The following is a 100,530-nucleotide window of genomic DNA, read 5'->3' as shown; positions in this document are numbered from 1 at the left end:
TTGGGGCACGGATGGAATTTGGTCGGAAGGTTATTTTGTTTCTACTGTTGGGATAAATGAAGAGATCATTCGCCGATACATCAAGCTACAGGGCAATCAAGACGGCGGACAAGCTATGCTTGAACTAGGCTAATACCCAGAACGTAAGCTCGCGGGAAGTTTATTATGGCGTCATTCATTATTATCAGTTTGTAAAGTAGACTTTAGATACAATAACATGGGAACTAGAATTAGAGCAAACTCTAAAGGCCTTAACCATATGGGGTGCTGAAATGGATCGAGGTTTGAGTTTGGTAGAAAAAGTCCATGCATGTAAGATAAAGGTAAGAATGTGAACAGGAACCATTGCCAAATTTTTGGATCAAGAGTAGCTAAAGGTAGCAGCCAAATGGCATACCATGGGTTAATCACAGGGCTAAACAACAAGGTGAGAGCAGCAACCCAAGTGGTGGCTCCTGGAGAAGGAAAAAGTTTCTGTTGATATGATTTTACGAGTAAGAAGAGTGCTCCAGATCCAAATAAAAGAAGACCCACGACTTTTGCTGAAGTTTGCCCGATAAGGTTTTTCAGTATGGCATAGAAAGCTGAGTTAAATTCCCAGGATCGAGCAAAAGTAGTAAATGACTGTAGCTTTCCCATGGTATATGAAATGTTTTCATAGCTTAATTCGTGAGGGAGTTGCAATTGATGTATAGTAGGTATGATGAAAGGTAGTCCTGTTAAGATGGCAAGTGCGGGCATGAGAAAAAAATATTTGAAAGGAAGCCTTTTGAAAAAAAATGGCAGCACGAGAATGGCGGAAATTTTGATCGATAAAGCCAAAGCCAGTGCAGTAGCGGCTAGTAGATTTCGTTTGTGTGGAGGGGTTTTTTCTTGCTTGAGTATCCAGATGGCAAGCACAAACCAAAAAGCTCCAATACTTTCAAAGTGAGCATGCCATGCTGCCTCAATAATGAGAAGAGGGCAGCTCGCATAGAGTAACGCTGTTTTATTGCATGAGAGACGTGCTAGAAGCACAATGGTGGCGATATCATGAGCTAGAATGATCAATTTCCATGTGATCAGAGAGCTGGGTAATAAGGCTGAGACCATAAAATAAAGTTGAATCCCAGGGGCGTAAATGGTGGGGAGTTCAGGGTAGTTGATCTGGTCGAGCCAGTTTTCGACTTCAGCTGGCATACCTGTTCCACCAAAATAATTGAAAGGGACATGAACATAAGGTGTGCCTGTCTGTAGTGTCATCCATCCATCCCAGAGGAACCGGAAAACATCGTCATCCCATATAGGCTCTACTGGGAGAAAGCATAAACGTAATAAACATGAGATGAGTATGATTTGCTTAAGAGAAGGTCGAGTGCTAATTAGCCATAATAGACCCCATATAATTGAGCTTGCGGTAAATAAGAATATAAAGATGAGGCATGACCGGTTTGGATGGGAACTGTTAAAAATAATTGATAAAAAAATAAAGAACATGGCTACCACAAGAGATCTCCAATTCAATCGACTGATTATTTCTTTGAAGGCGTGGACCATATAAAGACTTAAGCCTCTTCGTAATTATGACTGATTTGAGTCTTGTCTACTGAAAAATTGTTTGATCAATTTTAGCCGTATTATGTAATAAAAGGATATTATCTAATTTTGCCAAGTTTTAGCGAGTTAATTTGAAAAGATAATTTTTTAAGACGCCATGAGCTGTTTAATTAAAATGAATAGAAAAATTATTTTTTGCTAAAGTTGTTTTTTTTCAGGCCGAAGTGCCTCTTCCATGGAGAAAAAAGCACTGTACCTTGTCATTGTAGTAGGTTTCCTATTATTACCATCGATCGGTATAGGCTCAGGTGGTGCTCCTCCAAGTGGTCCTCCAGGAAAAGGAGAGGATGCCAAGCTTTACCATTTAGGTAAGCAAGTAGTAACGGGCAAAGCGACTTTAGGAGATATTGCAGCAGATAAGTTAGAAAATCAGAGATCCGTGTTAGAGTCTCTTCAAGAAAAACTCCCCAACAAAGCCAAAAATAAAGTCAAGTTGGCTCCATTAGCAGGTAAATTAACTGAAAAGCAACTCGACGGAGTTAAGAAATATTTAATCATTAGATATCGAATTAAATAAAGAAAGGAATTGAATATGTTATTACGACCTATTTTAATTGGACTTGTCATAGCTTTAGGGACGCCACTAAAAGCAGCAAGACCATGGTTGCCTTTTGAAGAGCAGTGGATTGCTAATGTTTCATTTTCCTATACAACATTTGACGAATTCTACCAAGGCACAACAAAAGTTAAATTGGCAGATGAGCAAGAAGAGTTCAGAACTCTTGTGGGAGTAGAGTATGGGTTGAACGATTCAATCGCTTTTGATGTCACACTAGGTTACTCAGTAGCTACTTTTGATCCGAATCCCAATGGAGATCAACATGGTTTAGATGACACGAGGTTAGGTGTCCGGTGGCGTTTTCTTAATGAGGATTATTTTGAGGAAGAGTGGATTCCGACTTTAACAATGCGAGTGGGTGCTATTATTGAGGGAACCTATGAGGTCCAGACTAATGGGGCAACAAATTCGGTGGGAGATGGAGCTTCTGGTGCTGAGGTGGAGTTGGCTTGGGGTAAACGCTTCGACTCCATAGGCTTTGGTTTCTACGGAGCAGCTGGCTTCCGTGCACGTAATGAAAATGTACCTGAGGATTTCCTCTTAAATTTAGGAATTTATAAGAATATCATCGATGAAGTGACTCTAACCTTCTCTTACAGAAGACAGCAATCACTTTCGGGGTTGGATATTGGTGGCCCAGGGTTTACTCCAGATCGTTTCCCAGAGTTGAAGGAAATAAGTGATACTATAAATGGAGGTATCTATTATAATTCACCTCATGGTCATTCTTATGGTTTTACGCTAGGTCATGTGCTTGATGGACGAAATGTGGGAGATAAGTTCATTTTCCAAGTTTCTACTACGTTTAGATTTTGAAATTGAGAAAGTTTAGTCTTTCCCATCAAGGAGTCTTAAGATTCATAATTTGGCCTGATCATCCTACGAATCATGATGAGTGAACTTACCTTCCAATCTGGAGTATAATCGACTTTCAAATATTCAAGATGTTGATTGAGTTTTTAATCTAATTTTTCATACCTATTGCGAGCTTGGCTTTTTGATGGCCATCTCCTGTTTGTATGACTCTAGTTGGCTAGACAAACATCTGTGCCAGAGAAGTTCTTTTCTGGAGGGTCTGGGATAGGATTCAAAATAAACTCTCAAATAGACGCTAGATTGTTATCTCGCTCATAAATTTAAGCTATTATCAGTTACGTTAAAGAATTGCCGCACTTGAGTTACGAAGACTCAGGACATGCTTACAAGCATAGAGGTTAATGCTATGATACATACAAAAGCTTCGCATTGAGTTTTAGTAATCTATTGAACTATGGACGTCGACAGACAAGGAAAGAAATCATGATAAAATCTTTCAGTGAATAAAGAAATTTGCCTTAGGCGATTAGGATTAAGGTCGAATAGATCATGATAAGGATGATTTGGCATGATATTTAGGTTTGTTGCAGATAGCTTTGAAGTTAAAAATCTCCTTAAGAGCTACATAAAGCTTTTAAATTTCTTGGCTATGCCGCTTTCTTTGATGCTTTTGGCCTCTAACGCATTCGCAAATACGGACATAACAGATGTTTACAACTTAGCAAAGAGTATAGAAAACTCTTTGAAATCTGCCAACAATATGGAAGCGAAGTTCTCCAAGCAACCAATCACTCAAATGGCTAAACCGAGAAACGTCTACGAGAAGGCGCTTTCAGTAGTAGAGGAGTTTGGGGCATTATATCCGGGTTCTATAGATATTGTTACGCATAAAAAAATGCAAGGTTTGGAAGTTAGTGATGTTAAAGCCTTGGATATCTACAATGTCCTAAGCCTCATTAAGAACTATTTTGTTTATAAAAAGTTATTTCGAGAGTACAGCGGTAGTGGTGAAGAGAAGACTGCTAGTGACGTCTTTCAAATGTTGAGATCAATTACCCATCATCACGTGGTGATTGCAAAACAAAAAAACATAGAAGTAGATTGGGCGACTCCAAGTAGAGTTTATATTGCAAACGTAACGGAATTAGTTCCTATCTTGTATGCATTAGCTCAAAATGATGGTATTACTTATGAGCGTTATGGTTTTCCGATGAATCCACAACAGGATATAAAACCACGTCATGTTTATGTCCTTTTACAAATGACGTATAATAGAATGTCTGACTACTATCAAGAAACTACAGATTACTTTCCCATTCTCCTAGATGATATTGAGAATCTAGATAGTATTACGCCAGGAGACGTTTTCGATCTAACGAAAATTCTAACTGGAGAATTAAAAGCCCTAAGTGGTTCTATCAATAGTTTTGATATGGAGCTTTCTCTAAGGCATGCAAACTGGAGAAAGGAAAAAAATAGTATAGGACCTGGAGATGTTTACCCTTTGATACAACATGCCTTCAATTTAGTGAAATCTTTGGCTGATGCGGTTGAGAATGTCGATGTCACTTTATCTAAATCAATGACAGATGAAATAACCAAAGTCAGTCAACTATGAAAATAATTCGCTCACTTAATTTAGTTAGTAAGATCGCAGGTCTTGTTGTAGCGGCTTCTATCATTCCTGTAGTGATAGGTCTTTTTGTGACTTTCAATGATCAGATAAGTAAACAGTTAAATAGCTTTTATGAACACTCTAGCCGTAATGGAGTCTTAATAGAAAGTGCACTAAAAAGTAATAAAGAGGGCCTTAAGGCATTCTCAGGAACTCCCCCTGTAGCTGGAATTATGAGGGCTTATGACTATCGAGAAGTAGATCCCTTTGATGGTTCGACTCTTATGCAATGGCAGAGAAGATATGGCAAAGTTGGTTCGGTCTTCTTGGAAAACTATCAAGGCCTAGATAAATTAGATTTTGTTTATCAAGGAAAAGTTTTGGCACAAGTATCGAGAAAGAATGGAGTGGTTACTAATGCCCTTCCGAATGAAATCAAGGCTGGCTTGGCTAATGAAAATGATCCGAACTTATTGAAGAAAGCCTTCGGAGAACTTGCAAAAGATGAGATTCTGTTTGAACCTTATTATGTATGGAACGACGAGCCTAGCTTGCAAATGGCAATCCCAGTTACTGATTATACGAAAATATTGACAGAGCGTGTAGGGGTTATGGTTGTCACTTGTAGCCTACAGCAATTACTTCGATATGCTGAAAATAAAGCGAATGCTATGTGGGAGCGTTTAGGTAATTCCAATAGAAGTTTTCTAAATGCATGGGATGGAGAAAATGGTGAATGGACGGCATTTCTAGATAATGAGTTTCCTGATCAAGTCTGGCAGCTATTGGATTCTGGTAAAGGTGGGCAAATAAAGGTTGGAAATAACTACTATTTTGTTTCTAGTCCTATCTATCCTAACAATGCCAACAAGAGCCAATATTTATTTTATGTTTCCAAAGTTTCTGGTGCTGGAGTTTTTTTGTCAGCTTTTCAGGAGTCTATGGCTCTCACGATTTTGCTTACAGTGATTGTTCTAGTCACAGCTGGTTTGGGTATTCATTTGACAAAACATGCAGTCAAACCAGTAGCACTAGCAGTGCCGGTGCTGAATGAAAATGATAAGAAACTCAGTCTCGTCGTTGAACAAATACAAAAATCTAGTGTGAGGCTTGCAGATGATGCAAGTTCTCAGGCCGCAGCTTTGGAACAGACTAGTGCTTCTTTGACTCAGATGACTAGCCAGACCAATGAAAATGCTCAAGGAGCTGAATTAACTAAAACTCTAGCAAAGCAAGCCAATGATTATGCTAAAAGGGGGTTAGAGGCTATTACCACTTTAAATGCTAGTGTGGATGAGGTTCGAGCTTCTAATGACGCCATGAATATAGCTATGGATGAAATCAAAAGCTCCAGTGATTCGATTTCCAAGGTGATGCAGGCCATTAATGAAATTGCTTTTCAGACAAATATTTTAGCTCTTAATGCAGCGGTAGAAGCCGCTAGAGCGGGAGATGCAGGACTGGGTTTTGCGGTTGTTGCCGACGAAGTTAGAGGCTTGGCTTTGCGAAGTGCAGATGCCGCTAGAGAAACAAGTCAACTAATTGAAGACTCGATTTTAAAGAGCTCAGAAGGCGTTGAAGCTTGTCGGAAGGTTAATGATAATCTGGAAGGTATAAGTAGTCGAGCCAGTGAAGTTAATAAAAATCTTGATGATATTAGCCATAAAGTCCAAGAAGTAGACGAAGCGGTGGAACAGATAGCGGCTGCCTCTGTTGAGCAAAAGGCCGGAATTGAACAGATTACTAAAGCAGTTGGTGAAATTGATATGCTTACTCAAAATAGTGCTGAAGCAGCTGAGCGAGGAGCGGCGCAAAGCAATGAGCTTATCGAACAGGCAGCTGTTTTGAAAGAAACGGTTAATGATCTTAAAATTATTGTTGGGACAAACGAAGCTGCACATAAAGCAAAAGAGACTATTGAAAAATCAAAAAAAGTGGAGTTTCAATCAGAACCTAGATTATTGGAGGAAAGTAGAGATCCAATCACTACTTCTAACAGAGGCTTAGCCTCTTCTAGCTTTGCTTTAGATGATAGTTTTAACTAAAAAGTATTGAATAGAATCTTATGAAGATGATGCGAATAGTATTAGCCTTACTGGTAATTTGTATTTCAATGCCCCTGCTACAAGCAGATACATGGCGAGACACGTATTCTGAGTTGTTACAGAAATATGTTAGCATCAAGGGTGTTGATTATGCAGCTTGGAAGAATAATGAATCTGATCTTAAATCGTTGGACTACGTGATTGATTTTATTTCCAAAAATAATCCAATCCCTAGCACTAAAGAAGCAAAGCTTTCCTATTATATGAACGCCTATAACGCCTGGGTAATAAAACACGTTCTTGATAGTTATCCCATTAGGAGTGTTACTGATTTAGGTTTAGGCTTTGAACTATTTTCCGAAGAGCGTATTCAAGTAGGGGGTAAAAAAATGTCGCTTAATCACTTGGAAAAGGAATTACTCATAAATCAACTTGGAGAAGCAAGGGTGCACTTCGGAGTAAATTGCGCTGCCAAGAGTTGTCCGCCCTTAGCTCCTTATGCTTTCACTCAGGAAGAAGTCGAGTCTCAGCTTGAAAAATTATCTTCTGAATTTATTAGTAATAGTGATGTGGGAGTTAAGCTGTCAGGTGATAGTCTAACACTTTCTATGATTTTTAATTGGTATGCTGAGGACTTTAACCCGGAAGGTGTTGTGGCGTTTGTTAATAAATATAGAAATAACAAAATACCCAAAGACGTAAAGCTGTCATATTTTGAGTACGATTGGGCCCTTAATAAATCAAATCAGTAATAGCTTTTTTTAGTCTTAGAGGAGTTGGTTCATGTATGTCATAGTTTTTTCTCATACCAAATTTAACACGGATAGTATTAAATTAGATCTCTTTGGAGGTTTATTTTGTATTTTTCTGAAGGTACGATTTGAGTGTTGAAGCATCACTAGTAGGTAGATTACAGGTGAAGTTTCTGCATACATAGGCTTTGGGTTCTTCGGTTGAGCAAGAGGTCATCAATGCTTGATAAGATTTAGCAATAGTGTGTTTGTCTGTAGTTGAATGGAGTAGCGTTAAGTTGGGGCTATAGCTATTGAAAATGGTTTGCTGTAATTGAGTGGCGTGCCCTTGGTCAGCACCTCTAGAGAGAAAGACTTGAGTCGTTGGCTCAAGAAGACGATAGATGGAGGCAAGCATTTGCGGTGCTCCAGTCGGCGCTTGTTGAATGGCGGGTATGAAAGTCTGAGCTGTCTGTTCTGCTTTAGTTTGAAAGTTAAGATCTCCAGTGATTTCATATAGTCTCATAAGGTTTGAAACGGATACGGAAGAGGGGCTTGGCTCGGCTCCATCATAGTCATCTTTCATGCGAATCAGAATAGAGTTATCACGATCTGAGCAGCTAAAATATCCTAGGTCTTTAGAATCCCAAAAAAGAGTGTCCTGTGTTTCTTGTAAAGTAATGGCCCATTTTAGGTAAGACTCATCCGTGCTGGCCGAATAGAGATCTAATAATCCTTGTATGAGGAATGCATAGTCAGCAGTAAAGCCCATAGCTTTACTAGGTCCTTGACGATAGCTTCTAAATAGGTTGTGTGACTCATTGTCATAGAGGTTTGATTTTATAAATTGAGCAGCGTTTTTAGCTACTTCTAGGTAGTTGATATTTTTTAAGATCTGAGATGCTTGGGCATATGCTGAAATCATGAGACCATTCCATGCCGTGATGATTTTGTCATCTAGGTGAGGATGTGGACGACTCTCCCTATGATTAAAGAGTATCTCTATTGCTTTGTTGATCTGCCTTATTTCCTTTGAGTCTTTGAGTTTAGTTTTGCGTATGAGGGTATTTTTGCCGACAAGCTCACCATGAGGATCACTGCCCGAAGGAGAATTCCCATTTCTTGCGATTCCAAAATGCTCAAAAAATAGCTTAGTAGCTTGTGGGTGTAGTAACTGCTCTAATTCACTTTGCTCCCATACGTAAAAAGCTCCCTCAGTTTTGTAATCAGCGTCATGATTAGGGAGGCTGTCGGCGTCTTCAGCAGAATAAAAGCCTCCGCTCTCATGAGTCATGTCCCTTGTGACATACTTTAAAATATTCTGGACAACCTCAACATACTTTCGTTCTTGAGTTATTTGATAAGCCTCAAGATAAGCAAGGACTAGTTGTGCCTGATCATAAAGCATCTTTTCATAATGAGGCACATGCCAGAACTGGTCTACTGAGTAGCGATGAAATCCTCCACCTATGTGATCATACATGCCTCCATCAGCCATTTTATCTAATGTCTTAAGTGAGATTTGCAAAGCTTCCTTTCCCTGTTTGTCTTCAAAGCCTTTAAAATAGGCAAACCTCATTAGAAAAGAGAGAGAGGATGGTCTAGGAAATTTGGGGGCATGTCCAAAACCTCCTTCCTCAGCATCAAAGCTTGATGCATAAGTCTTGAATGCTTGATTAAATATCTCGGAGTTTAATTTTCCTTGCTCTAGTAGGTCGGCGGATTCGGTGAGTCTCTGGATGATTTGCTCAGACTGGGCTAGTATCTTGTTTTGATCTTGTTGCCAGAGATCATGAATTTTTAAAAGGAGAGATTTGAAGCCTGGCCTACCATAGCGGTCATCTGGTGGGAAATAAGTGCCACCAAAGAATGGCTTTAAATCTGGGGTCAGCCAAACACTCATGGGCCATCCACCAGAGCCGGTCGTTGCCTGAACAAATGTCATGTAGACTTGATCTACATCTGGGCGCACTTCACGGTCTACTTTGATTGAGATAAAGTGCTCATTGAGAACCTTAGCAACCTCTGGACTCTCAAAGGACTCATGCTCCATGACGTGACACCAATGACAAGTAGAGTAGCCAATAGATAGAAAGATTGGCTTGTTCAGCTCTTTGGCTTTTGCAAAAGCTTGATTTCCCCATGGATGCCAATCCACAGGATTATAGGCATGCTGCAATAAATAAGGGGACTTTTCATCGATAAGTCGATTAGGGTTTGGACCAATGTCCTTGGAATGCATTTTATTTGATGGGGGTTTAGAGGAATTCATGCAGCCTACGAGTACTAAGGCAAGTGCGGCACAAAAGCAAATGGGAGAATTTAGGATGCACGTGCTTTCTGGATCTGTAAACTGACTGCAGCATTATAGAGAGTCTAAGGACATCTTTATCTTTAGATAGCTTAACATATATTCATCTGTTTTTAAAAGTGGCGCTTGATACCCAAAGTGAGGTAATGATTCATAAAGGAATCAATGAGCATGTCTGCCTCAAAACCAAAACTAGTTAATTCGCTTTCAAAGATGTTTAAGTCAAACATTGTTAATAATTTATACTCGCTGAATACCGACCAATCATTGCTAACAAAATATTCTAGACCTGCTATTGCTTGCCCACTAATTGTTACTATTGAATCGTTAGGTGCTGTCTCGGCCCCAAATCCGGATACGTATTGATAATCAGTTCCATTTACATAGACAGCCCCGACTCCAACTCCGACGTAAGGACGCCAAGAATTATTTTGTAATAAGAAAAGGGCGTTAGTCATGAAGTGAAAATTCTCTAGTACAATAGTGGTGTCTTCATTAGTGTTAGCAATGTTTCTACCATCTAGGGTTTGATCTGAGTATAAAAACTCGAATTCTAATGCCATACCTGCTCGCCAATTGTTTCTATCTAAGATTTCAATTCCAGTAGACGTGAATCTCCATGAGTAGCCAATTTTTAGGCCAGCTAATGCATCTCCTATTTCTTGATTTTCAAGCTCCGCCTCAATAAATGTGCCTGCGGGAAGTCCGGTATTCTGATCAGCTGCTTCGCCTGAATTGTAAGGCTCAGAAACATCCTGGTAAAAATTAAAGCCGCCTAGAACGCCCACATAGAATCCCTGATTTTGATCAGATCGCAGTTTTGGTGATAACAAGTAGTAAGGATCGCGTTGTTTTTCTATGAGAGATTGGGATGGTTGGACACGTCCTGTATCCTGAACGGGTTCTACAAGTTTATTGTTTTCAATTGCTGGGACCTTCAATGGTCTGGGTTCTGGAGGTAAAGGAGCTAACTCAGACTCTGCTAAGGATAGCGCAGGTAGCAGTGCAATGGGTATGTAAATTGTCAGAAGCTTAGCCATGAGGCGCATATTTTCACGTATTATGATGTAAAAAGACTTGCGTACAAGTTTATTAGTTAATTAGGAATCAACTTTTTGATGACAGGTCTGAGGAATTCATGCAAGCCGTCATTGAATGAAGGCAATAGATCCAAGTGCTAGTTTTCAAGAAGTTGTGTCTATTCATACCAAATAGAAGCTATGGTAAATGTTTTAAGACATCGTTCATTTCTTAGTAGAAGTCACTTATCATCCTTTTAGAGCATCATAGCCGCCTTTAGCTTGACTATTACATAGTAGGGTATACTGCATATTTTCTTGATATCGATAAGCCAAAGCAGCAGAGCTATGTCTCTTTGTTTGAACTCTGTAAGAATACTATCGACTATCCTTGGTTTTCTTTTGGATCTCTCCACTTCCCCAATAGGACTCTGGCACTTTGCAAGTTGCTTTACTAGTGGAGCTTAGCCCTAAATCTTGGTCTACCAGAGCAAATGAATACTGTCTGATTAAAATATTCTTAAGTTCAAAGGTATTTGTTACATGAGGAGCAATACGTGGGAAGTTCTTGGGATAGTGATAGCCTTTGCCTAACGGAAAAACTACCTTGCTCATTACTTTGGGAACGCTGTATGTTTTCTCGCCAATTTTGAAAACAAGCATATCACCACTTATGGAAAGAACTCATAACTGGAGCCCCTTTTTTAAAGCTAGATTTTGGTTTTCGGATAGTGAAATGCTAAAGTCTCTTACAAGTGTTACAGAAATAGGCGGGGCCCTCTTACAGATGCATGAACTTCTAGTGGGTGACCTTTTGATAGAGCTAGTAGAATAACTACCAGAAAATAACACATCGATGTATTTACGTAATTGCCTGCAGAGAATTAGTCAATATTTGAACGACACTTTAATTCTATGCTTATAAAAATTAGAACCTTGCTTTGCTTCATTTTGGGAAATTAATAGCGTAATTAGTCTAGAAAGGGATGATTGAAATATTTGTAAGTCATTGGATATAAAAGAATTGACTAAAGTGGGGTATTTTGGGTAAAAATGTTTAAAAGTGGGTCGATATACCATTTCATGGAAGGCAAAGTACTATCTTCGATGTCCTCTAGAGTTAGGGAGGCATATACGGATACCTTTGAGCACTCAATTGATGCCAAAGGGCGAGTGACTGTGCCCGCAGAGTGGCGAGGTGAAAAGTTTGCCCTACGGTTATGTATTGTGCCTTCTGAGGAGAAGTGTCTAAAAGTCTATTCCGCGGAAGTTATGGCTGAAAAAATGTTGTTGTTACAACAAGCTCCAGTAAACGATCCGCGTCGTAAGATGTTGGAGCGACTGGCTTCGATTACGCAGTCTGTGTCCATTGATGCTCAGGGGCGGGTCATGGTAAAAGACAAACTGCGGGAAATGGCTAGCTTAACAAAAATTGCTCTGTTCAAGGGAGCTTTTGATCATTTTCAGATCTGGGATCCGGGTCGGGCGAAGGAAATCGAAAATCAACAGCTCACTTGGGAACAAGTAGCTCGGGAGGTTGGATTATGACGCTTATCAAAGTAGATAAAATCTCTGAGTTGCGGTTGCGCTGTGGATCAGTGCGAGTGAGTAGTCGAGAAAAGATTCATCAGCGACGCTTGCGTGGAAGAGTGAATATGTTTTGGGATTTATTACAGGAGGACGAGTTTCACAAAAAGGTAAGCGAGAATAAGCAGTGTGGTTGTAAGTAGGGTTTGGAGCTAATGCATATTCCTGTCTTACTCAAAGAGGTAATTGAGGTCCTTCAACCCAGCGCGGGAAAAGTATTTTTAGATGGAACATTTGGTTGCGGAGGTCATACGGAAGCTTTCTTAAAGGCAGGGGCTAAAGTACTGGGGTGCGACCAAGATGCTATAGCGATTGGGTTAGCGGAAGAAAAACAAAAGGCTTGGGGAGAAGACAAACTGAAGGTGCGAAAAATGAATTTTAGAGAGTTGGAAAAGATCAGTAAAAGTGATGGACCTTTTGATGCGGTCTTTGCCGACTTGGGAGTCTCATCGCCTCAATTAGATCACGCCGATAGGGGTTTTAGTTTTATGAATGAGGGGCCTCTAGATATGAGGATGGATAGGTCATTACCGCTAACTGCCAAAGATCTCGTGCTACGAGCGGATGAATCTGATCTCAGTGAGATTATTTTAAAATATGGAGAGGAGCGCAGAGCAAAGCAGGTAGCAAAAGCAATTGTTTCAGCAAGAGAGAAGAACCAATTAGAGACAACAAAAGATTTGGCTCGTTGTGTTGAATCAGTGATTAAGCGAAGAAAGGGACAGAAGATTCATCCTGCTACCAAGGTGTTTCAAGGTCTACGGATTGCAGTAAATGAAGAGTTAGATGCGCTAGGAGAATTTTTAGATTCCGTGCCGAATGCTCTAAAAACGGGTGGGCGACTAGGCGTTATCAGTTTTCATGCTTTAGAAGATAGAATGGTAAAGAGGAAAATGGCGCTTTGGTCAGAGGAGGAAATTAGAGGTGAGAGGGTAGCATTTGGTAAGCCAAATCCTGAATTTTGCATGAAAAAAGTTGGCCGTTGGTTGCCAAATCAAAAAGAGATAGAGAGTAATCCACGTGCTCGAAGTGCACGTTTGAGAGTAGTTGAAAAAATTATATGAGGTCTAAAAATAAGTTAAGAAAGACGAATCAGATTCATACGAAAAAATTAGGACGCTATTTTGCAGTTTGTCTGATTTTGACGTTGTTCGGTTTTGTTTTGGTCTTGTCACAAAACAGAATTGTGAAGCTAGCCAATGATGTAAAAGAACTAGAAGCTGAGCTCGCTACTATTGAAAAAAGAAATGATTCATTGGCTGTGCAAATCCAAAATTGTAAAAGCCCTCAAGCACTTGAAGACAAGGTAGAGTACTTTGGTCTCAAAATGGTCAGTACAGATAGGTTAGAGGTTTACAAAGTCAATCTACTAGGCTCACAAAAACTGCGTCGCAGAAACTACTTTCGTGGCAGAGATATTTACGCAAGAGGTGATGCGAGATGATGAATCAGCTCAAAGGTCGGACATTACTGGTAGCCATGGCCTTTTCTCTTGGCTTCACAGTTATTTCGTGCCGTTTGATCTATCTACAACTGGTTCAGCATCATAAATACAAGGATCTAGCCATTAAAATGCATTATGGTGTGGAGACTATTCCGGCTAAACGTGGTAACATTTTAGATCGAAATGGTCAGGCTTTAGCGCAAACCATAGAGGTTTATGATTTACGGATTGATGGGAAGCTTGTCTTAGAAGATCCAGAGCCTCTAACAAAAGTGGCTAAGATACTTCGGCAAACTTCTGTAGATTTATCTGCGCGTATTAACCCCAATAATCGTTACATTCTCTTGAAGCGTGAGCTGAGTGAACAACAATATGAAGAACTTCTTAGCCTATCATATAAGCCTCTTATTTTTAAAGAGCGTAAAAAACGTATCTATTCTAATGGGTCGCATGGTAGCCATGTGCTTGGTTTTACAAATGTAAAAAGTAGGAGGACAGAACTTACTCAACAAGATATGAATGTTGAGGTAGGTATGTCTGGCGTTGAGTGGGCCATGGAGCGGTACTTAGCAGGCGAGCCAGGAGAAAGACGGATCGTAAAAGATAGAAAGAAGCGAGAAATAGCCGCCTACAGAAAAATCGATAGAGCCCCTAGGAATGGTCAGCATGTCGTTCTAACAATTGATCAGGTAGTTCAACATATAGTTGAAACAGAGGCTGATAAACTCATAGAGAAGCATGCACCAGAAAATCTGCATATCATTGTTGCTGATCCCCAAACAGGTGAGATTCTCGCACTAACTAATCGTCCTACCTTCGATCCCAATAATCGCTCTACCATGTTGCCAGCTAGTTTGCGTAATCCATCGATTATGAATGTTTATGAGCCTGGGTCTACTTTTAAAGTGGTCGCTTTAGCGGCAGCACTTAGTGAGCACATAGTAGGTCTGGATTCCAAAATTTTCTGTGAGAATGGTTTATTTAATTATGAGGGGGTACGGGTTGCAGATTCTCGCGATTACGGAACCATTACCGTGCGCAAAGGTTTAATGAAGTCTAGTAATATAGTCTTTGCTAAATTGGGGCTCGCTTTGGGGCAAGATCGTTTTTATCGGTATATCAGAAATTTGGGGTTCGGAGAGAAAACGCAAACGAAAGGACTAGCTCTGAATGGTGAGGAAAAAGGTATCCTACGTCCTCCCAATTATTGGAGTAAACCTTCTTTGACGAGAATACCTATGGGATATGAAGTTGCGGTCACTAATCTCCAGATGACTATGGCATTTTGTGCATTTGCTAACGGGGGGAGGTTGATGGAACCGCGATTAGTTAAAGCAGTTGTGGACGAGAAAGGTGATATTTCCAAAGAATATCCTTCAAGGCTAGTGAGACAAGTTTTTGCCAGTAGCGTTGCGGAGGAGGTTTTAAAAGGGCTCAGAGATGTCGTAAGCGAAGAGGGAACTGGAAGGGGTGCCGGTCTGGATGATTTGGTAGTTGGGGGTAAGACCGGAACAGCTCAAAAAGTAGTGAATCATACGTATTCAGATTTGCATCATGTTGCTTCATTTATTGGGTATGTGGGAGCAGAAGATAGTAGAGGTAGGGTGACACCTTCTTTTGTTGTTTCAGTAGTTGTGGATGATCCGAAAGGTTCTATGTACTACGGAGGTCAAGTAGCAGTGCCTGCTTTTAAGAGTATTGCTAATCAGATTGCATCTTACATGAATTTACGCCGTGGGGGGATTCAGACAATTGCTAAAGCTGAGGATAGATAGTAATGAGGTTGGATCAGCTACTTGAGAGTGTCCCTGTAATTCAGAGCCGTGGTTCCTTGAATATGGAGGTTAAGGGTTTGGTTTATCGTTCTCAATCTGTCAAGCCTGGAGATGTTTTTTGCACATGGAAAGGTGAGGTTTCTGATGGACACAATTACATTAATGATGCTTATCAGCGCGGCGCGGTAGCGTTTGTAGTGGAAAAGGATGACCCACTTTTTCCAAAGGTTAACATTCAGGTTCATTCAGGGAGAGAGGCTTTAGGTGTCATGGCGAGCAATTTGTATGGAAAGCCTTCTGAATTGCTAAGCGCAATTGGCATCACTGGAACCAATGGGAAAACCTCTACTGCCTATCTTCTGTATCACCTGTTGACCTATATAAATAAGAAATGTGGTTTGCTTGGGACTGTTGAATATCGATTAGGCAATAGAGTTGAAAAAGCGACACGCACAACGCCAGAGGGTTTAGATTTACAAGGCTTTCTAGCAGATATGGTAGTCTCTGGATGTGAGTTCGTCATTATGGAAGTTGCCTCACATGCTTTAGATCAAGGTAGAGTAGCGGGAATCTCTTTTGATTTAGGTGTATTTACTAATCTGACTCGAGACCATTTGGATTATCACAAGACTATGGAACGGTATTTTTCTGCCAAAAGGAAGTTGTTTGAAAATTTGGCGCCTGGTGGAGTTGCTGTGATCAATGGCAATGATTCGTATGGTAAAAAAATTTTAGAATCGCTTCCCGATCATACGAACGTATTTGCTTATGGTCATGGCGTGAGTTGTGACTATCGTGCAAAAAATGTGACCTATACTATTGATGGAACTTCATTTGATCTACTGACAAATAATGGGTTGTATTCTCTGCGAACACCATGGATTGGAGATTACAATTTGTCCAACGCCTTAGCAGCAATAGCCTCGGCTAATATATTAGGTATTGATGAAGAAGTTATAGCGGAGGCTTTACTTGAAGCACCCCAGGTTCCTGGGAGAATGGAGCGTATCAGCCATGCAGGAGCTTTTGAAGTAATCGTTGATTATGCGCATACTGAAGATGCGCTAAGGAAGGCACTACAAGCTTTGAAATCGTTAACAGAAGAGAAGCTGATTGTTGTCGTAGGTTGTGGAGGTGATAGAGACACCACTAAGCGGCCATTGATGGCTTTAGCCGCCTGTGAAGAGGCCGATGAAGTGATTTTTACTTCGGATAACCCTAGAAACGAGAATCCTGCTGATATTCTTAATGATATGGTTATTTCAGTGAGTGGGGATGAGAATTATAATGTGATAGAGGATCGTGAGGAAGCTATTGCCACCTCCATACAAAGGGCTAGAGGAGGAGATGTTATATTAATTGCCGGTAAGGGACATGAAGCAGCTCAGGAGGTACATGGAGAGACTATTGATTTTGATGACCGTGTTGTAGCATTAAAGTATTTAAGAGGTTTCAAGAAATGAAGCCGATGCCCCTAGACCAGATTGCAAAATGGGCGGAAGGCACGCTTGATGGAGGCAGAGGTGATCGTTGCGTGATGCGTGTTTGTTCCGATTCCAGAAAGGTGCAGCCAGGTGATTTATTTGTAGCACTAGAAGGAGATCGGTTTGATGGGCATAAGTTTCTTGATGATATTCTTGAGAAGGGTGCGGTGGCTGCATTGGTGCGTCGACAAGAAAAAAGTAAAGGCGGCAAGCTTTCACTCATCAAAGTAGAAGATACTTTGAAAGGCTTACAAGTCCTAGCGAGTAATTACCGGAAATCTCTGGAAGTCAAAGTGGTGGGTATAACTGGAAGCAATGGTAAAACTAGTGCGAAAGAGTTTATTGCTCAAGTGCTTGGGAAAAAATTTAAAGCAACCAAAACTCAAGGCAATTTGAATAACCATATTGGCCTTCCCTTAACTCTGTTGAGTATGAAGGAATCCGACAAGATGGCAGTGATAGAGATAGGGATGAATCATCGTGGAGAAATAGCGCATCTGGCTAAGTTGGCAAAACCGGACTATGCCGTGGTAACAAGTGTGGGTTGGGCTCATATCGAATTTTTTAAAGACAGGGACGAAATAGCTCAAGAAAAGGGGGACTTAGTTAGAGAAGTCTCTAGGGAGGGGGTATGTATTTTAAATGGTGACGATGAGAGGGTTCGAAAAATGTCTGACTGGACGGCATCTCATTGTGTTTCTGTTGGTAGCACTTTTGGATTGGATTACTACTACGACTCAGTGAATTGGGATGGTGCTTATACAAACTTTACGCTACACACCTCTGACCAGGATTTAGCTCTAAAGATTGGCTATCCTGGTTGGCATATGGTGCAGAATGCCTCTCTAGCTGGAGCTCTGGGCATAGAACTTGGAGTTAGACCAATTGATTTGAAAGCTGGCTTAATGGAAACCGCTATTCCAGGTGGAAGGCTGTTGGTGGAACGCCTGAATGATGGATGGCTTTTAGATGATTCTTATAATGCTAATCCTGACTCAATGATAGCTGCGTTTAGAACACTAAATATGATGAGTGGGGGCGGGCGTCGTGTTGCAATTCTTGGTAGTATGGGAGAGTTGGGGGAGAGAAGTCGAGAATTGCATCAGGCTGTAGGTAAGGTAGCAGAACAAGAGGGTGTAGGTCTTCTGTTGGCTGTAGGGGAGTATGCTTGTGATTTTATGAAAGGAGCAACGGAGGAAGGGTTAAATCTTTCCAGAGCAATAGTCTGTACAAATCATCATGATTTGGTACAAGCATATATGCAGGAGCAACGATCTGATGATGTGGTTCTAGTGAAAGGATCACGTTTATCAAGTATGGAGAAGGTGAGCGAACTTCTTAGAGAGGAAGTTGTCTAGTGCTCTATTACCTAAAAGAGTTCAGTGATCTATTTGGACCTTTCAGGGTCTTTGAGTCAGTAACCTTTCGTGCTATGGGTGCAGCAATCAGTATACTATTAATCAGTTTTTTGCTCGGGCCCTTCTTGATTCGTTTTTTAACTCGCTTGAAATTAGGGCAGCCATTGAGAGGTAAGGAAGAGGTGCATAAATTGGCTGACTTGCATGAGAGCAAGAAAGGAACACCGACCATGGGTGGTGTCATGATCCTCGTTAATTTATTTCTAGCTTGCCTAATGTGGGGGGATATTGGCAATCAATACTTATGGGTGGCATTAGTCCCAACTTTGTTGCTGGGCGGACTAGGCTTTATTGATGATTATGCAAAAATTCGCCAGAAAAAATCTGATGGCTTGAATAGTAGACAAAAGCTTATTGGGCAAATGGTTATTGGTTTAGGTGTGGCTATCTATTTATTGCAACATCCGGAAACGCAAGCTTCTGCAACAAAGCTTCAGATACCCTTTCTAAAGGAAGATATGTTTGTGGTTGAGACGGGTTGGTACTTTGTCGTGCCCTTTTTTGTTCTTATTATTGTTGGGTCCTCTAATGCAGTAAACCTAACAGATGGACTAGATGGATTAGCCGCTGGGTGCGTGATTCCCGTGGTGGGAGTTCTTGCTGTTTTCGCCTACACTTCTAGTAGAACAGATGCATCGGAATATTTATTGCTCACTTATTTACCTGGGGCAGAGGAATTAGTGATTTTTTGCGCCGCATTGGGAGCTTCAGCCTTGGGCTTCCTATGGTACAATTGTCATCCTGCACGCATGTTTATGGGTGATACGGGATCGTTGGCACTTGGTGGAGCTATCGCGGTAGTTTCGATTTGTGTAAATCAAGAGCTTTTACTTGTCATCATAGGGGGAGTTTTTGTTATGGAGGCTGTGTCTGTCATTATGCAGGTGGGGTGCTATAAAATAACAGGTAAGAGAATTTTTGCCATGTCTCCAATCCATCATCACTTTGAGTTAAAAGGGTGGAGAGAAACGACTGTTGTCACACGCTTTTGGATTCTAGGAATTATTTTTGCATTGATGGGATTAGCTTCATTAAAGCTGAGATAGTATGAACTTAAAAAATAAGAATACATTAGTTTTAGGTTTGGGTAAAAGTGGCTTGGCAGCAGTTATGTTGCTCTTGGCTCAAGGGGCTCGTGTGTCTGTATATGATGTTTCAGAGGACTCAAAGCTTCAAAGAACTGCTGAGGAGTTGAGGCAGAAGGGTGTTAATGTGCACCTTGGGGACTTTGCATTGAGACCAGAAAGCTATGAGCTGTGCGTTTTGAGTCCTGGTTTAGACCCCCGAAAACCTATTGTTCAGAATTTCTACTCTGCAAATGTAAAAATAATTTCTGAGATAGAATTAGCCTCATGGTTTGCAAGTACTCAAATTATAGCTGTTACTGGCACTAATGGTAAAAGCACGACTACGGAATTAATTGCCTCCGCTTTAAGTGCCGCTGGTAAGAAAGTTATAGCATGTGGGAATTTAGGTCTTCCATTCTCAGAGGTAGTTTTAAAGAAATCTGAATTGGATGCGGTAGTGCTTGAAGTGAGTTCGTTCCAGTTAGAGGCTATAGATAGCTTTAGGCCCAATGTGGCAGTTCACTTGAACCTATCGCCTGATCATCTAGATAGGTATGACTCATTTGAGCATTATCGGCGCACTAAGTTAAGAATTTTCGAGAATCAAGAAGCCAACGATCTCGCTATAGTAAATGCAAATTTAGAATTAACTCAAATAAAGGCATCTCAAGTTACTTTTTCATCTGATTCATTGAAAAGTCATTTTAGTTATAAAAATCAGGCTTTATTTATCGGTGAGAAATTGTTTTTAAGGCAGAATGAAACAAAATTACTAGGGCCTCACAATGCAGAAAATCAATTGGCAGCTATAGCTGTGACACAAAATTATGAAATCGATGAATCTATAATCAAAAATGCGCTTATCGAATATAGTCCTCTTGCTCACAGATGCCAGATAGTAGAAGTAATAGAAGGTGTACGCTATATTGATGACTCAAAAGCAACTAATGTTGATGCTATGAAAAAAGCAATTTTAGCACAGCAGGGCGAGGTAATTCTCATCGCTGGAGGGAAGGATAAAGGCGTTGGTTTTAAATCATTGATTCATGTTGTGGAACAGCGCGTAAAAAAGGCTGTGTTAATAGGCCAGACTAAACACAAAATTAGAACAGACTGGGGAGACAAAGTCACATGTGTGTTAGTAGATACTTTAGAAAAAGCTGTTGAAGAGGCAAGCATGACAGCGGTAAGAGGCGATGTAGTGTTACTGTCCCCAGGTTGCTCTAGCTTTGACATGTTTGAGGGATTTGAAGATAGAGGTAAACAATTTGCGAATTTAGTTAGAAAAATGACATAATAACCAGGAGTAAATAATGAGTGAAAATACAAGCCCAACTAAGGGTAGCAATAAATTAACCACGATGTTTCTCATCGTGCTCGGAGTGCATGTAGTAATAATTATAGGTCTATGTGCATATTCCCTATTGAAAGGAGATTCAGCACCAAATAAAGAGCAGGAAATTGCTGAGAAAAGCGGACAAGAAGAGCTTCAAGGGGCGTCTTTGACTGAAACTCTTCCAACTGATCAAGACACGGTATTTAGTTATGAGGTTGAAGAAGTTGCTGAGGTAACCCCTAGTCAATCTACTCAGCCGCGCCCGGTTCTAGATGACGAGCATTTTACTTCACCTTATGCATCAAGCATGCCGGCTACAAGTGATTCTGCGTGGTCAGGCATCAAGGAGTTGCCAAAAGGAGCTACTAAGGTATCGAAACAAGAAACTGTGCTGCTGGAGGCAAGACCTGCCCCTGCAACTAATCCAATGGTTAAGGAAGCAGCTCCAACAATTACGAAGCAGATAGATCAACCAGTAGTGGATTATCAGAAGTATATTGTGAGGAAAGGCGATACTTTAAGCAGAATCTCCAAGCAGTTCGGGGTGTCTGTTAATAAAATTAAGCAAATTAATGGGCTATCTAATGATCTCATTAAAATAGGTCAGAGTTTAGAAGTCCCTGTGAGCCGCCTAGTTTCTCAAACTGGTCTGAGCAAAGTCCCTGTAAAGGTTACACTAAGCGCGGGTTCTACACATGAAAATGACACAAGCTATATCACTTACACGGTGAAGAAGGGTGATACGTTGTGGAGAATTTCCCATAACCATGGAACCAAGACTTCAATTATCGCACAGTTAAATGGGTTATCGGATCCGGCTAAAATTAAAGTTGGCATGAAGCTTAAGATTCCAGTGCGCAGCGGTTCTACGTTAAGTAAAAACGAGAAATCTGATGACCCAGAAGTTGTCCCATTCAGAACAGCTTCTATGAATTCCGAAATGGCGATGCTGAGAGAAGCCCAGGAGTAGAGGAGTTCCTATGGCTAGAAATTGTGCTTATGTGCTAATTCTGTCTGTTCTAGTATTATTGTCGATAGGCTTTGTAATACTTACCAGCGTGAGTGCATTTGTGCCTAATAACCATGGGGATCAATATTACTTTATTACTAGACAACTCGTTTGGTTGATCATTGCAACAGGCGCTGCAATATTTGCTTCACAATGGGACTATCAAAAATGGGTTAAGTATAGCTATTTTCTTATAGCCGGCTGGGCCTTTTTGATGGTTCTTTGCCTTGCTCCTGGTATTGGTGTGACAGTTAATAATGCAGCACGTTGGCTTGATCTTGGTGTCATGAGATTTCAGCCCTCTGAATTTGCCAAACTTAGTTATGCTGCATTTTTAGCTTATTGGCTTGGTAAAAATTATCGACAGACTCATGATATCAAAATTGGATTTGTTATGCCAATACTCGTATTTCTTGGCTACGCAATCCTTTGCCGCTTGCAGAATGACTTGGGAACATTAGCAGTTTTTCTGTTTATTACATTTCTGATGATGTTTGTAGCAGGAACACGTTGGCGATATCTTATCCCTCTGCCTATTATAGGAATAGCTGGAATTATAGGTATGGCTTTATTTATGCCTGAGCGAGTTGGGAGATTACTGGCATTCATGAATCCTGAGCAATATCTATTGGATGAAGGCTACCAAGTGCAGCAGGCTCTCATTGCCTTTGGTTCGGGAGGAGTTAATGGCCTAGGGTTAGGTAATGGAGTGCAAAAGATGTTTTACCTCCCAGAATCTCATACGGACTTTATTTTTCCTATAATTGGAGAAGAAATGGGAATGGTGTTTACCTTATTAGTTGTTTTTTGCTTTTTACTAATTGGTTTAAGCGGTGGGTTTATTGCCTGGCATGCTAAAGATGCTACAGGAGTGCTTCTAGGTGTTGGTGCTACTAGCCTAATATGCATTCAGGCAGGCTTTAATATTGCAGTTGTCACTTCTCTAGTGCCAACTAAGGGTATAAGCCTTCCATTTATTAGTTATGGAGGTTCTAATCTTTTAATGTGTTTAACATGTGTTGGAATATTGATCAATATACATAGACAGGCCGAATATGAACCAATGAGAGGGCCCAGGCGTGTCTTACCTCAAGTTGTAACCGTGAGAATGTGATTATGGCTACTATGGGTATTGCTTGCGGTGGCACGGGAGGTCATTTATTTCCGGGGCTAGCTGTGGCACAGGAGTTAATGAATTCTGGGCATGAGGTACGTCTTTATGTGTCGATGAAAAAGATCGATCAGCTAGCCTTAGAAAATTATCCTGAATTGCAGACAGTGCCTTTGTCTACAATTGGATTTCCCGGTTTGAGTATAAAGCTATTTGATTTCATTTGGAAATTTTATCGGTCATATAAAAAGTGCTGTAATGAAATTAAGAATCAACGCATTGAGGTAGTTCTTGGGATGGGCGGTTTTTCTTGTGCACCTCTTCTTCTTGCTGCTAGCTCTTGTAAAGTCCCAGCATATTTACACGAGTCGAATGCGTACCCTGGCAAGGTAACCCGTTTACTGGCAAAGTTAGTTCGCAAAGTGTTTATTGGGATGGAGACGTGTGCCAAACACTTGCCGCACGGTACTACCTTATTTGTGGGAACTCCAATACGAAAACAGTTGAAGCGTATACAGGCAACTGAAGCAAGGAAGATTTTGGGGCTTAGCGAGAATAAATTAACGGTTGGTATAGTTGGAGGTAGCCAAGGAGCACAAGGTTTAAACCACATGGTGGTGAAAGCACTTTCACATCTTCAAAGCCATAAAGATAATTGGCAATTTCTACATATTAGCGGGCCTGGGAATGATGCTTTAGTTTCAATGAATTACAGGAAAAGTGCTTTTGATGCAGTAGTGAATGATTTTTGCCAGAATATGGGTACATTTTATAGTGCGTGTGATGTTGTAGTATCTCGCAGCGGTGCGGCTTCTATGGCCGAGTTATCGTATTATGCTAAGCCTTCTATTCTTATTCCCTACCCATACGCTTCAGAGAATCACCAGATGTGGAATGCTAAAGTTTTTAGAGAGAAAAATGCCGCAGAGATCATTGAAGAAAGCGAGAGTGCTTACTTGAAACTGGTCACAGTTTTAGAAAAAATTTTATCTGATCGGATATTGCATAAAAAAATGTGTCGAAATGTGCAAGAATTTACTTTCCACAAGAGTCCTGAAAAACAAATGGCTAAAGAATTAATAGCGAATTGCTCTGAGGTAGAAATAAAGGAGGTAGCATCGCCTTGATGAAAACACTTCCTACAAACGACCCATGCACCAAGAGTCTTGATAAAGGAGAGCGAGTTCACCTTATAGGTGTCGCTGGAAGTGGTATGCTTGGCCTTGCTTCATTGTTTTTGGAAAAAGGCTATATGGTAACGGGATCGGATTTACGGGAGAATGCGAACGCAAAAAAATTGATAGAGAAGGGTCTCAAATTCTATTTAGGTCATCATCCAGATTTTGTGTTAGGTGCTCAGAAAGTAGTTTACAGCGCAGCAATTCCAGAGAGTAATTTGGAGAGGTTATATGCACTTGACTGTGGGGCTAAAACTATAGGCAGAGCACAAGCATTAAGTGAATTAACTGCGGATCGTGAAAATATAGTAGTCGGTGGAATGCATGGAAAAACAACGGTCACATCAATGGTTGCTCATATGTTGAAAAATGCTGCAATAGATCCTGGGTTCTATGTAGGTGCTGAAGTTCCTCAATTAGGCCAATTTGCTCAGTGGGGTTCCTCTCCTTTGATGGTAATTGAGGGAGATGAAAGTGATGGCTCATTACTAAACTACAAGACGGGAATTGCGGTTTTATTAAACGTAGAATTAGAACATATGGATTATTTTACGGGAATAGAGGATATTCGTCAGTTCTTTGGAAAATTCTTATCTGAAGCTAATCATTGTATTGGATGTGTTGATTGTCCAGAGGCTAGTATGCTTTTATCTGGTTTCAGCAACGCGACCACATTCGGCTTCTCTGATTCGGCAATGTTTAGAGGAGTGAACTATCATCTAAAGAATGGAATGCCTTGTTTTAAAGTATGGCATGGTGGTGAGGTACTTAGTGAAATTGAACTGCAGGTGATGGGAAAGCATAATGCTCTAAATGCGCTGTGCACTCTAGCAATAGGAATACATCTAGGTGTCAAATTGGATAGTATTGTTGCTAGCCTTAAATCATTTAGAGGGGCTAAACGGCGTTTTGAGGTAATAGAAGCGCTGGATGAATTGATGGTGATTGATGATTATGCCCATCACCCTACCGAGATACAGACGACTCTTGAGGTTGCAAGATCGAGCTTAGGCGGTCGCAGAATTCTGGTTGCTTTTGAGCCCCATCGTTATTCAAGAGTTAAGAACCTGTGGAGTGAATTTGTAAAGTGCTTTGATTGTGCTGATTATCTTATTTTATCGGAAATTTTTCCAGCCAACGAGAAGAGTATTCAAGGAGTAACTGGTCAGATGCTAGCTGAAGATATAGCTAAGAGAAGAAACGGCGGCGTAGCTTTCGCTTCAGATGTTGCGGAGTTAGAGCATCACATTAAGAGAGAGGTAAAGTCAGGTGATGCTCTATTAGTATTAGGGGCTGGGGATGTATCTCGTGTAGCAAAGAGTATTGGAGCTGCCTTGAAGGTATTTAAGGATTTGAAAGAATTACTAGACCAAAAGGTGAAAATAAAATTATTTGAACCTCTATCAAAGCATACAACGCTAAGAGTGGGCGGACCCTCAGACATTTGGTGTGAGCCTTCAAATGAAGAATCCCTCAAAAAGATTCTTCATTATTGTAGAGAAAATGAGATTGACTATTTTTTTGTAGGTCGAGGCAGTAACTTGCTGGTTAGAGATCATGGAATCAGAGGTATTTGTATTCACCTTAATTCTGAACAATTTAGGCAGATAAAAATCGAAGGAGAACGCGTTAGTGTGGGTGCAGGGGCAAGGATGAAAGACATTGTATTTAAAGCCAAAAAGCATGGGCTGGGTGGGCTGGAATTTATGGAAGGTATTCCGGGGCATCTAGGAGGAGGTTTACGCATGAATGCAGGTGCGATGAAATTTAGTTTGTTTGACGTTGTTCAATCTATCAGAGTGATGGATAGGGAGGGAGCTATCAAGGAGCTTGATGTTAGTGATATAGAAGTTTCCTATAGAAATGTTCCATTACTAAAAACGCATGCTGTGTTAAGTGCAGTTTTACTTTGTAAGCCCTGCAGCGAAACAAAGATTAATGAAATACTAAAGTCCAACAGTAAAAAGCGGTGGAGTTCTCAACCGGCTGCTGCTAGCGCGGGGTGTAGTTTTAAAAACTCCTGTGAAATTCCTACAGGTAAATTAGTTGAAGAGTTAGGGTTAAAGAATAAGAAGCGCGGCGGTGCTAGAATATCGGATGTGCATGGGAATTTTATTGTGAATGACGGAAGTGCAAGCGCTTCAGATGTTATCTGGTTAATGGACCTTATAAAAAAAGAAGCTTTCCATAAAAAGAGTATTCATCTGGAGCCGGAGGTAATCACTGTTGGTGACTAAAATTAAGAAATTTAGAACCTTTGTCTGTACATGTAATTATTGCATGGGTACAATTTTAACAGAGGGGTAAGTCTCAAGGATGAATAATGAGGAAGAAAAGAAAAAATAGTACTACTAAGACAAAGAGTAATGTTTTGAATGTGCAAGTTGTGTCAAAAACGGATGCGAGAAAATTGTACATGCAAGCTGGTCTTATTGTTCTAGCTGTCAGTACCATTGTACTTGTATGTTTTGCCGTGCATTTGGCCACCAAGACCTTATTTAGCGCTATGTTGTATGAAAACGAGCGCTTCACGATAGATGAAATAGAAGTTTTAAATGAGGGTGAGCTAGCACGTGATGAAATTCTTAGACAGGCAGATGTTTATGTCGGCGATAATTTGATGAACCTTAATCTAGATAGGATAGTAGATGAAATAGAGGCTATGCCCAGTGTTGCTAAGGCAAGAGTTGAAAGAATTTTGCCTTCAAAGCTTCGTATAGATGTAGATGAACGTCAGCCAGTGGCAAAGATCACGCCTTATTCTAAAACAGGATCTCGATTAGCACAGGAAGTATACTATATAGATTCAGAAGGCTATGTAATGAAGCCTCGTCCTGGCGAAAAAATAAAGAGTTTACCAAATATAATTGGAGTAGAATCTAGTTATGTCATAGAGGGATTTCGCATTAAAAGAACAGAAGTGCTTAGCGTCCTTAATTTGCTTCATCTAGCCGATATGTCAGCTGTTAAGGGGGAACTAGATCTGACACGGATAGAAATAGAGGATAGTGGCCATATTAAGCTTTTCACGTTTGATCAGGGGACCATTACGTTTAAGACCCAGGATCTGGCCCAACAAATAGGTAGATTAAAGTATTTGTTGAATTGGGCTAGAAGTCATGGCCAAAAGATCCGTAATGTTGATTTAACTCCAAGAGAAAATGTTCCCGTAACTTTTAAGAGAATATGATGTTTTTAAAAAAGAAAGAATCGAATGTAGTAGTTGCGGTCGAAGCTGGCACTCATAAAGTGGTAGCTGCCGTTGCTGAGTTGACTCCAGATGGAACAGTTGTTCTTTTAGGCGTTGGTGAAGCCAAGTCTAATGGTATTCGTAAAGGTGAGGTTATTGATTTTCAACTAGCTAATCGCTCAATTTGTGATGCGTTGTTGGATGCAGAGGAGAAGACCAGCGCGGAGATACATGAAGTCTATCTATCACTCACCGGGACACATATTGCTGCAAGAAAAGTCCTTATTCGCACTATCATTGACGATGAAGATAATTTGATAGCCGAGGATCATCTCAGTGAATTAGAGACTCTTGCTCAGAATCAAGCTATCCCTAGGGATCATGCTATTTTGTTAGAATTGCTTCAGCATTACTATCTAGATGATGGCACAGTAAGTGATGAGCCGGTAGGGCTTAATTCCAAGACACTAGAGGCAAGCTATCTTTTAGTTCACGGGCTACATACTAGATTGGAAACATCTGTTCGTTGTGTGGTGGAACAGGATATACATGTGAAGGGCTACGCATTAGCCTCCTATGCCACAGCGCAAGCTATTTTAAATAAGGAGCAAAAGAAACAGGGTGCCGTCATACTCGATATAGGTGCCGGGACTAGTGATTATCTAGTGTATGTGGATGGCGCCGTTGTCCATACAGGGGTTGTAGGCGTAGGTGGGGATCATTTAACGCAAGATCTTTCTATTGGTCTGAAGCTTCCGTATCAGCGAGCTGAAGAATTAAAGTTATCCCATGGGGATCTTTATTTGGAGGGTTATCCAGTCAATGATCAAATTATTTTAGAAAGGGATTTTAATCTAGATGAGCGAACCATTTACAGGGAATCGATGACAAAAATCATGTATGTCAGAATGAGGGAGCTTTTTGAAATTATAAATACGGAATTTGAAGAGAAAGAGCTCTGGCCTCAAATTACAGATAATGTTTATCTTACGGGTGGCTGCTCTAATTTAAAAGGAGTTCAACGACTTGCTAACGAAGTTTTCTGTGTGAGAACAAAGACAGCGCAATGTATGACATTTGAAGGAGACCAAACTTATAATCAACGCCCCGAACTATCTACTGTTTTAGGGTTATTGATGTATGCTCAGCATTTAGAGTTAAATAAACATCAAATGAGTAACTGGGAAACGTTGCGCAAATCACTTGGAGATGCATTAGCTGCAATCAAAATGTTTTAAACTTATTTAGGCTATATGATTGAGTTGAGAGAAGACGAACCATTTGGGAAAATCCAGAGACGGAATAATCGCGCACTATGTTTGGTGGCTGTTGGTTCTGCTGGGGTAAATATTGTAGATCAGTTAATCCTAGAAAGAAACGCACCAGAAAATCTCATATGTGTCGACTCTGATCAACAAGTGATCATGGGCAGTGTTGCAAAGAATACTTACCTGGTAGGGAATACCGAAATTTATGGTATGGGAACTGGAGGTGATCCTGAATTAGGCGCTATCTTAATGGAAAGAGAATGCTTTAGTCTTATTGAGCACTTAAGAGGCTACGAGACAATTATTCTTCTAACTGGCTTAGGAGGTGGCACTGGCTCTGGAATGTCTCCAGTTCTTTGCAGGGCACTTAAGCGGATTGGGGTGTCTGTAGTTGTTTTTGCAGCATCTCCTTATACTTTTGAGGGCAATAGAAGAAGGAATCAGGCATGGTTGGCAAGTCGAGCTCTTTATGAATCTGCCGATGCTCTTTTCTTATTTTCCAATAATCGTGTTATTAGTGAGAGGAAACAGGGTATTGATGTAAGAGAGCAGAATCAACTAATCAATAGCATGATAGGAATTTCTGTTAAATCACTTATGGATGTCTCGACTGCAAAAGGGCTTATGGAGGTTAAGCTCTCCGATCTGAGAAATGCTACTAGAAAACCTGCTGAGGATATAGCCAGTCTGGAGAACTGTTGGTTGGCTCATGGGTTTGGTAAAGGAGAAGATCGCATGCACACCGTCGTTGAGGATTTAATGACAAGCCCCTATTTTGAAGATGGCGTCGCATGGGAGGAGGGTGAATATATTCTCATTAATTTGGTTGGTGGTAAAAATATGTCGATGGCAGAGTTTCAAGGAGTTATGGAAGTGCTGCGCGGTGAGATGCCAGCCGATCTTCCTATTATGTCAAATGCTGCCGTTGCCGATGGAGTTGAGGATTATTTACAAGTTACGATGATGGTAATCGGCTATGCTGAGGAAACTAAGCGTGAGCTCTATGTGGAAGCAGATTCCCAAGAAGATCTAGTTTTCAAAGTCCATGATCAGTTATTAGCTAGTAAAACTGCGACAGACCATGGCATGGATCTTTCGCAAAATGAAGTAAATGCCAAGGATGATGGAGGAGAAATTTCTAATCACAGTTTACCTTATCAACATCAGAGTAATGCTTCTGAGGATGAGCTTTTGTTAGATATTAAAAATGTTTTCTCGGATGGTGGATCTCAAGAAGAGTTGCCATTAGACAGCAAAATAGCTTTGGGTCGTTTCGCCAAATCAGCTCCAACTATCTTCAAAGGGCAAAATTTAGATCAACCTACATTCATGAGGCTTAATATGCAGGTCAAGCTGTAGCATGCTTTAAAGGATAAGAGTTCATGGGTCGCATTTACCAATTAGTGTGTATGCTTCAGTGCTTGGGAGCTTTTTATGCCCCCGTGCATGGGCATGTGCTGCTAGGTGTAGATAACTTAGCACAAAGAGATTTCCAATCGCTAAGAGGTAAGAGAGTTGGCCTTATAACAAATCAATCTGGTGTAAATGCTAAAGGAGAATCGACAATTTCTGTACTTCATAAAGCACTGGAAGTTGAATTGGTAAGCTTGTTTGCCCCTGAGCATGGTATCGATGGGAAGGTCAAAGCCGGTAAGCATGTTCGAAGCTTTAGGGACAATGAGTCTGGCCTATGGGTGCATTCACTCTACGGTAGTACGCGTAAACCCACAAATGAGATGTTAAGCGGGTTGGATGTTTTAGTTTATGATTTACAAGATATAGGCTGTAGGTCTTACACCTACATAAGCACGCTTGGCTTGGTTATGGAGGCTGCTGCAGACAATAATGTTGCAGTCTATGTCCTCGATAGACCGAATCCACTAGGAGGGCAAAGGGTAGAGGGAGCCAAGATTGATCCTCGATTTCGTTCATTTGTTGGTCAATATGAACTGCCCTATGTCTACGGCTTAACTATTGGCGAACTAGCAAAATGGATTAATGCAGAGCATTTGAGGAAAAAGTGCCAATTAAGGGTTTATAAGATGGCCGGATGGAGTAGAGAAATGATTTGGCGTGACACAGGACTAGATTGGGTTGCAACCTCTCCGAATATTCCTACCTTTGAGTCTGCAGTGGGCTATGTGGCAACTGGACTTTTGGGCGATCTTGGTATTTCGAATGGTGCGAACCAACAACGTCCTTTTGAATCGATAACAGACGCACGCTGGAAATCTGGTGATTTTGCTAGAGCATTAAGGTCAAAGAATTTGCAGGGTGTTATTACAGAACCTTATAGCTTCTACCCGATTAGTGGCAAGTGGAAGCATGTCGAGTATTCTGGTGCTTTGCTTTATTTTGATCTGAGCAGTGTCAATCGTCTCATGTCAGTTAATTATCATGCTTTAGATATTGTGAGGGAGATTTACGAAGAAAAATGGTATTTTAATAAAACGGAGGATTCTTTTGAGCTCTATGATAAAATTAACGGATCTGACTTTTGGAGAAAGACTTGGAAAAATGGCGCCAGGACAGAGGATTTAGAGCAAATGTGGTCTAAAGATGAACAAGCATGGCTTGAGGAAAGAAAACCGTTCCTACTCTACTAGCCTTTATTCTAATATGTTAGTTGCTGTAGTTTTCAGTCCTATTCGTTAGAACAGTAGCGAGTTTATCGATCAAGTCAGAACTAGGGTATTTCCCGGTGCGAACCTGTTCTCTTAGCTCTTCAATACGGTTTGCTCTGATTTCTTCCATATTTCGTAGTCTAGAGATATTGTCCAGCGTTTTAATAGAATCAGATGAGATAGATACATTATCTAAGGGTGCATCTTGCTTATTGCTTGCACCTGCTTTTGATGCGCTATTTTGTGACTGGAGTGCTTGCTGTAAACCTTGACGCTCAATTCTAAATTGAATCGAATCCATAATTATAATATCGACCAAATAGCGTTAAATTTTAGAAGTTGCAGTAAGATTTTAACATTCTATTTAGCTAAGGTAAAATGAGTTCATCTATCTGTGCTCAATCTTATCACACAATTCGATGGGAAGGATGCTTAGGCCAGGAGCGAAAATATTCAATCAATGCAATACTGTATGGTAGTCATTATCCAATATTCAATTTAGGGAAAATTAGAAAATAGTCTGAGCACAGGATGCTCTTGTTCCTGGCCGTAGAGTTTATTTGCGCATGTTGTGGCCAGTGAATAACCAGCATATTGAGCATATTGGTTGATGCTACTTAATATTTGCTCACTTCCGAATTCGGGTGTGCTATTCAGTTGCGTTTTCTTGAAGAATTTTCGAGCGCCGAGGGAAACTTCCTTGTTCGTAGCATCGTAATAGGCTTCTGTAGAGGCAATAATTTTTCCGCTTTCAAGATTCTCAAGTCTGAGCTTACTAGTAATTCTAAGCGGTGGTGTAAGGCTAGAATAGTCAGCCTCTAAATAGAGTATTGCGTTTGCTCCGAGTAATTCTGCATAATAAATAACATCCTCCTGCGAGACGTTAAGGTTGGTTGATCCAACGCTTCCTTTGGGCCAGACGACAAGGTTGGATCATTTATTAAATGTCTGAATAAATGTAGCAGTGAAGGCTTCCTTAGAGTTATTGGGCATTTTTCCAGTTACTGGTAAGAGTAATATTTTATTAAATCCATCATTTTGGTAAAGCTGCACTGTTGGATGGTATTCCTTGCCCAATGTTGAATCTATTCGGAAATCGTGCACCACTTCCTCAGTCGTAGAACAATTGATAAAAAAAGTTAGAGTAGTTATTATACAGATTAGAAATGTATATTTATTTCTCATGGTGGGTGTGAACAGTCAGTTCATGGTTAAATGTTGAGACAGCTGCCGTAATTAAATTTCTGTGTTTTAAGGGGGTGTCTTCCGGCAAATAAATATAATTAACAAACGCTAGGGTAGGATAAACCATTTGCAAAAACTTTGATGCAGCTAATTCCTTAGAAACTAAAATAATAGATTCTTGTCCGGAGTAAGATTGCTCTGAATAGAACAAGATGGCTTTAGTTTTTGGGCGTGAAGTGCTTATTAAAGGGATATGAATCAAAACGGATTCACCATTCTCAAAAAGGACCTCAGATTTTTGCGTAGCTAAAAAGCATAGCCAGTAAAAGAAAGGTTTAGGTATATGGGCTGGTTCACGTGATGAGATATCAGAAAGCCAAGAATTTAGAGAGATCGAGTTAATCTTGATCGTTAGATTCTGCTGATCATTTCTATCAGTACAATCTAACATTATTTCAAAATGCTCTCTAGGTTGAATAACTGATGAGAGAACACTACAGGTAGTGGCGATTGAAAACGCTATGAAATAGGGAGTTGAGCAGAAAGAAGGGTTACTGTCGTTGAGTGAAAAAACAAATGAGTTTGGAGGATGGAATAAACGACGAAGGCTACTTTCTAAACATTGTTTTATTTCCTTTTGCGTTAAAACCCGTTCTGAGGATGCTCCTTGCTTGGAAAGCCAACTAAGGAAGGTTGTTTCGTTAGCGAGACCTTCAAAAGACTCTTTAATAATGGCTAAGTCCTCTATAGCTGCTTTTTCATTGGGGAACTCTTGTTTCCAACTGGTATAAATACCATTGACTCCCATCAATTTTCCATTCAGGTCGTGAGGAATTAAGCGGGAAAGAAACTGGTAAATGTCTATGAGTAAAGTCTGGTAAGCATATTTAGTAGGTAATATTCGTAAGTTAGAGACTAAGTATTGATTAGTAATAGAATTTAATTTGATAGCTGGCAGGAAAATGGAGAGATCCTTGTTGAAAAAAATGCCTATAGTAAGAGGACTATTAGAGAATGATGATTCTATTTCAATATATTGTTTTTTGCTAGAGTGTAGAATTAGTTGACCTGGCGAGTCTTTGCAATAAGTTGCCCATTCCCACCCATCAATACAAAGAGGTGTAAGTGTCATGAAGCCAAATTCTGAATCAAAGAAGGCAATCGGTCGATTTCGTTTTGTACCTGGCACTTGAAATTTTCTAGACTTTTTTCATGAATTCCACACTCTTCGAGAATGTGTTGCCAGGCATCCGTTTGTTCGTAATTAAAATCCTCAGGCATATAAGTTCCTGAAAGGCCGTATTTATACTGATGAGCGATAGCGTCAGCTAAACAAACGAGTGCCGCATTTTTGGAATTAGAGGCAGAGACTTGCCATGCGTGGTGAAGTCTGATGGGCTCTACTAGGCTGGGAGGCATTCCTTGTTGTTGAAGGTACCATGCCCCTAAACTCGAATGATCGATTCCTAACAATTCAGTCTCAACTTCTGATGTGGGGATTTCTTTCTCCTTGGCGATCTCAATGACCTCTGTGAAGTCTTCAGTAGAGACCTGAGCCAAAACAAGTTTGCCTATATCGTGTAGGAGTCCCATAACATAATACGATTGTTCTGCTAGTTTAGGTTCAGGTAGTTGCCTGGATAAGCACTGTGTTAAGCATCCGACAGCCACAGCATGAGTCCAAAAATCCTTCCATGAGAATATGTTTTCATTCAAATGACATGTTTTTTCAATACAACGTGCTGTCAATATGGAGCTGCGAACTTGGTTAAGTCCTAAATAAATAAGAGCATCCTCTACATTTATAACGGGTTCAGTTGGTGCATAATAAGCTGAGTTGGCTAATCTTAGTATTCTAAGGGCCATGCTTTGATCGCTACGAATGAGTCGTGAAATTTCTTGGAGTGGGGCATTCTTCTTAACGGAGAGAAGGTTTTCTAAATCGCGCAAAACAGAGCCAAGGGATGGTAAGACTTGAGCTGCTCGTGGTGTTTCGATTAGCTCGTAAATAGATTGTCCTCTGTTAGTTCGATTTCTTGAGCTGAAATGAGCAGATTCGTTCGAAGCTGTTGGTTCCTTAGTTGGCATAATCCTCCTTACGCGAGTTTATTCTTCGCACTCCTTGTTTAAATATCGGCTCATAATGACCAATTCTTTAATTAATAAAATTGTGTGAATTCTGTTACGCTGGAGAATTTATGCCAAAATCGGAACCTTTTGTGCCATTAGGGGAAAAGAAATCCTATTATCATGCTTCTAATGCCTAAACTTTGCTAAAATTCATCCGAATTTCATCATTAATGCAACATGTAATATCAAACTTTGTACTGGCTGCTGCCAAGGAAGTGTTCTCTACGATGGCTAGCCTTGAGATTGATGACGGTAGTAAGATAATAGACTCAGAGGCCCCAACAAATTTTTCAGGTGTGACGGGTAATGTGAGTGTCACCGGTAAGACAATTGGTATTTTATATTTAAATATGCCGGAGCGATTAGCTGCAGAAATTGCCAGTGGTTTGATGGGTAGTAGTCCAGATAGTATTAGCGTAGATGATGTTAACGATGTGGTTGGCGAGCTAACCAATATGGTCACGGGTAATTTAAAGTCAAAGATGTGCGATCAAGGTTATCCCTGCACACTAAGTATTCCCACTGTGCTAAGAGGGTCTGATATTAATATCGACAGTGTAGAAAAAGAAATAGTTTTAAGCGGAGAACTTTCAATCAACTCAACAGAACACAAAGTAAACATTTGCCTCTTTGCAAAATTGGAGAAATAACAAAAAATATGAATACTAGAACGCCCAAATTACTCAGTGTCGATGATAGTAAGATGATACACATGGTCATTGGCAAGGCATTTAAGAATTACAACCTGGAACTTTTTTATGCCTCAAATGGTGTAGAGGGGCTTGCTGTTGCTACTAGGGAGAATCCGGATCTCATTTTATTAGATGTGACTATGCCAGTAATGGATGGTGTAGAGACTTTAACAAAGCTGAAATCTGACCCGACTCTAAAGGATATTCCAGTCATCATGCTTACTGCTGAAGCAGGTAAAGAGAATGTTGTTCGAATAGCTAAGATTGGTATTCGCGATTACATCATCAAACCCTTTACCGAAGGGCTTATTGCCGAGCGTGTAGGACGCATATTAGATCTTCAAATAAAGGGTCAAGAGGAAGGCAAAGCTAAGGATCTTGAGGACGCTGCAAATATTCTAGTAGTCGATGATAAACCTGCAATAATTGAGCAAATTAAAGAGGCAGCAAGCAGCACCCCATGGAAAATTATTGGTGTGGGTCAATGTGCTGAGGGTGTGGACTACACCTCAAAAGAGGTGCCAGATCTTATCTTAATTAGCCTATCTATGCCAGAGCGCGGGGCATTTAACTTTTATCAAATGACCCGTGCGAATGCTCGCACTAAATCAGTTCCTATATTTGGAATGAGTGTAAAAACGGCTATCGAAGAGCAGAGTACCGCTCAGTCTATGGGTTTTAATGCGATTATTACCAAGCCTCTCGATTTAGGAGAGTTGATGAATCGCATGACACGGGCGATGAATATTGATACCTCAAAGCGATATTTTGCAGAAGACAAGGGAGTTGTTTATCTGACTATCCCTGCCCAGATCGATAAGTTTGTCCAAACGGATATAGGAAATCATATAGTCTCTAAATCGAAAGAAATGGTCGAGAGTGGGCAGGAAAAATTAGTTATAGATGCGAGTAAAGTAAGTAAGATCGACATGGTGATCATAAAATTATTCTTACAGATCATCAAGAGTTGTAGAGATTTAGGGGTGAATTACAAGGTGGTAGGATCTTCAGACTTCGCGGAACAAGCGAAAGCGTTTGAAGAGACCAAAGACCTGGAGTTATTTGAAGATCGTGCAAAAGCATTGGAAAGTTTCTAAGAATTGGCTGAAGGGGTATGTGTTATTCTCTATCCTAGCGGGGGCTACATGTGTTGCTGAAGAAGTAGTTGAGAGACAATTGCATCCTAAATTGAAGCCGAAAGTAGTCTTTCCCGTGGATGGCATTCCTTATGCTAAAGGAGATGACTTCAGGGCGGGTATAGGAGTGGACGGGAGTTATTACATCCCGGAGCACGTCCCAGATATTTTACAGCCTATGGGCGTAAGACCCAGAGGTCTTTTAATGAGGCAGATTAAAACCATTCCTCGTGACCCAGTCAAAGACCGCTCCGTTGAGCAAAGCAAGGATTTACAAGGCGCAGTTTCAGCTGAAACAAGTGCCTCCACAGTTCAAAATGAAAAGGCAGTAATCGCTCCAAAGAAAGAGGAGGAAGCGAAAGCTCTCGAGGAGATAACAGTAGCTCCATTTGTAGATTGGCTAAAAAACGATGCTTCAGCCGTGGAAAAGGCTGTCAAAGCTAATAAGAATTATGAGAAGACTCCAGATATAAAGCCCACTTATGATAAGGCTAATCGAGTTTTTTTTGAAATGAGGTTTCCCTACTCAGGAGTAACTTCCTCCGGTCAAAAAAGTGACAGTAGTGCTGTGATTTACACCACTCCAAGAAAAAATGAAAAATAGATTGAGAAGTAAGAGCACAGTATGTCTACTTGCATCTTTTTGTATGTATGCAGGGCAGCTGTATGCAGATTCCCATAAAGAATCGGAGGCAGGCAATCAAGAATCTGTCGAGCTGCAATCTCAAGAATTTATGCCTGAAGAATTGGACGAATTTACATTTTTTGGCGGTGAAGTTCCAGTCTCGGAGCTGGATGCGGTAGAGCTAGATGGTGATGAAGTAGTAACACCCTTGACTATCATCGGGCGTATCTTAGAGCAAGGTGATGGGATTATGGCGAAATCCTTACTAGACACTTTATTGCTGAGATCCGATTTGACGGTTGATGAACGTGCCTTGGCGACGATGTTGCAAGCAAGTTTAGCGCTGGATAATGGAGATGTAGCAGAGGGAATAGTTTGGCTTCATTCTTGGCTTGATCAATTCCCTCATCACATTGAAGTCCCCTATGTTCACTTCTTATTAGGTCAATGTTATATGGAAGTTGCGGCTTACGATAGAGCTCGAGAGAATTTTTATCTTACGATGTCAACAAGCGTCCTGAAGGTGTCTAATAGCAAAGGTGAAGCAACTACTTATCCGATGATGCTAAGTAAAGTTGCTAAATGGGCTCTTGCAGAAACTGAGTATCAAAGGGGAAATTGGCCAAGAGCGCGTGAACTATTTGCTCGTTTTAAGAAACAAGAACCGGGCGCTGGAGTGCTCGTGGAGAGCAGTATTTATCGAGAAGCGGATTGCGCTTATCAGATGCATCAAGTTGACGAAGCGATAGAATTGTATAACAATGCTCTTGCGGTAGGGCCTTTTCACCCTTTTTCACCCGAAGCTTGGTTAAGGTTGGTCCAATTGTATGGACTGAAGAATGAGCATGAAATGCAGGTGAAGTCGCTGAACAGTTTTATATGGGTAGTAAAGAGTTTAGATCAGGAGAATGCTGCGTATTGGCGAGAGCGATGTGCAAAATTTTTATTAGCGAATTGGCGCACCAATCTAGAGGGCCAGGTCGAGGTGCTAGATACTCTTTCAAAGATGGAGCAGACAGCTGAGTTAGAGGCCATACGTAGATATTATCTTATGTTATTGAACCGAGATAAAGATGCACTCTTAGCAATGGAGTTGCCTGAAGAAGACCAGGTTTGGCAAAATTGGAAACAGAGGCTTAATGAAACGGAAACTTTAGTTCAAGAAAAAATAGAGGTGCTTCGAGCAAGAAAAGTCCGTGAGGACTAGTGAGGCCTATTGGAGGGTAATATATGTCATTTGAGCGAATTATGATAGTGGATGATGATCCTTTGATTAGAAGGATGCTAGTAAGTCATCTGCAAAAACAACATTTGACGACGGTGGCCGTCGTCAATTGCCAACAAGCGCTCGAAGAGCAGAAAAGGGAGCCAGCAGATTTAGTGGTGATAGATCTTATGTTACCAGACGGGAATGGCCTTGAGCTGCTTCAGTCAATCAAGAAAATTACCAACGATGTTGAGATTGTTCTTATGACAGGTTTTGGCACAATTGAGACAGCTGTTGAAGCAATGCAGTTAGGTGCCGCCAACTATCTTCTAAAGCCTTTTACAATCCCTCAATTTAGCGTTGCCATAGATCAGCTTGAGGAGAAAAGAAAGTTAGAGACTGAAAACACCTACTTACGTGAAAGACTTGCCACGGAGGACGGCTCTACAGGACATCTACTTTTTCGTAGTGAAGAAATGGAACGGATCTATCGCTTGATCAAGCGAGTAGGTCCTACAAATGCAACAGTCCTAATCGAAGGGGAAAGTGGCACGGGTAAAGAGTTAATTGCTCATGCGATTCATATGGAAAGTGCTCGTAAATCTAAACCTTATATCAAAGTGAATTGTGCTGCGGTTCCTGAAAACCTACTTGAAAGCGAATTTTTTGGGCACGAGAAGGGTGCTTTCACAGGAGCAACAGCGAGGAGAGAAGGAAGATTTGAGCTAGCAAATACGGGAACCTTATTGCTAGATGAGGTAACGGAGATAGACCCAAGCTTACAAGCCAAGCTCCTCAGGGTCTTGCAGGAGCAAGAATTTGAAAGAGTAGGCGGAACACGAACACTAAAATCGGATGTAAGGATAATTGCTACCACTAATAGAGATTTATCAAAGGCTGTAGACAGGGGTGAGTTTCGACAAGATTTATATTTTAGATTAAACGTAGTTCCAATCAAAGTGCCTCCTTTGAGATCCCGCAAGGGGGAAGTGGACTTTTTGCTAGAATGCTTTCTTGAACGTTTTGCTAAGAAGCACAACAAGGAAATGCCTAATGTCAGCCTACTAGCTATGCAGCAGCTTGGTGGATATCATTGGCCAGGTAATGTGCGTGAATTGCAGAATTACGCAGAGCGTGCTGTAATCTTGTCTGAACAAGGACGTGAACTTGAGTTCAGTGATTTTGTCATGACTCCTTCATCACCGGTAGATTCTGTCTTAGACACTCGTGACACCTTCCCGTCGGTTTCACAAATGGAAGAAAGGTTGATAGGGCTTGCGCTCAAGCGAACGAAGGGAAATCGTAACGAAGCTGCTAAACTGCTCGATATTAATGTTCGTACATTACGCAACAAGCTTCATGAGTATGCTGACCGTGAGGAGAAAGCCAAAGCGCAAAGAAATGCGAGTGCAAGTGGTAATGAGTCTGAAACTACTCTAGATATTGGCTAGAGGTTATATTTTGGAACTCTTGGAAATATCCTGAGTCTAACATTTAGCTATCTGGTAGGCATTTAACGCAGATCCCGTATAGTGTGATTTCATGCGAGTCGACCTTGAAATTCTTAGGAGCAATGTTATCAACTCCATCAATACAGCCATCAATGTCAAAAATTTTCTCACAGGAACGGCATACAAAGTGGTGGTGGTGTCTTTTCTCCGTAGATTCGTAATGAGGGGGAGTGCCAGGTATTTCGACCAATGCGACTAAATTGAGCTCTAATAGACGCTTAAGGCCCCGATAAACGGTTGCTATCCCAATGTTTGATACATGCTTTTTCGCCCTGAGAAGCACTTCCTGTGGGGTTAAAGGCATATCTGACTCTTTGAGCACGAGTGATATAGCTTCTTGTTGGCGAGTTTTGCGTTCCACGAGATAAACTTACTGGATATCTAGTAATGGGTTCAACTACTCTTTTGCCAAGTTGTGAAGGTGAGGGTTGATCTGGATTACGTCATACTAGCTGAACGAGATGGGTAAAAGCTTGAGACAGGAGTAAGAGAGAGTCGACTAAGATATATCCAATCATATTGTCTGGTCGTAGTTCTCATAGCTAGTTAACAGTGAAACTATCACGCGCGGTCTACCAATCCGGGTAGAGTTAGGGACTTGGGTCATAATAGGTGACCCCCCTGGGAGACTTTACGCTTCTTGCGGCCAAGATCTTGTGTAGATCTTTTAAATCTCTATGGTGTCATTTGGGTTGAGACAGGGCAGTTGAGTTAGGTTATGCAGAAAATAACTTCTTAGCTCTCTGCATGATTTCATCAGGCGTAAGGTCTTCAACTTTTTGAATGAGTGACCAGCGATAGCCATAGGGGTCTCTAATCACAGCTGACTGGGCACCCCAGAATTGGTATGTTGGCTGGCTTAAAGGTTCTGCACCGGCTTCTACAGCTAGCTCGAATGCATGGCCACAGTCTTCGGTGCGAATAGAAAAAAGGCATGAAGCTGTGTTACCCTTAGCCATGGCGAAGGCGTGCCACTCCTTTGATTCCTCTGAAATATAAATCTGTGTGTTGCCAATCATAAACTCTGCGTGGGCAACCCCACCGTCAGGCCCTGGCATGCGAAAAACCTCTTTTGCTCCGAAGGCTTGAGTATAAAATTCTATAGCTGAAGAGGCGTCTTTTACGGTAAGGGACAAGGAAACAGTGGGCTCAGTTTGACACGTCATAGTTGTTAGCTTAAAGAGAGTGGCCTTCTTGTCAACGGATCGGAGTGAATTATCTAGTTGCGGAAGATTCTCTCTACGTATCTGGTAGAGCGGGTGTGGTGGTGGGCTTTGGAGGAGCTTTGTCTCCAGGAACTATTTGGGTTTCTTCCCATTTCATAAACCTGTTGAGGTCATTACGCAGCATTTTGATAAGAAAGCCAAGAACGGCAGCATCGTCGAGAAAACCTAGTGCTGGAATCCAATCGGGAATCATATCCATTGGTGACACAAAGTAAACAATTCCAGCTATAATCATGAGGATGCTAGACCAAGGAATGTGTCTATAGGTTTTCGAATAATAGGCACGTATAAGCCTAAACATAGCCATGAGGTAGCTCCAAATTTCTAGGAGGGGCCCTTTATGGATGCGTTTCGACTTATTTTGAGCCTCTTTCATAAGCTCCTCAAGCTTTAAAGGATTATTGGCATAGCTTTCAGCTTTTGATTGAGCATTACGAAAAGAGCTTGATTGTAGAAAAGTTGGGTTGTTTTTGATTTTAATAGGTTTGTCCTGAGAAGCATCTCTAGCCATATCAACAATATACTGGTAGATTCGTTAGATCACAACTCGGTTGAAATAATTGAGTGCAGATACTGGACAAGACTGGCAAGTGAAATGGTCTTAAAATTTCCAACCGAGTGATAACTCGGGCCCTATCATATCCAATGCCTTATTTTCAAATTCTGGAAGTGATAGATCTGCGTTGGATACATGTGTATAAACAGCAGCCAGTCTTAGAAAGGCTTGGTCGGTGATATCATATCGAAAGCCGATTGCTACAGAAAACAAGAAATTAAAATCTTGTCCGGATCCAAACTGTTCTCCCGAAGGGTCTATTCTGGGATCAGAATTTACAAAACCAAACCCAACCAAACCTTCTGCGAAAGGTATAATGGGCCAATTGGGTTGAATGAAGTTGTAGCGGGGACCAAAGCTAAAACCAAATAGGCGGTCTTCCTGTGTCCCATCTAGTATAAAGTTTGTGCTTTTGAAGAGAAAATCAGTATTTCCGCGAAATACTCCACCTGCAAAATCATCGAGTGATACATCATCTACTGGAATGCCAAGGGTTAGATTTATTGGGATAGCGTTATGGCCGTCTAGTCCGTCTACTCTAATGTTGCCGACAGCGAAACCGCTAGTAATTTCTACTAGATAGTTATAATCGATACCATCAGTTTGATTTTTAGCTGTGGGTTTGTTGTCGAGTAGCGATGCTTCGGTAATTGGTCTAGGCTGGGCCATCAAATGACTCGCCCATAAGCCTGTCATGAGTGTTAAATTAGTTAGCTTGACTATTTTAAAGAAAAAGTGATATCCGTTCATAATCTTACTCACACTGGAATACTACACAATCGGGGTAAGTGAGTATCCTTTCAAGGAAAAAGCCAAGTTTTTACGGTAATAAACGGGTGGATCTCAGCTTAGTTGATCACGAACTGCTTTAGGCTAATAGAACCTTCTCGCTATGATGGCACTCAAGGACTTTCGTAATGGATTGTCTTAATTCCCGTTCATTGAAAGGCTTACATAATACCCCATCAAAACCGAAATTTGAGTAACTCATTGTAGCAATGGTATCATCAACCATACCAGTGCATAGCAGTGCAGGTAAATTTGGGTTAGCTAAATGTAGTGACATCAGTAGATCTGCACCGTTTGTATCCGGTAGATTAAGGTCAATGATAGCAATGCAAAATGGGTCTTTATAGTGTTTTCCAGAAGCGCTCAAAGCTTCCTTTGCAGTTAGTGCCTTGACGGTAGTAAAACCCATTTTTTTGAGCATTAGGCTAAGCATTCTGCCCATCAACTCATCGTCCTCTACTATAAGTGCAGTCCTGATCATAGCATATAGAATCGTTGATAAAACTTTTAACTTAAAACATGGAAAATCTTTTCCATTGGTCATGGAAGTTACTTCCTTAGTCCTAAGATTTGAAGAAAGAAGCATGATAAGTGTTAGCTAAAAATCGGAATATATCTCTACCGTAAATTACCCAAAAGTCGTAGAATTCATGCTCGGATTTTAAGACGCAGAGAGTTGAGGCAATCTCAAAAGTTCTAGAGACTATAGAGATGGTTCTAATTCCAATCTAGAGGGAATAAAGCACCTACTATAATACTTACAAAAAGTCCTAGGAGACCTGAAAAGCATAGCACGATGATGAGTTTTGGCTTGTAATGGGTTAGAGGGGTTTGCGCTTGATTCAAAACTTTCGCCTCAGACTGTGTCGGAGGCACTTGACCATTAATCGGAATGAAAGCCAATGTTTGAGTAAGATCGGATTTTAATTGTTGATAAAGATTTTTTTCTAGTTCTAACTTATCTTTCAGTTGGATTCTTTCATTCTTTGATATGGTGTCAGAGGCTTGATTAAGGGATAATTCTATTTCTTCGATTCTAGTTTCTTGAGAGGTCAACTTCTGTTTCAAGATAGAAAGGCCTTCGGCTTTGCTTAATTCTGAAGTCGCTTGCATTGTGAGATTTTGTAGATAGCTGTTGACTATGCCATTGGCTAGCTGTGATGAGAGATTTGGTTCCCAAAAAAAGGCGGTAATAGTAATCTTTGAAGGGTCTTCATCTTGTGAAATCTGTATAAAATCCTGATGCAGAAAGTTATAGATACGTTCCAGGGTAAAATCCTTGGAAGGTAAATTAGTATGCTCTGCGAAAATCGCAACAAGGCTGAGTTCATGGATAACCGGGTAGACGACATCTTTTGATTTTATTTGTTCTACTAGCTTTTGAAATGTTTCAGTCTTTTTCTCAGGAGGAAGAGTAAGGAATTGTGCAATTTCGATCTTAGCCGAAGCCTTGTATTGCTTGGGAATATTGTTTCCATACCAAAGTCCAGAACCCACACAGAGTACAAATATGAATAGGCCTATATAGATTCGCGTTTTGAGCATAACAAAAGATCTTATGGCAAGTTTTTTTGAAAGCAATGGTGCAAATGGAAGATGAGTAAGGCTCAAGATAAACCTAGCTTAGCTAAGTGCGACTGATTCACAAATGTCCAATTCTGTAGCCCATTTCTCAATTCGATTGCCTACACCGATATTATTTAGCAGGTCGACGTCCAATATAAAGTTTTCAATGTGAGCGCTTCTATTTCGCCTATGAGCCAGATAGTTTGCGACATGGACAGCATACAGCGGGGAAAAATTCTGATTTGAGGATGAGCGTGGTGAGTGATGCAGAAAGATTGCCTCGACAATAGGGTCTGGTAGTCCCCAAAGTGCTAGCAGATATCCACCCACGTCTGCATGGTTGACTTCAAAACAGCCTTGCTCAGCGATTAATGAGTCTAGTTCAGTGTCTAATGAAAGTTCTACGGCCTCGCCATATTCATCTGGAAAATTACTCGCTAAAACTTGCTTTCCAATGTCATGTAGTAAGCCTGATATAAATGCAGTTTGTTGTTCTACTGCACTAAAGCCTTCTAATTGAAATAGTTTTTGTGAGATATTTGCGACCTCTAGACTGTGATTCCATAGTTTGTCGTCTTTGAATGAATAAAAATCCGGAACTTTCAAGGCGTCGAAAGCTTTTAGTGCTAAGACAAGATGTTTAATCATATCGATGCCTAAATGTTGAATGGCGGCCTCTAAAGTAGCGATATTATCAGGTAATTTGAAGTAGCTGGAGTTCGCAGTGCAAATTATTTTCGCACTGACAATTGGATCGAGTTCTATGATTTTGATAAAATCCACCGTCTTAACATTTGGATCCTGTACTTTTTCTATCATTTTGACATACATGGGAGGGATTCTCGGGAAGTGCCCGATTTTGGCCACAAAACGACTGAGTGCCTCTCGTTTCATAGACTGACGCGTCTTGATAGCTTGCGTGATGGTATTTTCGATTACTTCTAACTTGCATGGTTTTGCCAAATATTGGTGAGTTGATCCTATGCATTTAATAACTAAGTCCTGGTCAGCAAAACTAGATAGGATGAATCGAATCGTTTCTGGGAAACGAAACATGACATAGTTCAGCAGTTCAGAACCATTCATGAAAGGCATACGCATGTCCGAGATAATGATGTCAATCTTTCGACTTTCTAAAGTTGAGATGGCTTCAGAGGGTCGGCTGATATAAAGGATCTCCCATTTATCTTCCAGAGGCCTGAGCTCTCTTTGGAGTGCATACAAGGAATCTTTATCATCATCCACAAAGAGTATGCATGGGCTGTCCTTCATAAGCTTGAAATATTTCAATTAGAGATTTCTTTTTGTACTTCGTCCTAAAGAGTGAGCGTCTTAGCTACGAAATAGATAATAGGACACCACGTTAAGCCCATTTCATATTGAAAATATGCAACAAAATATTTTCAAAAAGTAGTGTTGATAATAGATGGTATGATTCGCTTGCTGGCAATTTGTATAACAGGTCTAGATCAGTTGATTAAATTCTGCTGCACAAGTAGGCTTGATATCAATCGAGCGGCATGGCTGGGTGGGGTTTCTTGTAGAGTCTTAGAACATTTAAAGTTTAGTGTTGTGGCAAAGGGAGAGATTCCTGAGAGCGGATTAGTTGTCTGTAATCACTTAAGCTACTTAGATGAGCTTGTGCTTAGCTCTGTTACAAAGTGTGTTATTTTAACGGACAGAAAAATTAAAAAATTGCCTTTTATAGGCCTATTTGCTCGGCTAGGCGGAGTGTTATTTATTGATAGTAATAGTCGAACAGATGTAAGGGGAATGAGGGATGAAATGCTAAAAATGATGGAAGAGGGGCATCTCCTAACGTTATTCCCCGAAGGTCAGAGTAGCTTAGGCCGTGGTGTTTTACCCTTTAAGAGTGCTTTGTTTGAACCCTTAGTGCAAATGCCTCACGAGATCACAGCAGCGGCTATATCATACCATCTAGAAGATGGTAATGCCCACGATGAGGTGTGTTATAGCATGAATCGTCGGCTATTTCCTCATCTACTAAATCTCATGAAGAAGAAACGAGTAGAGGCTAGAGTCATCTTTTATAAAGTGGATGACTTTGATAGAAGCGACCGCAAGAAAATAGCCGTTGAATTACACCGGCATGTTAGCCGCTTATATCAAGCGACTCACGAAGAGTGATCCATTGCCGACGATAGTGGCAAGGAGCCACTAATTATACTAGAGATATAGCCTCTCTGATCATTTGATGCTGCTTATCTAATCTTTGGATTTTCTCGGCTATTAAATCAGTCTTCGACATGAAATCTGCAATACTTTTCCCTTCGGCAATTCCTTGCAAGATGTGCTTGAAGGGTGGGGTTTGAATCGGTTTGTAGGATTTACTGCAAAAATATCCTTTTAGCACAAGGTTTAGTGCAATTGCCTGGTGTAGATTATTTTTTTTAATTAAAGGGCAAGTAAAGAGTCCCCTATATATCTGAAAGCCATTTAGCGTCGTAAGAGATTTGTTCTTAAGATGGCCTAGGTAGATCAAAAACTGTTCAATATCGGTCTCAGGAGTAGTAATGGTTTTGAAAGCCAAAGAATCTGATCCAATCCAAAAGCGTAGATTACTTGGCAGCGCAATAGGCCCTGTTAGACCTGAGGGGTGCTTAAACTGTGTATTAATTTTCCCATTCGAATGAAGCGCCAACTCTGTAAATAGGGATAACCAGACATCTTCTTTGCTTAACTCAATTGTTTTATCATAGGTTTGTGACATGGCTTCATTGATAATTTTTACTTGCTCTAAATATTTGGGCGCAAAAACTTTCAAGAGCATAGTTGGGGTGAGCCGGTCTATAGGCGGAGTATTAAGTTCTATTAACGATGTTCTATTTGAGTCCTTTGCTTTGTTTATTCTTCCAGCCGCTTGAGAGCATAGGAGGCTGTCATTTAATGAGTTTGAGTGGCTTTCCTGCGTAGAAACTCTAGCTATGGGGCTCTTATTTTTATAGAGGCCCTGGGGCGCTCCATCAATAATGGTCGAAGTCGCAGTATTTAATAAAACTTTTTCTTTCGGACCTATTTTTAGTGAAGTGTTCTGTTGGCAAAAGCATTGCGCTGCGGTCAGGTATACCTCGGCCAATCCATGAATACCTAGATTTGCAGCGTATGTGCTGTCCTTTTCATTAGAACCACAAAAAGGTTCTATGACCACACTGGGCGAGTCAGTTGCGCATAGAGATTGGCTTTCCTTGTGTTTAGAAGACCTAATGATAACACTACCACTATCTTGGCCATCTCGTTCAAATGCAGACATTAATTCTTCCTTCACCAGTAGTGCTAAGTTTTGTGAATCTTTTGCGGGGCCAGTAAATACTCTGCTTCCGCGAATTTTAGAATTTGCTTTATTGAAGTGAAGTTCAGCAATAAGGTCTGGCTTCCATTCTTTAACAGTTTCGTATGTCTTCTCTATTTCTTGTGTATAGTTGCCCGTGTTAAGTCCCAAGTGCTTGTAAGGTCCTGTATAGTAGTGTCGAAAGACTTTCACAGTTAAACCAAAGTCTGGAGAAAGCTCTTCTATTTTAGCGGCAACTTGGCTGTTGAATTCGTACTCCGTTTTATCTAAAGGAGCTTTAGCTCGAGCACCAGGTTGCTGAGAATTGTGCCCTATCACTACGGCAAATCTATGTTTATTCAGTGACATTTATACCACTAAATATCGGCAGTAAAGGGGTTGATTGTTAAAATATTTAACTTGATAAAATAAGGCTTACTTAACAGATTTTAACCATTGAGCATAGGCTTGAGGATGGATTTCTGAGGGTTTGATTTCGCTTTTTCCTCCCCAAAATACGTTGGTGTAGCTCACAGGCATGCCAATGTTCTCTAAGTGCTTGTCAATAGCTGCTTTATGCTCAAGCGTAAGCGCTTTCTCTGTTCCATGGGCAACGGCCATGATGTTGACATTTTTAAATTCGGGGCCTCCTTCTCGCCAGTAGCAATGCGTTAGGATATGATGCCTACCAATTTCAGTGCCAGCTTCATGAACTCTATCTTGGGGCACTGCCCAATGAAATAACCCATTAAATCGAGTGACGCGCTGTCCCCCTTTAGAGGGTTTAACGTGTTCTAAGAAAGTTGAAAAACGACCAATAACTCCTCGATCGTTTAGATTCTTGGCTACTTCACAGAAACGTTCGAAATCAATGCCAATTTCCTTGGCTCGTACCAGCCATAAATTTGGAGTGATTTCTTCAGGCTTGAATTCTCTTTTAAGACCTAAAAGAATTTTCCATTCTTCTTCATTTAATTTCGTGACCGAGGTCTTCATCATTTTGGCTTTTCCCTCGATCTTAGCGCCAGGAAGAATTTCTTTACGTCGAACGTGTCCAACTCCCAATGCAAAAACGCCTTTTGCAGGCATAAGTCGATAAGCTGTAGCGCCTGTTTTACTCATGAGAATCTCGCAATGCTTATCCATTGAATAGCCTTGAGGGACTTTTAGAGTCGTCCATAATTTGTAGTCCGAGCCGGCTGATACGGTATCAGTTGAACGAAAAACTACGTGCCCTGAAAATGGATCCTGTTGCCACATGTAATTAAAAGCACTTACCAGTTTTTTTTCTGGGCACTTCCAGGCGACTAAAGCCCCAGGCGCTAAATTAACAGACATAAGTGTTTGGCGAACACGTCTGATTGTCCCAGCTTGCAGCATAGCTTGAATGCGTTCAATGACCGTTTCTAGCTTCACTCCGGATAGCCTTGCAATTTCTTCCATTGGCTTTCTGACAAAACCTTGAATCTTATCTTCTGATATAGACAAGATACGCGAATTGATCTCATCATTGAATTCGATTGGTATGGAGGTGCTTGCCGGTTCACTCATTACTGTTACCGTGGTTAGGATATTTTCATACTCTTCTGTATAGCGAATTTCTCAATTCTTTTGCGAAGCGTTGCGCGTGTAATGCCGAGTAGCTCGGATGCTTTAACCTGGTTTCCGCTAGTAAGCTCAAGTGCGCGTATAATAAATTCTCTCTCTGCAGAGGGCAGCAGCTGAAAATCAGGGTCTTGGCGTGCTGTTTGAAAAAGAAGATCATAGGCCCGATCTGTGTTATTAAGCGGAGAGGGAATTTGAGGACTATCGGATACAGGTGTATCGGCTTGGCTTTGAGCAGCTGATTGAGCAATTTCAAATGGCAAGTCTTGCGGAAGAATCGTGTCTCCTGTGGCGAGAACCATAGCCCTTTGGATACAGTTCTCGAGCTCTCTCACATTACCTGGCCAATTGTAATTACTAATGATCTCTAGTGCTTCTTGAGAGATATGGCTAGCTCCGCTGTTATTGCGGTGACGCCATTTGTTGATAAAATATGAAACCAGACTCGGTAGGTCCTCTACCCGGTTTTTAAGCGGAGGCAGCTTGATAGTGACGACATTAAGACGGTAATAAAGATCCTCTCTAAATTCTTTCTTTTGCACTGCCTGCCAGAGATTTCTATTCGTAGCAGCGATGATACGAACATCCGTTTTGAAAGTTTGGTTTCCGCCAACGCGTGTAAACTCTCCATCTTGAAGAACACGCAAGAGCTTTGATTGAATAGGCATAGGCATCTCCCCTATTTCATCGAGAAATAAGCTGCCGCCATCGCACTGTTCGAATTTACCAATTCTTTGGCTAACTGCACCTGTAAAGGATCCCTTTTCATGTCCAAAGAGTTCAGATTCTAAGAGATTCTCAGGAATCGCGGCACAGTTAATCGCAATAAACGTTTTGTTAGAACGTTTGCTATTGGCGTATATAGCTCTAGCAACCAGTTCCTTGCCAGTGCCACTTTCGCCAGTGATAAGCGCGGTAGCGCCCGACGGTGCAACTTGTCCAACAAGTTTGTATACCTGTTGCATAGATGGAGCGGATCCTACAATACCAGTGCGAAAGTCATCTTGGTCTAGCTTGACTGGAAGTGATACCATGTTATCGGCTGCATTAGCGGCATCTAAAGCGCGCTGAAGAAGTTCTTGGAGCTGAGGAATATCAAAGGGTTTAAGAATATAATCAAAGGCTCCTAGTTTCATCGCTTCAATTGCTGTTTGGGAAGTGCCATAAGCAGTCATCATAATAACTAACTGCTTAGGGTTTGAACGTTTTAGATCTCGTAATACATCAAGTCCATTTTGGCGTCCCATCCGAATATCCATGACAACGACATCGGGAGCTTCTTTTTTTGCAATCTTGATGCCTTCATCTCCATTGTTGGAGGTAAGTATTTTGATCGGTTCCTTGGAGAATAAACGTTCGAAGGAATAATGGACATCCTCCTCATCGTCAATAATCAGTATGGTTTGCTTGCCTTTTTTAGCCATAAAACAAATAAAAATTATTATCGATTATAATGTGACAGTCAAAGAGGAACTTATCTTTTTGTTGTCCCGGAAAGTGAAGAGCCTAAGGGAGTTTTACTTGCGATTCATCAATTCTAGAAAGGGCTGGAGCTGTTTTACTAAACTCTCAAAAGTTGCGTAATCTACTTGTTGTTGTCCGTCACTGAGGGCTTCGGCTGGATTCGGATGAACTTCGATGAGCAGACCATCGGTGTTTAGTGCAACTGCGGCTTTACACATTTCAGTCACTAGAGAGGCTTTACCGCATCCTTGGCTCGGATCTACAATCACAGGTAGATGGGATTCTTGTTTTGCTATAGCGACAGCAGATAGATCTAAAGTGTTTCTCGTGTAGGTTTCGAAAGTCCGAATGCCCCTTTCACATAGCAGAACATTCGGATTACCGTTTGATAGAATGTACTCTGCAGCAAGGAGCCATTCTTCTATTTTCATGCTCATACCCCTTTTAAGAAGGATGGCCTTGCCAGTTTTCGCAGCTGCGGTAAGTAATCTAAAGTTTTGAGCGTTTCTGGTGCCTATTTGTAAAATATCAGCGTACTGAGCCACAAGCTCAACATCCTCTTCTGCAAGGAGTTCGGTAATGATGTAAAGGCCGGTTTCCTTTTGTGCCTTAGCAAGTAATTTTAGACCCTCAGCACCTAGGCCCTGGAATTCATAGGGAGAAGTCCTAGGCTTAAAGGCGCCACCTCTGAGTATTTTTGCTCCAGCTTCCTTGACTCTAGATGCTGTTTCTATGATTTGTTTTTCACTTTCAACCGAGCAAGGCCCTGCCATTACTGCCAGTTCTTGGCCCTCTCCTATTTTAAGGTTACCTACAGATATAACGGTCCCGCTTCGTCCTTCACGGCTGACAAGTTTGTAACGTTTTTGAACCCGTAAAACGGATTCGACACAGGTCCATGTATTGAGTGCCTCTAAAGTAGCATGTGTTTGTTCATCTCCAATGGCAGCTATTACCGTTTGGATATCTCCTTGAATAAGATGAGGAGTATATCCTAGCTTTGTGACTTCTTCAGTCACTTTATCTATATCTGTTTGTGAAGTATTGGGTCGAAAAACAACTATCATAGGTATATGGTGCCTTTCACTGCTGAAGTTTAAAGCTAGATTTCTATCTTTCTGTCTAGAGGCCAGGAGAATGAATTTTTCTGGCCTTTAAGCTGCTTGGATTGGAGGGGTCTTCTACCCATTGGATGACACGATCCTGATCATTAAAGATAATCGTAGAGAAATCGTATCTCCATACATACTGATCGGTAATTACTGTAGGAGTTCCTTGTATGGCTAGCACTTCATCTTTTGTAGAGTTGAAAGTAAAATAGGTGGGTATTGGGTTGATGGTTTTTTCGGGAAGCAGTTGCACTCGAAGTGGTATGTTTTCAGTATTAGTCCAGGCTGAGACCTTTCCATTGTCGAAAATGATGTGGGAAAATCGATAGTTCCATTGCTCGGTTGTTCTAGATGAAGGAGTCCCTTGAATGCGTTCTACATCTTCATAAGTAGAACCAATGGTTATGAAACTAGGTTGAGTAGATTGTGCAGGATCCTGGCTGGTAAGCTCACTTTTTTGTTCAGCTACAATAGGCAAATCCTGAGATTTTCCTTTGGTTTTTTTGTCAGCTGTTACCGCTGTTGTTATGGAATTATTTTGATCATGGACAAGTGTGATTTCAGGCTCATCTTTTGTTTGATCTATGTTTGTTTTACCAGTTAATACTTCATCTTGGATCACTGGTTGATGATCTGCTAGATCAAATGATGGATTGGGATCATATAAATAGAAACCACCTACTGCCAATAAGCTCAGGAGCAAGAGGAGGATTATAATGAAAGTCTTTGGATAGTTCCATCTTGGTCGAGCGAGTGGCGGTATCTGTTGAGTTGATTGTGGAGTTTCCGTATTTGTGATCTTAGGAGATTTTAATGTTTCAAAGACAGTGACGGGTTCCTTTTTAATATTGGAACGCAACCGCATGATGGGTCTGCCGGATGACTGAATGGTCTTTGTCTCCTTAGCGACATTCTGCTTGTTTTTTCTAGTGTTAGGAGTGATCGTCGTGCTGATTTTAGAGAGTTCTTGCTCGGCTTGCTCAAACTTCGCATTTTCAACAGCAGAGACTCCACTCGCTTCTATCTCAATAGTTCTTGTGTCAGTGATCACATTAGCCGTACAGAGGCGACTGTAGGCAATGTTGATGGTTTTGAGTTGATGTTTTGCTTGCTCGTATAGTTGAGAATCATGGGAAAACCGATCAGGGTGCCAGACACTATTAAGCTCTTGGTAGGCTTCCTGGATTTGGCTCTCTGTTGCCCCGGGAAGTAACCCTAGTGTCTTATAGTATGGTGTGAGATCTGATTCCATCGTCACTCTCCAGTTGACTTAATTCCAAAAAATGGTGATTTAATTGACGTTTGCTACTCTCATAGTTATGTCTGAAAAATGAAGAATATGAAGAAATTTATTTTTTTGTGGAGGTATAATATCTTGCACCATGCTTAACTCGGCGTGAACGCAAGCCTCTTTTAGTAAGGTAGGAGCATTGACCATCACACTGGTAAAGATATTTGGAAAAAGCAATAACCTTTTTGTAATCGTAGAGAATGAATCCAGGTTTATTTTGATAGATTCGCATAACGCGCTCAAGGTCGGCAATTGCTGCCTCAGGAGTTCGTCCCCAGCCATTTGGCTGTATAAGCACTCTAACCCAATCATCTTTGTGTTTGTCGCTAAGGCGTACTTGCTGTGATTCTGGTATGAAAGGCTCTGGGATTTTTCTCGCATGTACAGGTAGATAGCAAAGAATAATAAACAATGATAGAAAAAGTATGTTTTGCACGAGGCACTTATCAAGCCATAAGTAGTTTTTTGCGGAAAGTAAAAAATGTTTTTAAATATTTAATCAAACACTTTGTTATTAACGCTCGTTAAAAACGACTTCGATAGACCTATCTAGCCTTGTTGCTAAAAATGTCCGATAGATAGTTCGGCTTGTAATCAGAGCCTTTAGTTGGCCTTTTTTCTCTTTGATGTCTTTGACTAAGCAGACCAGCAAGTTCAACCCTATAGAGTCGATCATTCTAGCATTTTTAAGATCTAATGTCAGGGTGTTCCATTTAGAAGATGATTCGCCATTTTTGCAAAGACTGGTGATTTCATCATTGAGCTCATTAGCATTTGTGCTAAGCAAATCTCCTGGAAATGTAAGAACCAACTCTTGACTGCTGGCGTTAAGTGTATGGGTTATCATAAATTTGTGTGTCCTAGTTTAAAATTCATGCGTGTGCATGAACCATTTCTAATATTTTGTATATCGTCAGAAAGGCCGCTGACTGTAATGAGACCTAGGCTAATATGTGATTTTTGTATTAACATAGTTCCCATTTCGGCAAGTACCTCCTGTTTATTAAACTCAAATCCAGGACCATGATCATCAATCCAGGCAGATAATATGTTACTAGCTTTTTGATAAGAAAAAGTGACATCACAGAAGCTGCCTTCGGCATCCGTACAACCATGTTTCAATGCGTTAAGCGTGATTTCCCTACAGCAAAGGAGTATATCATTCATGCGGGGTTCAATCTCTTCTTGGGGCAAGGCAAAGATAAGAGAACGCTCCCATTCACTCTGCACGGTATCGATCCGTGGGATATCCAGTTGTGTAAGCTTTTGCTGAAAGATGGGGAAAAAACCCTCTTCATTTTTATTTAAATTAACATTTGCAAGTAGGATGTCGTCAGTAGCTAAGCTCGTTATTTCGTAGTGTTCTTGTTTTGTTTCTAGATTGAGCAACCAGTATGCAAGGCTCATGGGATGAATGTCTAGACTATCTGCAAGGTCACTGTGACCGTCTGTATGCATAATAATATAGTTGATATCCTTTAGTAAATACGAGCTGTGGCTGAAAATTCCTTCTTCAAACCATCCTAAAGGTTGAGAGCCATCCTCCCAAAAATAGGTAACACCATCTTTATCTACCAGTATAGGGGCAGGGAACCCGCAATTATAAATTTCTGCTGAGCCAGTCTCAGTATCTATGAGTGTAAATGCAGCAGCTAGAGAAAAATTGACACACCCTTTTTGTGAAGTCTCCAAACTATTCCATTCTTTGAGTAGGATGTGGTTAATACTTTCTATGACTTCATGGAGAGCTGCGCCTTTTTGTAACATTCCACGCGCCATCCCTTGAAAGTAAGATGAAATGTAGGCAGCTTTGAGATCGTGGCCTGAGACATCGGCGCAAGTTATTGCATAACAAGTAGGTGAAATAGGAACGATATCTAAGAAATCACCTCCCAATTCATGCTTAGGCAAATAAAAGAGATCGAGTCCTTTTGTGCCGGGAATCTTCTTCGATTGGCAAAAATTTGACTGTAAATTAGCTAGTTCGGAGACCGCAAAGTGTGAGACTCTGAAGGATCGCTGCTGTTTCGTAAGATTGCATAGGCGGTTGACGACTTCGGCAATGAGCTTGGGCGGCACGGGCTTTTCGAGATAATCAGAAGCTCCTTTGCGTAATGTGTCTGTGCCAAATTCTTTTTCTCTAGGATCCGCAATAATTACCGTAGATAATGTCTCATCAACATTTTTTATCCATTCGATGAGTTCAATAGTGTTTTCCTCAGCTATGTCACAATTGGTAATGATGCAATGAAAGCTAGAAGCACTAGCGCGGCTAATAATATCTTTAGCCTCGCGATTATTACATGCTGTGTCATAGGCGCAATCGACTTTCTTTAGGCAGGCCTTGAGATATTCAAGGCTACAAGCCTCGTTATCTACCAAAAGTATCCTGCGGGGTTTTTCTGCCAGTCCTTGCGTGTCGATCTCGCTCATCATATAGCGGTTGGCTGGCTATCTTGATAAGATAGCTCCCAATTGACATCTCGGATGAATATGCGAGAAGCTTATACTTTATTTGATTCTTCCTGGAATAAGTGCATAAAATCCAACTCATACCGATAAGAAATGACTGATATTGATTTTCAGCACTTAGTGGACCAGTTTTACCAGCCTCTGTTCCGTTTTGGCATTAGCCTATCTCGCAATCAGGATGATGCTAGTGATCTAGTTCAGCAAACTTTTTCGTTGTGGGCGGCTAAGGGACACCAATTGCGTGATAAATCAAAGGTGAAAACTTGGCTTTTTACAACACTCTACAGGGAGTTTATTGGAAGGCAGCGCAAAATAAAGCGCTATCCCCAGGAGGAACTGACAGAAGCTCATTACGATGAGGTTGCGATTGAGTCCTCAGTTGTGAAGGCGATTGACTCTAAATTAGTCCTCCAGGCACTCTCTGAATTAGAAGAGATCTATCGAGCGCCCATTAGCTTGTTCTATTTACAACAACATTCTTATCAAGATATAGCTGAGATACTGGAGGTACCTGTTGGAACGATTATGTCTAGGTTATCTAGAGGCAAACAAAAACTACGAGACGCTATGAATAAAGTCACTAGCACAAAAGCAAACAAGATCATTTCACTTCAGCAAAAACCAAAAAGGGAGGGGTATGGATCTTAAGGAAGCCAAGCTTATTCTAGCCATGTACCGTTCAGATGGGCAGGACGCGCTAGATCCTATTTTCTCTGAAGCACTTGAACTAGCTAAACGGGATCCAGATCTCTCTCAGTGGTTTGAGCAGATGCGGTCGGTAGATCTATTGATCTCCGAGAAGATGGAGGAGATAACGCCGCCAACGGATCTCAGGGACTCATTGCTTACAGCTCATAAGGTAATCAAGCCTGCTCCGTCAAATTGGTTAAAAGAGACTTGGGCGATTGCCGCTGCTTTGGTGCTCTCCATTTCTGGGCTGCTATATTGGGTGTATTCTCAAAGTCAGGTAGATTCCCTCAATTTCGATTCATTTGCTAATTATTCTGCAGGTATCTTAGAGCCCATGCCCGGATTAGACTTCCAAGCAAGTAGTTACCAGGAATTAAAGAATTATTTAGAAAAAGGAGGCTGGCCAACTTTTGAGCAATTGCCCAGGGGGCTTAGAGGACTTGCCAGTTTAGGTTGTAAGGGGTTTCACTGGAATGGCAGGCGAGTTTCTCTGATTTGCTTCCAGCCTCACCAAGGAAAACCTTTGCATTTATTTGCTATAGAGCAAGAGGCCTGGCAGGATCAGAATATAAAGTCTGAACCATTATTTGCCCAATTTGAAGGCTGGAAGTCAGCCAGTTGGCAGAATAATGGAATGACATACCTTCTTTTGAGGGACCAACCGGACACGTCTCTAGCTGATTTTTTCTAATGTCAAGGTAGTCTAATTAATCTGGCCTTGAACTTGGATTAAATCGCCCTACCGTACTTTTGATAAATCTTGGAGATAGTAAATGAGTGGTATACATCCCTTCTTTTGTCGAAAGGCTCACAGCAGCAGTTATTTAGAGTTAAACAGAAGTGGATGTTTTCGCTTGGCCGGTTCGGCTATTAATAAATTTCAATTTGATTCATTGGGCATTAAAAGGGCCTCGTATGAAGCAATATTGAGGATTCGTAGGGAACTTATATTAAAAAAATGAGCAAAGAGAAAAAGACTTCAAAAGATTCCGGAAAATCTGCAAAAACCGCAGACCCTCATAAGGCAGAGGCTAAGTCAACTGACTCCAAAACTAAGTCCTCAGACACAAAAAAGGATGAGAAGAAACCTAAATCCAAGCCTAAAACTACGGGCTCATCAGAAATTAAAAATGGCAAAGGGAGCGGTCCTAGGAATATGGGTCCAGAGTTCTTAGACAATTTTGGAAAAATTCGCTGGGAATCTCATAAAAAGAAACGTCCTCAAGCTGGTACCAAGTTTGTGAAAAAGTACTAGAGTCCCCATGCACTAGAATTCTATTCTCCGCATCTCATAAAGTAGAGCTTGTATTTTCTTAATTTTCAGATAATACTGAAAATTAAGAAAATATAGAAAAAGATAAAATGAATGATTTAAACATAGCAAAGGATGATTTCATTACCCAATGGGGGGCGATGGGTAATGCTTGGGGCATCAATCGCACTATGGCGCAAATACATGCGCTACTTATGGTAACCCCAAGAGCCATGAGCACCGATGAAATCATGGAGGATTTGAAGATAAGCCGAGGTAATGCCCATAGTAATTTAAGGGAGCTGGTTGGCTGGGGGTTGATCAAAAGCGTGATACGTAAAGGTGAACGCAAAGAATTTTTTGAAGCTGAGAAGGATGTATGGCGTATGTTTTGTATGATTGTTAGGGAGCGTAAGCGGCGCGAGATAGAGCCTGCTATGGAAGTGCTTAAAAATTGCCAAGAAAAAACAAAGAGCATGAAAAGCAATGAGGCAGTAGCATTTCATAAACAAATCAAAGCACTCGCAGAGTTTGTAGCACTTGCTGGAGGAACTATGGACTCCATCGCCAAGTCGGAGCAGAACAAAATGATCCAGATGGCCATGAAACTTATGAAATAAATTTGATAGACAATGCTTTCATTTATTACTGAAAATATTAAAAAAAGGAAAATTGGCATAACAGTAATCGTATGGACCTACCTCGCTTATCTTGTCATAAGTGTAACGCTGACTATATGGGTAGCATACACCCTGTATAAGAATGGTCGTATATTCTTGGTAGAAGCCTTCAATGGGAATGTAGAGTTAACAGACTCAGTGAATCACCTTTTAGTGCTTGGTTTCTACCTTATCAATATTGGTTTTGTATCTTTATTTTTAAAAGAGGGTACAGAAGTGGTTAACCTGCAAACTGGCCTGGAGACCTTGAGTTATAAAATAGGAATTGTGCTGGTGGTCCTAGGTGTTATGCATTTCTTTAACTTGTTTGTCTTTTCTCGTATAAGAAAAAACACTATCCTAAAAAAAGTTCCACTACCTTTTCCGGCAACAGCCCATAATTACAATGGAGGCTAAGCTATGAATCGAATCAGTAACCTGACTGTGCTCTTTGATGCAAGCTGTGGTATGTGTCGTGGCTGCCGACTATGGTTGAGTGAGCAACCGTCCTATTTTCATCTGCGGTTTTTGGCGCTGCAATCTCCTAAAGTAGACACATTGTTTCCTGGTGTAAGAGAGTATCGGCCGATGGAGCAACTTATTGTCATTGATGACCATGGAGGGATTTATCAAGGTGCGGACGCCTGGGTTATTTGTCTGTGCGCTCTCAAGGAATATCGGGGGCTAGCCCTTAAACTTGCTGACCCAGGCCTCCGTCCATTGGCGCGCAGCATATGCCAGCTGATTTCTAAAAACCGTCACAAAATATCAAATTTACTTGGGCTTAAGTCAGGAGAGGCTTTTCGTCGAGAGGCACAAAAATTGGTGAACGATGAGATAGAAATGCGTCCATTCTGTTTATGTCAGATGGATGGAAAATGTTAAGAATGTTAAACCACAAACATAGAGGGCAGAATACAGATCAAAGAAGATGGGTATCTGCCCCCCCTTCGACCCTCTTGATTCTGTCAAAAAAGTAAGATGAAAATAGATCACCAAGCATTAACGAAGTCTCTGCGGTTAGGCTATTCTGCTGAGAGGGCTGCAGCATTTGCATATGTAGGCCATGCAGGATCACTGAAAGACCTTCAAGAAATTAAAGCTGTTAGACAAATCGAGCAAGACGAATGGAATCACCGAAAGGCTCTTTTGGAAATAATGGATGAGTATGAGATACCTGTGTCTAAATATTTTGAAATAAAATATTACTTAATTGGAACATTGATCGGTTTGAGTTGTTACATCATCGGGCGGTTTATGCCTTATTTTTTCGCAGGTCGGTTAGAGAGTGGGAATGTTTGTGAGTATTTTGTCATGATGAAATACTTTAATACACTAGGCATTCACAAACACGATCAATTGCTCTATGAAATGGGGGTAAAAGAAAAAGAGCATGAAGACTATTTCCTTGATCTGACTAGGAATGAAAAATGGTTGCCTTTGTTTGAAAGGTTTTTTTCATGGGGTATTAGTCATAGTAGAAATGACGTAGATTTAGAAGATGTTCTCCCTATCAACTAAGCGGGTTATTACTGTAAGGACTTCAAAAGAACTCGAGTCTAATGAAAAAGATAAGTTTTAGAGGAGATAAATACTTGTCATTCTTTTGCATTTCGGAATGGAACATAGAACCTGCTCGAGGTGGCACCTTATGCGACTCTATGCTTCATGAGGTCAAGATCTTGCGCAGTCTTTAAGTCTCCATGACATCATTCGGGTCCAACCACGATGATGTCATTTGGGGATAGTAGAAAAATATCTGTAACCCTTGAATAATCTTCGGAATTACAAATCAATAATGAGCCGATAACGTATCTGCTGGCTTTGCGCGTGGCGGTGAAAATTTGGTGAGGCTAATTCCTTTTACTGCATCTTTATACTCATTAATATTAGGCGTTCGGCCCAGGATTGCAGAGAGAACTACCACAGGAGTTGATGCTAATAATGATTCACCTTTCTTGGAGTCAGAGTCCTCAACAACCCTGCCTTGAAAGAGGCGTGTAGAGGTTGCTAGTACAGTATCTCCTTTTTCGGCTTTTTCCTGATTGCCCATACACAAATTACAACCCGGTCTTTCAAGATAGAGAATATTGTCATACTCCACACGGGCAGAATCTTTAGGGCTGTTGTCATTAAATTCAAACCCGGAGTATTTTTGTAATATTTCCCAATCGCCTTCTTCTTTTAATTCATCAATGATGTTGTAAGTGGGTGCGGTAACAACTAAGGGTGCTTTAAACTCAACTTTCTCATTTTGCTCCTCAATATTTTTGAGCATTTGGGCAACAATTTTAAGATCCCCTTTGTGCACCATGCAGGAGCCAACAAAACCTAAATCTACTTTTTTCTCACCTTTATAATAAGAAACCGGTCTGATGGTATCGTGGGTGTACCGTTTGGAGATATCATCATTATGTACATCTGGATCCGCGATCATTGGCTCATTGATTTCATTGAGATCCACGACGACTTCGGCGAAATATTTGGCGTTTTCATCGGGTTGCAGAGCTGGTTTCTCACCCGACTTAATTTCTGTAATTCTCCTATCTGCTTTTTCGATCAATCCCTTTAGGGTTTGAGCTTGGTTATCCATGCCTTTATCAACCATGACTTGAATTCGGCTCTTGGCGATCTCTAAAGACTGAATAAGGGTTTCATCTTGAGAGATACAGATGGATGCTTTTGCTTTCATTTCAGCGGTCCAGTCTGTAAAAGTGAAGGCTTGATCTGCTAGCAGGGTGCCTATATGAACCTCGATCACTCTTCCCTGGAATACGTTATCGCCAAATTGCTTTAACATTTGAGCTTGTGTCGCATGTACAACGTCACGGAAATCCATATGTGGCTCCATCTTTCCTTTAAAGGTTACTTTGACAGCCTCTGGAATTGGCATAGAGGCCTCACCAGTAGCTAAAGCAAGTGCAACGGTTCCCGAGTCTGCGCCGAACGCAACCCCCTTGGACATTCTTGTATGAGAGTCTCCCCCAATGATTATAGCCCAGTCATCAACTGTTAAGTCATTTAAAACTTTATGGATAACATCCGTCATAGGATGGTAAACATCCTTTGGGTCTCTAGCAGTGATTAACCCAAATTTATTCATAAATTTCATGAGTTTGGGTATGTTCTTCTGTGCTTTTAAATCCCATACCGATGCGGTATGGCATCCAGATTGGTACGCTCCATCAACTGTTGGCGAAATAACAGTAGCAGCCATAGCCTCTAATTCTTGAGAGGTCATCAAACCTGTCGTATCTTGCGAACCAACGATATTTACTTTTACCCTAACATCAGAGCCTGCATGTAAAACTGTGCCTTCGGGAACTCCAACAACATTCGTATTGAAAATTTTCTCTACAGCAGTCAGGCCTTGTCCTTCGTGAAAAACTTCTTTAGAAGGAGCAAATACGGGGGGCAATGCTATTCCAAGAGTAGCGGCTGCGAAGTTCTGTAGTTTTTTGCCAAAAACGATAGCATAAGAGCCACCGGCCTTAATGAACTCAAGCTTTTGTGGGGTTAAAGCGGAAGAAATATCAACCAGCTCTTTTTCCTGCTTATAAAGCTTCTTTTCTTTAGTGTTGATGGTGAGAACAGTGCCCGTTTCAACAGAATATTTTTGTTCAAGAATTGGGCTGTCATCATCATCTAAGATTGGGGTGCCGTCAGTGTCTAATTTTTTTGCCCAATTTTTCAAATCAATACCGATCCCGCCAGTGACTCCGACGGTTGTTAAAAAGATGGGTGAAATACCATTGGTTCCAGCGACAATTGGAGCAATGTTCACAAATGGAATGTAAGGACTTGCTTGTTTTCCCGTCCATAAAGCAACATTATTTACACCAGACATGCGAGATGAACCGACTCCCATAGTTCCCTTTTCAGCGATCAACATGACTCGTGCATCTGGGTGTCGTTTTTGCAGGGTCTGGATCTCTAGTTGGGCAGCCTCAGAGATCATGCATTTCCCATGCAATTCCCTATCTGAGCGGGAATGTGCTTGATTTCCGGGTGAAAGTAAGTCAGTGGAAATATCTCCCTCGGCAGCGATGTAAGTCACTACTTTAATTTTGTCTTCGACATCAGGGAGTTTGGTGAAAAAGTCTGCCCGAGCGTAGCTTTCTAGAATATCTTGAGCGATTTTATGGCCATTGCTATACGCTGTTTTGAGACGGTCTGTATCTGCCTCATATAGAAATACCTGTGTTTTGAGAACCTCAGCGGCATTTTGGGCAATTTGTAGATTGTCGCCCAATGCTAAATCAATGAGCACCTCAATAGATGGGCCGCCTTTCATATGAGAGAGTAATTCAAAGGCAAATGGAGAGGTAATTTCTTCAATAGCACAGTCACCAAGGATAATCTCTTTTAAAAACTTTGCCTTCTCTCCTGCGGCACTCGTTGTTCCAGGTAAGGTATTGTAAATAAAAAATTTTAGGGATGCTTCTCGATGTTCGTTCTTAATGTCTTTGATTTGTGAGATTAGCTCACTGACAAGTGCTCCATCATCGATAGGTTTAGGATTCAGACCCTGACCTTTTCGTTCTTCAATTTCTTTTAAATATTCTTTGTATAAGTTCATAAAGATCTGATGAAGTTACATACTAAATCAATTTACAATGAGGTGCAGCATGGAACTTATAGTTGATACAAAATTTTATCAAAACGAATTAATTTTACTAATATTATGCATTTACGCAAGTTTTGCTTGAGAAGGGTTTCCGACTCTTTGGTAGGGTGGTTTGGGATTGTAGTGTTTGGCAGTATTCCAGCAAATCTGTATGAAATTTCTGTGGTGATGCTAATAAGCTTTTAATCAAGAAGCTTTTTAAAAGCAGAAGAGGAAATAGATACTTGAAGATCAGTACAAGATGTTGTCGCCAAGAAACATAGAGCCTCCAAGAGGGAATATAATTCGATCGACTTCACCCACTCTCGGTCTCTTGTGGTTTAAAAGTAAATAAATTTTACTGGAGGATTGGCAGAACCAGTTTTCATGATCAAACTGAACCATGGAGATAGAAAAGGAGAGAGTGCCGTCCAATCACTTTTTTGAGCCTCCTGATTTACTAAATTTTACATGGAACCAGCGAAAGCTATTAGGCCCCTTTATGTTTTGGAGGATTTTGAGCGTTTTTGTGATAGTCCCTTTGCCCATTATTGTTCAAACTATTGTGGACGAATCATTACCGGAAAAGAGCTTGTCAGGGATTCTTTATTATACGGGGGTCTCACTATTTTTGCTGCTTATTCATGTCATCAGTATGAGGATAGCAGTTGCTAATATTACACCCAGGATGCAACTGCTTATTCGGCGCATGAGGGCTTATATTTTTCAAAGGCTTCAGGTGATGCATTTTGGGTTTTTAGATAGGACGCAAACCGGGAAATTACTCTCCAAATACGCTTATGACACTAATTCGGTTGAAGTGACTGTTATACAGCTTATTGCGATGCTGATTCCGGAAATGATAAGAGGGGCAGCTCTATTAGTGGCCTTAGCTTGGGTGGACCCTTGGCTGTTATTGTTTTCCTTTATTGCTCTTTTGCTCTTTATCTATTTTCGAGTCTTTTACTTCAAACCTTTGCGTCATGTGAACCATAAAGTTCGGGTTGCTCGAGAGCGACTTACAGGGAGAGCGAGTGAGTTGATCTCTGCTATCAAACTGATCCGTGGTTATGGCCAGGAATCCAAGGTTCGCCAGGAACTTAATTTATTGAGTGGCAACTTTAGTAACACGCGCCAAGAGGAAATGACCCTCAACGGCACAATGGGCTATTCCATCTTTAGTATGACAACGGCTATCAACATTCTGGCTGTAACATTTGGAGCGGTGATGGTGTTGTGGGATCAATTAACGCTGGGGGCTCTGATGGCATTGGTTGGAGCGTTGCCAGTTATTCTAATGCCTGTGAATATATTTACCCAATTCAGCACTCAGTATTATTTAGGTAGGGAGGCATATCTAAGCATTAGAGAGCTCATGCAAAAAGGATATGTTGAGAAGTGGCGGGGAAAACGACTTTTCTCCCCTGTTAAAGGGAAAGTCGTCTACGATAATGTTTCGCTGAAGTATGAGGCAAAGGGCCTAACTGCGCTAGATGAGATAAATTTAGGGATCTCTGAGGGAGAACATATTGCATTGATAGGGCCAAGTGGCTCTGGAAAGAGCTCCATGGTAAATCTATTACTTGGGCTATATGCCCCAACTTCTGGAAAACTATTGATCGATGGGATTGAGCAGGAAGAAATTGATATGCAAGCATTCCGTCGGCAATGCGCCATTGTAATGCAAGACAGTCTCTTGTTATCTGGATCTATTTTTGAAAATATCTCTTTTGGTAAGCCTGATGCTACAGAGGCGGAAGTGATTCGAGCTGCTGAAGCGGCCCACGCTAGAGAGTTTATTGAGCGGTTGCCCAGCGGGTTTGATTCTAAGGTGGGTGAGAGAGGAATAAGCTTGTCTGGGGGACAAAGACAGCGGATAGCCATAGCTAGAGCCTTATTGAGAGATCCTCGTATTTTAATTCTCGATGAAGCAACAAGTGCGCTGGATTATGAAAATGAGAAATTAGTGCAAGATGCTATGGATCGTTTGGCGAAGAATAGAACGACAGTAACTGTGGCTCATCGCTTAAGAACTGTGCAAGGTGCGGATCGACTAGTTATTCTAGATCATGGAAGAATAGCTGAGGTTGATACTTTTAATGAAATGAGCAGTAAGACTGGTAGTTATCTCAACCGGATGACACAGTATTAGGTAACTAAGAGACAGCACAATATTGGCAACTCTCCTTAGCCTAGACCACTCTGGTTTTAACGCTTTGCTAATGAGTTAACAAAAACTCTAATAGAAACTAAGCTTTTGCCTTGCTTCGAGTTTTGCGTGGCTTGGTGGCGCTGGAAGCACTTGTTTTCTTGTTCTTTCTTGCAGTTCCATTTCCACTTAGCTCTTTTTCAGCTTGAAGCCAATGCTCCAAATGGCGGCCTTCTGGGCAGCCTTCATTGAGGTAGATTTGATATGCTCTTTCGCTTAATGATTTTCCCATAAGAAAAATTGGTCGACATTTCTAGCTGATACTTTAGATGGAAGTTATGGCTGTCTTAAAAAAGGCAAAATTACTTGGAATTTTAAGGTCCCAAGACGATCTTATTTGAAGTGGTGCGTGACGAGCCTGCCTGTAGGATTCAGAGGTTAGAAACAGAATAAAGAAGTTAGCAGAAGGGTAGAAAAGGTATGAAGGTGTTAGAGAGATATTACCATTGGTTACATGGGAGATGGCCTGCGGGAAGAGTCGAGAAGCTGCCAGAAGTAAGAGAAGACGGGACGACGAATGTTCCAGGGATCAGAGTAGTTGGTGATTTGACCGGTATTCCCTTATTAAAATTTTCTTTAGATACAGGAGCTAAGGCAATTCGGGCTATCTTGACTGAGCCTGATTTCCAGAAGACCCCCGAAGGCGAGCGCAATGGCGTCCTGGATGTGGCTATTATTGGTGCTGGAGTTTCTGGGATGTCAGCTGCTGTTGAAGCTCAAAAAGCTGGCTTACATTACAAGATCTTTGAGGCAGCTGAGCCCTTTTCAACCATCGCAAATTTTCCCAAAGGTAAACCTATCTACACCTATCCAACGGACATGACCCCGGAGGGCGATTTGCAGGTTTCGGCAGGAGTTAAGGAAGCACTTATAGACGAGCTCGAAAGACAACGTAAAGATGCAGGGGTAAAGCTCACAGAGGCACGTATTGATCGCGTAAAGCGCAAGGGGAAAGAACTAAATCTTCATCTTGCAGGCAAGAGCGAAGAAATGATCAAAGCTAAGCGGGTGGTGGTAGCAATTGGGAGAAGTGGAAATTTTAGAAAACTAGATGTTCCGGGGGAGAATCTGGATAAAGTATATAATCGCCTTCATGATCCTAAGGACTTTTGCGGTAAAAGTATATTGGTAGTTGGTGGAGGTGACTCAGCCCTGGAAACAGCAATTGCACTTGGGGCCTGTGGTTCGAAAGTAATGGTGAGCTATAGGAAAAAGGAATTTGCTCGTCCCAAGCCAGATAATATTGAAAAACTCAAAATGTTAGCAGCCGACCCTGAGGCAGAAGTAGCAGTAGAGGAACCAACATCTGAGCGAGTCACTACAGCGGCAAATTCAAAGATGCGAGGCGACAAGCCCGCAGGATCAGTTAAGCTATTGATGGCTAGTAAATTAAAGTCCATTTCAGAGGGTCAGGTTGAGCTTGAATTAGAAGATGGATCAATTGAGACTTATGAAAACGATGCTGTTTTTTCAATGATTGGGCGGGAGGCCCCTCTTGGTTTTTTTCGGAAATGCGGCGTAAATATTACTGGGGAGCGGACTAAGCTCTGGTGGATAAGCTTAGTTTCAGTTTTATGCGCTTTCACTTTTGTTTATCAGTGGAAGAAGGGTGGAACCTGGTTGCCAATTAATGAAAAGTTTTCAGAATTGGGTGTATTCCCATTCGGTTTGGATAAAATTTGGGAAAGTCTCGGAGGCTCATTTGCAGACCCATCCACTGTTTTGGGAACACTAAAATTCACTGTAGGTGATCCAGGTTTCTACTATTCACTGCTTTATTGTGCGGTGATGTGTATCTTTGGAGTTAGAAGAATTCTGCGTAGGAAGACACCCTATGTTAAGGTTCAGACAATAACTCTCTGGACAGTTCAGTTTGTGCCGCTCTTTTTGCTGCCCTATTTGGTGCTACCTTGGATGGGATTTAACGGGTTGTTCGATGCAGGCTTTGGGAAATGGTTTGCCGATGAGTTTTTCCCAATAGTGAACTATGGTAGTGGAAGAGAGTATTGGAGAGCTTTTGGGCTCATTTTAGCTTGGCCTCTATTCTTTTGGAATGTATTCACAGACCAACCTATGTGGGGTTGGTTAGCGCTAAGCTTTGTCCAGACATTTGTCATTATCCCTCTGATCATATGGAAATGGGGCAAGGGAGCTTATTGTAGCTGGATATGCTCTTGTGGCGGTATGGCGGAAACCCTTGGAGACGCTCATCGCCACAAGATGCCTCATGGGCCTTTTTGGAATAAACTTAATATGGTAGGTCAAGTTTTTCTGTGGGCTGCTTTTGCGATCCTTTTGGTGAGGATTATGGGCTGGTTTTTCCCAGGATCATTTTTCGAATCTATCTATAAGTTTGGGCTATATGGTAGCGGCGGGGGGACTGCTATGCCTTGGGGTTATGTCTGGTTTGTAGATCTTTTGTGGGCTGGAATAATAGGATTTGGCCTATACTTTCATTTCAGTGGAAGGGTATGGTGCCGCTTTGCTTGTCCATTGGCTGCACTCATGCATATTTACGCCCGCTTTAGCCAGTTCCGAATTTTCCCTGACAAGAGCAAGTGTATTTCATGTAATGTCTGCACTTCGGTCTGTCACCAAGGTATCGATATAATGAATTTTGCCAACAAGGGTATTCCTATGGAGGATCCTGAGTGTGTTCGTTGTTCTGCCTGTGTCCAAGGCTGCCCAACGGGAGTCCTTTCCTTTGGTCGACAAAAAGCAGATGGAAATATTGTCTTGGACACTTTACCAGCCTCTTTGGTTCAAATGGCAGAGAAGAAAAAGCGGTCAGCGTCCCTTTAGCTGATCAAGATTTGTGGCATTGTTGCATGAGCATTGGCTTCTCTTATGAAGTCATCGCTCCAAGCCGATGCCATAAACTGCTGGTAGGGAAAGTTTTTGGGGTCGCTACGCAAAAGACATACAGTTGATATGTCAGATAAGTGCAAGCGCATTTGGATATTCTTAATAACTGCAGGATTATGGTCTACAAGCTCAAGTGCATCTATGCAGTCCCAACCCGTGCTAATACCTGCTAGATCGAGGTAAATCTGGCATAATGCGTCAGATTCAAAGGATAGTGCTGCGGTACCATTTGGCGTCGTGATAACCATTGGGAATGGAGCTCTGCCTTCGGATTCTTCGGCACGTCGACAGTGTAAGAAGAACATGATTAAATAAACATCGGGACATAATTTATTCACTTTAGTAAAAAAGGTTAATTTTGCATAAAAGCGAATGCGCAAAAACGCTATCTCTGCGAGAAGACTACTCTATTTCGATTAGTTGCTGGTAGAATGTGTTATAGACCTGTCATTTTGCCTGGAACTACCCATTCCTTAAATTCTTGCTCAGTTAATAAACCTAGCTCTAAAGCCGCCTCTTTTAGAGTTTTGTTCTCTGCATGTGCTTTTTTGGCGATTGAAGCAGCGTTGTCATATCCTATATGTGGGTTTAGTGCTGTGACTAACATCAGAGAATTGTTCAAATGCTCTTCGATTCGGCTGTGATTCGGCTCAATGCCAATAGCGCAGTTATCGTTGAAGGCTTGGCAGGCATCTCCTAGCAATGTAGCAGATTGCAAAAAGGCTTGAATCATCACCGGTTTATAGACATTTAACTCGAAGTGCCCATTTGAGCCCGCAATAGATATTGTCGTATCGTTGCCCATCACTTGGGTGCAAACCATCGATAGCGCCTCTACTTGAGTTGGGTTGACTTTGCCGGGCATAATTGAGGAGCCTGGTTCATTAGCCGGGATAATTATTTCGCCTATGCCTGAACGTGGACCAGAAGCTAAAAGTCTTATGTCGTTAACTATCTTCATGAGGCTGACAGCGAGTTGCTTAAGAGCAGCATGAGACTCGACTATGGCGTCATGGGCTGCTAGTGATTCGAATTTATTTGGGGCACTGATAAATGGATATCCTGTCAGTTCGGCTATTTTCAAGGAAACTTTGTCGGCATATCCTTTTGGGGCATTAAGTCCAGTGCCTACAGCAGTTCCACCTAAGGCCAATTCAGACAAATGGGCGAGGCTGTGATTTAAGGTTTTTAGGCCATACTGTAACTGAGCTACATAGCCTGAAAACTCTTGGCCAAGAGTTAGAGGTGTAGCGTCCATCCAGTGAGTCCGCCCTATTTTGACTACAGACATCATTTGCTCAGATTTTTCTGCAAGTGTTTTTGACAAGCATTCTACTTTGGGGATGGTGTGCTCTATTAATTTTTTATAAGCCGCAATGTGCATGGCTGTCGGGAATGTGTCATTGGAAGATTGAGACTTATTTACATCATCATTTGGATGAATCGTTCTCTCTCCTTCTCCCAATTTCTTGCCCTCTAAGACATGGCAGCGGTTTGCCACGACTTCGTTACAATTCATGTTAGATTGAGTTCCGGAGCCGGTTTGCCATATGACAAGTGGGAAATGTTCGTCTAACTGCCCTGCTATAACTTCATCACAAGCTTTGACAATGGCTTCAGCTTTGTCAGTAGAAAGGACACCTAAATCTTTATTTGTAAGAGCTGCAGCTTTTTTTAGATAACCAAAAGCATGAATGATTTCGATAGGCATGGATCCCGACGGTCCGATAGGAAAGTTTAAGATGGATCGTTGTGTTTGGGCGCCCCAGTACTTGTCTATAGGAACTTCCAGAGCTCCCATCGTGTCTTTTTCGGTTCTAGTTTCCATAATAACGATGGATTTTTTAGCAAAGCTCCTGCCTTGTCAAACGCTACATGCCGATTCTGTATTTTTTATCTCAGTTTAGAGGAGGGGCAAAAGGGTTGTATTAATTGAGATAATATCATTTACAATTATCTCAATTATGATTGGTTTTCTGACTACGTTTTCATCTTTGTGTGTAAAAAGGATTTCTTCAACATTTGCTAAGTTTATCCGACTTCTTATTGGATGCTTAAAAACGGTTTCTTACGGCAATTGTTGATATTTGTGGTTGCTTGGGTGGTCCTTTTCGTTCGTCTGAATGCTTGTGAGCCAGGTTGGGGCAAGATGGCTTATGTTTTACAACCCGACCGACTATCTGATAGTAGGAAGGCTTTTTTGGATCAAATAGCGAATTCAGATAGAGAGTTTGTGGTTTTAGAAAGGACTTTCAACGGCAATGATTCTGAAGCTTTAAAAAAGGAGGAGCTAGATTACATGCGTTCCAAAATGCTAGGCCGTAAAATTGTTGCCTATTTCTCCATTGGAGAAGCAGAAGTCTACCGGTCTTATTGGGACAAATCATGGGACGCTGATAATGATGGTAAACCCGATCAGGGAGCCCCCTTATTTCTAAAGGATGAGAATCCAAATTGGAAGGGAAACTACAAGGTGGCTTATTGGGATAAAAATTGGCAGGCCATCATGCTCAATATTCTAAATAAGATTTTAGAACAGAGCTTTGATGGTGTATACCTAGATATAGTAGATGGCTTTCAATACTTTGAATACGAGGGTGAGGGGCAAGGGTGGTTGGAACATAAATTAAACCCTGAAACTCAGCAGACTTATCGCAAGGATATGATAGACTGGATTACTTTAATAGCTCAGGAAGCAAGGGGTCAGCGTGAAGGCTTTTTAATCATACCTCAGAATGGCAGTCAACTTTTGGACGATAAGTCTTACCGTGAAACTGTGGATGGTATAGGAATAGAGTCACTTTACACAGCAAGCTCTGGACCAAAGCCTCGTGATGATGTTCAGTATAGGTTGTCTTATATTAACAAGTTAAGTGAGATGGATAAGCCAGTTTACCTGGTCGAGTACACTAAGAAAGATGAGCTCAAGATTTTTGCTGAAGAGCAAGCTGCTCAAAAAGGTTTCTACTTGCTGCTCACTAAAAAGCGACTGGGCTCTATGGGAGTCGCCTTTGATTTATAGGGAGATAATTGCCGGGCCAGATGAGGTGCCTATGCGTGAAGCTCCTGCCTCAATCATACTCCAAGCTGTTTTTTCATCTTTGATTCCACCTGAGGCTTTTACTCCCATATCAGCGCCAACCGTTTTTCGCATAAGCTTCACGTGCTCAAGGGTAGCCCCATGTTTGTTAAAGCCTGTAGACGTTTTGACAAAGTGAGCGCCTGCACGCTTTGCCGTTTCACATGCTCTAGCAATTTGCTCTAAGCTGAGAAGGCATGTCTCAAGGATCACTTTGACTGTTTTATTCATACCTTGGAGTGCTGCAATTGAAACAACTTCATGGATTTCATGTTCCACAAAATTCCAATGTCCTTCGATTGCAGCGCCAATATTCATGACCATGTCAATCTCGTCCGCACCTTGCTCAATAGAGTGTTTGGTAGCGGCTGCTTTAGAGGTAGGTAAAGAAGCTCCCAGAGGAAAGCCTACCACAGTACAGATTTTAATTTCGGTGCCTTGTAATATCGGAGCAGCAGAAGATATCCAGTAAGGGTTAATACAGATAGCGTGAAATTGAAATCTCTTTGCTTCTTCACAAAGTTTCTGAATATCAGAAAATGTTACTTCTGGTTTAAGCAAGGTATGGTCGATGTATGGAGCTAAATTCATGCTCAGTTCCTAAAGGTTAAGATCCCCTTGTAGTTTGAAGTCTCCAGTATATTTTTCACGATGTTCTACAGTATCGAGGTAATTGAAGAATTCCTTCGAAGTCTCGAATAGGTGGCCTTTCTCAATGTAGCTGTCTGTAGTAAACGGACTGAAACCTTTAGGAAATATCATATACCTAGCTTTCATATAGTCGCGCGCATGTCCGAGCTCATCCATCATGCCAGCAGATAGAGGAGGTCTTTCTGGGTAGGGATGTATGGCCACAATAGCATCTACTTTTCCGACATACCAATGTAAGTCTCTATGCACAGTGTAAGCATAGATAGCTTCTCGGTTTGCTGCAGTTTCGCTTTTGTATACATCTCCAATCTCCACTGTCTTGGGGTCGATAATTACTGCATATTGGCGAAGCTGGTCAATAATTTGGTCAACTTCCTCTCGCATTTGTGGCGTGGCGTAGGTCATAGAATAACTTGTATAGACTACCCATGGGTTGGGGTCAGTGACTAGCTTGTATAGACATTCAGGAGGCTCACCTACGGCAATCACATAGTGAGGAATACCCATATGTTTGGCCCAATCTTCAGAAAGACTAACTTCCTCATTCATCCATGCTAGGATTTCATAGAGTGTATGATTGCGCGCTTTGAGTGCTCCAAAGAATGTTTCACAGTCTTCATCTGCAGGGACACTATCTAGCTTCATTTTGATTTTCCACTCGGCATCAATTAGCGTGACAATACACTCGGGTCTGATGAATTCTTGAATATATTTCTGATCTTTGAGTTTCCTATTAATACGATTCCATTCGATGGTAGCAGGAGCTCGTACAATCAGATTTTCATATTGATGGCGCTGTATTTCAAAGCCTATGCGCTCGTATTCTCTTTCGCGTGTGAGTTCGAAAACGTAATCGGTAGTCCCTAAGAGTCTCGTGAGTGGCTTGTCTCCATTTTTTGTAAAATGGTCAACTGCATTAAAGACTTTAATTTCTTGGTCATTTTGTTTGCCAAGTTTGACGATCTTCTGGATATACTCCAGGTCATCCATTCCAGCAACCATTCCCGTTACAAGTGCGCGCATAAAAATACTTATATTAGCCAGTTGTTTTTAACCCCGCTTATATATAGGCATATAGCAGATAAAGTAGGTTGCCAATGCAGAAGTTAGATATCAGGGGGGTAGTGCTGAGACCTGTGCGCTTTGATTCTATGCAGTTTTGCATTTCGCACATACTAATAATTTCAGCTTGCAGATCAACTCGGGCTGGCGGGATTCGAACCCACGACCTCTTGAACCCCATTCAAGCGCACTACCAAGCTGTGCTACAGCCCGCTAATCATTAATAAGCGAATTGGTAAGGCTATAGATTCGAGCTAATCGAAGCAAATCTTTTTCAATTTATGATGCCACATGACATAGAACGCTATGCATGGCTGATATCAATTTCCTCTTCGGTGTGGCCATTAATGATCTTGTATTCTTCGATAAATACTTTGTTATCAGTTCGGAATGCTAATCTACTTTCATACTTACGCTCCAAATCAACGAGCAGCTCTTGGTCTTCCTTACGTAAGCGGTTCATTATCTCTGGATGCACTAAAATACGGAGTTCATGAATATCTTTGTTTTTGCTGAAAACACGACCAATGTCCCTCTGCAGCTCTACGCTAATTGTTTCAGGTGTTTTAACCATACCCTTGCCTTTGCATGATGGGCACTCCATGTAAACAGACTGGCTGATGCTTTCCTGCAATCTTTGCCGTGTCATTTCAACGAGCCCTAGTTGAGATATCGGCAATACGTGGGTTTTAGCTCTATCTTTACGAACGAAATCTTTTAGATAATTGACCACGGCGTGTTGGTCTTTGCGATGTTTCATGTCTATGAAATCAATAACGATAAGCCCTCCAATATTTCTTAGGCGTAATTGCCTAGAGATTTCCTCAGCTGCTTCCATATTTGTATTGAGTATGGTGTTGTCATGGTTTGTGCTGCTCTTGTTACGTCCTGTGTTAACATCTATCGCTACTAAGGCCTCTGTTTCATCGATAACGATATAAGCGCCAGATTTTAACCAAACAATTCTTCGGAAAGCATTGTCAATTTGTCGGTTGATTTGAAGAGATTCAAATAGAGGAACTGCGCCAGAATAGAGGTGGACCTTTTTTTCTGATCTTTTAGAGATACGACTTATGTTTTTCTTGATACGTTCAGCAGTGTCAATATCGTCAACAGTGATTCGATCTACGTCAGCAGTAAGAAAATCTCGGACCGTGCGTCCAATAATTCCTGGCTCTGCAAGTAATAAGCTAGGAGCTTTCTCTGTTTTGAGTCGCTCTTCTATTTCACGCCATTGCTCAATCAAGAGAGCAAGGTCACGCACGAAATATCTTGTTTTCGCTCCTTCTCCAACAGTCCGTATAATGACTGCCATTCCATCGGGTATTGTGAGATTGCTAAGAATTTTGCGTAGACGTTGACGTTCGTTGGGGTCGTTAATTTTTCTGGATATTCCACTCTGATCAGAAAAGGGCATAAGCACGAGGTATCGTCCTGCTAAAGAGATGTTGGTGGTTATGCGAGCTCCTTTTTGTCCGATAGGTCCTTTGGTTACTTGTACAATAATATCTGAGCCTGGTGGATACAGGTTAGGAATATCATCTGGTGTGATTTTTTTGCGGCGTGACTTGTGACCAGCGCGCTCTACTTTCTCTACTCCTGAGTCCAATGCTGCAGGCATGGCGTCCCAGTAATGCAAAAAAGCATTTTTCTCCAGGTTCAGGTCCACAAATAGAGCTTTGAGAGCTGGCTCAATATTATGGACCCGACCTTTATAAATGTTTCCCGAAATACTACGATCACTATCTCGCTCGATAGAAAAATCCTCGAGCACTTTATTCTCTAGAACGGCTACCCGCCGCTCTAGAGGCTCTACATTAATAACAATTTCTTTTCCTGAAGCTTTATTGAACCCTAGAAAGTTCTGTATCTTTTTGAGGATCATACCTTTTTTATCCTTTCATTTTAAAACATATCAATAATCTCTTCTATGTATCCAAACGCTTTGCACGATGCCTAAGCCAGCCAGGCAAGTGACTAAGAAGGTTCCTCCATAGCTCAAAAGAGGTAGAGGTATTCCAGTAATTGGGACGACCTTGATGGTCATGCCAATGTTGACTAGATAATGTGCAAAAAACATTCCGCCGATTCCGGCAGCTAGGAGGCAGCCTCCATAATTCTTAGCGCGAGATGCGACTTGCGCAATGCACAACATCAAAAGGGCTAGCCCAACGATGATGCCAGTTCCGCCAAAAAATCCAAATTCCTCTGCGACAACAGCAAAGATAAAATCATTATAGGCAATGTCTTGAGGTAGAAATCCGTAGATATTCTGGTCTCCTTTAAGATAACCTTTACCTTGCCATCCACCAGATCCGACAGCAATTAGGGACTGGCGAATCGTCCATCCAGCACCTAATGGATCTAACTCTGGTTCAAAAAAGGTGCGGATCCTATTGACTTGATAAGGTTTGAGTAAAGTAATGACTTTGTCTTCATCATCTACCTGTTCTTGCGTGGTATCCTGTTGATTATTAATTTCCTCGAGAGAAATAAGAGGTGCTGCTTCAATAATTCCATCTACAGTGGCGCGAGGGATGTCTTGGACAGTGCCTTTCCATTCTGCCTTGTAGATGCTAAAGTAAGCAAAGGTGATGCCTGCAAAGATAGCGAGAATAGGAAGAAAAAGATATCGTTTGCGTATACCGGCGACCACCATCATAACATAAGTGATGGGACCGTAAACAGAAGCGGAACCAAAGTCGGGTTGAGCAAGGATTAATCCAACTGGTATAATGGATATTGCCAAGAGAATAACGAGTGTGAGTAAGTCCTTGATGCGATCTTGCATTTTGAGCATAAACCATGTCATTCCTATGACATAAGCAACTTTGCTGAACTCTGCGGGTTGGATGCTAAAACCACCAAACCTTATCCAGCTTTTTGCTCCTTTTATCTCTGTCCCAAACGCAAGCACAAATATCAATACACTAACAGCACCTATAAAAATGAAAGCTCCATTTTGGACTAAATACTCATAGTCGAGAAGGGAAAGCGTGAAAAAGGCTGCCAGACCTATGCAAAGCCATATTACTTGTTGGCGGGCTGAATGTTGTAAGCCCATCTCACTGAGATGGGTGGCACTATAAATGAAAAAGATGCCAGAGATACTAAGGCTCAGCATGAGCAACATAGCTATCCAGTGAAAACGGAGTAATTTTTGTCCTACAGTTAAATTCATGAGAATTGGACTCTTTAGAAGGATGCTTTAGTTTCTGTTAACTCCCCAGTTTCGATCCCGTAATCGTTTTTTGAGGGAACGTGGTTCAGCACTCCTTTCTCTAGGTCTAGATTCCTGTTCTTGGATAGCGGTATGAAAATCTTCAGGGCTTTGATCTTCAGGCTCTGTTGCGGAAACGGGTGAAGCCATGATTTCGGTCACTCCGGAAAAGTGGCCAACGGAAGGGGTTAGGTAAACCATGTCCACGCTTCCGCCTCGTTCCATCTCATGAACTCCCTTCATAACTTCATGAATAATTGGCCCAGCTGTTGATCCCCCCCCTTTTCCGCCTTCTACTATAACGGTAATAGCGTATCTAGGGTTTTCTGCGGGAGCATAACCATTGAACCATGCTCTGTTATCTTTTACGCGTCTGCCATGAAGAGTTGTGGTAAATTGTGCGGTGCCAGTTTTACCGCAAACTGCGAAATCTTCCACGCCAGCGCGCTTCCCGGTTCCGCTTGTGACAACCATGCGCAGCGATTTCTGTAGAGCTTCTAGGTGAGAGGGTTTTACGCCAAGTTCCGCTCTTTTGCGGACGTCATATTCTTTAATGAGTTCGGTTCCCCCTTCCTCATTCTGACGAGTAATGCCTCTTACGAGGCGAGGATAAAATATGGTTCCTCCATTCGCGACAGCGGACATCATGGTAGTCATTTGAAGTGGCGTAATAGCAACATAACCTTGACCTATTGACGTATTACAAGTGTGGCCATTGCTCCATCTCTCCCAGCTAACAGCGGGTCTTGGAGCTTTGTATTCTGGATCGTCTTTTCTCCTTTTTTTCCATCTTTCTAAAGCTTTTTGCGCGCGATTTTTCATCCAAATATCATCCGGCATTAGACCGGATTGCTCAGTCGATAGAATAGGCTTGCCATCAATAGTAGGCATAAGTTTTTCTCCGAACCCCACCAACCTACCCATTTGAGCAATAGCGGTGATACCAGTCTTGACTCCGAGTTGATAAAAGAAGGTGTTGCAAGACCATTGCATGGCAGTTTCCAGATTAATATCACCTCGGTCTCCCTTATACCAATCATGCCACATACGGTTAGCGATGAATACGGCTTGGGGAGAATAGATGGTAGTGGAGGGGGTGATTGTTCCAGACTTTAAAGCAGCTAAAGCAACTACCGTTTTAAAAGTGGAGCCAGATGCATAAGAACTGATACTTCGGTCGTGAAGTGGGTCTGTAGGATCTCGGGTAAGCGTTTTCCAGGTGTCTGCATCAACCGAAGGAATAAAGACATTAGGATCAAAATTAGGGACTGATACAATGGCAAGTATGTCGCCAGTCCATATATCCATAACAACGCAAGCCCCTCTTCCTACCGGACGCATCGCCTGCTCAGCTATTTGTTGAATGCGAGCATCTAGAGTCAAATAGACAGTTCCTCCAATACCTGGATCATTCTCAGAGTCCACACCGAGAATATAGCCGCGGTTATTTTTTCGAAGTATGCGGCTACCTGGAGTGCCTTGAAGGTATTCATCAAAAGCTTTTTCTATTCCCTTCTTGCCAACAGTTGTTGGAACAAACTTATCTGTTGGAATACCTTCATATTTACCTACATAACCCAAAATATGAGATGCAAAAGCTCCGTAGTTGTATTGACGAACAGGTCGAGCCGCTTCTTGAATTCCGCTTATGCCAAGGCTGCGCTCGGTAAATTGAGATAAAGTAGTAAAATCTATGTCATTGGCAATTTGGAAGGGGGTATTAGGCGTTTGGTGGTAATGGCGTTTTAGGTCATTGGGGCTGTAACTAGTATCTAGAGCTAGAGCTTCAATAATATTTCCGGCTGTTTCGTCTACAATTTTAACAACATCTACAATAGATTTTTGGCGTCGCTTGTCACCTACTCCAATGGTGATCTCAGTCTTTGGGAGTTTGCCATTATGCGCCCTAGAGTAGTTGCCGACAACTTCGCGCAAATAGATGTCGATATCAAAGCTTGCTTTGTTTTCCGCAAGAGGTTGTCCATTTCTATCGCGAATGCTTCCACGCGCTGCTGGAAGTTGTACAGTAACAGTGATTTGGTTTCGTAACCTCTCTGCATAAAGGGAGCCATCCGAAACTTGGACTTCGTACAAACGCATAATGAGGTAGCCCATTAACAGCAAGACCGTTAGTGAGAGCAGTCTAATGCGAGTCTCGGCGTGAATGTTAGGGGCCTCAATAAGCATGGGGGTCCACCGTGTAGCTTTCTCGTTTTTCAGGTTTTAATTGTTCAAATATTTTGGCTAAGAGCGGATAAAGGATCATAGAAAATAAGCCGCAAAAGAGCGCCCAAGAAATAAGAGTAAGATTAAGCTCAAAGGGCCATGACCAATAACGGTGTGCGACTAGGAAAAAGAACCGTTCGAGTAGGTAAAGGAGGAAGGAAGCAAAAAAGCTGCAAAGTCCGATGAGCAAGAGATTCGCTTCGACGAGAAAAGGCCTTTGGGTACGCGCCATAAAGAAGATGGTGCCCCAGATAAGAGGAGTAAAGCCATAGTAATCACCAACGATGAAGTCGTGTAAGAGCCCACCGAAAATCGTAAAGCTTATAAGATAAGAAATTGGGGCGTTGATGGCAAAGAATACTAAAGCAATAGGTGCAAGACATGGTAGCCAGTTGATTTGCGGGATGAGTGTACTAAGCACGGTTTGCAAAAAGAGTGCTGCAAAATAGGCAAAGTTCATCGCAATAAAGTAACGCATTTCAATCAATTCCAAGTATAACAAAGAGTTCCTCTAAATTGTCTAGATCCACGGAAGGTTGAAGAGTTCCTTCACGAAAGAGGCCAAAATTTTTATCTTGGGTTAGTTGGGGTGCTTCACTTACCAGTCCTATAATAAGATTGGGCGGGAACGTGCCTCCTAATCCAGTTGTAAAAACACGTTCACCCTCGGTGAATTCTGCCTCCCTACTGACAAATGTGATACGACAAGACGGTTTGCCTCCATTAAATGAAGTAGAACCAATAATAATACCTCGGGCTTGACTTGTTTCGGTGACGCCAGAGATTTTGCAGTTTTCATCTACCAGCAGCATGACTTTTGTAGTCCAAGGTCCAACAGTCCCCGTTTTTCCTACGATACCTCTGGGACTAACTACAGGCTGGTCGGAAGCTAAATTGTTGTCATGCTGCCAACCTTTGTTAATGATCACAGTATTCCACCAATTTGAAGGCTCTCTTTCAATAACTCTGCAAGCCAACAGCTTGTAATTTGAAGAGGTCTTAAAATTAAGCATTTCGCGTAGGCGGTTGTTTTCATCCTCAAATCCTCTGAGGGATGCATTTTCTGTCTGGAGCTGAGCATTCAAGGCTCTCAGGCTAGTAACTTCCTGTTGAAGGTCATCGAGTGTTTTTAAACTTCTAGTAAAGATGTCGATGCGTTCGTTAACCCAACCAAAGCCTGACCAAATAGGCGAGGTCGCCGTATGAGAGGTGGTTGAGATACTTTCTTTGGCTTTACTGGGCAAGATGGTGCCAATAACGGCTAGCAGGATTATAATGACCGCTGCTATTATAATACTAGTTCTTGCCATGCTCGTTCGAATCGTTTGAAAGCTTTACTTTTAGCCTTTCAAATCGGTCGAAGTGAGCTTAGTAAGGAACTCTAGCTCCTGAAGAACCTTACCCGTTCCCTCAGCAACAGCACTTAAGGGGTCTTCGGAGACATGAACGGGTAAACCTGTTTCTTCGGCTAGAAGTCGATCAAGCCCCCGCAATAGGGCTCCTCCACCTGCCAAAACGATTCCGCGTTCCACGAGGTCAGCGGACAGTTCTGGTGGGCAGCGTTCTAAGCTGATTCGTACCGATTCGATAATTGTTGAAATAGGGTCCAGTAAGGCTTCTCGAACTTCTTGGGAGGTAATGCTTAGTGTTTTAGGAAGGCCTGCAACGAGATCACGGCCTTTTACCTCCATACTCGTTTCTTTTTCCATGGGGAATGCTGAACCAATCTTAATTTTGATCTCCTCGGCAGTTCTTTCACCTATGACGAGATTATAGGCTCGCTTGAGGTAGTTTGTGATCGCTTCATCCATTTCATCCCCTGCGACGCGAATGCTTCTACTAAAAACGATTCCTGCTAGAGAGATGATTGCGACTTCTGTGGTGCCTCCGCCTATATCTACAATCATATTGCCAGCAGCTTCTTGAACGGGAAGCCCCACGCCAATTGCTGCTGCCATGGGTTCTTCTATTAAAGTGACTAATCTAGCACCGGCATGGTAAGCGGATTCACGAACCGCACGCTTTTCGACTTCAGTAATACCAGATGGTACCGCTATAACAACTCTGGGTCTGGGCGCTAAAAGTCGTTTGCTATGCACTTTTTGAATGAAGCACTTGAGCATGGCCTCTGTGATTTCGAAGTCAGATATCACGCCATCCTTTAGTGGTCTTACTGCAACAATGTTCCCAGGTGTTCTGCCTAGCATTCGTTTGGCTTCATCACCCACGGCTAGAACGTTGCGGGTTCCTTGTTGTATGGCAACGACGCTAGGTTCGCGTAGAACGGTTCCCTTATCTTTAACATAAACGAGTGTGTTAGCGGTTCCTAGATCGATACCAATGTCGTTTGAAAATAATCCCAAAAATCTATTAATCATATACTTGCGTAAGTTTTACGTGTAGATGTCACCCAACTTGGCGTCAACCTTAATGCGAAAGGATTTTGGCTGCAAGTAAAAGCACTTTGCTTCATTTAATTCTCTCACGTAAGTTTTAGTTGATGCAATTACCGGATGAAATAGGGATTATGGTGCTACCAGAAACAGTTTTATTCCCGCATAGCGTACAACCCCTCCACATCTTCGAACCTAGATATCGGCAGATGTTACTAGAAGCTTTAATGGGATCACGAATGTTTGCTGTGATATCCCAGGGTGAACATAATGTCCCAGTGTCTTCAGGTATAGCGGGAGTAGGGTATGTGAGGACGGCTGTACAAAACAGTGATGGCACCAGTAATATATTATTGCAAGGGTATAGCAGAGTGGTTTTTGAGGATTACACACAAATCAGCCCTTATTATAAAGGAAGGCCAAGACAATTAGAGGAGAGTCACGAGGATAAAGAAGATAATGAGATATTGGCTAGACACTTAGTTAGCAAAATTCTAGAGATAAAAGAGACAAAACAGGCAATCAAAGGAGATGTGAAGGAATTTTTAAATAAGATAACAGATTTTCACATGTTGGCGGACATTATTGCAGGCACTCTGGTGCGTAATCATTTAAATAGACAGAGGTTACTCGAAATGACCACATTAAGCGAAAGATTGCCTTTTCTTGTCGATAGCTTGCGAGATGAATATTCTATTTAGCAGCCAATACTTGAATTAAATTTGTGAAGCGCGAGGTTCTCCCAGAAATTCTAGATTCTCTCCCTGAGAATGATCCAGAGGCAATCAGTAACCGGAAAGATTTGCACCGAATAAATATCCTAATGGGGAATTATAGGTGGATAGTTAATCAGATTGTCAGGCACAGAAAGAACTGTGAGCGGATTTTAGAATTAGGAGCTGGAACAGGAGAGCTTGGTAAATTCTTGTATCAAGAGAATCCTCGTTTATCTGAATACACAGGTCTCGACTTGATCTCGAAGCCAAGTAGTTGGCCTAGTGAATGGCTATGGTGGAAGGGAGACATCATGGATTTTCGTGAATGGGAGCATTATCAGGTTTGTGTAGTAAATCTATTTTTACATCATTTAGATGATTGTGAACTGAGAAAACTAGGAGAAAAATTGAAGGGGTTTCGTGTGATTATAGCTGGGGAGCTAATTAGACGTCCTATTTTTCAGAAACTCCTAAAGCTAACAAGGATATGGGGTGCGGGCCAGGTTACTCTGCACGACGGTCATGTGAGTATTCAAGCTGGATTTATTGAGAAGGAACTGCCTCAGTTACTTGGATTAGACGAAAACCTGTGGCAAGTTGTTATTAAACAAAGCTTATTAGGCAGTTACCGTATGTTGGCTGTTAAGAAGGAGATGTTAACCAGTAGTGGATTGTCAAAATAAAGAAATTTCAATCGTAGGAGCTGGTCTTGCGGGATTGTCATTGGGTATTGGGCTCAGAAATAGCGGTGTCCCAGTTACTTTATACGAAGCTTCTCACTTTCCCAGGCATCGTGTCTGTGGAGAATTTATCTCTGGGGTGTCTCCCAAAATTTTGCAGTTCTTAGGAGTAGATGATTTGCTGCATGGTGCGCAGCAACATAGAAAGATCAGATGGTATTACAAGAATACGGTGATTTTTGAGTCTGAGTTGCCCGTTCTAGCTTGGGGAATCTCACGTTTTAAACTAGATGAATTGATGGCAAATCGCTTGAAAGAAGTTGGGGGGACATTAATTGAGTCGCATCGTATCGCTAAGGATGTTCGACGTAAAAATAATGAAGGCTGGGTTTGGGCATCGGGTAGAAAAGTCCATATAAAAAGCAAATGGTTGGGGTTAAAAGTTCATGTTTGTAAATTAGAGATGAAAGCAGACCTGGAAATGCATTTAGGTGAGAATGGTTACGTGGGCCTTTCACGAGTTGAACGTGGCAGGGTAAATGTTTGCGGACTCTTTAGAAAAGAGCAATTTTTACAAAACAATAAGCAATCAATCTTTAAGAATTATCTTTACGCAAATGGTTTAGAATATTTGTCGGAGCGAATCTCAAAAGCGGGAAAAGATGAGCGATCCTTGAGTAGCGTAAGTGCTTTTCATTTGGGTTGGAACGAGTCAAATGCTAGCGATTTTGAAATAGGAGATCGGCTCGGTGTTATACCTCCCTTTACTGGCAACGGTATGTCTATGGCATTTGAGGGAGCAGCTGAGGCTTTAAATGAGTTAAAGAGATATTCTTATGGTGACCAGACTTGGAAGGAGTCAAGAGATCGCTTTTTAAAAAGGGCTCGGAAAAAGTTTTCTTGGCGAATGCAAATGGCCAGTAGATTACATCCGTTTCTGCTTAATAGTTCCTTAAGAATGGTTCTCCTCCATTTATGTAAGCTTAATTTACTGCCCTTCAACCTCCTATTAAGGTTATTAAGGTAAAAAATGTATTTATCTGCTATTCATCACGCTGTTCCAGAATATTCATTAAAGCAGAGTGATTTGTGGGAGGAGATAAAAGATTTAAAACAGGTCCATGGCCTTGAGTCTAAATCTCAGAATCTCCTCGAAAGAATATTACTGGGAGATAACGGTATACAAAAACGTCATTTTGCTTCCGCCGATGTAAAAACTCTTATGAGCTCTGATGCTGGTAAACTAAATTTATTTTTTCAAAGAGAAGCGACTAAGTTAGGAGTGCAGTCTCTGGGACCTGCTTTAGACCAGTCATCTATTGATGCTAACCAATTGGATGCACTATTTGTTTGCACCTGTTCTGGATACCTTTGTCCAGGGCTTAGTAGCTATATTGCAGAGCAATTAGCCTTGCCGGATCATATTCAAATGGCGGATCTTGTAGGCTTAGGGTGCGGGGCTGCTATACCAACACTGCGTAACGCATGGAATTACCTAAAAGCTAACCCCCATAGCAATGCCGCAGTCATAGCTGTAGAGGTTTGTTCTGCAGCATTTTATCTGGACGATGATCCAGGTGTTCTCGTAAGTTTTTGTTTGTTTGGTGATGGTGCTAGTGCGAGCGTATGGACTGGTGAGGAGATCGGATATAACGGGGGTAGTTGCATAGAGTGTAAACAATTTGACTCATTACATATACCTAAAGAACGCGAAAAATTGCGTTTTGAAAATGTTAAGGGTAAATTAAGGAATAAGCTACATAGGTCTATCCCAGGGTTAGCTGCCGAAGCAGTAGAAGAGCTCTTCTTAAGCCGTAGTTGTAAAGAAGAGCCAGATAAGATAGTGATTCATCCTGGTGGTAAAAAGGTGTTACAAGCTGTGGAAAATCAGATTAATATTCGCCGTCCTGTAGAGTCTTATGAGGTACTATCAGATTATGGCAATATGAGTAGCCCTTCGGTATTATTTGGGTTGGAATTTGCCCTAAGGAACCTGGATCAGAATAGCGGCAAAATTTGGATGAGTAGCTTCGGGGCTGGATTGACAGCTTATTGCTGTGAAATGGAGATCCATTAGAGTGCTACTAGCTATGAAATGGACAAGGGCCTCAAAACAGTCTACATTGTCGCTCACGGTAGCCAGATGCTAAGTAAAAACCAATTGATTGGAGTCAGAAAATGGATCAAGAACTTATACAAAAATTTGTCAATTCACCTTCCACATCTTGGCTAAGTGATTTGGACGCTGAAGAAAGACAAGTGCTTTGCCAATTGGGGGACTTTTTGCAATTGCAGACAGGGGATATTTTAATCGAGCAGGGTGAACAACAGCCATTTTTATATATGATTCTAGATGGGAGCCTCAAGGTTACTGTTGCTTCTGATGGCAAGGAATCAGAAGTCGCTAGATTAAGCTCCGGAAATTCCATAGGCGAAATGAGCATGGTAGACCAAGATGAGGCCAGTGCTACTGTCACTGCAGTTGATAGGTGTGACTTGTGGCGCATGCGCCATGATAGGTTGCTCGAGTGTTGGATGGAGTATCCAAGAATAGTTGCTGTCGTCTTGCTCTCCCTATTTGCTATTGCTGTGAGGCGTATTAAAGAGATGAATCCTCAGTTGGCTGCATTAAAAAACAAGCAATCAAACGAGGTCGGAGCCAAATTAGATGAGCAGCGTAAGCGTCGGATCGACATAGCTAGAAGGATAATGGAGTCGAAGTTTGGTAGCGGAGTTGCTTAGGACAGAGATTCCTTGATAGTCTAAAAGCTTTGCAATGATTCGGTTTTTTGTGGGATTCGGGGGATATCTTGTTGGCTTGTTCTTATCAACTGCTTTCGCAAGCCCTTTCGCTTTTTGGTTGATCGATTCTATTATGCCTGAGGCCTTTCCATTTAAGCGAGTATTTAATCGCGTTCTTATGGTTAATGCCTTGTTGTTACTATGGCCTCTAACCAAATGGTGGAAAATAAGTAGTTGGGCAGCCGTGGGGATAGCTAAAACTGCAAAGATGTTTAAGGATCTTGTGAGGGGGTGGGGGCTCGGGCTCATCACTTTAGGAGTTGTAGTTGCATTAGAACTGGCATTCGATGCTAGAATTATTGCGCTAGATATGGAGCCCGGAGATGCGACAGGCTATTTTTTTGGGAGTTCAGTACTAGGCTTTTTTGAAGAGATACTTTTCCGTGGGGTGTTCTATTTGGCAGTTGTCAGACTACTTAATAAGTCGGAGGCATGGAATCATAAGATCATCATCGCATTTTTTAGTTCCTTATTTTACTCTGTGACACACTTCGCAAAGGTTCAACATATTGATACTATTACCCTTATGAGTGGTATTACAGCTTGGGGAACTATTTTTAGCTACGGCACGGGCATTGAATATTTGATAATGCGAGGAATCAGCTATTTTGGAGTTGGGATGTGCTTATGTGCTCTAGTCGAAAGACAGGGAGTTCTATGGGGGGCTATGGGGTTGCATGCAGGCTGGGTATTTACGTTAAAAACAACAGAGCGCCTGACGGATATGAATCCTGATAGTCGTTGGGCACACTGGATATTTGGTAATGATTTAGTAACTGGAGTAGATACTTATGCGATGCTTATCATCCTCTTCGTAGTTATTGCTTTTCCTGTATATAAAGGGGTTACAAATGAGTTTCGTGTTCAATGATTGGCTGAGAAGCTTTACAGACTTAATTTACCCCGATTCAGATGTTCCTAATAAACTAGTTGAGTTGAAAGAGCCTTTTTGCCAGCAGTGTGAAGAACCCTATGCAACAGCAGGTCTTCTACCGCATACTTGCTGGAATTGCCGAGGACGTTCTTGGGCGTTGGATACTATTAGGGCAGCGTATGTTTCACAATATGGAGTCAGGGAAGCAATCCATGGCTTTAAATACGAACAGAAATCATACTATCTACCTTATTTATTGGATTGGTTAACAGAGGGATATAGCCGTTTTTATGAAGGTCAAAATTGGGATGCTGTGGTACCAGTACCGCTATATGCTACTCGACAAAGGGAGCGCGGCTTTAATCAGTCAAGAGAACTGGCCAAGGGACTATGCAAGCGCATGAAATTACCTTTCATTGACTTACTAAGGAGAACACGTAAAACCCTTATTCAGGCAAAACTGAGAAGGAGTGAGCGTATTCGTAATCAGCGCAAAGCTTATGAATTAAAGAGTGGATTTGACGTCCAAGGGTGGAGAGTGCTAATCATAGACGATGTGTTTACAACAGGAGCGACTACGGATGCGTGTGCTGGAGCTCTCTTGAAAGAGGGGGCCAAAAGTATTTCGGCTCTTACGGTTGCTAGGGGATAAACGTAAGGAGATCAAAAAATGGCCATTTTTAAAAAAGCACCTTTTGTTAAATTAGCAGGAAACCGCTCTAAAAAAAGAGAAATACCTGAAGGTATATGGACGAAGTGTGTTAAGTGTTCAGAGGTTCTTTTTAACAAAGAGCTAGATGAGTGCTTGAGGGTTTGTAAGAGCTGTGGGCATCATATGTCTTTACCAGCATTAATGCGTGTAGAATCCCTTTGCGATGAAGGCACATTTGAACCTTATGACCAGGATCTAGAGTCGGTAGATATATTGAAATTTAAGGGTAAAACAACTTATCTGGATCGGCTCAGCACCTACAGTAAGCGCACGGGCCTTAAAGAGGCTGTAATCAGTGGCATGGGAGAGATAGAGGGAATACAATACTCCTTGGCAGTAATGGATTTTAGTTTTCTTGGAGGTAGTATGGGCTCTGTAGTTGGAGAAAAGATTACACGAGCTGCAGAAAGGGCAACGGAGGCCAGGTGCCCTTTAGTAATCGTTTCCGCATCAGGTGGTGCCAGGATGTATGAGGGCATGTTTAGCCTCATGCAGATGGCTAAGACAAGTGGAGCCTTAGCTAGGCATTCTGCAGAGTGTTTACCTTACATTTCGGTTTTAACAAATCCAACAATGGCAGGGGTTATGGCTAGTTATGCTTCATTGGGTGATTTGATTATTGCAGAGCCAGGTGCTATGATTGGATTTGCAGGCGCTCGTGTTATTAAGGAAACCACTCAGTCCGAGTTGCCCAAGGGGTTCCAAACAGCCGAATTTTTGCTGGATCATGGATTGATTGATCAAATTGTGGAGAGGCAGGAGATGAAGTCAAAAATAGCCAGTATGTTAAGATACTTAGGGTTCTAAAACCGCATTTTGACTTTGCTTCGTCCTAGATTGGTCTATGCGTTTTGATTATCACATGCACACTCCATTGTGCCACCACGCTGAGGGCCATCCATCGGAGTATGTCGCGGTTGCTAAAAAAAGGGGACTGGACGAAATCGGTTTTGCCGACCACAACCCAATGCCAGAACAATTTGATGATTGGAGAATGGGGCCTGACGAATTACCCAAATATATTCAGCTTGTAGATGAGGCTCGTCTTGTGCATCCGGATTTTAAAATCAGATTGGGCTTAGAATGTGACTACATAAAAGGTTATGAGTCTCATATCAAGGATTTAGCATCTCAATATCCTTTTGATTACTTCATAGGTTCTGTGCATTACATCCAAGAGGACTGGGATGTAGATAATCCTCACAAACTTAGTAGGTGGAATGATTATGCTGTTGAAGACGTCTGGAAGATGTACTTTGCTTGTTATCGCGATGCCGCGAGCTCTGGTCTTTTTGATTTTTTGGGACATCCTGATTTAGTTAAAAAGTTTGCTCGTTGCCCTCACGGTGATCTAAAAAGTTATTATCGAGAAGCACTTGATGCAATTGCTGATTGTCGTATGACCATTGAGATAAATACCGCAGGATGGTATAAAGATATCAAGGAGTCTTACCCTAGTTTAGCTTTTCTGGAAGAAGCTTTTGAAAGAGAGATTCCCATTCTGATAAATTCGGATGCGCACAAACCCGATGAAGTGGGTAGAGATTTTGTTAAAGCAGCGAAACTTGCCTGGTCATTAGGTTACCGTGAAATCACTCAATTTGTTCAAAGAGAGAGCATTTCTGTTCCCTTATCTATCTAATGAATCTATGCTAAAGCACAGGAGCAGATTTTTTGATAACCTTCATTGTTATTAGTTACAATATTATGTCTTTTTTTGACATTTAAAGATCAAAGATTATTAATAATCTTGTCATTTAGTTCGCTATCTATATATATAAACCAATTCTCGTTACTATTATTATAAAAATCAAAATATTAGGCTTCAGTGCAATAACTGGAAACAGAAGCGCATGCAGCCTAGCTATAGCACCTTATTATTCCTAACGTTTGCTTAGGATATTTAACAAACCAAATATATTAGAGAAAAGATATGTCAAAGGTAACAGTGGAAGATCTAGAAAATCAGTCAGAACTAATCAGTCGTGTTGAAACTAAAACAGGAATGTCGCTAGCAGACATAGCCATAAAAATAGGTTTTAAAGAAAAGACCCTATATAAGGCTAGACTCAAGCTGGTAAAGCTAAGTGATTCTGTGCTTAAGCATTTATATGTGCTAGGGCAAGGTGGTGATGTGACACGGCTATATGACGAAGGTCCTTTTTATCAGACAAGCCGCAATAGAGAGGAAACTGAGATAATGGACCAAGTTGAGTTTATAGTGCAGCATTCTACGGAAGATCATCTCAGGTTGTTCCGATCCTTAGTCAGGGGTTATTATGATGAGGTTGTTCATCTTGTGCGGAAGGGCAAAGAATCTACGTCGGAAGCTATTGCCACACCGGCAGAAGAGTTTAGTAGATAGCTATAAATTTGGGTTCAAAAAAGTTGAAAGCTCAAGTTTGCCTAGGGTAGTTCTTGAATGTGTTTGCAATAGCTCATTAAGCATATGACGGTATGTTGAAGGTTGGTATAGTTGGGCTACCAAATGTTGGAAAGAGTACGCTTTTCAACGCGGTAACAAAAAGTCGCAAAGCACAGGCTGCGAATTACCCTTTTTGCACGATAGAGCCAAATACTGGAATAGTGACTGTCCCAGATTTCAGGTTGGAACGCCTTGGTAAAATTTCATCAAGCGAGAAGGTGATTCCTGCTGTGATAGAGATGGTTGATATAGCTGGTCTAGTAGAAGGCGCCAGCAAAGGAGAAGGTTTAGGAAATCAATTTTTATCACACGTTAGGGAAGTTGATGCTATTGTCCAGGTTGTGCGCTGTTTCGAAGATGATAATATCCATCATGTAAGTGGTTCTATTGATCCTTTGCGAGATATTGGAGTGATCCTGACAGAATTGGTGCTAGCTGACATGGTATCTATTCAAAAACAGAAAGATAGAGCCGCTAAACTAGCCAGGTCAGGAAATAAACAGGCTAAGGCCCAAGAAGCACTCCTCGAAAGGCTCTGCAATCATCTTGATCAGGGCGAGCCAGCGATAACAATAGATGCTACAGAAGATGAGATGGAAATGATAAGGGAATTTTTTCTTCTTACCAGTAAGCCAACCTTATTTGCCTGTAACGTAGCGGAGAGTGATTTGTCTCAACTTAGCAATAAAGAAAGGTCTAGCGAGGTAGGAAGAAGAGTAGCAGGTGTAGAATCCTACTGTTCTGAGTACTTACAGGCAGAATCCGTAATCATTAGCGCTCAAATAGAAGAAGAGTTGTTGGACTTGTCAGAGGAAGATAGACAAGAGTATTTGAAGGGCCTTGGCGTAGGTGAATCGGGAGTAGGAAGCCTTATTAGAGGTGCATATCATCTATTAGGTCTGAGAACATACCTTACTACAGGAGAAAAGGAAACAAGAGCCTGGACGATTTACAAAGGAGACAGAGCTCCTCAAGCAGCTGGTGTGATTCATACCGATTTTGAAAGGGGTTTCATTGCAGCCGAAACAATTGCGTATCATGATTTGATCGAGTTGGGTTCTTTTGCAAAAGCTAAAGAGGCGGGTAAATTAAGAATTGAAGGAAAAGACTATGTCGTAAAAGATGGTGATGTTATGGAATTTAGATTTAATATATGATACGCTCAAATTTTGTATTTGCCAATAGCTTAGGCTACATAGAAAAAGTATAAAGTGCTTTAGTCCACATAGGCTACTAAACTAAAGATAAAATCGACCAATAAATTGCTAGTAAGGTTGTATTGCCACAGGTATGACGAAGGCTGAGAGATTACAAGATTTAGTGCCAGATGCAGAATTAGGGCACTACAGCATCCTACACCATATTGCTGAGGGTGGAATGGGACATGTTTTCAAAGCCTATGAGCCAAGCTTGAATCGTGAAGTAGCCATTAAAGTTCTTCGCTCAGAGTTTTCAGATAATCCGAGATACCTAAAATTCTTTGATGAGGAGGCGCAGAATATTGCAGCACTCAGACACGCAAATATTGTTCCGATCTACTACATTGGGAGGCAAGGCGAGCTATATTACTTCGTAATGCCTTTTATTGAGGGGTCCACACTCGACGACTGGATAGAAGAACAGACGCGTATGAATTTGGAGCAGGCTGAGTGGGTTCTATCTCAAGCCATTGATGCATTAGACTGGGCATTAACTCATGAGATTGTTCATTTAGATATTAAGCCATCTAATTTCCTTCTGGATAGCAATGGCAGTATTTTATTAACTGACTTTGGTTTAGCTCGCTCATTAAATGGTATCGATGGTGATGCAGAGGAAAATAGGGAATGCTTTGGTACGCCTGCTTACATCTGTCCCGAACAAATTCTCAACCAGCACACGGATCAGAAAAGTGATATTTATTCACTAGGTGCAACTATGTACCACCTCACTACCATGTGCTTTTTGCATGATTATGACACAGTTGAGCAGATCATTATGGCACATTTAGATGCTCCCTTTCCATATAAGGATGCCGAGGAAGCCGGGCTACCTCCTGGTTGGATTAACTTATTTGACAGGATGACACAAAAACGGCCTGAAGATCGTTTTCAAAACTATGAGGAGTTAAGACAAGCACTCATTAAAGTGGATCGCCTGGCTCCTGTTAGTGTGCGGTTCTCAGAAGAACCGGAAGACAGTAAGGCAATCCCTGTGCCAATGAGGTCATATGGATCTCCTGAGTTTATTCATGGAATTCTCAATCAGAATCTTAAGTCATGGACTGAGAACCAGGTAGATCAGGGTATTGAGTGGAAACGTAAAGCGGTTGTAGATGCTATTACCGCTACTTCAAAACCCTTGCCGATTAGCGAATCTGTGGAAGCTCTCAAAGAAATAGGCACAGAGGTAAAGGAAGCTGAGGTGGACGACGTTGCTAAAGCATTAGAGCTTGTTCCAGAAATCCGTGATTATGTGCACGGTCTTGCAAATACCTCTTTTTTTGGAAAAGAAGGGCAGGTCATAACGACTAAAAAAGCTGTCCGGACTGTAGGAGATAAACTTGCTCAAGGGTTGATTCTTTTTGGCATTTATCTTAGAGACCATTTTCCTGAAGATAGGACTTTTAATTGGTTTCCAATTTGGCAGCACTCGCTGGCTACCGCTGTGGTTTCTAATCTTCTTATAAAATACATTAGTCGAGAAATTCACCAAGAAGAGCCAAGCAAAAGTCAGCAAATCAAAGAGGTTACGGGTAAGTATTTACGCAAATTTTTTCAAGCCGATCCTGCGTATAAAGCATTTTATGCAGGATTATTGCATGATTTTGGTAAGATTATCTTATCACAAATAGCTCCCTATCCCTATTATGCTGTCCTACGAAGAGCGGGAGAAAATATGGAGCCAGTCCATGCTTTAGAATCAAAGCTTATGGAATTGACTCACATGGAGGCGGGGGAGCTCTGGCTTAGCCGCTATGGTTTTGATGCAACAACTCGTGATGCAGTTGTTCATCATCATGATCTGAGCGCTAGGAAGGGCCCTGTTTGTGCTGCAGTAGCATTGGCCAATATTATGGTAAAACGACATGGGATTGGTTTTAGTGGAAGTCCAATTGTTGATATCAAGGAGCCTTGGGGCACTGCAGCGTGGGAAGAGCTGAAGAAATATTCAAAAAATGATTTACTATCTCCAGGCCTTATGGAGGCTGAATTTGTCCCTATGATCGGCCAGTTACCAAACTTTGAGAAGCCAGTCCCCCCAGAGTTATCAAGTGATTTTGCTAAGTAAATCAGAAAGTAGTTTGTAGGCACGGTGAAAATTACCTTAACAAGAGAATTTGTTTTTGATGCGGCTCAGGCTTTAGAAGTTTTTCCTGAGGGACATAAGTGTAGGCAACTCCATGGTCATACTTTTCGCGTACAGATATCTGTAACAGGTGAAGTTGATCCTCAAACGGGTTTGCTTTATGATCACGCCATTATTGCAAAAAAAATGAAACCCATTTTGACTTTGGTTGATCATCGCTATTTAAATGAAGTTGAGGGTCTAGAAAACCCTACATTAGAAGTTCTGGTTCATTGGTTTTGGGTGAGGTTGGAGCCAAAATTGCCAGGACTGAGTGAAATTGTCATCTATGAAACCCCTACTGCATGGTGCAGCTATCAAGGAGATTAAGCGCCCCCCCTCTAAGAGGAGGGGCCAGACTTAATCAGGAACTAACAACCAACTAATATACTAATCTAATGAAAAATCAGGGTATTCGGAAAGCTTGCCCAGTGTTTGCATCAAAAACAATTTGACCGGGTGATTTTCCGCCTAAACTCATGGTGAATTCTGACCAAGGAGACTTTATGTTTCCTCCTGCCAATATGTGGCCATAGGGTGCGGAAGTTTTAGGGCCTTGACTAAAAACTATTTTCTCTTCTATGACAACTGGCGTTGCATAGCTTATTCGTCTAGGAGAAACACAATCATTTGAACGAGTGCGATAGGAAGTATGAGGTTTATAGCTTGGATAATAAGTGGATTGTCCAGAAGAAATAGCGTTACCAGCAGCCCCCCCTACTGCAGAACCCACCAGTGAGCCTATCCACCAACCATCTTCTCCACCAACAGCCTGCCCTACTGCAGCGCCTGTGGCAGCTCCAGCGATAAGGCTAAGTATGGTGTTGGTAGGTTGGCCGGTGCCATTTTGGCCAAAAATTGATGATTGAGCATATGATAATTGTCCAGAGCATAACAGGACGCCGCTTACAAGGATAATACATAATGATTTCATCAAATAATATGACGGTTGTCATAAAAAGTTGATTCAGATAAAAGTAAAAAATGTGTGCTAGGACTCTGGATCCTGCGAATAGCCAAGCAATAAGTGTGGAGACATTTATGGAGCGAGCTTTATATGAAGCTGGGAGTGGTTATTACACGTCAGGGCTGCGTTCTATTGGGCCACGTGGAGATTTTTCGACATCTGCAAGTTTGGGATTAGGTCTTGGCAGCTCTATCTCCCAATGGCTTCTTGAAAGTAAACAAAAACTAGAATGGAAAGGTCTATGGCATGTCATAGAAATAGGTGGTGGAGGAGGGCACTTAGCACTTGAGGTTTTAAAGTCAATGGGTTGGTGGGAAAGACGCAAAGTTCACTATCAGATTGTGGAAATTTCGCAGACTTTAAAAGATCAGCAGCAGAAGCTGCTGAAGGATTACTGTGTGTCTTGGCCTGGCGATATGACCCAGGCTCTAAAGAGAGCGAATGGAAGGGCTTTGTTGTTTTCAAACGAACTTGTGGATGCTTTTCCTTGCCGTTTATTTGAATGGAGTGGTGATATGTGGAAAGAAATCTTTTTATATAAGTTGGACGAAAGTTGGAAAGAAGTTCCAAGACCTTTAGATTTAGATAGTCTCAACAGTTCAGTTTTAGATGCTCAATTAGATTATCCCAGAGGACAGAGAGTAGAAGTTCATGAGAGTTATGGTAATTGGCTTAAATCATGGAATCATAAACTTATTCAGGGTAAGATATTGACAATTGATTACGGGGATGAGGTGGAGCATTTGTATTATAGGAAACCATATGGTTCTTTACGCGGGTACTTTCATCATCAATTAGTAGAGGGTAGCCATATTTATCTGCGAATGGGCAAACAAGACCTGACAGCAGATGTTAATTTTACCGACTTGATGGATTGGGGTGAGTCACTTGAGTTGAATACAGAGGCCTTTCAAACGCAGTTAAATTTTATGAATCATTATTCCCCCAATGTGCTAAGTAAGGATGGCTCGTTTGAATTTGCAAATGCCTTTAAAGTTCTTATTCAGAGCAAATAATCTAGATAGATGATCGCGAGATTTACGTGTCCACTTGCCAGCCTGTTCCTAAGTATTGGCGAAGAGCCCATCGCACATATAGACCAGAGATCCATTTGTCACATGTGACTGCAATTATCAAAACAATACTAGCTTGACAGAGATTAGTTAAAATGACCCTGGGCTACCAATTTTGAGTTTTAGGAAGAGCACTGGCTGGCCAGAATTTTTCAATAGCAAACATGATTATTAAATTAGAAGCATGAGGAATATTGTTGTCTTTAGTTAAGAATACGGATTGCTATTGTATTCTTAAAATTGATAATATTATAAGTAATATTGAAGGGGTCGATATTTGATAGGGAGCCAATATTAAGTGGAGCCGGAAATGGGATTTGAACCCACGACCTACTAATTACGAATCAGTTGCTCTACCTCTGAGCTATTCCGGCTAATGAATCCTAATGAATTTAACTCTGGATATAGACGGCTGTCACGAGGTTATTTCATACGGTAGAGAGCAGCCTCTGGGAGGAGTGGAAGGAGTGCGTCCGTGGAGCAGAAATCGACCGGAATCATCAACATACTCGCCATAATCTTCAGTGGCAATAGCAGCGCAGGTGTATGTATTGGCTAGATCATAGAAATGAAGAAGGCCTCTTTGTCCTGGGGGACACTTCTCTCCATTTTTAGGATTAATGATTTGCACCTGCATCCAAGGCGGTGAATCAAATACCTCGTTTGTTGCTAGGGCATAACATTGAGAAGATAATTCTGTCATCCCATATTCGTAATGAATTTGGTCTTTTTGAAGATCAAGTGTTTGAGCAAGTAGTGTTTGCATTTCAAAACGCGAGATTTCCCGAACGCGTCCTTTACTTCCTCCTGTTTCAAAAAGAAACGAATCTTTGTGCAGTGAGAGATTGGGACGATTCTTGCTTAAATAATCGCATACTTGCACGAGTGCGAAAGAGGTAGCGAACAAAGCGATTGGAGTCTGCTTTTGTATAGCGTCGAGAATAGAGCCAAGGAATATACTATAATCAATTTCGAATGAGGCATTACAGCAATAAGTCATTTTAGGGGGTTGATAAGCTTTTGCTAAATACGAAATCATATGAGATAGAGAGGACTGAGGTAATTCGGAAGATGAGGGAATTAGAGAAATCCAATCGGCTTTTTGATTTTTTGGGAGGTTTTTATCAAAGTTCATTTTTAGGGATAAATGATAAAAGTTGGTAGAGATAAGGTGTTGTTTTCCTCTTTGTTCTTCTGATGTTCCACTAGTTAAGAAGATTTGTTCAAAAGGGGATTCAGGTAGGCATGAGACGACTTTCTGACGAAATGTGCGGACTGGTAGAGCAGGGAATTCGTGCCATTCGAGTTTGGATTTTAAATCAATACCTGATAACCTACAATAGTCCTGGTAAACAGGATTATTTTTAACCTGCCATGATAAAAGCTCTCGAGTATAATAACAAAAATCATCTTCTGTAAGACTGTAGGAGATGCTTTCACGCCATTTTTTTTGTAATTCTTGAAACATTTGAGAATAGGTCGAAAAGAGTATATAACTGCTAATGAAAGAAAAGAATATCGTAAGTTAAATCTGGAATTCTGTGGCTTTATGAATTGGAATGTAAAAATTAAAGAGGTGTTGCCACTCATTAAAAAAGAAGAGGATTCCCCTATTTTAATTTCAGAGGGCATGCGTTTAGAAGGCAAGTTGGCTTTTAATCATTCGGGTCATTTTGCTGCAAGGCTAGTAGGAAATGTAAAGTCTAAGCACCATATCGTATTTGATAAATGTTCTAAAGTAGAGGGTGAGATTCGAGTGGGGTCTTGTGAAATTCTTGGGCATTGCATAGGAAAGGTTAGTGCGACAGGTGATGTCACTATTAAGCCTAGTGCTAAGGTTCGGGGTGTTTGTCGAGCAAAATCGGTGGTTGTGCCCAAAGGTGCAGAAGTAGAAGTAGATTTTGATATCGGTCCTCAATCCTCAATGGCTAGATGGGTTAAGCAGACGACCCCTGATTTTATAAAGAAGTAAATTAATTGTCATAAGTTCATGCAAAGAAAAGGTCCTGAAAAGCACGAGATTTCCTGTCCTTCCTGTGGACATAAACAGATGGAGTATGTGGAGGCGAAGTCTACATTTTGTCAAAATTGTGGAGTTCGAATTAGCCTGGAAGAAAGTCATAGAGGTCCTAGGGAGCGCAAGAGGAAAGTAGCTTCGCGTCGCGTCAACTGTTTGCATTGCCAAAGTGATTTACGTATTCCTTTAAGTGCCATGTCATGGCAATGTAATCATTGTTCAGCTTACCTGGATATGACCGATCATGTGATAGAGAGGGAGCAATCTGCTAAGTCAGGAATGATTCAGACCTACGGGGATGTTCACATTAAGCCAGGTGGGTTTTTTAATGGTAAAAAAATTGAAGCCGCTAATATTTTGGTAGAAGGAAAATGTCGAGCCAATATTAAAGTATATGAGACGCTAGTGATTGGTGGAAAGGCCTTTGTACAGGGAGACATTGATGGTCCTTCAATTCAAGTGAAACCAAAAGCCTCGTTACGTATCTCTAAGAATTTAAGGGTGGATTGTTGTGTCGTTTCTGGGCAGCTCGCTGCACAGAAGGTTACAGTCCAGCAGGCACTTGAGGTAACTGAAACAGGCTCACTGACTGCGGATCTAATTCAATTTGGGGAACTAAGTGTTAAAACAGGTGGGATATTAAAAGGAAAAGGAATAGCCTTGAAGCATCAGGATGAGTCTGCTGATGAGCTTGAGGTTTAATGCTTTGCTAGTTTTGTGTAAGTAGTTTATCGTAAGTATATTAAGAATTCTGTGGAGATGCCGATATATTGAATGACAGGATAGATATCTCAAGGTTATCTCAGCACTTGGGTCTAGTTAGTAGCTACTTCTTGAGTTTGATGTAAGCGAATACCAGATAAAAAAGAGGGACGTTCTTGGGGCTCTGGCACTGTCCCTGCTATAACTTAGTATGGAGGGAGGCGTGATGTTATATGCAGAATGTCGCAATCGATTAAAGGCTGAAGACTTTGCTTTTATTCAAAAAGCCTTGTCTGAAAGTGAGGAAGAAAACAGTGTCCTATTGGATTTGTTTAAGGATGAGGAATCTCGTGACTCGTTATTAGATCACCGCTTAGTTTATGAAAGGCTCATTGATGAGTGTAAATGCCTGCAAGTTTCCTCAGAGTTGTATTTTTACGTTTTGACCAGATGGATGCTTAAACGAGTAGGTATTGATGATAGATTATTTGCTGATTACATCGCTTCTGTATTGGTGAGCTTTAGTCAAGGCGCCAATAACAAAAAAATAAAGCGAACCGATCCAAGTATGGGATATCACAGGCCATATATTTCTGATATGCTAGCTTTGATTCAAGAAGCGGGTTCTGATGAGGCTTTTCTTATAAGGTCCCATATAGCAGATTACTCCCTATTTATCAGTGGCATCTTTGCAGATCGAGTGAAAGCCTACCAGGAAAGGCGCGGAGGGCCTGATATAGGGTTTTACGAGGGAATGGGTAGAGCCAATTACCATTGTGCTTCTAGTCATCGCCTAGCCAAGGATTCAGATCTTGAGGAAGTGTTTGGTAGGTTATCAGAACAGTTTCACGAAGTAAGATGCGCACTCAATCATCTTGCGGATAATCATCTTCATTTTGAAGGGCCTGACCAAGATTTACTGATCATTTCTAGTTGATGACATTACTGGCAGAAATACAAGAGGTAATGGAAAGGACCTATGATGCCACTGGAATCAACCTGGAGGACTGTCTTATTAGTTCTGTGCGTAGTCGTGAGTTGGCCAAAGCTGCTGAGCTGGATTCTAGTGACTATTGGGATTGGGCTTATACATTCTTGAGAGAAAGCAAGGGCAGGCTGTATGTAGCTATATACTATGCTCCAGAGCTTGTCTCAAAGCTTGAAAGGGAAGATCCTAGAGAATGTTTATCGAGCCGTAATGTCAGAGAACTTATTGCTTTCCTGGAAGAAATCACTCATGGAATTCATGCGGCTCTATGGTATCAGCAAGGAAAATTAAGCGTTGAGTCGGAGACGTCTGCCTGTAATTTAGAAGTTCAAGCAAAGGTGGATGTTTACCTCTTGTTGCTCAGGTTCTGTTTGTTACTAGCAGGAAGTATAGATACTAATCAAGTGGCATGGATCAAAGAGCGGCTCTTTGAGGATGAGAATTTTAATTATGAAGATGACAGGCTGATACGCAGATATCGGGCTGCTAATTGGCTTGCAAAACGCTTTGTCAATCAACTTGAGAAGATTCATGGTGATAGCAGGATCACCCTGATTAGAGATTTTCAAAAAGCTATGCTATGGGATAAGTGGAAACTGGTCCAAGCCATAGAAGCATCAGACTCTGATGTTGCCTTGAGTGCCTAGAATAGACCTTTAAGCAGCTTTAACTACCAAGCTTGTATAAGCTGTATGATTTGCTATACTAATATTGGGGATGTATAAAGTTAGCTTACATTTATTGGCTCTATGGAGCTGGAGTAATTTTGTGTTTGCTCAAATAGAAACTTCGCTGATAGCTCAAAGGCAGACTTTCATTCAGTACGAAGAGGCTAAATTTATTGTCAAGGTTCGCAATATTTCCAACGAATCTTTGCTCTTAACGAATAATAGTAGTCGAAAAACCTCTTGGCTTAGCTTTCGTGTGAAATCGGTAAATCACAATACCACTATCATAAAAAATCGTGAATTAGCCGTAGGTGCACTTCGGATACCTCCATCGCAATCCAAAGAAGTAGAGATTAATATTTCGCCTTATTACGCCATCCACGAAACAGGCCAGTATACCATACAAGCAGTTGTTGAGCTGCCCGGGCGGGGCGCATATATCACGGACCCGTTGGTCTTTAATGTTGGCAAGGGCAGCGTGATGTGGAGTGCAAAACGTTTAGATGAAGGAACAGAAAAACATTATTCTTTGATTCGCTTCCTTGAAAGAGATCGTGCGTATCTCTATATACGAGTGGAAGAGCCTAAAGTAAATGTAGTACATGCGACGAAAAGGCTTGGAACAATTGTTTCTTACACAGACCCACAAATTGCTTTTGACCCAGATCTGACATTGCATGTCCTACATACAGTAGGCGCGACTACATATCGTTATACAATGATTGATGTTGACGGTGCGATTCTATACCAAGAAGATAGGATGATTACTCGAACTGTACCTAAGATGGCAAAAACACCGCAGGGCTTGGTTCGCTTAGTCGGTGGCGGCAAAGTAGGTGGAGAAGAGGATGTAGAGTTGTTATCCTCAGGGCAAAGAATTACTGGACTTAATCAGGACGATGAAGATATCCCTATGGCATTGCCTGTAAATTGATTTGCTATGTTAAACATCACTTTCTATTAAGACTCCGCTATGATTTGCCTAAATAATTGCAATAAGTTTGATTTTAAATGCATCTAACAGATGCTAACTTATATTATGAATGAAGGGATTATTTAAATGAAATTAAAAGACTTTATATTCGGCTTTTCTACTCTGCTATTAGCTTTAGCTCTCTTTTTCTTCCTCTCGAAGCAGAGTGCTTCAGAGGATCGAGCAGCAGAGCAGATAATAACCCAAAATAATCTCCACAATGGGATCGAAACAGAGGAAAGTTCTATTCCAGAGGAAGAAGGAGTGAGCGCCTATGCTGTGGCAGCGATAAGACAGGGCTTTCTAGAGGAAAGTTTACAGCCTAATCCATCTTATAAAGAAAGTTCTGAAGAAATTACTGGGGAGCAAATTGTAAAATTCCACGACGACGGCGCCTATAGGAAATTTTTGGAATCCGCCGAGGAGAAAGGTTTCGAAATAATTTCTAAAATTCCCGCTCTCGACTCCATTCGAGTGCGTGGAGATGCAGATTCCCTCGAGGATTTACTGGAAGACAAAGGAAGTCTCAGCCCAAATTTGTTTGTGAGTATACCTAGCGACCCGGTCAATAAGTTAAGTGATCATACCCAAGAGCTCCTCTCTATAGGACCCTACCTGTATCTTTGGCTAGGTCTTGAAGAAATAAACAACGAATGGGGTAGTGGCGTAACAGTAGCAGTTTTAGATAATGGAATTGAGGAGCACGCAGCGTTAGAAGGTGTAGTTGTCGACACCTTGGATATGACCTCTGAATTTGGCGGGCAACAAGTGGGTAGTGCTATGACTAATATCGAGGCCAAAAGTGATGGCACTTCGGCTCATGGAACGGCTGTAGCCTCATTGATAGGGGGTCTTTTAGGTGGTTACAAGGGATTGGCACCTTCTTCGAAAATTATAGATGTTCGTGTGCTTGATGAATTTGGAGTTGGAGACAGTTTCACAGTTGCCAGTGGGTTAGTTGAAGCTGTTGATTCTGGAGCTCAAATCATCAATATGAGTTTAGGATCCTACGGGCAAAGCCAGATACTTAAAGAAGCAGTAGCTTATGCCAACGCCAAAGAAGTAGTTGTTGTGGGTGCCTCAGGTAATGAAGGTTATGATCGCCTGGTTTATCCAGCACGCTTTGAGTCTGTCTTGTCGGTAGGAGCAGTAGATGGTAACAGTCGTTATGCCTATTTTTCAAATGGGGGAGAGGGGTTAGATGTAGTGGCGCCAGGAGTTGGACTGCAAGCTGCTTGGTTTGAGGACGGCTGGATATCTTTTAGCGGCACTTCTGCTTCAGCAGCAGTGGTATCTGGATTAGTGGCGGCGGTTGCTTCTCTGGAGGGCTCCAATGTCTTGGCTGCTCAAGAACTTGTTATGAATTACCTAGATGAAGCAGGTCAGCCTGGTGTAGATCCCATGTATGGATCTGGGATTATTAATATGAACCGCATATTACAGCGTGAGGAACGAGGTCTATTGGATATTGCCATTTCTTCGCATTATTACATTCCTGCTGGGGCTGATTCCAACCCTTACCCCAAGGTGCAGTCCGTTGTGCAAAATCGTGGTACGGAGAATCTCTTTAACATCAATCATGCTATTAAACTTGATGGAGTGCCCATGAATTTCACTATCCCTCAACTTCAAGTTGGTGAAATTGCTGTGCATGAACA

The 100,530-nt window shown here is 41.5% G+C and carries 94 protein-coding genes, 2 tRNA genes and 1 pseudogene (1 of these 97 cut by a window edge); 59 read left to right on the top strand and 38 right to left on the bottom strand.

What is annotated here, in order from left to right:
- On the top strand, positions 1–133 hold a 133-nt coding region (locus tag AAGA18_02910; GenBank protein ID MEM9444280.1), incomplete at its 5' end, for an IS200/IS605 family transposase.
- Between the two features lie 38 nt (positions 134–171).
- Here the strand turns inward: AAGA18_02910 and AAGA18_02905 are convergent.
- On the bottom strand, positions 172–1,242 hold the full coding sequence (locus AAGA18_02905; protein ID MEM9444279.1) for a hypothetical protein: 1,071 nt from the start codon (positions 1,240–1,242) through the stop codon (positions 172–174).
- A gap of 529 nt (positions 1,243–1,771) precedes the next feature.
- Here AAGA18_02905 and AAGA18_02900 point away from each other — a divergent pair.
- The 5 genes from AAGA18_02900 to AAGA18_02880 all read left to right on the top strand — a co-directional run bounded on the left by AAGA18_02900 (position 1,772) and on the right by AAGA18_02880 (position 7,383).
- Positions 1,772–2,113 (top strand): hypothetical protein, encoded by a 342-nt coding sequence (locus tag AAGA18_02900; GenBank protein MEM9444278.1) that lies wholly within the window; start codon positions 1,772–1,774, stop codon positions 2,111–2,113.
- Positions 2,114–2,128: 15 nt separating this feature from the next.
- Positions 2,129–2,971 carry a hypothetical protein gene (locus tag AAGA18_02895; protein ID MEM9444277.1) on the top strand — a complete coding sequence of 281 codons (843 nt, stop codon included), beginning with the start codon at positions 2,129–2,131 and terminating at the stop codon, positions 2,969–2,971.
- Between the two features lie 568 nt (positions 2,972–3,539).
- A complete protein-coding gene (locus AAGA18_02890) occupies positions 3,540–4,589 on the top strand; it encodes a hypothetical protein (GenBank protein ID MEM9444276.1) in 1,050 nt (349 codons plus the stop codon).
- Positions 4,586–6,631, top strand: a complete 2,046-nt coding sequence (locus AAGA18_02885) for a methyl-accepting chemotaxis protein (protein MEM9444275.1) — start codon at positions 4,586–4,588, stop codon at positions 6,629–6,631. Before AAGA18_02890 ends, AAGA18_02885 begins: the two co-directional genes overlap by 4 nt.
- A gap of 26 nt (positions 6,632–6,657) precedes the next feature.
- A complete protein-coding gene (locus tag AAGA18_02880) occupies positions 6,658–7,383 on the top strand; it encodes a DUF547 domain-containing protein (GenBank protein ID MEM9444274.1) in 726 nt (241 codons plus the stop codon).
- A 100-nt stretch (positions 7,384–7,483) separates the two neighbouring features.
- Here AAGA18_02880 and AAGA18_02875 read toward each other — a convergent pair whose 3' ends face one another.
- From AAGA18_02875 to AAGA18_02865, 3 genes are all read right to left on the bottom strand, one after another.
- Positions 7,484–9,634, bottom strand: coding sequence for a thioredoxin domain-containing protein (locus AAGA18_02875; protein MEM9444273.1), 2,151 nt, complete (start codon positions 9,632–9,634; stop codon positions 7,484–7,486).
- A gap of 152 nt (positions 9,635–9,786) precedes the next feature.
- The gene (locus AAGA18_02870; protein ID MEM9444272.1) at positions 9,787–10,713 is read right to left on the bottom strand and encodes a hypothetical protein; all 927 of its coding nucleotides are present in this window, start codon (positions 10,711–10,713) and stop codon (positions 9,787–9,789) included.
- A 357-nt stretch (positions 10,714–11,070) separates the two neighbouring features.
- The gene (locus tag AAGA18_02865) at positions 11,071–11,307 is read right to left on the bottom strand and encodes a hypothetical protein (GenBank protein MEM9444271.1); all 237 of its coding nucleotides are present in this window, start codon (positions 11,305–11,307) and stop codon (positions 11,071–11,073) included.
- 468 nt (positions 11,308–11,775) lie between these two features.
- Here AAGA18_02865 and AAGA18_02860 point away from each other — a divergent pair, with 468 nt between their 5' ends.
- From AAGA18_02860 to AAGA18_02780, 17 genes are all read left to right on the top strand, one after another.
- Complete coding sequence (locus AAGA18_02860) at positions 11,776–12,240, top strand: division/cell wall cluster transcriptional repressor MraZ (protein ID MEM9444270.1); 465 nt, start codon at positions 11,776–11,778, stop codon at positions 12,238–12,240.
- Positions 12,237–12,422: a hypothetical protein gene (locus AAGA18_02855; GenBank protein ID MEM9444269.1), complete on the top strand. Its 186-nt coding sequence runs from the start codon at positions 12,237–12,239 to the stop codon at positions 12,420–12,422. Before AAGA18_02860 ends, AAGA18_02855 begins: the two co-directional genes overlap by 4 nt.
- 12 nt (positions 12,423–12,434) lie before the next feature.
- Positions 12,435–13,343 carry a 16S rRNA (cytosine(1402)-N(4))-methyltransferase RsmH gene (gene rsmH / locus AAGA18_02850; GenBank protein MEM9444268.1) on the top strand — a complete coding sequence of 303 codons (909 nt, stop codon included), beginning with the start codon at positions 12,435–12,437 and terminating at the stop codon, positions 13,341–13,343.
- Positions 13,340–13,723, top strand: a complete 384-nt coding sequence (locus AAGA18_02845; protein ID MEM9444267.1) for a hypothetical protein — start codon at positions 13,340–13,342, stop codon at positions 13,721–13,723. Before rsmH ends, AAGA18_02845 begins: the two co-directional genes overlap by 4 nt.
- A complete protein-coding gene (locus tag AAGA18_02840) occupies positions 13,720–15,498 on the top strand; it encodes a penicillin-binding protein 2 (protein ID MEM9444266.1) in 1,779 nt (592 codons plus the stop codon). Before AAGA18_02845 ends, AAGA18_02840 begins: the two co-directional genes overlap by 4 nt.
- 2 nt (positions 15,499–15,500) lie before the next feature.
- Entirely contained in the window at positions 15,501–16,961 is a 1,461-nt protein-coding gene (locus AAGA18_02835; protein MEM9444265.1) for a UDP-N-acetylmuramoyl-L-alanyl-D-glutamate--2,6-diaminopimelate ligase, read from the top strand.
- Positions 16,958–18,340, top strand: coding sequence for a UDP-N-acetylmuramoyl-tripeptide--D-alanyl-D-alanine ligase (murF, locus tag AAGA18_02830; protein ID MEM9444264.1), 1,383 nt, complete (start codon positions 16,958–16,960; stop codon positions 18,338–18,340). The genes AAGA18_02835 and murF overlap by 4 nt, the downstream gene beginning before the upstream one ends.
- 74 nt (positions 18,341–18,414) lie before the next feature.
- A complete protein-coding gene (gene mraY / locus AAGA18_02825) occupies positions 18,415–19,446 on the top strand; it encodes a phospho-N-acetylmuramoyl-pentapeptide-transferase (protein MEM9444263.1) in 1,032 nt (343 codons plus the stop codon).
- Between the two features lies 1 nt (position 19,447).
- On the top strand, positions 19,448–20,764 hold the full coding sequence (murD, locus tag AAGA18_02820) for a UDP-N-acetylmuramoyl-L-alanine--D-glutamate ligase (protein ID MEM9444262.1): 1,317 nt from the start codon (positions 19,448–19,450) through the stop codon (positions 20,762–20,764).
- A 16-nt stretch (positions 20,765–20,780) separates the two neighbouring features.
- Positions 20,781–21,773 (top strand): LysM peptidoglycan-binding domain-containing protein, encoded by a 993-nt coding sequence (locus AAGA18_02815; protein MEM9444261.1) that lies wholly within the window; start codon positions 20,781–20,783, stop codon positions 21,771–21,773.
- Positions 21,774–21,783: 10 nt separating this feature from the next.
- Positions 21,784–22,926 carry a putative lipid II flippase FtsW gene (gene ftsW / locus AAGA18_02810; protein MEM9444260.1) on the top strand — a complete coding sequence of 381 codons (1,143 nt, stop codon included), beginning with the start codon at positions 21,784–21,786 and terminating at the stop codon, positions 22,924–22,926.
- Positions 22,927–22,928: 2 nt separating this feature from the next.
- The gene (locus AAGA18_02805; protein ID MEM9444259.1) at positions 22,929–24,050 is read left to right on the top strand and encodes a UDP-N-acetylglucosamine--N-acetylmuramyl-(pentapeptide) pyrophosphoryl-undecaprenol N-acetylglucosamine transferase; all 1,122 of its coding nucleotides are present in this window, start codon (positions 22,929–22,931) and stop codon (positions 24,048–24,050) included.
- A complete protein-coding gene (gene murC / locus AAGA18_02800; protein ID MEM9444258.1) occupies positions 24,050–26,338 on the top strand; it encodes a UDP-N-acetylmuramate--L-alanine ligase in 2,289 nt (762 codons plus the stop codon). Before AAGA18_02805 ends, murC begins: the two co-directional genes overlap by 1 nt.
- Before the next feature lie 86 nt (positions 26,339–26,424).
- A complete protein-coding gene (locus AAGA18_02795) occupies positions 26,425–27,291 on the top strand; it encodes an FtsQ-type POTRA domain-containing protein (GenBank protein MEM9444257.1) in 867 nt (288 codons plus the stop codon).
- Complete coding sequence (ftsA, locus tag AAGA18_02790) at positions 27,288–28,529, top strand: cell division protein FtsA (protein MEM9444256.1); 1,242 nt, start codon at positions 27,288–27,290, stop codon at positions 28,527–28,529. The genes AAGA18_02795 and ftsA overlap by 4 nt, the downstream gene beginning before the upstream one ends.
- Before the next feature lie 15 nt (positions 28,530–28,544).
- Positions 28,545–29,918 (top strand): hypothetical protein, encoded by a 1,374-nt coding sequence (locus tag AAGA18_02785; GenBank protein MEM9444255.1) that lies wholly within the window; start codon positions 28,545–28,547, stop codon positions 29,916–29,918.
- Between the two features lie 23 nt (positions 29,919–29,941).
- Positions 29,942–31,165 carry a DUF1343 domain-containing protein gene (locus AAGA18_02780; GenBank protein MEM9444254.1) on the top strand — a complete coding sequence of 408 codons (1,224 nt, stop codon included), beginning with the start codon at positions 29,942–29,944 and terminating at the stop codon, positions 31,163–31,165.
- Between the two features lie 16 nt (positions 31,166–31,181).
- Here the strand turns inward: AAGA18_02780 and AAGA18_02775 are convergent, their stop codons facing one another.
- From AAGA18_02775 to AAGA18_02765, 3 genes are all read right to left on the bottom strand, one after another.
- Positions 31,182–31,484 (bottom strand): flagellar biosynthesis anti-sigma factor FlgM, encoded by a 303-nt coding sequence (locus AAGA18_02775; GenBank protein ID MEM9444253.1) that lies wholly within the window; start codon positions 31,482–31,484, stop codon positions 31,182–31,184.
- Positions 31,485–32,357: 873 nt separating this feature from the next.
- On the bottom strand, positions 32,358–33,557 hold the full coding sequence (locus AAGA18_02770) for a hypothetical protein (GenBank protein ID MEM9444252.1): 1,200 nt from the start codon (positions 33,555–33,557) through the stop codon (positions 32,358–32,360).
- Complete coding sequence (locus AAGA18_02765) at positions 33,497–34,456, bottom strand: HDOD domain-containing protein (GenBank protein MEM9444251.1); 960 nt, start codon at positions 34,454–34,456, stop codon at positions 33,497–33,499. The genes AAGA18_02770 and AAGA18_02765 overlap by 61 nt, the downstream gene beginning before the upstream one ends.
- A 269-nt stretch (positions 34,457–34,725) precedes the next feature.
- Here AAGA18_02765 and AAGA18_02760 point away from each other — a divergent pair, with 269 nt between their 5' ends.
- The 5 genes from AAGA18_02760 to AAGA18_02740 are packed head-to-tail and all read left to right on the top strand — an operon-like array spanning position 34,726 to position 39,609.
- Positions 34,726–35,148, top strand: coding sequence for a chemotaxis protein CheX (locus tag AAGA18_02760; GenBank protein ID MEM9444250.1), 423 nt, complete (start codon positions 34,726–34,728; stop codon positions 35,146–35,148).
- Positions 35,149–35,156: 8 nt separating this feature from the next.
- On the top strand, positions 35,157–36,287 hold the full coding sequence (locus AAGA18_02755; GenBank protein MEM9444249.1) for a response regulator: 1,131 nt from the start codon (positions 35,157–35,159) through the stop codon (positions 36,285–36,287).
- Positions 36,253–36,930 carry a hypothetical protein gene (locus AAGA18_02750; protein MEM9444248.1) on the top strand — a complete coding sequence of 226 codons (678 nt, stop codon included), beginning with the start codon at positions 36,253–36,255 and terminating at the stop codon, positions 36,928–36,930. Before AAGA18_02755 ends, AAGA18_02750 begins: the two co-directional genes overlap by 35 nt.
- A 43-nt stretch (positions 36,931–36,973) precedes the next feature.
- Positions 36,974–38,158 carry a tetratricopeptide repeat protein gene (locus AAGA18_02745; GenBank protein MEM9444247.1) on the top strand — a complete coding sequence of 395 codons (1,185 nt, stop codon included), beginning with the start codon at positions 36,974–36,976 and terminating at the stop codon, positions 38,156–38,158.
- Between the two features lie 23 nt (positions 38,159–38,181).
- Positions 38,182–39,609, top strand: a complete 1,428-nt coding sequence (locus tag AAGA18_02740; GenBank protein ID MEM9444246.1) for a sigma-54 dependent transcriptional regulator — start codon at positions 38,182–38,184, stop codon at positions 39,607–39,609.
- Between the two features lie 43 nt (positions 39,610–39,652).
- Here AAGA18_02740 and AAGA18_02735 read toward each other — a convergent pair whose 3' ends face one another.
- The 7 genes from AAGA18_02735 to AAGA18_02705 form a co-directional block, all read right to left on the bottom strand.
- Complete coding sequence (locus tag AAGA18_02735) at positions 39,653–40,030, bottom strand: transcriptional repressor (GenBank protein MEM9444245.1); 378 nt, start codon at positions 40,028–40,030, stop codon at positions 39,653–39,655.
- 355 nt (positions 40,031–40,385) lie between these two features.
- Complete coding sequence (locus AAGA18_02730; protein MEM9444244.1) at positions 40,386–40,835, bottom strand: VOC family protein; 450 nt, start codon at positions 40,833–40,835, stop codon at positions 40,386–40,388.
- 73 nt (positions 40,836–40,908) lie between these two features.
- On the bottom strand, positions 40,909–41,406 hold the full coding sequence (locus tag AAGA18_02725; GenBank protein MEM9444243.1) for a YkvA family protein: 498 nt from the start codon (positions 41,404–41,406) through the stop codon (positions 40,909–40,911).
- A gap of 90 nt (positions 41,407–41,496) precedes the next feature.
- Positions 41,497–42,213 (bottom strand): acyloxyacyl hydrolase, encoded by a 717-nt coding sequence (locus AAGA18_02720; protein ID MEM9444242.1) that lies wholly within the window; start codon positions 42,211–42,213, stop codon positions 41,497–41,499.
- A gap of 106 nt (positions 42,214–42,319) precedes the next feature.
- Positions 42,320–42,784, bottom strand: a complete 465-nt coding sequence (locus tag AAGA18_02715) for a response regulator (protein ID MEM9444241.1) — start codon at positions 42,782–42,784, stop codon at positions 42,320–42,322.
- Positions 42,785–42,957: 173 nt separating this feature from the next.
- On the bottom strand, positions 42,958–43,785 hold the full coding sequence (locus AAGA18_02710; protein ID MEM9444240.1) for a GNVR domain-containing protein: 828 nt from the start codon (positions 43,783–43,785) through the stop codon (positions 42,958–42,960).
- Positions 43,786–43,863: 78 nt separating this feature from the next.
- Complete coding sequence (locus tag AAGA18_02705; protein ID MEM9444239.1) at positions 43,864–45,078, bottom strand: response regulator; 1,215 nt, start codon at positions 45,076–45,078, stop codon at positions 43,864–43,866.
- A 141-nt stretch (positions 45,079–45,219) separates the two neighbouring features.
- Between AAGA18_02705 and AAGA18_02700 the strand changes: the two genes are divergently transcribed.
- Entirely contained in the window at positions 45,220–45,954 is a 735-nt protein-coding gene (locus tag AAGA18_02700) for a lysophospholipid acyltransferase family protein (GenBank protein MEM9444238.1), read from the top strand.
- A 34-nt stretch (positions 45,955–45,988) separates the two neighbouring features.
- On the opposite strand, the gene AAGA18_02695 is transcribed toward AAGA18_02700, so the two are convergent.
- From AAGA18_02695 to AAGA18_02660, 8 genes are all read right to left on the bottom strand, one after another.
- On the bottom strand, positions 45,989–47,464 hold the full coding sequence (locus AAGA18_02695) for an N-acetylmuramoyl-L-alanine amidase (GenBank protein ID MEM9444237.1): 1,476 nt from the start codon (positions 47,462–47,464) through the stop codon (positions 45,989–45,991).
- A 66-nt stretch (positions 47,465–47,530) separates the two neighbouring features.
- Entirely contained in the window at positions 47,531–48,646 is a 1,116-nt protein-coding gene (locus AAGA18_02690; protein MEM9444236.1) for an Lrp/AsnC family transcriptional regulator, read from the bottom strand.
- 14 nt (positions 48,647–48,660) lie between these two features.
- Entirely contained in the window at positions 48,661–50,124 is a 1,464-nt protein-coding gene (locus tag AAGA18_02685) for a sigma-54 dependent transcriptional regulator (GenBank protein MEM9444235.1), read from the bottom strand.
- Between the two features lie 93 nt (positions 50,125–50,217).
- Positions 50,218–51,231: a 3-deoxy-7-phosphoheptulonate synthase gene (gene aroF, locus AAGA18_02680; GenBank protein MEM9444234.1), complete on the bottom strand. Its 1,014-nt coding sequence runs from the start codon at positions 51,229–51,231 to the stop codon at positions 50,218–50,220.
- Positions 51,232–51,286: 55 nt separating this feature from the next.
- Positions 51,287–52,525 carry a J domain-containing protein gene (locus AAGA18_02675; GenBank protein MEM9444233.1) on the bottom strand — a complete coding sequence of 413 codons (1,239 nt, stop codon included), beginning with the start codon at positions 52,523–52,525 and terminating at the stop codon, positions 51,287–51,289.
- Between the two features lie 97 nt (positions 52,526–52,622).
- On the bottom strand, positions 52,623–53,000 hold the full coding sequence (locus tag AAGA18_02670) for a hypothetical protein (GenBank protein MEM9444232.1): 378 nt from the start codon (positions 52,998–53,000) through the stop codon (positions 52,623–52,625).
- A 78-nt stretch (positions 53,001–53,078) separates the two neighbouring features.
- Positions 53,079–53,411, bottom strand: a complete 333-nt coding sequence (locus tag AAGA18_02665) for an STAS domain-containing protein (protein MEM9444231.1) — start codon at positions 53,409–53,411, stop codon at positions 53,079–53,081.
- Positions 53,408–54,997, bottom strand: coding sequence for a fused response regulator/phosphatase (locus AAGA18_02660; GenBank protein MEM9444230.1), 1,590 nt, complete (start codon positions 54,995–54,997; stop codon positions 53,408–53,410). The genes AAGA18_02665 and AAGA18_02660 overlap by 4 nt, the downstream gene beginning before the upstream one ends.
- A 132-nt stretch (positions 54,998–55,129) precedes the next feature.
- Here AAGA18_02660 and AAGA18_02655 point away from each other — a divergent pair, with 132 nt between their 5' ends.
- From AAGA18_02655 to AAGA18_02625, 7 genes and pseudogenes are all read left to right on the top strand, one after another.
- The gene (locus AAGA18_02655) at positions 55,130–55,684 is read left to right on the top strand and encodes an RNA polymerase sigma factor (GenBank protein MEM9444229.1); all 555 of its coding nucleotides are present in this window, start codon (positions 55,130–55,132) and stop codon (positions 55,682–55,684) included.
- A complete protein-coding gene (locus AAGA18_02650) occupies positions 55,674–56,417 on the top strand; it encodes a hypothetical protein (GenBank protein MEM9444228.1) in 744 nt (247 codons plus the stop codon). The genes AAGA18_02655 and AAGA18_02650 overlap by 11 nt, the downstream gene beginning before the upstream one ends.
- 267 nt (positions 56,418–56,684) lie before the next feature.
- Complete coding sequence (locus AAGA18_02645; GenBank protein ID MEM9444227.1) at positions 56,685–56,981, top strand: hypothetical protein; 297 nt, start codon at positions 56,685–56,687, stop codon at positions 56,979–56,981.
- A 107-nt stretch (positions 56,982–57,088) separates the two neighbouring features.
- Positions 57,089–57,598, top strand: a complete 510-nt coding sequence (locus AAGA18_02640; GenBank protein MEM9444226.1) for a transcriptional regulator — start codon at positions 57,089–57,091, stop codon at positions 57,596–57,598.
- A gap of 60 nt (positions 57,599–57,658) precedes the next feature.
- Positions 57,659–58,054: pseudogene (locus AAGA18_02635) on the top strand (hypothetical protein).
- Positions 58,055–58,057: 3 nt separating this feature from the next.
- Entirely contained in the window at positions 58,058–58,522 is a 465-nt protein-coding gene (locus AAGA18_02630) for a DUF393 domain-containing protein (GenBank protein ID MEM9444225.1), read from the top strand.
- A 96-nt stretch (positions 58,523–58,618) separates the two neighbouring features.
- Positions 58,619–59,158, top strand: coding sequence for a hypothetical protein (locus AAGA18_02625; protein ID MEM9444224.1), 540 nt, complete (start codon positions 58,619–58,621; stop codon positions 59,156–59,158).
- Positions 59,159–59,429: 271 nt separating this feature from the next.
- Here the strand turns inward: AAGA18_02625 and AAGA18_02620 are convergent, their stop codons facing one another.
- Positions 59,430–62,216, bottom strand: a complete 2,787-nt coding sequence (locus AAGA18_02620; GenBank protein ID MEM9444223.1) for a bifunctional aconitate hydratase 2/2-methylisocitrate dehydratase — start codon at positions 62,214–62,216, stop codon at positions 59,430–59,432.
- 430 nt (positions 62,217–62,646) lie between these two features.
- Between AAGA18_02620 and AAGA18_02615 the strand changes: the two genes are divergently transcribed.
- Entirely contained in the window at positions 62,647–64,395 is a 1,749-nt protein-coding gene (locus AAGA18_02615) for an ABC transporter ATP-binding protein (GenBank protein MEM9444222.1), read from the top strand.
- Positions 64,396–64,492: 97 nt separating this feature from the next.
- On the opposite strand, the gene AAGA18_02610 is transcribed toward AAGA18_02615, so the two are convergent.
- Entirely contained in the window at positions 64,493–64,684 is a 192-nt protein-coding gene (locus AAGA18_02610; protein ID MEM9444221.1) for a DUF2934 domain-containing protein, read from the bottom strand.
- Between the two features lie 188 nt (positions 64,685–64,872).
- On the opposite strand from AAGA18_02610, the gene AAGA18_02605 reads away from it, so the two are divergent.
- Positions 64,873–67,254, top strand: a complete 2,382-nt coding sequence (locus AAGA18_02605; GenBank protein ID MEM9444220.1) for an NAD(P)-binding domain-containing protein — start codon at positions 64,873–64,875, stop codon at positions 67,252–67,254.
- Here the strand turns inward: AAGA18_02605 and AAGA18_02600 are convergent.
- Positions 67,251–67,655, bottom strand: a complete 405-nt coding sequence (locus AAGA18_02600; GenBank protein ID MEM9444219.1) for a hypothetical protein — start codon at positions 67,653–67,655, stop codon at positions 67,251–67,253. The genes AAGA18_02605 and AAGA18_02600 overlap by 4 nt on opposite strands.
- A 98-nt stretch (positions 67,656–67,753) precedes the next feature.
- A complete protein-coding gene (gene fumC / locus AAGA18_02595) occupies positions 67,754–69,145 on the bottom strand; it encodes a class II fumarate hydratase (protein ID MEM9444218.1) in 1,392 nt (463 codons plus the stop codon).
- Between the two features lie 222 nt (positions 69,146–69,367).
- On the opposite strand from fumC, the gene AAGA18_02590 reads away from it, so the two are divergent.
- Positions 69,368–70,339: an MJ1477/TM1410 family putative glycoside hydrolase gene (locus AAGA18_02590; protein MEM9444217.1), complete on the top strand. Its 972-nt coding sequence runs from the start codon at positions 69,368–69,370 to the stop codon at positions 70,337–70,339.
- On the opposite strand, the gene deoC is transcribed toward AAGA18_02590, so the two are convergent.
- The 9 genes from deoC to AAGA18_02545 all read right to left on the bottom strand — a co-directional run bounded on the left by deoC (position 70,334) and on the right by AAGA18_02545 (position 79,933).
- Positions 70,334–70,993: a deoxyribose-phosphate aldolase gene (gene deoC / locus AAGA18_02585; GenBank protein MEM9444216.1), complete on the bottom strand. Its 660-nt coding sequence runs from the start codon at positions 70,991–70,993 to the stop codon at positions 70,334–70,336. The two genes, AAGA18_02590 and deoC, sit on opposite strands and share 6 nt — an antisense overlap.
- Before the next feature lie 3 nt (positions 70,994–70,996).
- The gene (locus tag AAGA18_02580) at positions 70,997–72,070 is read right to left on the bottom strand and encodes a hypothetical protein (GenBank protein MEM9444215.1); all 1,074 of its coding nucleotides are present in this window, start codon (positions 72,068–72,070) and stop codon (positions 70,997–70,999) included.
- Between the two features lie 178 nt (positions 72,071–72,248).
- Positions 72,249–72,322, bottom strand: a tRNA-Pro gene (locus AAGA18_02575).
- 91 nt (positions 72,323–72,413) lie between these two features.
- Complete coding sequence (locus tag AAGA18_02570; protein ID MEM9444214.1) at positions 72,414–73,994, bottom strand: Rne/Rng family ribonuclease; 1,581 nt, start codon at positions 73,992–73,994, stop codon at positions 72,414–72,416.
- Between the two features lie 30 nt (positions 73,995–74,024).
- Positions 74,025–75,290, bottom strand: coding sequence for a rod shape-determining protein RodA (gene rodA, locus AAGA18_02565; protein ID MEM9444213.1), 1,266 nt, complete (start codon positions 75,288–75,290; stop codon positions 74,025–74,027).
- Positions 75,291–75,317: 27 nt separating this feature from the next.
- On the bottom strand, positions 75,318–77,516 hold the full coding sequence (gene mrdA, locus AAGA18_02560) for a penicillin-binding protein 2 (protein MEM9444212.1): 2,199 nt from the start codon (positions 77,514–77,516) through the stop codon (positions 75,318–75,320).
- Positions 77,506–78,048, bottom strand: coding sequence for a hypothetical protein (locus AAGA18_02555; GenBank protein ID MEM9444211.1), 543 nt, complete (start codon positions 78,046–78,048; stop codon positions 77,506–77,508). The genes mrdA and AAGA18_02555 overlap by 11 nt, the downstream gene beginning before the upstream one ends.
- On the bottom strand, positions 78,035–78,865 hold the full coding sequence (gene mreC / locus AAGA18_02550; protein ID MEM9444210.1) for a rod shape-determining protein MreC: 831 nt from the start codon (positions 78,863–78,865) through the stop codon (positions 78,035–78,037). Before mreC ends, AAGA18_02555 begins: the two co-directional genes overlap by 14 nt.
- Before the next feature lie 30 nt (positions 78,866–78,895).
- Positions 78,896–79,933 (bottom strand): rod shape-determining protein, encoded by a 1,038-nt coding sequence (locus AAGA18_02545; protein MEM9444209.1) that lies wholly within the window; start codon positions 79,931–79,933, stop codon positions 78,896–78,898.
- 122 nt (positions 79,934–80,055) lie between these two features.
- Here AAGA18_02545 and AAGA18_02540 point away from each other — a divergent pair, with 122 nt between their 5' ends.
- From AAGA18_02540 to AAGA18_02480, 13 genes are all read left to right on the top strand, one after another.
- Positions 80,056–80,649, top strand: a complete 594-nt coding sequence (locus AAGA18_02540) for an LON peptidase substrate-binding domain-containing protein (GenBank protein ID MEM9444208.1) — start codon at positions 80,056–80,058, stop codon at positions 80,647–80,649.
- A 23-nt stretch (positions 80,650–80,672) separates the two neighbouring features.
- Positions 80,673–81,347 carry a class I SAM-dependent methyltransferase gene (locus AAGA18_02535; GenBank protein ID MEM9444207.1) on the top strand — a complete coding sequence of 225 codons (675 nt, stop codon included), beginning with the start codon at positions 80,673–80,675 and terminating at the stop codon, positions 81,345–81,347.
- Entirely contained in the window at positions 81,331–82,371 is a 1,041-nt protein-coding gene (locus tag AAGA18_02530; GenBank protein MEM9444206.1) for a hypothetical protein, read from the top strand. The genes AAGA18_02535 and AAGA18_02530 overlap by 17 nt, the downstream gene beginning before the upstream one ends.
- A gap of 3 nt (positions 82,372–82,374) precedes the next feature.
- On the top strand, positions 82,375–83,421 hold the full coding sequence (locus tag AAGA18_02525) for a 3-oxoacyl-[acyl-carrier-protein] synthase III C-terminal domain-containing protein (GenBank protein ID MEM9444205.1): 1,047 nt from the start codon (positions 82,375–82,377) through the stop codon (positions 83,419–83,421).
- Between the two features lie 101 nt (positions 83,422–83,522).
- On the top strand, positions 83,523–84,086 hold the full coding sequence (locus tag AAGA18_02520) for a cyclic nucleotide-binding domain-containing protein (protein MEM9444204.1): 564 nt from the start codon (positions 83,523–83,525) through the stop codon (positions 84,084–84,086).
- A 34-nt stretch (positions 84,087–84,120) separates the two neighbouring features.
- Positions 84,121–85,017: a CPBP family glutamic-type intramembrane protease gene (locus AAGA18_02515; protein MEM9444203.1), complete on the top strand. Its 897-nt coding sequence runs from the start codon at positions 84,121–84,123 to the stop codon at positions 85,015–85,017.
- Entirely contained in the window at positions 84,998–85,672 is a 675-nt protein-coding gene (locus AAGA18_02510) for a ComF family protein (protein ID MEM9444202.1), read from the top strand. The genes AAGA18_02515 and AAGA18_02510 overlap by 20 nt, the downstream gene beginning before the upstream one ends.
- A gap of 18 nt (positions 85,673–85,690) precedes the next feature.
- Positions 85,691–86,539: an acetyl-CoA carboxylase, carboxyltransferase subunit beta gene (accD, locus tag AAGA18_02505; GenBank protein ID MEM9444201.1), complete on the top strand. Its 849-nt coding sequence runs from the start codon at positions 85,691–85,693 to the stop codon at positions 86,537–86,539.
- A gap of 37 nt (positions 86,540–86,576) precedes the next feature.
- Positions 86,577–87,374 carry a histidinol-phosphatase HisJ family protein gene (locus AAGA18_02500; GenBank protein ID MEM9444200.1) on the top strand — a complete coding sequence of 266 codons (798 nt, stop codon included), beginning with the start codon at positions 86,577–86,579 and terminating at the stop codon, positions 87,372–87,374.
- A 291-nt stretch (positions 87,375–87,665) separates the two neighbouring features.
- The gene (locus AAGA18_02495; GenBank protein ID MEM9444199.1) at positions 87,666–88,097 is read left to right on the top strand and encodes a hypothetical protein; all 432 of its coding nucleotides are present in this window, start codon (positions 87,666–87,668) and stop codon (positions 88,095–88,097) included.
- Positions 88,098–88,189: 92 nt separating this feature from the next.
- Positions 88,190–89,314: a redox-regulated ATPase YchF gene (gene ychF, locus AAGA18_02490; protein MEM9444198.1), complete on the top strand. Its 1,125-nt coding sequence runs from the start codon at positions 88,190–88,192 to the stop codon at positions 89,312–89,314.
- A gap of 133 nt (positions 89,315–89,447) precedes the next feature.
- On the top strand, positions 89,448–91,427 hold the full coding sequence (locus AAGA18_02485) for a protein kinase (protein ID MEM9444197.1): 1,980 nt from the start codon (positions 89,448–89,450) through the stop codon (positions 91,425–91,427).
- 24 nt (positions 91,428–91,451) lie between these two features.
- A complete protein-coding gene (locus AAGA18_02480) occupies positions 91,452–91,814 on the top strand; it encodes a 6-carboxytetrahydropterin synthase (protein ID MEM9444196.1) in 363 nt (120 codons plus the stop codon).
- Between the two features lie 76 nt (positions 91,815–91,890).
- On the opposite strand, the gene AAGA18_02475 is transcribed toward AAGA18_02480, so the two are convergent.
- Positions 91,891–92,418, bottom strand: a complete 528-nt coding sequence (locus AAGA18_02475; GenBank protein MEM9444195.1) for a glycine zipper domain-containing protein — start codon at positions 92,416–92,418, stop codon at positions 91,891–91,893.
- 50 nt (positions 92,419–92,468) lie between these two features.
- On the opposite strand from AAGA18_02475, the gene AAGA18_02470 reads away from it, so the two are divergent.
- Positions 92,469–93,467: an SAM-dependent methyltransferase gene (locus AAGA18_02470; protein ID MEM9444194.1), complete on the top strand. Its 999-nt coding sequence runs from the start codon at positions 92,469–92,471 to the stop codon at positions 93,465–93,467.
- 356 nt (positions 93,468–93,823) lie between these two features.
- Here the strand turns inward: AAGA18_02470 and AAGA18_02465 are convergent.
- A tRNA-Thr gene (locus AAGA18_02465) sits at positions 93,824–93,898 on the bottom strand.
- A gap of 41 nt (positions 93,899–93,939) precedes the next feature.
- Positions 93,940–94,992, bottom strand: a complete 1,053-nt coding sequence (locus tag AAGA18_02460; GenBank protein MEM9444193.1) for a hypothetical protein — start codon at positions 94,990–94,992, stop codon at positions 93,940–93,942.
- 81 nt (positions 94,993–95,073) lie between these two features.
- Here AAGA18_02460 and AAGA18_02455 point away from each other — a divergent pair, with 81 nt between their 5' ends.
- The 6 genes from AAGA18_02455 to AAGA18_02430 form a co-directional block, all read left to right on the top strand.
- Positions 95,074–95,496, top strand: coding sequence for a polymer-forming cytoskeletal protein (locus AAGA18_02455; protein ID MEM9444192.1), 423 nt, complete (start codon positions 95,074–95,076; stop codon positions 95,494–95,496).
- An 18-nt stretch (positions 95,497–95,514) separates the two neighbouring features.
- Positions 95,515–96,243, top strand: a complete 729-nt coding sequence (locus AAGA18_02450) for a polymer-forming cytoskeletal protein (GenBank protein ID MEM9444191.1) — start codon at positions 95,515–95,517, stop codon at positions 96,241–96,243.
- 223 nt (positions 96,244–96,466) lie between these two features.
- Complete coding sequence (locus tag AAGA18_02445; protein ID MEM9444190.1) at positions 96,467–97,180, top strand: hypothetical protein; 714 nt, start codon at positions 96,467–96,469, stop codon at positions 97,178–97,180.
- On the top strand, positions 97,180–97,878 hold the full coding sequence (locus AAGA18_02440; GenBank protein ID MEM9444189.1) for a hypothetical protein: 699 nt from the start codon (positions 97,180–97,182) through the stop codon (positions 97,876–97,878). The genes AAGA18_02445 and AAGA18_02440 overlap by 1 nt, the downstream gene beginning before the upstream one ends.
- A 70-nt stretch (positions 97,879–97,948) precedes the next feature.
- The gene (locus tag AAGA18_02435; protein ID MEM9444188.1) at positions 97,949–98,833 is read left to right on the top strand and encodes a hypothetical protein; all 885 of its coding nucleotides are present in this window, start codon (positions 97,949–97,951) and stop codon (positions 98,831–98,833) included.
- Between the two features lie 126 nt (positions 98,834–98,959).
- Positions 98,960–100,530, top strand: partial view of a S8 family serine peptidase gene (locus AAGA18_02430; GenBank protein ID MEM9444187.1) — the 5' portion only. The gene runs 130 nt beyond the window's last position; the window shows 1,571 of its 1,701 coding nt (coding positions 1–1,571); the start codon lies at positions 98,960–98,962; the stop codon falls past the right edge of the window.

It is taken from the genome of Verrucomicrobiota bacterium, assembly GCA_039192515.1.
Lineage (GTDB): Bacteria > Verrucomicrobiota > Verrucomicrobiia > Methylacidiphilales > JBCCWR01 > JBCCWR01.
Note: the sequence above shows the minus strand (reverse complement) of the source record. Positions and strands in the feature narration are given on the sequence as shown.

Excerpts from the sequence above, each read along its gene's own strand:
- AAGA18_02895 (MEM9444277.1), top strand. The coding sequence starts at position 2,129 with ATGTTATTACGACCTATTTTAATTGGACTTGTCATAGCTTTAGGGACG.
- AAGA18_02760 (MEM9444250.1), top strand. The coding sequence starts at position 34,726 with ATGGCTAGCCTTGAGATTGATGACGGTAGTAAGATAATAGACTCAGAG.
- AAGA18_02545 (MEM9444209.1), bottom strand. The coding sequence starts at position 79,933 with ATGATTAATAGATTTTTGGGATTATTTTCAAACGACATTGGTATCGAT.
- AAGA18_02525 (MEM9444205.1), top strand. The coding sequence starts at position 82,375 with ATGTATTTATCTGCTATTCATCACGCTGTTCCAGAATATTCATTAAAG.
- fumC (MEM9444218.1), bottom strand. The coding sequence starts at position 69,145 with ATGGAAACTAGAACCGAAAAAGACACGATGGGAGCTCTGGAAGTTCCT.
- ychF (MEM9444198.1), top strand. The coding sequence starts at position 88,190 with ATGTTGAAGGTTGGTATAGTTGGGCTACCAAATGTTGGAAAGAGTACG.
- AAGA18_02500 (MEM9444200.1), top strand. The coding sequence starts at position 86,577 with ATGCGTTTTGATTATCACATGCACACTCCATTGTGCCACCACGCTGAG.
- AAGA18_02705 (MEM9444239.1), bottom strand. The coding sequence starts at position 45,078 with ATGAAGGACAGCCCATGCATACTCTTTGTGGATGATGATAAAGATTCC.
- AAGA18_02655 (MEM9444229.1), top strand. The coding sequence starts at position 55,130 with ATGACTGATATTGATTTTCAGCACTTAGTGGACCAGTTTTACCAGCCT.
- AAGA18_02880 (MEM9444274.1), top strand. The coding sequence starts at position 6,658 with ATGATGCGAATAGTATTAGCCTTACTGGTAATTTGTATTTCAATGCCC.
- accD (MEM9444201.1), top strand. The coding sequence starts at position 85,691 with ATGGCCATTTTTAAAAAAGCACCTTTTGTTAAATTAGCAGGAAACCGC.
- AAGA18_02890 (MEM9444276.1), top strand. The coding sequence starts at position 3,540 with ATGATATTTAGGTTTGTTGCAGATAGCTTTGAAGTTAAAAATCTCCTT.
- mrdA (MEM9444212.1), bottom strand. The coding sequence starts at position 77,516 with ATGCTTATTGAGGCCCCTAACATTCACGCCGAGACTCGCATTAGACTG.
- murC (MEM9444258.1), top strand. The coding sequence starts at position 24,050 with ATGAAAACACTTCCTACAAACGACCCATGCACCAAGAGTCTTGATAAA.
- AAGA18_02685 (MEM9444235.1), bottom strand. The coding sequence starts at position 50,124 with ATGGCTAAAAAAGGCAAGCAAACCATACTGATTATTGACGATGAGGAG.
- AAGA18_02765 (MEM9444251.1), bottom strand. The coding sequence starts at position 34,456 with ATGCCAACTAAGGAACCAACAGCTTCGAACGAATCTGCTCATTTCAGC.
- AAGA18_02570 (MEM9444214.1), bottom strand. The coding sequence starts at position 73,994 with ATGATCCTCAAAAAGATACAGAACTTTCTAGGGTTCAATAAAGCTTCA.
- AAGA18_02510 (MEM9444202.1), top strand. The coding sequence starts at position 84,998 with ATGAGTTTCGTGTTCAATGATTGGCTGAGAAGCTTTACAGACTTAATT.
- AAGA18_02845 (MEM9444267.1), top strand. The coding sequence starts at position 13,340 with ATGAGGTCTAAAAATAAGTTAAGAAAGACGAATCAGATTCATACGAAA.
- AAGA18_02520 (MEM9444204.1), top strand. The coding sequence starts at position 83,523 with ATGGATCAAGAACTTATACAAAAATTTGTCAATTCACCTTCCACATCT.
- AAGA18_02625 (MEM9444224.1), top strand. The coding sequence starts at position 58,619 with ATGAAAATAGATCACCAAGCATTAACGAAGTCTCTGCGGTTAGGCTAT.
- AAGA18_02710 (MEM9444240.1), bottom strand. The coding sequence starts at position 43,785 with ATGCTCAAAACGCGAATCTATATAGGCCTATTCATATTTGTACTCTGT.
- AAGA18_02590 (MEM9444217.1), top strand. The coding sequence starts at position 69,368 with ATGCTTAAAAACGGTTTCTTACGGCAATTGTTGATATTTGTGGTTGCT.
- AAGA18_02580 (MEM9444215.1), bottom strand. The coding sequence starts at position 72,070 with ATGCGCGCACTTGTAACGGGAATGGTTGCTGGAATGGATGACCTGGAG.
- AAGA18_02610 (MEM9444221.1), bottom strand. The coding sequence starts at position 64,684 with ATGGGAAAATCATTAAGCGAAAGAGCATATCAAATCTACCTCAATGAA.
- AAGA18_02755 (MEM9444249.1), top strand. The coding sequence starts at position 35,157 with ATGAATACTAGAACGCCCAAATTACTCAGTGTCGATGATAGTAAGATG.
- AAGA18_02805 (MEM9444259.1), top strand. The coding sequence starts at position 22,929 with ATGGCTACTATGGGTATTGCTTGCGGTGGCACGGGAGGTCATTTATTT.
- AAGA18_02885 (MEM9444275.1), top strand. The coding sequence starts at position 4,586 with ATGAAAATAATTCGCTCACTTAATTTAGTTAGTAAGATCGCAGGTCTT.
- AAGA18_02440 (MEM9444189.1), top strand. The coding sequence starts at position 97,180 with ATGACATTACTGGCAGAAATACAAGAGGTAATGGAAAGGACCTATGAT.
- AAGA18_02875 (MEM9444273.1), bottom strand. The coding sequence starts at position 9,634 with ATGAATTCCTCTAAACCCCCATCAAATAAAATGCATTCCAAGGACATT.
- AAGA18_02620 (MEM9444223.1), bottom strand. The coding sequence starts at position 62,216 with ATGAACTTATACAAAGAATATTTAAAAGAAATTGAAGAACGAAAAGGT.
- AAGA18_02870 (MEM9444272.1), bottom strand. The coding sequence starts at position 10,713 with ATGGCTAAGCTTCTGACAATTTACATACCCATTGCACTGCTACCTGCG.
- AAGA18_02630 (MEM9444225.1), top strand. The coding sequence starts at position 58,058 with ATGAATCGAATCAGTAACCTGACTGTGCTCTTTGATGCAAGCTGTGGT.
- AAGA18_02605 (MEM9444220.1), top strand. The coding sequence starts at position 64,873 with ATGAAGGTGTTAGAGAGATATTACCATTGGTTACATGGGAGATGGCCT.
- AAGA18_02475 (MEM9444195.1), bottom strand. The coding sequence starts at position 92,418 with ATGAAATCATTATGTATTATCCTTGTAAGCGGCGTCCTGTTATGCTCT.
- AAGA18_02740 (MEM9444246.1), top strand. The coding sequence starts at position 38,182 with ATGTCATTTGAGCGAATTATGATAGTGGATGATGATCCTTTGATTAGA.
- AAGA18_02905 (MEM9444279.1), bottom strand. The coding sequence starts at position 1,242 with ATGACACTACAGACAGGCACACCTTATGTTCATGTCCCTTTCAATTAT.
- AAGA18_02645 (MEM9444227.1), top strand. The coding sequence starts at position 56,685 with ATGAGCAAAGAGAAAAAGACTTCAAAAGATTCCGGAAAATCTGCAAAA.
- AAGA18_02900 (MEM9444278.1), top strand. The coding sequence starts at position 1,772 with ATGGAGAAAAAAGCACTGTACCTTGTCATTGTAGTAGGTTTCCTATTA.
- AAGA18_02855 (MEM9444269.1), top strand. The coding sequence starts at position 12,237 with ATGACGCTTATCAAAGTAGATAAAATCTCTGAGTTGCGGTTGCGCTGT.
- AAGA18_02860 (MEM9444270.1), top strand. The coding sequence starts at position 11,776 with ATGGAAGGCAAAGTACTATCTTCGATGTCCTCTAGAGTTAGGGAGGCA.
- AAGA18_02435 (MEM9444188.1), top strand. The coding sequence starts at position 97,949 with ATGTATAAAGTTAGCTTACATTTATTGGCTCTATGGAGCTGGAGTAAT.
- AAGA18_02485 (MEM9444197.1), top strand. The coding sequence starts at position 89,448 with ATGACGAAGGCTGAGAGATTACAAGATTTAGTGCCAGATGCAGAATTA.
- AAGA18_02455 (MEM9444192.1), top strand. The coding sequence starts at position 95,074 with ATGAATTGGAATGTAAAAATTAAAGAGGTGTTGCCACTCATTAAAAAA.
- AAGA18_02650 (MEM9444228.1), top strand. The coding sequence starts at position 55,674 with ATGGATCTTAAGGAAGCCAAGCTTATTCTAGCCATGTACCGTTCAGAT.
- AAGA18_02615 (MEM9444222.1), top strand. The coding sequence starts at position 62,647 with ATGGAGATAGAAAAGGAGAGAGTGCCGTCCAATCACTTTTTTGAGCCT.
- AAGA18_02865 (MEM9444271.1), bottom strand. The coding sequence starts at position 11,307 with ATGAGCAAGGTAGTTTTTCCGTTAGGCAAAGGCTATCACTATCCCAAG.
- AAGA18_02450 (MEM9444191.1), top strand. The coding sequence starts at position 95,515 with ATGCAAAGAAAAGGTCCTGAAAAGCACGAGATTTCCTGTCCTTCCTGT.
- AAGA18_02470 (MEM9444194.1), top strand. The coding sequence starts at position 92,469 with ATGTGTGCTAGGACTCTGGATCCTGCGAATAGCCAAGCAATAAGTGTG.
- murF (MEM9444264.1), top strand. The coding sequence starts at position 16,958 with ATGAAGCCGATGCCCCTAGACCAGATTGCAAAATGGGCGGAAGGCACG.
- AAGA18_02540 (MEM9444208.1), top strand. The coding sequence starts at position 80,056 with ATGCAATTACCGGATGAAATAGGGATTATGGTGCTACCAGAAACAGTT.
- AAGA18_02715 (MEM9444241.1), bottom strand. The coding sequence starts at position 42,784 with ATGACCAATGGAAAAGATTTTCCATGTTTTAAGTTAAAAGTTTTATCA.
- AAGA18_02460 (MEM9444193.1), bottom strand. The coding sequence starts at position 94,992 with ATGTTTCAAGAATTACAAAAAAAATGGCGTGAAAGCATCTCCTACAGT.
- ftsA (MEM9444256.1), top strand. The coding sequence starts at position 27,288 with ATGATGTTTTTAAAAAAGAAAGAATCGAATGTAGTAGTTGCGGTCGAA.
- rodA (MEM9444213.1), bottom strand. The coding sequence starts at position 75,290 with ATGAATTTAACTGTAGGACAAAAATTACTCCGTTTTCACTGGATAGCT.
- AAGA18_02690 (MEM9444236.1), bottom strand. The coding sequence starts at position 48,646 with ATGAGTGAACCGGCAAGCACCTCCATACCAATCGAATTCAATGATGAG.
- AAGA18_02660 (MEM9444230.1), bottom strand. The coding sequence starts at position 54,997 with ATGAGCGAGATCGACACGCAAGGACTGGCAGAAAAACCCCGCAGGATA.
- murD (MEM9444262.1), top strand. The coding sequence starts at position 19,448 with ATGAACTTAAAAAATAAGAATACATTAGTTTTAGGTTTGGGTAAAAGT.
- AAGA18_02775 (MEM9444253.1), bottom strand. The coding sequence starts at position 31,484 with ATGGATTCGATTCAATTTAGAATTGAGCGTCAAGGTTTACAGCAAGCA.
- AAGA18_02785 (MEM9444255.1), top strand. The coding sequence starts at position 28,545 with ATGATTGAGTTGAGAGAAGACGAACCATTTGGGAAAATCCAGAGACGG.
- AAGA18_02780 (MEM9444254.1), top strand. The coding sequence starts at position 29,942 with ATGGGTCGCATTTACCAATTAGTGTGTATGCTTCAGTGCTTGGGAGCT.
- AAGA18_02665 (MEM9444231.1), bottom strand. The coding sequence starts at position 53,411 with ATGATAACCCATACACTTAACGCCAGCAGTCAAGAGTTGGTTCTTACA.
- AAGA18_02695 (MEM9444237.1), bottom strand. The coding sequence starts at position 47,464 with ATGTCACTGAATAAACATAGATTTGCCGTAGTGATAGGGCACAATTCT.
- AAGA18_02495 (MEM9444199.1), top strand. The coding sequence starts at position 87,666 with ATGTCAAAGGTAACAGTGGAAGATCTAGAAAATCAGTCAGAACTAATC.
- AAGA18_02815 (MEM9444261.1), top strand. The coding sequence starts at position 20,781 with ATGAGTGAAAATACAAGCCCAACTAAGGGTAGCAATAAATTAACCACG.
- AAGA18_02675 (MEM9444233.1), bottom strand. The coding sequence starts at position 52,525 with ATGGAATCAGATCTCACACCATACTATAAGACACTAGGGTTACTTCCC.
- ftsW (MEM9444260.1), top strand. The coding sequence starts at position 21,784 with ATGGCTAGAAATTGTGCTTATGTGCTAATTCTGTCTGTTCTAGTATTA.
- AAGA18_02515 (MEM9444203.1), top strand. The coding sequence starts at position 84,121 with ATGATTCGGTTTTTTGTGGGATTCGGGGGATATCTTGTTGGCTTGTTC.
- aroF (MEM9444234.1), bottom strand. The coding sequence starts at position 51,231 with ATGATAGTTGTTTTTCGACCCAATACTTCACAAACAGATATAGATAAA.
- AAGA18_02745 (MEM9444247.1), top strand. The coding sequence starts at position 36,974 with ATGTATGCAGGGCAGCTGTATGCAGATTCCCATAAAGAATCGGAGGCA.
- rsmH (MEM9444268.1), top strand. The coding sequence starts at position 12,435 with ATGCATATTCCTGTCTTACTCAAAGAGGTAATTGAGGTCCTTCAACCC.
- AAGA18_02795 (MEM9444257.1), top strand. The coding sequence starts at position 26,425 with ATGAGGAAGAAAAGAAAAAATAGTACTACTAAGACAAAGAGTAATGTT.
- AAGA18_02835 (MEM9444265.1), top strand. The coding sequence starts at position 15,501 with ATGAGGTTGGATCAGCTACTTGAGAGTGTCCCTGTAATTCAGAGCCGT.
- AAGA18_02640 (MEM9444226.1), top strand. The coding sequence starts at position 57,089 with ATGAATGATTTAAACATAGCAAAGGATGATTTCATTACCCAATGGGGG.
- mraY (MEM9444263.1), top strand. The coding sequence starts at position 18,415 with ATGGGTGCAGCAATCAGTATACTATTAATCAGTTTTTTGCTCGGGCCC.
- AAGA18_02840 (MEM9444266.1), top strand. The coding sequence starts at position 13,720 with ATGATGAATCAGCTCAAAGGTCGGACATTACTGGTAGCCATGGCCTTT.
- AAGA18_02730 (MEM9444244.1), bottom strand. The coding sequence starts at position 40,835 with ATGACGTGTCAAACTGAGCCCACTGTTTCCTTGTCCCTTACCGTAAAA.
- mreC (MEM9444210.1), bottom strand. The coding sequence starts at position 78,865 with ATGGCAAGAACTAGTATTATAATAGCAGCGGTCATTATAATCCTGCTA.
- AAGA18_02725 (MEM9444243.1), bottom strand. The coding sequence starts at position 41,406 with ATGGCTAGAGATGCTTCTCAGGACAAACCTATTAAAATCAAAAACAAC.